Origin of the sequence: Pseudidiomarina sp. PP-1MA, from assembly GCF_041200125.1 — a bacterium.
Lineage (GTDB): Bacteria > Pseudomonadota > Gammaproteobacteria > Enterobacterales > Alteromonadaceae > Pseudidiomarina > Pseudidiomarina fusca.
In genome coordinates this window covers 690,181-805,523 of record NZ_CP165718.1, presented here as the reverse complement: position 1 = coordinate 805,523, position 115,343 = coordinate 690,181, and the positions used below count along the sequence as shown (strand labels likewise).

At 50.1% G+C, this 115,343-nt stretch carries 95 protein-coding genes and 7 tRNA genes (2 of these 102 only partly in view); 28 read left to right on the top strand and 74 right to left on the bottom strand.

Features of this window, described 5'->3' with window-relative positions; all coding sequences use genetic code 11:
- From AB8S08_RS03655 to AB8S08_RS03635, 5 genes are all read right to left on the bottom strand, one after another.
- Positions 1 to 1,107: the 5' portion of a diguanylate cyclase gene (locus AB8S08_RS03655; protein WP_369743678.1), read on the bottom strand. 18 nt of this gene lie to the left of the window's left edge; the window shows 1,107 of its 1,125 coding nt (coding positions 1-1,107); its start codon is at positions 1,105 to 1,107; the stop codon falls past the left edge of the window.
- 120 nt (positions 1,108 to 1,227) lie between these two features.
- Positions 1,228 to 1,304: transfer RNA gene (locus AB8S08_RS03650), tRNA-Pro, on the bottom strand.
- 34 nt (positions 1,305 to 1,338) lie between these two features.
- Positions 1,339 to 1,414, bottom strand: a tRNA-His gene (locus AB8S08_RS03645).
- A 33-nt stretch (positions 1,415 to 1,447) separates the two neighbouring features.
- A tRNA-Arg gene (locus tag AB8S08_RS03640) sits at positions 1,448 to 1,524 on the bottom strand.
- Positions 1,525 to 1,544: 20 nt separating this feature from the next.
- A tRNA-Pro gene (locus AB8S08_RS03635) sits at positions 1,545 to 1,621 on the bottom strand.
- A gap of 328 nt (positions 1,622 to 1,949) precedes the next feature.
- On the opposite strand from AB8S08_RS03635, the gene folD reads away from it, so the two are divergent.
- Positions 1,950 to 2,822, top strand: coding sequence for a bifunctional methylenetetrahydrofolate dehydrogenase/methenyltetrahydrofolate cyclohydrolase FolD (folD, locus tag AB8S08_RS03630; RefSeq protein ID WP_153825807.1), 873 nt, complete (start codon positions 1,950 to 1,952; stop codon positions 2,820 to 2,822).
- Positions 2,823 to 2,862: 40 nt separating this feature from the next.
- Here folD and AB8S08_RS03625 read toward each other — a convergent pair whose 3' ends face one another.
- From AB8S08_RS03625 to topA, 11 genes are all read right to left on the bottom strand, one after another.
- A complete protein-coding gene (locus AB8S08_RS03625; RefSeq protein WP_369743676.1) occupies positions 2,863 to 3,564 on the bottom strand; it encodes a TadE/TadG family type IV pilus assembly protein in 702 nt (233 codons plus the stop codon).
- A gap of 33 nt (positions 3,565 to 3,597) precedes the next feature.
- Positions 3,598 to 4,407: a hypothetical protein gene (locus AB8S08_RS03620; RefSeq protein ID WP_369743675.1), complete on the bottom strand. Its 810-nt coding sequence runs from the start codon at positions 4,405 to 4,407 to the stop codon at positions 3,598 to 3,600.
- Between the two features lie 19 nt (positions 4,408 to 4,426).
- On the bottom strand, positions 4,427 to 4,660 hold the full coding sequence (locus tag AB8S08_RS03615) for a prepilin-type N-terminal cleavage/methylation domain-containing protein (protein ID WP_369743674.1): 234 nt from the start codon (positions 4,658 to 4,660) through the stop codon (positions 4,427 to 4,429).
- A gap of 4 nt (positions 4,661 to 4,664) precedes the next feature.
- Positions 4,665 to 5,108: a type II secretion system protein gene (locus AB8S08_RS03610; RefSeq protein ID WP_369743672.1), complete on the bottom strand. Its 444-nt coding sequence runs from the start codon at positions 5,106 to 5,108 to the stop codon at positions 4,665 to 4,667.
- 134 nt (positions 5,109 to 5,242) lie between these two features.
- The gene (locus tag AB8S08_RS03605) at positions 5,243 to 6,265 is read right to left on the bottom strand and encodes a type II secretion system F family protein (RefSeq protein ID WP_369743670.1); all 1,023 of its coding nucleotides are present in this window, start codon (positions 6,263 to 6,265) and stop codon (positions 5,243 to 5,245) included.
- On the bottom strand, positions 6,253 to 7,656 hold the full coding sequence (locus AB8S08_RS03600) for a GspE/PulE family protein (RefSeq protein ID WP_369743669.1): 1,404 nt from the start codon (positions 7,654 to 7,656) through the stop codon (positions 6,253 to 6,255). The genes AB8S08_RS03605 and AB8S08_RS03600 overlap by 13 nt, the downstream gene beginning before the upstream one ends.
- Before the next feature lie 3 nt (positions 7,657 to 7,659).
- Positions 7,660 to 8,154 (bottom strand): hypothetical protein, encoded by a 495-nt coding sequence (locus tag AB8S08_RS03595; protein ID WP_369743668.1) that lies wholly within the window; start codon positions 8,152 to 8,154, stop codon positions 7,660 to 7,662.
- A complete protein-coding gene (locus AB8S08_RS03590; protein ID WP_369743667.1) occupies positions 8,135 to 9,373 on the bottom strand; it encodes a hypothetical protein in 1,239 nt (412 codons plus the stop codon). Before AB8S08_RS03590 ends, AB8S08_RS03595 begins: the two co-directional genes overlap by 20 nt.
- Complete coding sequence (locus AB8S08_RS03585; protein WP_369743665.1) at positions 9,373 to 11,016, bottom strand: hypothetical protein; 1,644 nt, start codon at positions 11,014 to 11,016, stop codon at positions 9,373 to 9,375. The genes AB8S08_RS03590 and AB8S08_RS03585 overlap by 1 nt, the downstream gene beginning before the upstream one ends.
- Complete coding sequence (locus AB8S08_RS03580) at positions 11,013 to 11,510, bottom strand: hypothetical protein (RefSeq protein ID WP_369743664.1); 498 nt, start codon at positions 11,508 to 11,510, stop codon at positions 11,013 to 11,015. The genes AB8S08_RS03585 and AB8S08_RS03580 overlap by 4 nt, the downstream gene beginning before the upstream one ends.
- Positions 11,511 to 11,614: 104 nt before the next feature.
- Positions 11,615 to 14,251, bottom strand: coding sequence for a type I DNA topoisomerase (gene topA / locus AB8S08_RS03575; protein WP_369743662.1), 2,637 nt, complete (start codon positions 14,249 to 14,251; stop codon positions 11,615 to 11,617).
- Between the two features lie 235 nt (positions 14,252 to 14,486).
- Here topA and astB point away from each other — a divergent pair, with 235 nt between their 5' ends.
- Positions 14,487 to 15,824 (top strand): N-succinylarginine dihydrolase, encoded by a 1,338-nt coding sequence (astB, locus tag AB8S08_RS03570; protein WP_369743660.1) that lies wholly within the window; start codon positions 14,487 to 14,489, stop codon positions 15,822 to 15,824.
- A gap of 109 nt (positions 15,825 to 15,933) precedes the next feature.
- On the opposite strand, the gene purF is transcribed toward astB, so the two are convergent.
- The 10 genes from purF to fabB all read right to left on the bottom strand — a co-directional run bounded on the left by purF (position 15,934) and on the right by fabB (position 27,442).
- Entirely contained in the window at positions 15,934 to 17,454 is a 1,521-nt protein-coding gene (gene purF, locus AB8S08_RS03565) for an amidophosphoribosyltransferase (RefSeq protein ID WP_110074844.1), read from the bottom strand.
- Positions 17,455 to 17,504: 50 nt separating this feature from the next.
- Positions 17,505 to 17,987, bottom strand: a complete 483-nt coding sequence (locus tag AB8S08_RS03560) for a CvpA family protein (RefSeq protein ID WP_110074845.1) — start codon at positions 17,985 to 17,987, stop codon at positions 17,505 to 17,507.
- Between the two features lie 88 nt (positions 17,988 to 18,075).
- Positions 18,076 to 18,627: an SPOR domain-containing protein gene (locus AB8S08_RS03555; RefSeq protein WP_110074846.1), complete on the bottom strand. Its 552-nt coding sequence runs from the start codon at positions 18,625 to 18,627 to the stop codon at positions 18,076 to 18,078.
- A gap of 3 nt (positions 18,628 to 18,630) precedes the next feature.
- Positions 18,631 to 19,926 (bottom strand): bifunctional tetrahydrofolate synthase/dihydrofolate synthase, encoded by a 1,296-nt coding sequence (gene folC, locus AB8S08_RS03550; protein ID WP_369743658.1) that lies wholly within the window; start codon positions 19,924 to 19,926, stop codon positions 18,631 to 18,633.
- Between the two features lie 4 nt (positions 19,927 to 19,930).
- Positions 19,931 to 20,794 carry an acetyl-CoA carboxylase, carboxyltransferase subunit beta gene (gene accD / locus AB8S08_RS03545; RefSeq protein WP_110074848.1) on the bottom strand — a complete coding sequence of 288 codons (864 nt, stop codon included), beginning with the start codon at positions 20,792 to 20,794 and terminating at the stop codon, positions 19,931 to 19,933.
- A 90-nt stretch (positions 20,795 to 20,884) separates the two neighbouring features.
- On the bottom strand, positions 20,885 to 21,715 hold the full coding sequence (truA, locus tag AB8S08_RS03540; RefSeq protein WP_369743656.1) for a tRNA pseudouridine(38-40) synthase TruA: 831 nt from the start codon (positions 21,713 to 21,715) through the stop codon (positions 20,885 to 20,887).
- The gene (locus AB8S08_RS03535; RefSeq protein WP_369743655.1) at positions 21,712 to 23,778 is read right to left on the bottom strand and encodes a hypothetical protein; all 2,067 of its coding nucleotides are present in this window, start codon (positions 23,776 to 23,778) and stop codon (positions 21,712 to 21,714) included. The genes truA and AB8S08_RS03535 overlap by 4 nt, the downstream gene beginning before the upstream one ends.
- Positions 23,779 to 23,837: 59 nt before the next feature.
- Entirely contained in the window at positions 23,838 to 24,854 is a 1,017-nt protein-coding gene (locus tag AB8S08_RS03530; RefSeq protein ID WP_369743653.1) for an aspartate-semialdehyde dehydrogenase, read from the bottom strand.
- Positions 24,855 to 24,881: 27 nt separating this feature from the next.
- Positions 24,882 to 26,108: a 4-phosphoerythronate dehydrogenase gene (locus AB8S08_RS03525; RefSeq protein ID WP_369743651.1), complete on the bottom strand. Its 1,227-nt coding sequence runs from the start codon at positions 26,106 to 26,108 to the stop codon at positions 24,882 to 24,884.
- A gap of 122 nt (positions 26,109 to 26,230) precedes the next feature.
- Complete coding sequence (gene fabB, locus AB8S08_RS03520) at positions 26,231 to 27,442, bottom strand: beta-ketoacyl-ACP synthase I (RefSeq protein ID WP_313932464.1); 1,212 nt, start codon at positions 27,440 to 27,442, stop codon at positions 26,231 to 26,233.
- Between the two features lie 134 nt (positions 27,443 to 27,576).
- On the opposite strand from fabB, the gene mnmC reads away from it, so the two are divergent.
- Positions 27,577 to 29,508, top strand: a complete 1,932-nt coding sequence (gene mnmC, locus AB8S08_RS03515; protein WP_369743649.1) for a bifunctional tRNA (5-methylaminomethyl-2-thiouridine)(34)-methyltransferase MnmD/FAD-dependent 5-carboxymethylaminomethyl-2-thiouridine(34) oxidoreductase MnmC — start codon at positions 27,577 to 27,579, stop codon at positions 29,506 to 29,508.
- On the opposite strand, the gene AB8S08_RS03510 is transcribed toward mnmC, so the two are convergent.
- A complete protein-coding gene (locus AB8S08_RS03510) occupies positions 29,453 to 29,752 on the bottom strand; it encodes a YfcL family protein (RefSeq protein ID WP_110074855.1) in 300 nt (99 codons plus the stop codon). The genes mnmC and AB8S08_RS03510 overlap by 56 nt on opposite strands.
- A gap of 139 nt (positions 29,753 to 29,891) precedes the next feature.
- Between AB8S08_RS03510 and fldB the strand changes: the two genes are divergently transcribed.
- Entirely contained in the window at positions 29,892 to 30,425 is a 534-nt protein-coding gene (gene fldB / locus AB8S08_RS03505) for a flavodoxin FldB (RefSeq protein WP_369743647.1), read from the top strand.
- Here the strand turns inward: fldB and AB8S08_RS03500 are convergent.
- Positions 30,400 to 30,885, bottom strand: coding sequence for an HIT domain-containing protein (locus AB8S08_RS03500; protein WP_369743645.1), 486 nt, complete (start codon positions 30,883 to 30,885; stop codon positions 30,400 to 30,402). The genes fldB and AB8S08_RS03500 overlap by 26 nt on opposite strands.
- A gap of 31 nt (positions 30,886 to 30,916) precedes the next feature.
- On the opposite strand from AB8S08_RS03500, the gene AB8S08_RS03495 reads away from it, so the two are divergent.
- Positions 30,917 to 33,361 carry a zinc-dependent metalloprotease gene (locus AB8S08_RS03495; protein WP_369743643.1) on the top strand — a complete coding sequence of 815 codons (2,445 nt, stop codon included), beginning with the start codon at positions 30,917 to 30,919 and terminating at the stop codon, positions 33,359 to 33,361.
- 93 nt (positions 33,362 to 33,454) lie between these two features.
- Here AB8S08_RS03495 and AB8S08_RS03490 read toward each other — a convergent pair whose 3' ends face one another.
- Both AB8S08_RS03490 and AB8S08_RS03485 read right to left on the bottom strand, forming a co-directional pair.
- Positions 33,455 to 36,400, bottom strand: a complete 2,946-nt coding sequence (locus AB8S08_RS03490) for a TonB-dependent receptor plug domain-containing protein (protein WP_369743641.1) — start codon at positions 36,398 to 36,400, stop codon at positions 33,455 to 33,457.
- A 278-nt stretch (positions 36,401 to 36,678) separates the two neighbouring features.
- Positions 36,679 to 38,328: a M28 family metallopeptidase gene (locus AB8S08_RS03485; protein ID WP_369743639.1), complete on the bottom strand. Its 1,650-nt coding sequence runs from the start codon at positions 38,326 to 38,328 to the stop codon at positions 36,679 to 36,681.
- Positions 38,329 to 38,516: 188 nt separating this feature from the next.
- Here AB8S08_RS03485 and AB8S08_RS03480 point away from each other — a divergent pair, with 188 nt between their 5' ends.
- The 3 genes from AB8S08_RS03480 to AB8S08_RS03470 all read left to right on the top strand — a co-directional run bounded on the left by AB8S08_RS03480 (position 38,517) and on the right by AB8S08_RS03470 (position 43,648).
- On the top strand, positions 38,517 to 40,772 hold the full coding sequence (locus AB8S08_RS03480; protein WP_369743637.1) for a TonB-dependent receptor: 2,256 nt from the start codon (positions 38,517 to 38,519) through the stop codon (positions 40,770 to 40,772).
- A 113-nt stretch (positions 40,773 to 40,885) separates the two neighbouring features.
- A complete protein-coding gene (locus AB8S08_RS03475; protein ID WP_369743636.1) occupies positions 40,886 to 43,177 on the top strand; it encodes an alpha/beta fold hydrolase in 2,292 nt (763 codons plus the stop codon).
- A gap of 69 nt (positions 43,178 to 43,246) precedes the next feature.
- Positions 43,247 to 43,648, top strand: a complete 402-nt coding sequence (locus AB8S08_RS03470; protein ID WP_313932471.1) for a hotdog domain-containing protein — start codon at positions 43,247 to 43,249, stop codon at positions 43,646 to 43,648.
- Positions 43,649 to 43,742: 94 nt separating this feature from the next.
- Here the strand turns inward: AB8S08_RS03470 and AB8S08_RS03465 are convergent, their stop codons facing one another.
- Genes AB8S08_RS03465 through cysS form a run of 3 tightly spaced genes read right to left on the bottom strand, consistent with a single transcriptional unit; the run spans position 43,743 to position 47,574 of the window.
- Positions 43,743 to 44,612 (bottom strand): MBL fold metallo-hydrolase, encoded by an 870-nt coding sequence (locus AB8S08_RS03465; protein WP_369743635.1) that lies wholly within the window; start codon positions 44,610 to 44,612, stop codon positions 43,743 to 43,745.
- Positions 44,613 to 44,635: 23 nt separating this feature from the next.
- Positions 44,636 to 46,168 carry a leucyl aminopeptidase family protein gene (locus AB8S08_RS03460; RefSeq protein WP_369743633.1) on the bottom strand — a complete coding sequence of 511 codons (1,533 nt, stop codon included), beginning with the start codon at positions 46,166 to 46,168 and terminating at the stop codon, positions 44,636 to 44,638.
- 26 nt (positions 46,169 to 46,194) lie between these two features.
- The gene (cysS, locus tag AB8S08_RS03455) at positions 46,195 to 47,574 is read right to left on the bottom strand and encodes a cysteine--tRNA ligase (protein ID WP_369743631.1); all 1,380 of its coding nucleotides are present in this window, start codon (positions 47,572 to 47,574) and stop codon (positions 46,195 to 46,197) included.
- A 167-nt stretch (positions 47,575 to 47,741) separates the two neighbouring features.
- Here cysS and AB8S08_RS03450 point away from each other — a divergent pair, with 167 nt between their 5' ends.
- Both AB8S08_RS03450 and lpxH read left to right on the top strand, forming a co-directional pair.
- A complete protein-coding gene (locus AB8S08_RS03450; RefSeq protein ID WP_110074867.1) occupies positions 47,742 to 48,251 on the top strand; it encodes a peptidylprolyl isomerase in 510 nt (169 codons plus the stop codon).
- A gap of 12 nt (positions 48,252 to 48,263) precedes the next feature.
- Positions 48,264 to 49,004 (top strand): UDP-2,3-diacylglucosamine diphosphatase, encoded by a 741-nt coding sequence (gene lpxH, locus AB8S08_RS03445; RefSeq protein WP_369743630.1) that lies wholly within the window; start codon positions 48,264 to 48,266, stop codon positions 49,002 to 49,004.
- Here the strand turns inward: lpxH and miaE are convergent.
- Positions 49,001 to 49,756: a tRNA isopentenyl-2-thiomethyl-A-37 hydroxylase MiaE gene (gene miaE / locus AB8S08_RS03440; RefSeq protein ID WP_369743629.1), complete on the bottom strand. Its 756-nt coding sequence runs from the start codon at positions 49,754 to 49,756 to the stop codon at positions 49,001 to 49,003. The genes lpxH and miaE overlap by 4 nt on opposite strands.
- Positions 49,757 to 49,914: 158 nt before the next feature.
- Between miaE and AB8S08_RS03435 the strand changes: the two genes are divergently transcribed.
- Positions 49,915 to 50,511, top strand: a complete 597-nt coding sequence (locus AB8S08_RS03435) for a Yip1 family protein (protein ID WP_153825838.1) — start codon at positions 49,915 to 49,917, stop codon at positions 50,509 to 50,511.
- Between the two features lie 65 nt (positions 50,512 to 50,576).
- Here AB8S08_RS03435 and AB8S08_RS03430 read toward each other — a convergent pair whose 3' ends face one another.
- Positions 50,577 to 52,295, bottom strand: a complete 1,719-nt coding sequence (locus tag AB8S08_RS03430) for a GNAT family N-acyltransferase (RefSeq protein ID WP_369743627.1) — start codon at positions 52,293 to 52,295, stop codon at positions 50,577 to 50,579.
- Positions 52,296 to 52,583: 288 nt separating this feature from the next.
- Between AB8S08_RS03430 and AB8S08_RS03425 the strand changes: the two genes are divergently transcribed.
- Entirely contained in the window at positions 52,584 to 53,873 is a 1,290-nt protein-coding gene (locus tag AB8S08_RS03425) for a dicarboxylate/amino acid:cation symporter (protein ID WP_369743625.1), read from the top strand.
- A gap of 106 nt (positions 53,874 to 53,979) precedes the next feature.
- Here the strand turns inward: AB8S08_RS03425 and AB8S08_RS03420 are convergent, their stop codons facing one another.
- The 4 genes from AB8S08_RS03420 to AB8S08_RS03405 all read right to left on the bottom strand — a co-directional run bounded on the left by AB8S08_RS03420 (position 53,980) and on the right by AB8S08_RS03405 (position 58,969).
- Positions 53,980 to 54,711 (bottom strand): hypothetical protein, encoded by a 732-nt coding sequence (locus AB8S08_RS03420; protein ID WP_369743623.1) that lies wholly within the window; start codon positions 54,709 to 54,711, stop codon positions 53,980 to 53,982.
- A 112-nt stretch (positions 54,712 to 54,823) separates the two neighbouring features.
- On the bottom strand, positions 54,824 to 55,405 hold the full coding sequence (gene smrA / locus AB8S08_RS03415) for a DNA endonuclease SmrA (protein ID WP_181394874.1): 582 nt from the start codon (positions 55,403 to 55,405) through the stop codon (positions 54,824 to 54,826).
- Positions 55,406 to 55,439: 34 nt separating this feature from the next.
- Entirely contained in the window at positions 55,440 to 56,438 is a 999-nt protein-coding gene (gene sohB, locus AB8S08_RS03410) for a protease SohB (protein WP_369743621.1), read from the bottom strand.
- A gap of 71 nt (positions 56,439 to 56,509) precedes the next feature.
- Positions 56,510 to 58,969, bottom strand: a complete 2,460-nt coding sequence (locus AB8S08_RS03405) for a VolA/Pla-1 family phospholipase (RefSeq protein ID WP_369743619.1) — start codon at positions 58,967 to 58,969, stop codon at positions 56,510 to 56,512.
- Between the two features lie 251 nt (positions 58,970 to 59,220).
- Here AB8S08_RS03405 and AB8S08_RS03400 point away from each other — a divergent pair, with 251 nt between their 5' ends.
- From AB8S08_RS03400 to AB8S08_RS03390, 3 genes are all read left to right on the top strand, one after another.
- Positions 59,221 to 59,958 carry a YciK family oxidoreductase gene (locus tag AB8S08_RS03400; RefSeq protein WP_153825995.1) on the top strand — a complete coding sequence of 246 codons (738 nt, stop codon included), beginning with the start codon at positions 59,221 to 59,223 and terminating at the stop codon, positions 59,956 to 59,958.
- Positions 59,959 to 60,006: 48 nt separating this feature from the next.
- On the top strand, positions 60,007 to 62,274 hold the full coding sequence (locus AB8S08_RS03395; protein WP_369743617.1) for a heavy metal translocating P-type ATPase: 2,268 nt from the start codon (positions 60,007 to 60,009) through the stop codon (positions 62,272 to 62,274).
- Positions 62,275 to 62,377: 103 nt separating this feature from the next.
- Positions 62,378 to 63,349 (top strand): WD40/YVTN/BNR-like repeat-containing protein, encoded by a 972-nt coding sequence (locus AB8S08_RS03390; protein ID WP_369743615.1) that lies wholly within the window; start codon positions 62,378 to 62,380, stop codon positions 63,347 to 63,349.
- 71 nt (positions 63,350 to 63,420) lie between these two features.
- Here the strand turns inward: AB8S08_RS03390 and AB8S08_RS03385 are convergent, their stop codons facing one another.
- The 13 genes from AB8S08_RS03385 to AB8S08_RS03325 form a co-directional block, all read right to left on the bottom strand.
- Positions 63,421 to 65,532, bottom strand: coding sequence for an aminotransferase class V-fold PLP-dependent enzyme (locus AB8S08_RS03385; RefSeq protein WP_369743613.1), 2,112 nt, complete (start codon positions 65,530 to 65,532; stop codon positions 63,421 to 63,423).
- Between the two features lie 38 nt (positions 65,533 to 65,570).
- Positions 65,571 to 65,819 (bottom strand): (Na+)-NQR maturation NqrM, encoded by a 249-nt coding sequence (gene nqrM, locus AB8S08_RS03380; RefSeq protein WP_369743609.1) that lies wholly within the window; start codon positions 65,817 to 65,819, stop codon positions 65,571 to 65,573.
- A 14-nt stretch (positions 65,820 to 65,833) separates the two neighbouring features.
- Positions 65,834 to 66,856 (bottom strand): FAD:protein FMN transferase, encoded by a 1,023-nt coding sequence (locus tag AB8S08_RS03375; RefSeq protein WP_369743608.1) that lies wholly within the window; start codon positions 66,854 to 66,856, stop codon positions 65,834 to 65,836.
- 50 nt (positions 66,857 to 66,906) lie between these two features.
- The gene (gene nqrF / locus AB8S08_RS03370) at positions 66,907 to 68,148 is read right to left on the bottom strand and encodes an NADH:ubiquinone reductase (Na(+)-transporting) subunit F (RefSeq protein WP_110074883.1); all 1,242 of its coding nucleotides are present in this window, start codon (positions 68,146 to 68,148) and stop codon (positions 66,907 to 66,909) included.
- Positions 68,149 to 68,195: 47 nt separating this feature from the next.
- Positions 68,196 to 68,804 (bottom strand): NADH:ubiquinone reductase (Na(+)-transporting) subunit E, encoded by a 609-nt coding sequence (nqrE, locus tag AB8S08_RS03365; protein WP_092837562.1) that lies wholly within the window; start codon positions 68,802 to 68,804, stop codon positions 68,196 to 68,198.
- A gap of 10 nt (positions 68,805 to 68,814) precedes the next feature.
- Positions 68,815 to 69,447: an NADH:ubiquinone reductase (Na(+)-transporting) subunit D gene (locus AB8S08_RS03360; RefSeq protein ID WP_110074884.1), complete on the bottom strand. Its 633-nt coding sequence runs from the start codon at positions 69,445 to 69,447 to the stop codon at positions 68,815 to 68,817.
- Positions 69,447 to 70,223: a Na(+)-translocating NADH-quinone reductase subunit C gene (locus tag AB8S08_RS03355; RefSeq protein ID WP_369743606.1), complete on the bottom strand. Its 777-nt coding sequence runs from the start codon at positions 70,221 to 70,223 to the stop codon at positions 69,447 to 69,449. Before AB8S08_RS03355 ends, AB8S08_RS03360 begins: the two co-directional genes overlap by 1 nt.
- Entirely contained in the window at positions 70,216 to 71,415 is a 1,200-nt protein-coding gene (locus AB8S08_RS03350) for an NADH:ubiquinone reductase (Na(+)-transporting) subunit B (protein ID WP_153825853.1), read from the bottom strand. Before AB8S08_RS03350 ends, AB8S08_RS03355 begins: the two co-directional genes overlap by 8 nt.
- Positions 71,416 to 71,417: 2 nt before the next feature.
- A complete protein-coding gene (locus AB8S08_RS03345; RefSeq protein WP_369743604.1) occupies positions 71,418 to 72,758 on the bottom strand; it encodes a Na(+)-translocating NADH-quinone reductase subunit A in 1,341 nt (446 codons plus the stop codon).
- A 245-nt stretch (positions 72,759 to 73,003) separates the two neighbouring features.
- Positions 73,004 to 74,185, bottom strand: coding sequence for an enoyl-ACP reductase FabV (fabV, locus tag AB8S08_RS03340; protein WP_369743602.1), 1,182 nt, complete (start codon positions 74,183 to 74,185; stop codon positions 73,004 to 73,006).
- Between the two features lie 106 nt (positions 74,186 to 74,291).
- The gene (locus AB8S08_RS03335; protein ID WP_369743601.1) at positions 74,292 to 74,606 is read right to left on the bottom strand and encodes a BolA family protein; all 315 of its coding nucleotides are present in this window, start codon (positions 74,604 to 74,606) and stop codon (positions 74,292 to 74,294) included.
- A gap of 9 nt (positions 74,607 to 74,615) precedes the next feature.
- Positions 74,616 to 75,122, bottom strand: a complete 507-nt coding sequence (locus tag AB8S08_RS03330; protein ID WP_369743599.1) for a hypothetical protein — start codon at positions 75,120 to 75,122, stop codon at positions 74,616 to 74,618.
- Between the two features lie 256 nt (positions 75,123 to 75,378).
- Entirely contained in the window at positions 75,379 to 77,193 is a 1,815-nt protein-coding gene (locus AB8S08_RS03325; RefSeq protein WP_369743597.1) for a cation:proton antiporter, read from the bottom strand.
- Between the two features lie 154 nt (positions 77,194 to 77,347).
- On the opposite strand from AB8S08_RS03325, the gene AB8S08_RS03320 reads away from it, so the two are divergent.
- Genes AB8S08_RS03320 through AB8S08_RS03310 form a run of 3 tightly spaced genes read left to right on the top strand, consistent with a single transcriptional unit; the run spans position 77,348 to position 81,208 of the window.
- On the top strand, positions 77,348 to 78,376 hold the full coding sequence (locus AB8S08_RS03320; protein ID WP_202912488.1) for a Fe(3+) ABC transporter substrate-binding protein: 1,029 nt from the start codon (positions 77,348 to 77,350) through the stop codon (positions 78,374 to 78,376).
- 2 nt (positions 78,377 to 78,378) lie between these two features.
- Entirely contained in the window at positions 78,379 to 80,067 is a 1,689-nt protein-coding gene (locus tag AB8S08_RS03315; protein ID WP_369743595.1) for an ABC transporter permease, read from the top strand.
- Positions 80,054 to 81,208, top strand: a complete 1,155-nt coding sequence (locus tag AB8S08_RS03310) for an ABC transporter ATP-binding protein (protein ID WP_369744179.1) — start codon at positions 80,054 to 80,056, stop codon at positions 81,206 to 81,208. Before AB8S08_RS03315 ends, AB8S08_RS03310 begins: the two co-directional genes overlap by 14 nt.
- Here the strand turns inward: AB8S08_RS03310 and AB8S08_RS03305 are convergent.
- A complete protein-coding gene (locus tag AB8S08_RS03305; RefSeq protein ID WP_369743594.1) occupies positions 81,185 to 82,162 on the bottom strand; it encodes a CorA family divalent cation transporter in 978 nt (325 codons plus the stop codon). The two genes, AB8S08_RS03310 and AB8S08_RS03305, sit on opposite strands and share 24 nt — an antisense overlap.
- 112 nt (positions 82,163 to 82,274) lie before the next feature.
- On the opposite strand from AB8S08_RS03305, the gene AB8S08_RS03300 reads away from it, so the two are divergent.
- The 6 genes from AB8S08_RS03300 (at position 82,275) to AB8S08_RS03275 (ending at position 86,004) form a co-directional block, all read left to right on the top strand.
- Positions 82,275 to 83,243 carry a calcium/sodium antiporter gene (locus AB8S08_RS03300; RefSeq protein WP_369743592.1) on the top strand — a complete coding sequence of 323 codons (969 nt, stop codon included), beginning with the start codon at positions 82,275 to 82,277 and terminating at the stop codon, positions 83,241 to 83,243.
- Positions 83,244 to 83,246: 3 nt separating this feature from the next.
- Positions 83,247 to 83,693: a DUF3429 domain-containing protein gene (locus AB8S08_RS03295; RefSeq protein WP_369743590.1), complete on the top strand. Its 447-nt coding sequence runs from the start codon at positions 83,247 to 83,249 to the stop codon at positions 83,691 to 83,693.
- Positions 83,694 to 83,754: 61 nt separating this feature from the next.
- Positions 83,755 to 83,976: a bacterioferritin-associated ferredoxin gene (locus AB8S08_RS03290; RefSeq protein WP_110074898.1), complete on the top strand. Its 222-nt coding sequence runs from the start codon at positions 83,755 to 83,757 to the stop codon at positions 83,974 to 83,976.
- Between the two features lie 35 nt (positions 83,977 to 84,011).
- Positions 84,012 to 84,482, top strand: a complete 471-nt coding sequence (bfr, locus tag AB8S08_RS03285; RefSeq protein ID WP_369743589.1) for a bacterioferritin — start codon at positions 84,012 to 84,014, stop codon at positions 84,480 to 84,482.
- A gap of 21 nt (positions 84,483 to 84,503) precedes the next feature.
- Complete coding sequence (gene bfr, locus AB8S08_RS03280) at positions 84,504 to 84,977, top strand: bacterioferritin (protein WP_369743587.1); 474 nt, start codon at positions 84,504 to 84,506, stop codon at positions 84,975 to 84,977.
- A gap of 4 nt (positions 84,978 to 84,981) precedes the next feature.
- Positions 84,982 to 86,004 carry a mechanosensitive ion channel family protein gene (locus tag AB8S08_RS03275; protein ID WP_369743585.1) on the top strand — a complete coding sequence of 341 codons (1,023 nt, stop codon included), beginning with the start codon at positions 84,982 to 84,984 and terminating at the stop codon, positions 86,002 to 86,004.
- Between the two features lie 20 nt (positions 86,005 to 86,024).
- On the opposite strand, the gene AB8S08_RS03270 is transcribed toward AB8S08_RS03275, so the two are convergent.
- Positions 86,025 to 87,899, bottom strand: coding sequence for a propionyl-CoA synthetase (locus AB8S08_RS03270; protein WP_110074902.1), 1,875 nt, complete (start codon positions 87,897 to 87,899; stop codon positions 86,025 to 86,027).
- A gap of 166 nt (positions 87,900 to 88,065) precedes the next feature.
- Between AB8S08_RS03270 and AB8S08_RS03265 the strand changes: the two genes are divergently transcribed.
- Positions 88,066 to 88,156, top strand: a tRNA-Ser gene (locus tag AB8S08_RS03265).
- A gap of 41 nt (positions 88,157 to 88,197) precedes the next feature.
- Here the strand turns inward: AB8S08_RS03265 and AB8S08_RS03260 are convergent.
- The 4 genes from AB8S08_RS03260 to AB8S08_RS03245 are packed head-to-tail and all read right to left on the bottom strand — an operon-like array spanning position 88,198 to position 91,334.
- Entirely contained in the window at positions 88,198 to 89,406 is a 1,209-nt protein-coding gene (locus tag AB8S08_RS03260) for an ATP-binding protein (protein WP_369743584.1), read from the bottom strand.
- A gap of 20 nt (positions 89,407 to 89,426) precedes the next feature.
- Positions 89,427 to 90,137 (bottom strand): response regulator transcription factor, encoded by a 711-nt coding sequence (locus tag AB8S08_RS03255; RefSeq protein ID WP_369743582.1) that lies wholly within the window; start codon positions 90,135 to 90,137, stop codon positions 89,427 to 89,429.
- Positions 90,122 to 90,550 carry a DUF3019 domain-containing protein gene (locus AB8S08_RS03250; RefSeq protein WP_369743580.1) on the bottom strand — a complete coding sequence of 143 codons (429 nt, stop codon included), beginning with the start codon at positions 90,548 to 90,550 and terminating at the stop codon, positions 90,122 to 90,124. Before AB8S08_RS03250 ends, AB8S08_RS03255 begins: the two co-directional genes overlap by 16 nt.
- A complete protein-coding gene (locus AB8S08_RS03245) occupies positions 90,540 to 91,334 on the bottom strand; it encodes a MipA/OmpV family protein (RefSeq protein WP_369743579.1) in 795 nt (264 codons plus the stop codon). The genes AB8S08_RS03250 and AB8S08_RS03245 overlap by 11 nt, the downstream gene beginning before the upstream one ends.
- A 267-nt stretch (positions 91,335 to 91,601) precedes the next feature.
- Here AB8S08_RS03245 and AB8S08_RS03240 point away from each other — a divergent pair, with 267 nt between their 5' ends.
- From AB8S08_RS03240 to AB8S08_RS03230, 3 genes are all read left to right on the top strand, one after another.
- Positions 91,602 to 96,794: a S8 family serine peptidase gene (locus tag AB8S08_RS03240; RefSeq protein ID WP_369743577.1), complete on the top strand. Its 5,193-nt coding sequence runs from the start codon at positions 91,602 to 91,604 to the stop codon at positions 96,792 to 96,794.
- A 152-nt stretch (positions 96,795 to 96,946) separates the two neighbouring features.
- Positions 96,947 to 97,726 (top strand): ZIP family metal transporter, encoded by a 780-nt coding sequence (locus AB8S08_RS03235; RefSeq protein WP_369743575.1) that lies wholly within the window; start codon positions 96,947 to 96,949, stop codon positions 97,724 to 97,726.
- Positions 97,726 to 98,556: an SDR family oxidoreductase gene (locus AB8S08_RS03230; protein ID WP_369743573.1), complete on the top strand. Its 831-nt coding sequence runs from the start codon at positions 97,726 to 97,728 to the stop codon at positions 98,554 to 98,556. The genes AB8S08_RS03235 and AB8S08_RS03230 overlap by 1 nt, the downstream gene beginning before the upstream one ends.
- Here AB8S08_RS03230 and AB8S08_RS03225 read toward each other — a convergent pair.
- The 16 genes from AB8S08_RS03225 to aspS all read right to left on the bottom strand — a co-directional run.
- Positions 98,553 to 99,977 (bottom strand): FAD-dependent oxidoreductase, encoded by a 1,425-nt coding sequence (locus AB8S08_RS03225; RefSeq protein ID WP_369743571.1) that lies wholly within the window; start codon positions 99,975 to 99,977, stop codon positions 98,553 to 98,555. The two genes, AB8S08_RS03230 and AB8S08_RS03225, sit on opposite strands and share 4 nt — an antisense overlap.
- Positions 99,977 to 104,440: a glutamate synthase large subunit gene (gene gltB, locus AB8S08_RS03220; protein ID WP_369743568.1), complete on the bottom strand. Its 4,464-nt coding sequence runs from the start codon at positions 104,438 to 104,440 to the stop codon at positions 99,977 to 99,979. The genes AB8S08_RS03225 and gltB overlap by 1 nt, the downstream gene beginning before the upstream one ends.
- A 195-nt stretch (positions 104,441 to 104,635) precedes the next feature.
- Positions 104,636 to 105,682, bottom strand: coding sequence for a quinolinate synthase NadA (gene nadA / locus AB8S08_RS03215; RefSeq protein ID WP_369743566.1), 1,047 nt, complete (start codon positions 105,680 to 105,682; stop codon positions 104,636 to 104,638).
- Positions 105,683 to 105,748: 66 nt separating this feature from the next.
- Positions 105,749 to 105,824, bottom strand: a tRNA-Lys gene (locus AB8S08_RS03210).
- Positions 105,825 to 105,854: 30 nt separating this feature from the next.
- Positions 105,855 to 105,930, bottom strand: a tRNA-Lys gene (locus AB8S08_RS03205).
- A gap of 139 nt (positions 105,931 to 106,069) precedes the next feature.
- On the bottom strand, positions 106,070 to 106,810 hold the full coding sequence (gene ybgF, locus AB8S08_RS03200; protein ID WP_369743565.1) for a tol-pal system protein YbgF: 741 nt from the start codon (positions 106,808 to 106,810) through the stop codon (positions 106,070 to 106,072).
- A gap of 29 nt (positions 106,811 to 106,839) precedes the next feature.
- The gene (pal, locus tag AB8S08_RS03195; RefSeq protein ID WP_110074909.1) at positions 106,840 to 107,379 is read right to left on the bottom strand and encodes a peptidoglycan-associated lipoprotein Pal; all 540 of its coding nucleotides are present in this window, start codon (positions 107,377 to 107,379) and stop codon (positions 106,840 to 106,842) included.
- Positions 107,380 to 107,431: 52 nt separating this feature from the next.
- Positions 107,432 to 108,742 (bottom strand): Tol-Pal system beta propeller repeat protein TolB, encoded by a 1,311-nt coding sequence (gene tolB, locus AB8S08_RS03190; RefSeq protein ID WP_369744178.1) that lies wholly within the window; start codon positions 108,740 to 108,742, stop codon positions 107,432 to 107,434.
- Between the two features lie 72 nt (positions 108,743 to 108,814).
- Positions 108,815 to 109,849 carry a cell envelope integrity protein TolA gene (gene tolA, locus AB8S08_RS03185; protein WP_369743564.1) on the bottom strand — a complete coding sequence of 345 codons (1,035 nt, stop codon included), beginning with the start codon at positions 109,847 to 109,849 and terminating at the stop codon, positions 108,815 to 108,817.
- 1 nt (position 109,850) lies between these two features.
- Positions 109,851 to 110,300 (bottom strand): protein TolR, encoded by a 450-nt coding sequence (tolR, locus tag AB8S08_RS03180; RefSeq protein WP_110074912.1) that lies wholly within the window; start codon positions 110,298 to 110,300, stop codon positions 109,851 to 109,853.
- Positions 110,297 to 110,998, bottom strand: a complete 702-nt coding sequence (gene tolQ, locus AB8S08_RS03175) for a protein TolQ (protein ID WP_369743562.1) — start codon at positions 110,996 to 110,998, stop codon at positions 110,297 to 110,299. Before tolQ ends, tolR begins: the two co-directional genes overlap by 4 nt.
- Positions 110,988 to 111,410 carry a tol-pal system-associated acyl-CoA thioesterase gene (gene ybgC / locus AB8S08_RS03170; RefSeq protein ID WP_369743560.1) on the bottom strand — a complete coding sequence of 141 codons (423 nt, stop codon included), beginning with the start codon at positions 111,408 to 111,410 and terminating at the stop codon, positions 110,988 to 110,990. The genes tolQ and ybgC overlap by 11 nt, the downstream gene beginning before the upstream one ends.
- Positions 111,411 to 111,743: 333 nt before the next feature.
- Positions 111,744 to 112,760 carry a Holliday junction branch migration DNA helicase RuvB gene (ruvB, locus tag AB8S08_RS03165; protein ID WP_110074915.1) on the bottom strand — a complete coding sequence of 339 codons (1,017 nt, stop codon included), beginning with the start codon at positions 112,758 to 112,760 and terminating at the stop codon, positions 111,744 to 111,746.
- Positions 112,761 to 112,856: 96 nt separating this feature from the next.
- Complete coding sequence (gene ruvA, locus AB8S08_RS03160) at positions 112,857 to 113,477, bottom strand: Holliday junction branch migration protein RuvA (protein WP_110074916.1); 621 nt, start codon at positions 113,475 to 113,477, stop codon at positions 112,857 to 112,859.
- Positions 113,474 to 113,992 carry a crossover junction endodeoxyribonuclease RuvC gene (ruvC, locus tag AB8S08_RS03155; protein WP_369743558.1) on the bottom strand — a complete coding sequence of 173 codons (519 nt, stop codon included), beginning with the start codon at positions 113,990 to 113,992 and terminating at the stop codon, positions 113,474 to 113,476. The genes ruvA and ruvC overlap by 4 nt, the downstream gene beginning before the upstream one ends.
- 46 nt (positions 113,993 to 114,038) lie before the next feature.
- Positions 114,039 to 115,343: the 3' portion of an aspartate--tRNA ligase gene (gene aspS, locus AB8S08_RS03150; RefSeq protein WP_369743556.1), read on the bottom strand. The gene runs 459 nt beyond the window's last position; only the last 1,305 of its 1,764 coding nucleotides appear in the window; the start codon falls outside the window, past its right edge; the stop codon is at positions 114,039 to 114,041.

Sequence of the window (115,343 nt, the reverse complement as noted above, 5' to 3'; positions counted from 1 at the left end):
CACTTGGTTACGCCCTGTTAGCTTCGCTTGATACACTGCGGCATCTACTTCTTGTAATAAATTATCAGCTCCCACAGGGGCTTGCGGAATACATTGATAGACCCCAATGCTCACGGTTATTTGCGCCCCTTCGGGGTAGCTTAAGGCGCGTACACGATACAGCACCGCAGCGGCGAGGGTTTGGGCAGTGGCGGCGTCGACTAACGGACTAATGACAACAAATTCATCGCCACCGTAACGGGCTACAAGCTCGCCACTACGCCTAAACTGGGTCGCTAAAATTTCTGCCACATCAGCCAGCACAGAATCGCCTAAACGATGCCCATAGGTATCATTAAGCTGCTTAAAATGATCAATATCAACCATAAATAAAGTGAGTTCACGGCCCATGCGGCTGGCACGTTGTAACTCGTCTTTCAGGCTTTTATCTAAAGCGCGCCGGTTGGCAACTTGGGTTAGACTATCTTGATGCGCTAACGCTAATAATTGCTCATTAGCCAGTCGCAGCTCGGCTTCAACTTGCCGTAACCTCGTCTCAGTGCGATGCCGTGCTATGGTGTTACTGATCATGTCTGCCACCAACTGCATCTGCTGGATATCTTCCGCGCTCCAGTGATGCTGACGCTGAACTAAGTCACAGCCGACAAAGCCCATCAGCCGATGCTCTAAATACATGCCCACCGCCATCATCGCTTGGATCCCCTCGCGGGTGAGTTCTTGCTGAAAGCCGATAGCCGCTGGCGGTAGTTGCTTGACATCATCGACCACCACTTGGCCCTGATTGCGCATCTGCTCAAAAAACCAAGGCATGGCGGCAATATCAATATTTTGGAGCTCAGCTTTAAAAGACGTAATACCTGGAGCAGTCCACTCATGGGTGTTGCTCATAGTGGTGAGCTGTTCATCAAACAAAAACACATAACAGCGATCTTTACGGCCGCCACTAGCAAGTGCAGCCAAAGCTTGTTCTATGTGTTGCTGGGTTTCTGCTGAGGTACTATTGATAAGTTGCGTACTGATTTGCGAGATCAGCAAACCGAACTGCTGTTGTGCAATATCACTCGTTGCTTGACTGAGATTTTGTGTGGCTATTCCAGAAGCTGCCATGCGCCTTCCTGTGCATCAATCCGTTGTTAGCATTAACTTTGTGCTAAACGCGAACGCGTTAAGTCAACTCAAAGTAAGAGTATTAGCAGAATTCAGCGAAGAAGTATAGACATAGTAGAATGGTCGGCGAGACTGGATTCGAACCAGCGACCCCTTGTACCCAAAACAAGTGCGCTACCAAGCTGCGCTACTCGCCGACACCAAACAGGGAATATTTTACTGAGGGAGAGATGGGGTGGCTGATGGGACTTGAACCCACGACAACCGGAATCACAATCCGGGGCTCTACCGACTGAGCTACAGCCACCATTTCTCAAAACTGTTGATGCCAGGGCAGTATTGGCGCACCCGGCAGGATTCGAACCTGCGACCGACGGCTTAGAAGGCCGTTGCTCTATCCAGCTGAGCTACGGGCGCATTTCTATCCTGACAAAGAATGGTCGGCGAGACTGGATTCGAACCAGCGACCCCTTGTACCCAAAACAAGTGCGCTACCAAGCTGCGCTACTCGCCGACATCTTTGAAAAACCCGTGCAGGACGCGGCCTGACAACGGGGGCGAATATTACCTGTTGCTCTTAGAGTCGTCAAACATTTTTTTGCGTTCTGCATTCAACTGCCGAAAATACCGACAATCTGTATTCAAAAGCAGCAATTCTGTTTGTTTCAGCCAGCCTAGCTACTGTTTCAAGTACTAACCGCTGGCTTCAGTAACTTGACCACATAAACTGGCCACATAAGTTACTACAACCTAACGTCAAAACGTGCGAAAATATCCGCCCAACACGATGACCAAAACATCTTACCATTCCACGCTTGAATAAAGAAGGGTTTGCAGCAGCTATGACAGCGCAAAATATTGACGGTAAAAAAGTTGCCCAACAGGTTCGTGACCAAGTAAAAGCTGGCGTGCAAGCACGTCTAGCCGCTGGCTATCGAGCTCCGGGGCTAGCGGTAGTGTTGGTAGGTAACGACCCAGCATCTGAAGTTTATGTGGGCAGCAAACGCCGCGCCTGTGAAGAAGTAGGCATCATTTCTAAAGCCTATGACCTACCAGCTAGCGCCACTCAAGCCGAGTTAGAAGCTCTCATCGATCAACTTAATGAAGATGCTTCGGTGGATGGCATTTTAGTACAGCTGCCGTTACCGGAAGGATTAGACGCACAAGCTTTGTTAGAACGCATTAATCCGTTTAAAGATGTCGATGGTTTTCATCCCTTCAACATGGGACGCTTGGCGCAACGAAACCCGGCCTTACGCCCCTGCACTCCGCGGGGCGTGATAACACTGCTCGAATCCATCCAACTGGATACCTATGGTAAGAATGCGGTCGTGGTTGGTGCGTCAAACATCGTGGGACGGCCGATGAGCCTAGAACTGCTCTTAGCCGGCTCCACCACCACCGTCTGTCATAGATTTACCACTGATTTGCAAAGCCATGTTGAACGCGCTGATATTCTCGTGGTTGCCGTCGGCCGTCCTAACTTTATTCCGGGTGCTTGGATCAAACCAGGGGCGGTGGTCATTGATGTCGGCATTAACCGCTTACCTTCCGGCCAATTAGTGGGCGATGTGGAGTTTGCTGCGGCCGCGGCTCGCGCTGCTTACATTACCCCAGTACCAGGTGGCGTGGGCCCAATGACAGTCGCAACCTTGATGCAAAATACCCTGCAAGCTTGTGATACTTGGCATGCGCCGGTAACCACCTCAGCATAACAGTCTAAAGCCCGCTGTTAGGGCGGGTCTATCAGCTTTGCTAACGGGTGCGAAAGCCCGTTAGCATAGGCCCTTCTGCCATTACCTTTAACGCCCACATCGGCTTATCAAGGGCCATTCCCCGTAATCGACAGAAAGCTTGGCTGTCACTACGAAACCACTGGGCCGTCGCCGCAATCATGCTACCGACTATGGGAACTTCCAGCGGCATGCACCACCAAATTTCTATCTGTAACTGCCGCGCCGCCAGCCAAGCTTCCGCATCGCGCGCTTCCGCCAGCCGCACTTGCGCATGATCAATAGCTATCTCTTGCACCCAGCGCGAATTGCGCGTGTCCCAACGGCGTTCACTCAATTGCCGTTGCATCGCCGCAGTAGGATTATGAATTTGAATGCGCGCCGCCAACTCCAGGTAGCCACGCATTTTTAGGGTTTCGGTAAGGGTTGCGTAACGTAAGTCATTATCGTCAAATTCAGGCGCTGCACCCTCGCTATCGCTAGCCGGCGCGTCAAAATACTGCATTTGAGTGGTCGCCATCACCGTCGCTAAAGTATCCTTCATCTTATCCAGGCTGCCATGTTGCAAAACTCCGCTACGCAACACGTAATGAGAGCCGGTTTGCAGTGTGTGCATGGTCCAAAATATCCAAATCAGTTGTACTAGCCCCAGTAACACCACGAGAATAATCGGCAATGCCAACAGCGCCTCCAGCATGGATTGCCCCGTTTGCTTGGTTCGCATTGTTACCTCCTTGCTGGTTGGTTACGGCGCTGGCTAACCCTGACAACCACCGCGGGCCACACACAAGTCCCATAGTTGCTGATACTCAGTAATGCGTTGCCAGACCTGATCCATGCTAATCCCACCAATCACCGCTTGCGCTGCTGTCACCATGGTGAAATGGCCATGTTCACTTTGCACTTGTACCAGTTGTGCCTCTGGTGCACTTAAGCTTTGCCCATACCAAGCGCTGGCGCGCAGTTGATCAATCCCCAACAGGTTATGCTGGCGTAGATCGAGATCCGTATGCATCTGGTTCAGTTGCGGAGCATCAGTAATAGCCACTCGATACAAATAAGGGCTATCTGGGTGATAACTCTGCGCTGGCTGCCATACAGTTACCAGCACCTGCTCGGCATTGGCGCTAGCACCCACGATTTGACCAGCTAACCAGCTTGCGGCCGCCGCACTGGGTGCGGTTAAGCGTAAATTCACATAACGTTGCTGTGGCTGTAGTAACCACGGCTGCTGCCACGGCGTAGTTAGCTGCTGCAGGTGCCCATGCTGTTGTAACTGCGCAAAGGTTGGTGGCGGTTGCCCCTTATCAATCCAGTAGCTGCGGACCGCTTGCTGCAAGCGTTCCGTATCAGCTAACCATTGATGGCGCTGCTGTTGTTGCTGTTGCACCTGCTGCCATTGAGCAAACACCAGCAAACTAGCCGCCAGCAACACCGTGGCAATGATCACCTCTAACAGTACAAAGCCACGGCTAGACTTACCTCGCAGTGGTAGTCTCGCTGTTGCCACTGCGCCGCCTAGGATTGGCGCTACTGAGGGGCCGCTGTTCAAGTCCGTTGATTTCATTCGTGGCACTCCTTGGGGGTTAGGTTGGATCAACCAACGCCGCCCGCACCAGTAGAAACTGGCGATGGGCGCGCAACTGTTGCTGTAACTGCAACAGCTGCGCATCCGACCACGGCGGGTCTTGCTTAAACGCTGTTTGACGCCAGTGCTGCAGCCCCAGCACTGCCGCACTAGCAAGCACCGCCAGTAAGGCGAGCGCCAGCACCAATTCAATCATGCTAAAGCCATGGTTGCGAAGGTGACTGGTTAGCATGGGGTTAGCCTTGGAATGTTAAAACTAAGGTACCGCTAGCAAAAGTCGACTGTAATGTGTACTGATCAAAGTCATAAGCCAACCGCGCCCCTTCAGCATCGGCATCAATTCCTGTCAGGGTAATCACGTAGCGCGAGGTATCAGTACCATCCACCGAAACTTGGACATCGCCACCCCAAGGGTTAATCGCAGTACCACTGCCCCACTGCTGCGGCACCGCCGCAATACCGGACATGGCGGCCAAACTAATGCCGGTCAAATCGCCGCTGCGAGGTCGCCACAGCTGGGCACCCGCCTGAATGGTTATAATCTGAGTTTTAGCTTCACTAATGCGTGAGTTCCCCACCGCCCAATCTCGCAAGGCGAGCGTGCCCACGGTTGCTAACGCGATAATGGATAAAACGGTTAACACTTCAATAAAAGTAAATCCTTGTTGTTGCTTACGCATCACTTGCTCCTTGTTTTTCAACGAAACCGCAAAGGTCCTTAAGGACGTTCTTGGCGCTTATCTGATAGTTTCATGGTTGTTGCTATCCGTTCCTGTTGCTTATCCTCCTCACGCTGTAACCCTGCTTGATATGTTTAGATATGCTGCTGGGATACTGTCATCAGCATGGCTCCCATTCCGCCTAGTACCACCACCAACACCATAAAAATCATGCCGTAGCAAAATCCTAGTAGCAGTACTCGTAACCGGCCCAACGCCCGCACCGCATCTTGGGTGGCATACTCAGCCACCCGCAGCAAAGTGCCTTGTTCGCTGGCCTGGCGACTGCCATTACTTAGCCGAAACAACATGCGCGCCGACAACAATCCGGTATCAAACAGCACTGCTAACTGTCGCTCACCTTGGGCTAGGCGCTGCCGAATCACGCCTAAATGCCAATCCATTGAGCTATTGCTATAGGCTTGCATCGCCAAGATAGCGCGATCCAGATTCATCCCTGCTTTCAACAGCACAGTGACGGTTTGCAACAGCAACACCGCATCAAAATAGCGGCGAATAACAAAGCAGCCACGCTGCGCTAACGCCCGCCAATACCATCGGCTTAAATCAATCACTAGCGCCGGGCCCCAACAGGCCAGTAACACCAACAGCACCGCTAGCAGGAGTAACGGCACCGCCGGACCATGACTAAGTTGCAACAGCAACCCACTCAGTTGGGGCCACTGCTCGGGGGGTAACGCGGCGGCTAGTTTCGGCATCACTTGCTGCCCAATAAAAACACAAGCCAGTAGCGCCAAGGCCAACATTGCCAATGGATAAAGGAGCGGCTTCCAGAACGCTTGTAAGGCGGCATAACGTTGTTGTTCAAACTGCTGTTGCCGTTGCAGTAACTGATCTAACACGCCGCTATGTTCGCCGACGGCCATCAGCATCACTAGATCTTGGGCAAAACTACCTTGTAATGCTGGACCTAGTGGCTGGCCGGCATTTAATTGCGCAATGATTTGCTGTACCAGTTGGTATTCCGCCCGGAGGCCTTGCTGCTTAGCGTTTTCCGCTAATCCAATACAGGTTTGCAGTGGGCTTAAACCATCGGCTAGCCCTAACGCAAAATCTTCGAGAAAAGCCAGCTGTCGCGGTCTGCTTAAGCGTTGCATAACGGCTCCTCTAGGGTCTCGCCCAGCTGTTGCTCTAAACTCAACCAGCCTAGCTGCAGCAAGTGTTTGCGACACTGTTCTAATTCACCTTGGCGCAGTGCCAAGCGTACCTTTTCGTCAATCACCAAAAACTCGGTTAACAGCTGGCGACCACTCACCCTAGCACCATGACACACTGCACAAGGTGCTTGCGGATGCGCAACGCATGCCTGACACACGGTACTTTGTAAGCGCTGCGCCAGAATCCCACGCAATACCCCTACTTGCGCCAGCGATTCAGCACTTAAGCCCAAATCCAGTAACCGTTGCAACACTCCAAAGGTATCGTGGGCGTGCACCGTTGCCGTGACTAAATGCCCCGTCAGGGCTGCGGTATAAGCCGCTTTAGCGGTTGCTGCATCGCGAATTTCACTAATCGATATCACGTCTGGATCTTCCCGCAAGGCCACCTTCACCATATTGGCAAAGTTAAGTTCGGCGTGGTCAGCGATAACCGGCTTTTGCTCAATGTGAGGCTGAATAATCTCAATCGGATCTTCGAGGGAAATCACCTTAGCCGTGCGCGGGATCACCCAGTTTATAGCTGCCAAAGTGGTGGTTTTACCCTGCCCGGTAGGCCCCGCAATCAGAATCATGCCAGCCGGTTGCAACAATAACTCCAGCAGTTGTCGATGCACTTTGGCGGTGAGCCCTAACTGCCCAAGCTCGACCACACGTTGCTGTTCGTTCTGCAACCGCATGGTCACGGCAAACCCATCGCGGGTGGGCGATTTTTGCACCCGCAACCGGATCCGTTGGGGCTGATTCTGATGCGCTACGGTAATAGATATACTGGCTGCCGATAGACGTTGCTCATCAAACAGTTCACGAAAGTCATCAGAGCGAGTGTTTAACGACGCAGCAATAGCGGCCGCCATGGTTTCTCTGTTGCGTTCGGCCTGGCCAATCAAGCGCCCATGCACGCGGAATGCCAGCAAGGCTTGACGCGGGGTAAATACCAGATGAATATCAGATGCCGAAATCACCAACGCCTGTTGCACTAAATCTTCGAGGGCCTGCTGCGCCCGTGTTTGATCCAAGGGCTGGTTCGCATGTGAACTGGTTTGCTGGGTTTGCGCCAAGGCATCATGCAAAGCCGCCCGAATGGCTCGCGCCGGTGCTAACATCCGCAGCCTTACTTGCAAGCCTTGATGATAGGTAAATTGAAGTAAGTTAATGATCTCCAACGCCGATTCTTGCCAAGCCACGAGACTGCATAGCAATAGCCCTTCGTTGGTAACTAACACCGCGTTATCCGGTTGCTGTGGACGCTCACTGATGCGTAGGCACTCGGTTAAGCTGGGCAAGAAAATCTGACATTGCAGCACTTGATCTTCCGGTAGCATTAACATGGCTCACCACCCCTGCGGTAGTGGGATATCGCGATAGTGGCCGTAACGTTTTAAGCGCACCTGCTGCTCATGCACCTCAACTTGTAGATCATGGGCACCTCGCTCACCTGGGGTTAACAGCAACCACTGACCACGCTCTTGCAATACCACCTTGACGCCATCCACAGCTTCAATAAAGCCCACCAAAATGATGCTGCTCAGTTGTTCAGTAACCCGATTACCCGGGTTGGCTGCGGGCTTTTGTAAGGCGGCAATGGCGTGTTTGGCTTTCTCGATTTGCAACTGGGTTTGCAATCGTTTGGCTTCAGTTTCGGCCACCCGTTGCTCTAACTCGCTGTAACGCAACTGTTCAATCAGGCCTGGAGCCGGATCAAAGGCTTCAGTGGGTTCAGCGGGTTCAGCAACTTCAGCGGCATCAACGGAGCTGGTGGCCGTTGTCGATGGTGGTGCTGTTAGCAATTGTTGCGCCAGCAATAAACTAATCGTAATCCCTACCATGTGCTTGCCCTCCATGAGCGTATGCGCGCAACTCCAATTGCAGTTGCCATAATAATCCGTCGGCCTTGGCCGAGGCTGCTACCAACCTCAGCTCACTGGGTAGTTGCCGCCACGCCTTAGCACCGGCACTGCTCCACAATAAGGGGTCAAACCCTAACACTTGCACCTGTACCTGCTGCCACTGATACCAGCCATCGGTTTGTACCGCTGCCACTTTAAATTGCGCCTGCGGAAACCATTGCTGTAGTTCACTTAAACTGCTTTCCAGATAAGCCAACGATGGCGCCAACTTGGCCAAGCTTGGTTCTTGCTGCCAGGCGCTGGGGACGTTGGCGGTCAGTAACAGCCCCGGTTGGGCACTGCCAGCAACAGCACCTAATTGATAAAACCAAATCGGCTGTAACTGTTGTCGCAAGTCTGCCATCGAGGCATACCCCTGCTGTACATGCAGTTGCTGCTGTTGCTCACTAAACTGCCATTGCTGTACTTTCCAGCCAGCCACATAACTCCAACGCAATAATTGCTGGGGCAAGGCTGCCATACTAGCCAGTTGCACCCCCGCCATCGGCGGCCGCTGTTGCGCTTGCGGATGGCTATCCAAGCCAGCTTCGGACGGCGTTGTCGGCCATAACAGCCAACCCAACAACAGCGCTAAGCACAAGCTTATGGTAGTGCTAAGCACCACTACTTTGCGCCGTAGCCAAGGTGGCGGTTTGCGGATGTTTAACAGCTGCTGGCCTTTACTTGGCGCTTGATTAAACAGCTCATCGCACACCTGCGGGCTTACCGGCCAGGGTGCTGTTAACCAGCGTTGTTGCGCCATCTCACCGGCTAACATCAATTGACACTGCATGCCGTCAGTAGCTAACCAGGTAGCGGTAAGTTCAAACAGAAAGCTATTCGGGTTGGCTTCTAAATCAATTGCCAAAGCGCACAGTAAGGTTTGTTCGCGCCAAGCTATCACCCAAACCTGCTCACCCACCACCTGCAGCACCACCCAACTGGGGTCTTGCGTGCTAGTTAACTGCTGATGCACATGAGCTACGGCATCGCCTACGTTAGCCTCGCCGGTACAACTTAACCAATAGCACTGCCCCACTTGATACAACCCATAATGACTAAAGCCCTGCTGCCTCGCCTCACCTAACCATTGCAAAATGCGCGCTTGCTCAGTTGATTGTCGACGCCATAGCTCAAGCCGCCAGCCACTCACCAACATTAGTAACCTCGCTGCACAATATTCGGTGTTAACAGCACAATGGTTTCGCTACGGCGATGCTGGCTACTATTGGCGCCACCTAACATTAGGCTCAACCAACTCTGTTGCTGCTGAATGCTATTACGCTCATTTCGTAAACCACTCATCAACAGGGTTTTGCCATCTTCAATCATGGCTTTCATAAAGAACTTTTTGCGATTGGTATGAGGTGTTTGGATAATTTGCTCGCCCGAGCGAACTTCATCAATCCGTTCTAAATCTGATAATTCGGTAGACAGCTGCAATATCACCTCGCCGGCACGAATGCTGGGCAACACGTATAACTCAAAGCCAGTAGTCACCAAACCTGGCTGCAACACTTGTGAGCTTCCAACGTTCGGTGTGCTGGTACTCCCAGACGCGGCCAAGTAACTGGCGTTATCTTCCAGCACAATTTTGGCGATTTGATTATTTAAGCTGATCAAGCGCGGATGATTACTGATGCGCACCACGCCCTGCTGCTCTAATGCTTCGATAAGTACCGACGACCCTGCCGCTTTGCCCTGTTGCTGCTGCCACATTAATTGAGTTCCGTTGCCACCGCCAAAGCTAGCGCTAGAAAGCCCTAAAATACCCTCGCCACCAGCGGTCTGAACCAAAGCTTGCCAATCTACAGAAAACTGCTCGGTATCATTAAAAGTCACTTCCAGAATTTGCACATCAATCGATACTTGCCGGGTTAGCCGCTCATTTTGCTGTGCCAAGTAGTGCCGCACTTGCGCAACATGATGAGGATAATCTCGCACCAACACCGAACTTGAACTTTGATTGATGGATAAGCTGCCCTGTTCAGAGAGCAATAAGCTAAGTGCTTGCTCGAGATCGTTCCAAACGGATAATTGGCGGCTGCTAAAGTTCAAGTATTGCTGACTACCGCCACTGGCATTAAAGGCATTGTTGCTGTTGGTTCCAGCAGTTTGGTTACTGGTGCCGGTTTGCTCAGCATCTTTGTTACCAAGAAAGTAATTGGTATCGCCCGCCAAAAAGGCAACATCAAACTCTTCAACTTGAAACTCACTCCATAAAATTTGCCGTGGTTGCTGCTGTAAATGCCAGCCCGTATGCGCTGCAATCTGCTCCAGTAAGCCACCTAACGTGCCCTGATAATTAAGCTTGACCACCTGCTGACCTAGCTCCGGCCCCAAAAAGTGTGCACTAATCTGATGGGGAGCTAACACCTGCTGCATCACTGCTGCGGCAGTTAAGCCATTGGATCGCAAGGTGACGGGGGCACTATGCCACGCCGGTACCAACTGTTGTGGCGCACCTATTAAAGAGCCAGCCGAGGACGCGGCATAAGGCCCGGCATAGGGTCCAGCATAAGGCCCAGCAAGTCCGGGCGGTGGCTGAGGCGGTTGATTGCCAGCCGGCATCGGATAGCCATTGCCCGGATAAGCCACAGGTGCTTGCTGGTAAGGTGTTGGCAACTCACGAATCGGGTAGTAGGGATTACCGTATTGAACTGCGGTGCGCCCACCGTACTGCTGTCCATCCATGGCCGCCAAAGCTTGCAACGCCTGCTGCTTATGCTGTTGGTAGTTATCTTCTGGTAGTTGACACCCACTTAGTAGCACTGCGGTTAAACCTAACATCAGCCATTTCATCGTAGCACTCCTGTGCGGCCATAATATTGACGGGGTTGTGGTGCGGCCGGTTGCGGCCAGCGCGGGGGCGCTGCATTAGCGGCAGCAGCCGGCGTTTGATAGCTGACCAAGGCTCCTTGATTGGCAAAAATGGTAACCGCCAGTGCTGCTGAGCTCAGCAGTTGTTCAAGCAGTTGCGGATGATCAGGAGCATGAAGTTGAAAAGGGGCCGCCCAGCGATAATCGGCGGCAATTTGCCAGTCAATCCAGCGCACCGCAAAGTAATCCATCAAGTATTGCTCGAGTTGCGGCCGTACTAGGCCCGCGGCAAACACCATGGATACCCCAGTAGGAGCTGGATAATAGGGATGATTAACTGCATTGGGTGGTGCCACCGTAAACGCGTAGCTAGGGCAGCTACTGGCGTTTACTGACGCCGGCCACAAACAGCTCAGAATGATGCTGAATGCAGCGGCGACCAGTTGGACTCTCGCCCGATATGGTACATAGACCATGGAACCTCCTTGTCGGCAACGTATCACCTCCGTTTGTGATACCCCCTCAATGTAGCTGAGGGGCTTGCTGCCAACAAGTGGTAAATATATGATTTACCTAGGGTTTATTTCTTACGCTTTTTCGCTTCTTGTACGCTCCACGTGCCGTCACGATAAAAGGCTTGCCAGCCAGTCGGCTTGCCATCCGCTTCGGTAATCACATACTGCTCTTTGTTCTTACGGCTGTAGCGGACAATCGCCTCGTTACCCTCATCGTCTTTTGCTGGGGCTTCAGTAAGATAATGAAACTTACTCGGAATACGATCTTTAAAACGTTGTAATTCCGCTACTTTCACCGCCCGCGTCTCACGTGAACGAGGGAAGGTATTGGCCGATAGAAATACTCCAGAAGCACCGTCACGCAACACATAGTAAGCGCTTGAGTCTTCACATGGCAACTCAGGGAATGGCACCGGATCTTCTTTCGGTGGTGCTGGTTGACCATTCTTCAGTAATTTACGAGTATTTTTACACTCACTGTTGGTGCAATCAAAATACTTACCAAATCGGCCGGTTTTGAGCTGCATTTCACTGCCACAGCGGTCACATTCTAACACCGGACCATCGTAGCCTTTGATTTTGAATTCACCCTGCTCAACTACCACCCCATTACAGGCCGGGTTGTTACCGCACACGTGCAGCTTGCGTGATTTATCAATCAAGTAGCTATCCATGGCAGTACCACACTTAGGACAACGCTTTTTCGCTCGTAAGGCGAGCGATTCGGCTTCGTCATCGTCGCCTTTGACACTGACTGCTTCTTCACCTGGTAACAAGTTTAAGGTTTGCGTACAGCGTTCCGCTGGAGGTAAGTCATAGCCTGAGCAGCCCAAGAACACTCCGGTACTCGCCGTACGAATACCCATCTTGCGGCCACAGCTTGGACAGTCGATATCCGTTAGCACCATCTGATTGGTGCGCATGCCGCCCTCGTCTGGATCTAATTCGGCTTGCTCTAACTTGGCTTTAAATTCTTTGTAGAAATTATCGAGCGTCTCGGTCCAGTTGCGCTTGCCTTCAGCGATATCATCTAACGCCTGCTCCATTTCAGCGGTGAAATTGTAGTTGAGTAGCCGCGAGAAGTTTTCCACCAACCGGTCATTCACGATTTCGCCCATTTTCTCAGCGTAAAACCGTCGGTTCTCAACCCGTACGTAGCCGCGATCTTGAATGGTCGAAATAATTGAAGCGTAGGTAGATGGACGACCTATACCGCGTTTTTCTAGTTCTTTCACCAAGGATGCTTCGCTAAAACGCGCCGGTGGTTTGGTGAAATGTTGTTGTGGATCTAGCTGTTGCAATGCTAACACTTCGCCCTTTTTAACATCAGGTAACGACGCATCATCATTCGCTTTACTCGCTGCCGGTGGCTGCACTTTGGTCCAGCCCGCAAATCTCATCACTCGGCCTCGAGCTTTCAATTCATAATCACCAGCTGCCACCGTAATGGTAGTCGCATCGTATTGCGCCGGAGTCATTTGACAGGCAACAAATTGCCGCCAAATAAGTTCATACAAGCGCTGAGCGTCGCGCTCCATATCACGTAACTGCTCTGATTTAACCGTGACGCTTGATGGACGAATAGCTTCATGCGCCTCTTGCGCATTCTGTTTGGAGCCGTACATATTAGGTTTAGCCGGCAAGTAGTCGCCACCAAACTGTTTCTCGATATAGCTACGACAGCTCGCTACCGCTTCGCTACTTAGATTGGTTGAGTCGGTACGCATGTAGGTGATGTGACCGGCTTCATACAAGCGTTGCGCCAACATCATGGTTTTCTTCACGCCAAAGCCCAACCGAGTGCTGGCGGCTTGCTGCAGCGTAGAGGTGATAAAAGGTGCCGAGGGACGACTGCTGGTCGGCTTATCTTCACGCTCCACCACTTTATATTGCGCACCTTGCAGCGCATCAACTGCCGCCATGGCTGCGGCTTTATCACCGACTTTGAAGGCCTTGCCTAGGTGTTTCTGCACCTGCATCCGCAGCTCAGCTTGGGCAGCTGTATTCAAATCAGCGTAAATATCCCAATATTCTTCAGGAATAAAAGCTTTGATTTCGCGCTCACGTTCCACAACCAAGCGCACTGCTACCGATTGCACCCGTCCGGCCGATAAGCCGCGAGCAATCTTTTTCCACAGTAAGGGTGACACCATAAAACCTACTACGCGGTCTAAAAAGCGACGGGTTTGTTGGGCGTGCACGCGATCTTCGTTGACCTCGGCGGGCTTCGAAAACGCTTCTTGAATGGCTTTTTTGGTGATTTCATTAAACACCACCCGCTGAAACCGCTGTTTATCGCCACCGATTAACTCACGTAGGTGCCAAGCAATGGCTTCTCCCTCGCGGTCCAAATCCGTTGCGAGATAGATTGCATCGGCTTTGCTGGCAAGCTTCTGTAACTCAGCAACTACTTTTTCTTTGCCGGGTAAGATTTCATAGTGTGCTTGCCAGCCGTGTTCAGGGTCAATCCCCATACGCGCCACCAACTTGGCGAACTCACGCTGCTGGCGATAAGCTTCTTTTGCTTCAGGCGACATTTTGCGAACTTCTGCAGCCGGCTTAGTTTTTACCGTGGCTACCGATCGAGTGGGTAAGTCACGCACGTGGCCCACACTCGATTTCACGATGAAATCATTCCCTAAATATTTATTAATTGTCTTGGCCTTCGCGGGGGACTCGACAATAACTAGCGCTTTTGCCATGCGACTCTCTATGTATTGGTGATTTACCGGGTTCTTTTTTTAGATATATCCGTTTCGCATTCACTTCACAACCACCGAATGCAAATTAAATAAACAATCATTTTTTAAGTATAAACATGCAAACAGCCCGAAACGCCAGATAATTCAAGGGCTACAGCACTTACACCTAAGCTATTTAGTGGGTATAATACTCCGCAAATGAACACTTGCAACCGCAATGGAGGTTTCGTTAAGCATGAAACACGTTGAAGTAAACTTCGATGGCCTCGTCGGCCCCACTCATAATTACGCTGGGTTATCTTTTGGTAACGTGGCGTCGTTGAGCAATGCTAAAGCAACCTCTAGCCCCAAATCAGCGGCTAAACAAGGCTTAGCCAAAATGAAAGCGCTGCACGATATGGGTATGGTGCAAGGTGTCTTGGCGCCGCAAGAACGCCCTGATATTGCTACCTTACGGCGTTTAGGTTTTAGTGGTTCAGATGGCGAAGTGTTAAGCCGTGCCGCCAGCCAAGCCCCGCAGATTTTCCAAGCGGTGTGCTCGGCTTCAAGCATGTGGACCGCCAACGCCGCTACCGTGTCGCCGGGTGCTGATACGGCCGATGGCAAGGTACACTTTACGCCGGCTAATTTAACCAATAAATTTCACCGCAGCTTAGAGCCTCAAACCAGCGGTCGTATTTTACAGGCGATGTTTAACAATGGTCGCTACTTTGAGCACCACACTCACTTGCCTGATAACGAGCATTTTGGTGACGAAGGCGCCGCTAACCATACGCGTTTGTGCAGTAACTACGGTCATGCTGGGGTGGAGATTTTCACCTTTGGCCGGTACGCCTTTGATAGCAGCAAGCCAGCGCCACAAAAGTATCCGGCGCGGCAAACCTTTGAGGCGTCGCAAGCTATCGCACGCTTGCATGGATTAAGCGACGATAATACGGTCTTTATTCAGCAAAACCCAGCCGTCATCGACCAGGGCGTGTTCCATAATGACGTGATTGCAGTGGGTAACCAAAACGTGCTCTTCTATCACCAGCAAGCGTTTTTGGATACAGAGCAGAAGTTCGCCGAAATTCAGCGCAAATTTGGCGACGAACCTGTCCATTTCATTGAAGTTAGCAGCAATGAAGTATCCGTTGAAGATGCCGTACAAACCTATTTATTCAACACCCAGCTGTTAACCATGCAAGACGGTCATATGGCTATTATTGCTCCAACTGAGTGTCAAGAGAACCCGCGGGTTGCTGCTTATTTGGCAGAATTAGTCACCCGCAATACCCCGATTCGCCAAGTGCATTATTTTGATGTTAAACAAAGCATGCGCAACGGCGGTGGCCCTGCTTGCCTGCGTTTACGAGTTGCTTTAAATGATACTGAACTGGCGGCGGTAAACCCTGCGGTACTGATGAACGATGAGTTATTTGCCCGTCTGAACCAATGGGTCGATAAACATTATCGCGATGAGCTGAGTGTGGCTGACTTAAGTGATCCACAGTTACTCACCGAGTCTCGGACAGCGTTAGATGAGCTCACCCAAATCTTAAAACTTGGCTCGGTGTACCCGTTCCAGTTGTAAGGGCTATTTGGTTAAGTAGCATCTGTTTAAACACAAGCTGTTTAAGCAGCAGCCATAAAAAAAGCCATGATAAAACATCATGGCTTTTTTTTCGAACTGTTATCAGCACCTACTCGTCATCAAGCTCATTATGTAGCTCTAAATTAGCATCTTCAGCACTATTATCGCCACCACGAGCAATATCGTTACGGGCTGCATCAAGACGATCTAAGTAGCTTTGGTTGATATCGCCAGTGATGTATTTGCCGTTAAAGACCGAGGTCTCAAATTGCTCAATGGCAGGATTCTCTTCTTGAACTGCCGCAATTAAATCGTCCAGTTCTTGATAAATCAAACCATCAGCTTTGATTAAATCGTTGATCTCCGCAGCTTCACGACCATGGCCAATCAGTTCATTGGCGCTTGGCATATCAATCCCATACACGTTCGGGAAGCGGATCTCTGGGGCGGCCGAGGCAAAATAAACTTTCTTCGCGCCAGCTTCACGGGCCATCTCAATGATCTGCTCAGATGTGGTACCACGGACAATTGAATCATCTACCAACAGCACGTTTTTCCCACGAAACTCAGCGCTAATCGCATTCAACTTGCGGCGCACTGATTTACGTCGTTGGGTTTGCCCTGGCATGATAAAAGTACGGCCAATGTAGCGGTTTTTAACAAAGCCTTGGCGATACGGCAGGTCCAAAATATTAGCCATCTCTAGCGCAATATCACAACTGGTTTCAGGGATCGGGATCACCACATCGATGTCTAAGTGAGCATAGTCTCGTTTCACTTTTTCACCTAGCTTGCGGCCCATGTTAACGCGTGAGGCATACACCGACACTTTATCAATAAAAGAATCAGGACGCGCAAAGTACACGTATTCAAAGATACAAGGGCAATGCTGTGGGTTATCCGCACATTGGCGTGAGGTCAACTGGCCATCTTCGCTGATATAAACAGCTTCACCCGGCTCGATATCACGCACATAAGTAAAGCCGGTACCGTCTACGGCAACACTCTCAGAAGCAACGATATATTCAGGGCCCTTAGCGGTATCACGCTTACCTAATACCAGCGGTCGAATGCCCCATGGGTCACGAAACGCGACCATGCCGTGGCCAATAATCATGGCTACCACAGCATAAGCGCCACGAATCTGTCGATGCACTCGGCTTACCGCGGCAAACACATCTTCTGCGGTCAGTTGTAGGCTTTCTTGTTGGTACAGTTCGTGGGCAAAAATATTGAGAAGAATTTCAGAATCAGAGGTGGTGTTAATATGGCGGCGAGCTTTCTCAAACAACTGCTGTTGTAATTCTTGCGCGTTGGTGAGGTTGCCATTATGCGCCATGGCAATACCAAACGGCGAGTTCACATAAAAAGGTTGAGCCTCGGCCGAGCTGGAGCTACCTGCGGTTGGATAACGCACATGACCAATCCCGATCCGCCCCGTTAACCGGTGCATATGGCGCGTGTGAAACACATCTCGCACTAAACCATTCGCCTTGCGCAAACGCAAGGTGTTGTTATCTACCGTCATGATGCCGGCAGCATCTTGACCGCGATGCTGTAGCATCGTTAAACCATCGTACAAGGCCTGATTAACTGGGTCTTTACCAACAATACCAACTATGCCACACATGCTATAACAACCTCATTGATTGCGCCTATTTACTGCGCTCATTTATTGAGTTAGGGGAGAAAACTTGAGGTTTTCTCTAGGTATTCAAAAAACCATTCAATCACAATGCCAAAGTGAGGAATCAACGAAGACTCAACCCACCATTGGGCTTGGGCGAAACCGGTAAAGGAATCTAAAAAGAACAATAACGCCGCTACCACTAACACCCCACGCAGCGCCCCAAAAACGGCGCCGAGCAAACGGTCAGTGCCACTTAAACCTGTGCCTACTACTAAGCGCCCCAGCAGATTGTTTAGAATCGCTCCAACAATCAGCGTAGCCACAAATAAAGCAGCCACAGCGGCACCATTGCGCAGCATCTCATCTTCAATACCAGTGAAATAAACTGCTAAATCTAAATAGAAAAATCTGGCGATGAAAAATGCGGCAATCCAGATTGCCAGCGACATCGCTTCTTTAATAAAACCACGACTAAGACTAATTAGCGTAGACAGCCCAATGATGGCTAAAATGGTGATATCAAACCAATTCATAACTGCATTCCTTAGCTATTTTTGGCGCGCGAATTATACCAGATTTGATTCGATTTTGCGCCATTATTGTTGTTATTAAACGGTAGCATTAGGGTTGGTAACGCACCACTTTACCGTTGAGTGAGGTGATTTGTTTGAGTTTTGGTAGATCTTGTTCGAGTTCACTTTTCACTAATTTAGGGCCTACCATAAGCTTATGGAGAGGCCCTTGGCTGCCGGCTACTTGCTCGCGATAAGCAGCGTAACCAGCGGCTTGCAGTTCAGCCACCAATTGGTCAACGGACTGCTGATTGCGAAACGCTCCTAGTTGGATAACCCAACCGGACTCTTTTAATGCGGCGGCGCTGGGTGGTTGAGCCGCTGCCGGAGTGCTGCTCGCCGGTGCTGATTGGTTGAGCGTCGGTGCCGTGTCGGCGGTTAACTCAACGGTCGCTACATCATCCAACGAGGGTGGTAATTGCTCCGTTGGGATCTCCGCTACCGGGGTGCTGGTGACTGCTACTTCGGGTTGCAACGGAATCGTCTCAAATTGCTCTTGTTGCTGTGGCGGCTTGCCATCCAGCAATTCAGGTAAAATAATTACCGCAAGCGCAATCAGAATAACGCTCCCTACTAACCGGTTTTGCAATTGCGACGCCATCAGTTACTCCGTATCTGCTATTTTGCCCACAGTGTAAAACGACCCGCAAACCAATACCAGCGGTTGTTGTTGGTTGTTCCCCTCGGACGCGGGTGCAGCGGCAGCTAGAGCGGCGGCATAGGCACTTGCCACATCGGCAAAACAGCCAGCCACGTTAGCTGTGCTCGGCAGCTGTTGTTGCAGTTGCTCAGCTCGCGCACCACGTGGTTCGCTCAAATCGGCAAAGAACCACTGGGCAACCAGCGGCTGTAAGGTCGCTAGGGTGCCGGCGATATCCTTGTCTTGCAGCATCCCAACCACCGCTAACACGGGGCGCTCAGGATAACGCTGCCGCAGCACTTCCACTAAATAGGCCGCCGCATGAGGATTATGAGCCACATCGAGTAAGGTATCCGCAGGCCGCTGTGCCGTGGCTGCTAAAAACTGTAACCGACCCGGCTCACGCGCCTGCTCCAAGCCTTGCTTAATGGCGGTTAAAGTAACAGGTAGCGGCAACGCTGCTAAAGCAGCTACTGCCGTGGCTGCATTTGGTAAAGGCAATTGTGGTAACGGCAAATCAAGCAGTTGTATGTCACTGTTGCGGAACTGCCAGTGCTGCGCATCTTGTGGTTTGTAGAAGAACTCATAGCCGACTCGCTGCAGCTGAACTTGCTGGGTTTGAGCCTGTTCTACTACGGCCGCTGGCAAATCAGGTTCACCGCAAATAGCCGGACGATGGGGTCTAAAAATACCAGCTTTTTCTCGTGCGATACCAGTCCGATCGGCCCCCAAAAAGCCAACGTGATCGATCCCCACACTGGTCAGCAAAGCAACATCCGCGTCGATAATATTCACCGCATCTAAGCGGCCTCCTAAGCCTATTTCTAACACCCAAACATCGAGGTTACGTTGCTGCATTAGCCACAATGCCGCTAAGGTGCCAAATTCAAAATAGGTTAACGAAATATCGCCCCGAGCAGCTTCTACTGCCGCAAAAGCTGCCACATGCTCAGCATCGCTGAGTTGTTCGCCATTAATACGCACGCGCTCGTTATAGCGATGCAAATGCGGAGAAATATAGACGCCAGTTTGATAGCCATCCGCGCGTAAGATAGTTTCGAGGTAACGCACCGTCGAACCTTTACCGTTAGTACCAGCAACGGTCATCACTTTGGCGCTTGGCTGCAATAAATTGAGTTGCTCAGCAACCTGCTTCACTCGGTCTAAGCCCATGTCGATGGCTTGATGATGCAAGTGCTCTAAATAAGTCAGCCAGGCATGAAGCCCGGCTGATGTGGATGGAACAGAAAGCTGTGTCATAGGCTTAATATTCGTCGGCTACAGCCGGTAAGTTTTGGAACTTGGCCAACAAGGACGCAATGGTATTTCGCATCTGGCGCCGATCAACAATCATATCAACAGCCCCATGGTCGAGTAAGAACTCGGCGCGTTGGAAGCCTTCTGGCAGCGTCTCGCGTACCGTCTGCTCAATCACTCGTGGCCCCGCAAAACCAATCAGTGCCTTGGGCTCTGCAATGTTCACATCACCTAACATGGCCAAGCTAGCTGATACGCCACCCATGGTTGGATCTGTCAGTACCGAAATGTAAGGCAAACCAGCTTCACTCATGCGCGCTAACGCCGCTGATGTTTTTGCCATCTGCATCAAACTCAGTAAGGCTTCTTGCATACGGGCGCCACCTGATGCTGAAAAACACACCAATGGAATCCGTTCTTGCAAACACACCTTGGCAGCTTCAGCAAATCGCGCACCAACCACGGATGCCATAGAGCCGCCCATGAATTCAAACTCAAACGCAACAGCCACCACCGGCATACCTTTTAAGGTACCTTTTTGCGCAACTAAGGCATCTTTCTCACCCGTAGCTTTTTGCGCAGCGGCAATACGATCTTTGTATTTTTTTGAGTCTCGAAACTTCAACACATCTTTCGGTTCAAGCTCAGCACCAATCTCGGTAACTTTACCTTCATCCAAAAAGTGCTTAAGCCGCATCCGCGCCGATACCCGCATGTGGTGATCACACTTAGGGCAGACATTCAGGCTACGCTCTAAATCAGCGCTGTACAAAATAGCATCACAACTGCTGCATTTGGCCCAAACTCCCTCAGGAATTTCACGCTTTTTGCTGCTCTTTGGTTTTGCAAGAATTCGCTCAATCCAGCTCATAGTAATTCGCTTGTCTCAATAATTTAATGGCGCTATTAAAGCACATTCGTGCTTACTAGTTTAGCAAAAAGTGGTCTTAACTGTTAGCCGTCAGCCCCATACCACCGCACTTGGTAACCATAAGGGCCCAGGCTCTACCTGCGGTAAGTTAAAGTGGGCGGGGTAATCTACCTGCACCAAATACAATCCTTCGGCCTTCGCGGTAGCTGCAGCTTGGGTTCTGTCTTTTAGCGCTAACACCTGGGCTGGCCACCCGACCGCTTGGCTACCTTTGCCTACTTCCAGCAAGGTGCCAACGATGTTACGTACCATATGATGCAAAAACGCATTGGCGGCAATATCGACCACGACAAAGTCGCCTAAGCGTTGCACTTGAATGTGGGTCACACACCGATTTGGTGAATGAGATTGGCATTGCGCGGCACGAAACGAACTAAAATCATGCTCACCTAGCAGCCCTTGCGCGGCGTCATGCATACGAGCTGCATCTAACGGCTGGTGATAATGACTTAAGCCCTGGCCTAAGATCCCCGGCCGATAACGGCCATTGGCAATAATATAGCGGTAACGCCGTCCGGTCGCACTGAAGCGTGCGTTAAAATCAGCCGCGACCGGTTGCGCCCAACGCACGGCCACGGTCGCTGGTAAATTACTATTCACGCCCATGGTCCAGGCCGGCATAGCGCGCTCGTACTGGCAATCAAAGTGCACCACTTGTCCGGTCGCATGCACCCCTGCATCGGTACGTCCGGCACAGGTGACCTCAACTGGATGATTAGCCACCTTACTCAACGCTTGTTCAAGTACTTGCTGTACTGAGATAACTTCGCGTTGTCGTTGCCAGCCATAAAAAGCGCTGCCATCGTATTCAATCCCTAAGGCTATGCGGCTGGTTCCGCTACTACTACCTTGCTCGGTCATGCACCGTCCTGTTCATCTATCTGTTGCTGCAGCATAGCTATTTCACGCTGCAAATCTTCATCGTTACTGGCATCAATCGCTAATAACTCAGCCCGCGCAGCAGCAAAATCACCCATGTCTAAATAAGTTTGGGCTAAATCCAGGTGATTCAGTGCGGTGTCTTCACCCGTAGGCAAGCTGCCGGCTTCGCTCTCATAGAGGGTGTGTGAAAAATCATTGGCACCCTCGGCTTCCGCTTCTTCCAAGAGCTGCTCGATCGCTAAGTAGTCATCGTCTGAATCTTGTTGCGATAAATCGTATTCAGTTTGGCCTGCTGGCTCATCTTGCCAACTAGCTTCGCTGCTATCCTCGGCTTGTTCCAGCAAGGCAGCAAGATCCTCATCATCGCTTTCAACGAGCGAGGCCGGTTGGTATTCTTGTTGATACTGGTTTTCGTTATAGGTTTCATCGCCATAAGCTTTTCCGGCATAGGCGCTATCACCAAATTCTTGATCCACGTAGCTACCGTCATCGGGCTCCTGCTCCGCAGCATTTGCTGCCGGCCGGTCTGAATCCTCCAACTCAAATTCAATCAGGTTTTCCGCAGCAGTATCGGTTGGCTCAGCGTCACCACGAGTCTCTGCCGCAGCCGTAAGCACCGCATCTTGCTCAGCAAACAAAGCCTCTAGCTCCGCATCCAAATCGTCAGGCTCGGCATCGAGCTCGGTGTCTAGCTCGGCATCGAGCTCGGTTTCCAACTCGGCATCAGGCTCGGCAGCTGTTGATGAATCTTGCGCTGTGGTTGCTTGCGGAGTGAATTCTAGTTCCGCATCCAAGTCTTGTAACGACTGTTCTAAGCTAGTTTCTGCGGCGTCAGCGTCAGCTTCGGTCTCTTCTTCGGCCAGCTCAGCTGCACTCTCATCAGCACTCTCGGCCGCGCTCTCGGCTGCATCATCAGCTTGAACTGCATCTGCTCTTAAGGCGGTGACTCCGGCTGCTAACGCTGCTTGCTCGGCTTCTTCAAAGGCGCTGGGGACAGTTTCCAAGGTTGGCGCCACTTGCGAACTTGCGGCATCTGCAACAGTGCCCCCCGCCACAGCACTGGCCGCAGCAGCACTGTCGGCGGCCGCTGCCGATTGCTGCTCTCTGGCAGCAGCATCTAATGCACCTTTATACTGACTCGATTGCTGTTGTTGACGTTGTCGATAAAAACGATAGCCAAATAACAACACCAGTAGTAATGGTACCCCTACCACCAGTAACAGATGCAGTGGCTGCATTAACCAAGCCAATAAACTTGGTTTAGCTGGGGCTGGTGGCTGTTGTTGGATGGTCACAGCTTGGCTGGCCTGTTCTGATTGCTCCGCAGCTACTGATGCCGCCGCTTGCAACGCTGCTGCAGTTGCATCTGCAGGAGTTTCAGTGGTAGCACTTTCTTGTCGTTGAGCTGTCACTTCCGCACTGATTTGCTGTTGTAACTCAGCTTCTGCTTGTTGCTCTGCATTAACTTTTAAGCGCAACTCACCGAGCTCTTCAGTGACCGCTAACAAACGCTCCTGCAACTCAAGATTTTGTCGCTGCAGTTGTTCAATTAACTCTATCGACTGGGCCAGCTGATTGCGTAATCCAGCCAGTTCACTAGGGGCTAAACCACCTGCAGCAGCGGCTTGGCTTGTTTGGCTTGCTGCCGACTCAGCTGAGTTATCCCCCGCAGTCGGCTTTGGCTTAGCGACTGTAACCTCGGTCGTGGCAACCATGCCATCCGTGGGAATGGTTAGATAAAACCCATCCAACATATGGTCAGCAAGGCCATTCGGGAACACCCGCGGGTTAGCTTCAATGATGAGGTCCATCATCTCGTACACATTGAGATCGCGCTTGTCGCTGTAATACATAGCAATGGTCCACAGCGTATCACTCGATACAATAGGGCCAAAGCGCTCAGCTTGCCAACGAGAGGCGGTCTGCGCCTGTCCAGCAAGCGCAATAGAGCTTGGCACGATGCTCGCCTGCGCCGCGACGCCAGCGATTGCCAACGCTGCTACAACACTACTCAACAAGCTACGCTTGATGTTCCGTTTCATTGACTAGATCCCTCATTTACTCTTGTTATTATTATCGATAGCCATGCTACGAGGTTTGACTACAAATAATCGCGAATCAAATGTTCCGCAATTTGAATACTGTTGGTCGCCGCACCTTTACGTACGTTATCAGCTACCACCCACAAATTCAGCCCTTGCGGATGGGAAATGTCATTACGCACGCGGCCGACAAAGACGCTGTCATGACCTGCCGCATCACCTACTTGGGTTGGGAAATCTTCATTATTTTCCAATAAGATAACCCCGGGCGCAGCGCGCAACAACTGTTTTGCTTGCTCAGCATCTATCGGCTGCATGGTTTCTATATGTACAGCCTCGGCATGGCCAAAGAAAACGGGTACCCGCACTGCCGTGGCATTCACGCGCACGCTTTCATCACCAAAAATCTTTTGCGTCTCCCACACCATTTTCATTTCTTCTTTGGTGTAGTCGTTGTCTAAAAATACATCGATTTGTGGAATGCAGTTAAAAGCAATTTGACGGCTAAAGGTTTCAACCTCTACCGGCCGTCCGTTTAATAAGGCAGCCGTTTGCTGGGCTAACTCGTCCATAGCCTCTTTACCAGCACCGGATACCGACTGATAGGTCGCCACGTTGATACGCTCAATGCCTACCGCATCGTAAATAGGTTTCAAGGCCACTAACATCTGAATGGTTGAGCAATTGGGGTTCGCAATAATATTGCGATTACGAAAATCGGCCAACGCATGGGCATTTACTTCTGGCACCACCAGCGGAATATCTGCTTCGTAGCGAAATTCAGAGGTGTTATCAATCACCACGCAGCCAGCATCGGCAGCGCGTGGTGCGTACATGCGAGAAATCGCTCCACCGGCAGAGAAGAAGCCAATGTCAACTTGGCTCCAATCAAAGGTGTCGGCATCCTGTACGGTAATCTCTTCACCACGGAACTGCACCTGGGTACCCGCCGAACGACTACTGGCTAATGGAAACAGTTCAGCCACAGGAAAGCCACGTGCTTCTAGAATTTCAATCATCTGTTGGCCAACCAGTCCGGTTGCTCCTAATACCGCAACATTAAATGCACGTGACATAACCACTCCTAGCTTTGGTGGGCCGCCTTAGCAACCCTTATTGAATTGAAAAGTTAATTGTTTTAGGCGCTTACGCCATTCTTCTGTGGCCAGCCAAGAACCACCTTGCACCTGTCCAACACTTAATTCAGGACGATGTGCATAACCACGCCGCAGTTGGTCAAAAGCGGTCGGGGTAGCAGGCTGCTGTCGTAACGCTAAATCATCTTGGCGTATATCATAAATCGCCAAGACCCAGGATGCTAGTGTTCGCCAATCAGGGGCCTCATTTGCCTGCCATAGGTGCGGCTGCACACTTGTCGGCCAAGCTTGCAATAAATCAGTTAAGTCTGGCAATTCATGTACGGGCATGGCGGTGCCACTGGCTTGGGCTAACTCGGAACTTGGCAACCAAGACAGCAGTTGCTGCAGTAATTGCAAGGTGCCGGCCACTTTGCCAGCCATGCTATGCCCAGCAATATGCATGGTAGCTAAGCTCAGCCAGGGCAATAAATCCGTAGCTATCTGTGGCTCATGCTCCCACACATCGAGTACCACTCGCAATGGTTGTTGTCGGTTGGCTGCGGCCCGCAAAGCAGACTCTGCAACTACAGGCCCGCGACTTGCGTTAATTAGCACACAATTTGCAGGTAACTGAGCGATACTGGCGTCATCCAGCAAATGGTAGGTAGCGAATGGTCCGCTGCGCGTGAGTGGCACATGACAGCTGATCGCTGCACTGGCTAACACCTGCTGCCAGTTGGCGTGAATCGGCATGCCATCTCGTTGGCTTATCCCCTGTGCTACTAACGGTGGATCGTAACAATGCACCTGATAGCCCAAACCTTGCAGTCGGGCTCCAGCAGCTTGGCCCGTATGCCCACCACCAATGATGGCCACCGGCCCGGTTAAGGGTGCGTCCTGCGCCAAGGTTAACGCAGCTACGGCACTAGCGACGTAGTCACCCACGGCTTGGGCATTTACGCCTGGGGTACTGACAAACGCAATGCCCCGCGCCTCGCAAGCAGCCGCATCAACATGCTCAGTACCTATAGTTGCGGTACCGATCCAACACACATGCGGAGCTTGATCTAACAGTTCCTTGGTAACTTGGGTAATCGAGCGGATCAGCAGTACTTGGGCTCGCGCTAGTTGGGAAGCGTCGGGCTGGCGCCCACTAAAAGTTTCTAGCTGCAACGCCATCCCGGCTTGCTGACAGGTGCGTACTAGTTGGGCCAGAGCCGGCATACTGGCATCGGCGAGAAGATTGATCATAGATGGGCCACTTTTAGCTCACTAAAACAGACGAGCTAGCTTACAACAAAAAGGTGCGCCTTGGCGCACCTTTTTTGTAAACCATCAACTACCGTTAAGATAGCGGCTTGCAGTAAGCTAGGTTACTGATACTTACGCAAAACCAGCGTGGCATTGGTGCCACCAAATCCGAAGCTATTAGACATCGCCGTCGTAATGTTAGCTGGGGTTGGGCTGGTGACAATATTCATCCCAGCAGCACCTGGATCTAAGTTTTCCACGTTGATGGATGGCGCCACAAAACCATGTTGCATCATTAGTAACGAGTAAATGGCTTCGTGGACACCCGCCGCACCTAGGGCATGACCAGTCATCGCTTTAGTGGCACTGATCATTGGTGTGGTGTCACCGAACACTTCACGAATAGCTTCCAGCTCTTTGGTGTCGCCAACCGGGGTTGAGGTACCGTGTGTGTTCAGGTAATCAATCGGGGTATCAACCGTGGCTAATGCCATTTGCATACAACGCACGGCACCCTCGCCTGATGGAGCAACCATATCGTAGCCGTCTGAAGTGGCACCATAGCCAACAATTTCAGCATAAATATGAGCACCACGCGCCAACGCTGTTTCTAGTTCTTCAATCACCAGAATGCCGCCGCCACCGGCCGGCACAAAGCCATCACGATCTGCATCGTAGGTACGCGAAGCTTTGGTAGGCTGGTCATTGTACTTGGTGCTAAGTGCACCCATGGCATCAAACTCCATGCCTAAGGTCCAGTGTAATTCTTCGCCACCACCAGCAAACACACGGTCTTGCTTACCAAATTGAATCAGTTCTAAGGCATGACCAATACAATGCGCCGAAGTAGCACAGGCTGAACTGATGGAGTAGTTCACCCCTTTGATCTGAAATGGCGTTGCTAAACATGCCGACGTGGTAGAGGCCATGCAGCGTGGCACCATGTAGGGTCCCACTCGCTTCACGCCTTTTTCACGCATGATATCAGCAGCGGCAACCTGGTGCTCGCCAGAAGCGCCACCGGAGCCAACCACCAGACCTGTGCGTGGGTTTGACACTTGCTCGTCGGTTAAGCCGGCATCGGCTATCGCTTGCGCCATGGCCATGTAGGCATAGGCGGCAGAATCTCCCATAAAGCGTAATGCTTTGCGGTCAATATGATCAGCTGGGTTAGCCCGTACTGGCCCCCAAACCTGACAACGTAACCCCATATCGGCAAATTCTTGAGAAAATTCAATGCCCGAGCGTCCTTGTTGTAACGACTCCAACACTTCTTGTTTGTTCACGCCGATACTCGACACAATGCCAAGTCCGGTAATCACTGCTCTTCTCATTCTCATGTCCTGTCTTGCTGAGCGCTGCTGTATGGTAGCCCACTTCTGAAAAAAAGTGGTCTGCTTTCCGTATTTTTACCTAAAAATTGTTACACTAATGCGCTAGATTAGCCACCTGATTGGATGACTTTTTTGTGAGTAAATTTTTCCCCCAGCCGGTGCAGCCTGCGCAAATCAGCTACAACGACCATGGTTTACCGGTCGCTACCGCTTTTGATGATATTTATTTTACCAACAGCGATGGGCTGGCCGAAAGTCGATACGTATTCTTGCAGCATAACGATCTACCCCAACGCTGGCAAACTCATCCGCATCCGCTGTTTGTAGTAGCCGAGTCTGGTTTTGGTACCGGCTTGAATTTTCTTGCCTGCTGGCATGCTTTTATGCAACAGGCGCCTAGCTCGCTGCGACTGCATTTTGTCTCATTTGAAAAGTACCCCTTAGCCCGCGCTGATTTACAGCGGGCGCTAGCCCACTTTCCAGAGCTAGCAGAGTTACCAGCGCAACTTCAGGCGCATTACCCAGCGGCCGAGGCTGGGTGTCATCGACTGCAATTTGCCCAAGGCCGGGTCACTCTCGATTTGTGGCTTGGTGACATTCTCGAACTACTCCCTGCGTGGCCTTCGCAACAAAGCGTCGATGCATGGTTTTTGGATGGCTTTGCCCCGGATAAAAACCCCGCCATGTGGCAACCTGAATTGTTTAACGCCATGGTCAATCATGCTCGTGCTGGTTGTACTTTTGCTACCTTTACCGCCGCCGGTGCCGTTCGCCGTGGTTTACAAGCAGCTGGCTTTAGTGTGCACAAGGTCAAAGGTTTTGGCCATAAACGTGAGATGCTACGCGGCGTTCTTTGCGAAAAAACAGGTTCTGAACCCACACAGTCCGAGCAAAATGGCGCTGCGAGAGCGACCTCTAAGGCACCGCAATTAGCCATTATTGGCGGAGGTATCGCAGCAGCTTGCTTGGCTTGGTCACTGACCCGCCGCGGTCACGCGGTGACCTTGTATACCACGGGTATCGCTAGTGGCGCCTCAGGCAATGCGCAAGGTGCAGTCTACCCTCTGTTACATGCGCAATTCAGTCCGCTAGCACAGTTTTTTGTCGGTGCCTTTCATCAGGCTCGCCAGTTTTATGCACAGTATGCACCCGCCTGTTGGCATCCAAGCGGAGTCTTGCAGCTCGGCTTTAATCAGGAGCGCCAGCAACGCCAACACAAACTTTTAGCCGCCCAACTGTACCATGCAGAAACCGTGCATGGCTTGAGCGCTGCCGCCACTCAACAACATTGGGCGGAATTACCAGCGCAGCCAAGCTTGTTTTATCCGCGCGCCGGTTGGGTCAGTCCGGCCAAACTCGTCGCTGATTTATTGCAGCAATGCGGCGAGTTGTTAACCATCATTGAATTAGGAAAAGAACTGGGTAAAGAGCCAAGTAGCGGGCACCAAGCCATTACCGCCATCAAGCCACATGCTTCTGGTTGGCACCTCTATAGTGGGGATAGCTTAGTTGGTCGCGCTGATCTGCTGTGGGTCGCCGCCGGCGCCGGCATGCAGCAGTTACTAGCGCCGTGGCAGTTGCAATTCAGTAATGTGCGTGGCCAAGTCACTCAGGTGGCAGCAACAGCAACCAGCAGTAGCTGCCCAACGGTGGTCTGCTACAAGGGCTATTTTACGCCTGCCGAAGACGGTCGTCATTGTGTTGGCGCCACCTACGCGCGCAACTACCCAGCCAGCTTAGCGCAGCAACCACAAACGGCCGATCAGCAGGAAAATTTAGCCACCCTGATTGATAATCTGGGGCCGGCTGCCAGTGCTTGGACCGAGCAGTTAGAAGCTGTAGCTGACCGTGCCGCCGAGCGCAACACCACCCGCGATCATTTGCCCGCCTGCGGCTGGCTCACTCCCACCTTAGCAGTCTTAGGTGGGCTCGGCTCACGTGGGTTTACCAGTGCGCCCTTGGCCGCAGAAATATTAGTCAGCCAATGGCTGCAAGAACCCCTGCCCTTGGCTACTGAGCTGCTGCAGCGGTTGGCTCCGCAACGGCTTCAAGCTGCGCCAGCATAGCCTGTATATGAACCATGTCGGCCGGTGCTAATTCGTGCTTGGCGTGCTCTACTGAAGCACGCACCGCCGGCAAAATGGCTGTGGTTTGGGCCAGCTCTTGCAATTCCAATTGCGCCACCACCAAATCAAAATGGCCGCGCAAGTAGCCGCTGGCAAACAGTTCGTCGTCTGTGCCTGTCACCACCGCACGCTCAAAAACTTCTTCTAATTGTTCCACGTATTGCTGAAACTCTGCTGATGCCATCACCTACTTTCCTTCACCCAAACGTTACTTAAGCCACCTGTTGGCGTGGCTGTTGCAGTGCGCAAGAATACCATAAGCCAAGGCATTTCTGATACACTAGTGCCACCTTGATTGAGATAACGCAATGCTGTGAGGAAGAATGACCACACCGATAGGATTATTCTACGGATCCACCACCTGTTTTACCGAAATTGCAGCGGAAAAAATTCAAGCTCAGTTTGCCCCAGGCGAAGTCGAGCTGTTTAATATCAAAGATGTACCTCTGGCTCATGCAGAGCAGTTCGAGGTACTTATTTTTGGCTTATCAACTTGGGATTTTGGTGAAATTCAAGAAGATTGGGAAAGCCATTGGCAAGATATCGGCCAGTTGCAGCTCACTGGTAAAAAAGTGGCGCTGTTTGGTATGGGTGACCAAGTGGGTTACACCGATTGGTTTCAAGATGCACTAGGCATGCTGCACGATGAGCTCGCCAGCCACGCCAATACCCGTGGCTGCATTCGATTAGGTTTCTGGCCGAACCAAGGCTATGACTTTGCCGCCTCAAAAGCCCTCATCAACAACGACGAATTTTTTGTCGGCCTAGCGCTAGATGAAGACAGCCAATACCAGTATAGCGATGAGCGTATTGCGCAGTGGTGTGTGCAACTTAAAGAAGAGCTTGCCAGCGTGTAAGCTCTTGTTGCTGCTGGGCTGCGGCAAATCGTAACGCGGCTGAGTGGCCCCATACTGGCCCTGGCCACGCAGGATCATTGGGCTGACGCAGCAGCACATGAATATGCAACTGGCTCACCACATTACCTAGCGCGCCGACATTGAGCTTAACCTTTTGCTGGCGTTGCCGCGCATCCTGTAACAGCATCTCACTTGCTTGTTTGATCTCACGCGCCAACTGCACTTGGTCGGCCTCGCTCAAGTCAACAAACTCGGTCATATCAGCCCGCCGCGGCACCAACATCAGCCACGCGTAGCGTTGATCGTCAAACCGTCGCAGCTCACACAACGGCCAGCTTGCTAACCAAAAGCTATCGGCCGCTAAACGTTCATCAAGCTTGAAATTGGCATCATCTTTTGGCCCGTTAGTCGTGCTTAGGTTAGTTTCTGCTGGCGCTTTGGTATACCCTGTGTCTGACATTTTGTATTCCGTTTTTCAGTGGATGATTATCATGCAATGTATAACTTTATCTCGGCGTTCAATAGGCGTACTTAGCTTAGCTGGCTTTATTGCTGTGAGCTTAATCAGCAGTACTGCCATCGCAACTCCCGCTCAACCCTCGGCTCCTTCTGCGGCAACAGCTCCGTCAGCTACCAATGAGCAAAGCTCGGCTATTGCTACTTTTACGGCAAAGATGCAGCAGCACCAAGGCTTTTTTAGCTTTTATCACGATCAGCACCAAGGCAATATCTACCTCAAGGTGCCACGTGCGCAAACCCAATTTATTTTTCAAACCAGTTTGCCGTGGGGCTTAGGCTCTAACGACATAGGTTTAGACCGCGGTCAATTAGGAGCTACTCGGCTAGCAAGTTTTTTAATTGAAGGCGATAAAGTGTTGTTGCAACAACATAATACCAAGTTTCGCGCTAATAGCGACAATGCGGCTGAGCGCGCCAGTATCGAGCAAGCCTTTGCTAGTTCAGTCATTGCGGGTTTTAAAGTAGTCGCTGCCGATGCCGATGCAGTACTGATTGATTATACGCCGTTCTTACTCAGCGATACCCATGGCGTGGTGCAACGCTTGGTTCAGAGCAAACAGGGCAACTATAAGGTCAATAGCGCTCAATCAGTGATTTATCCTGCGCGTAGTAAAGCTTTTGCCGACAATACCGAGCTCGAAGCTAAACTCACCTTCAGTGGCCAAGCCAGTGGCAGTTACGTCAACCAAGTGGCCGCCGATGCCAATCAGCTGACTCTGCACTTGCATCACTCTTTTATTCGATTACCTGATGCCAATTACCAACCGCGGCAATTTCATCCGCAAAGTGGGTTTTGGAGTGAGGCCCATCAAGACTATGCCGCCCCGTTAGGACAACCACTCACGGTGCAATACATTCCGCGCCATCGGTTAAGCGCGACCAACCCGATCATCTATTACCTAGACCCCGGCGTACCCGAACCGGTGCGTACGGCGCTACTTGACGGAGCAAAGTGGTGGGCGGAAGCTTTTGAAGAAATTGGCTACCCTGACGGCTTTCAAGTACGCGAGTTGCCAGCCGATGCCGATCCGATGGATGTGCGCTACAACGTCATTCAATGGGTGCACCGAGCCACTCGCGGCTGGTCTTACGGCGCGTCAATTATCGACCCCCGTACCGGCGAAATTATCAAAGGTCATGTAACGCTCGGCTCTCTTCGCGTCCGTCAAGATATGCTCATTGCCCAAGGCTTACTGGCACCTTATCAAGACCACACCGATACCGCCACACAGCAGCAATTACTTGCTGATATCGAGGCCATGGCGCTGGCACGGATTCGTCAGCTATCAGCCCACGAAATCGGTCATACATTAGGGATTGCCCATAATTTTGCCGCCAGCAGCCATGACCGTGCTTCGGTGATGGATTACCCCCATCCTTTAGTAAGTTTAAGCACCAATGAGCAAGGTTTAAGCTTGGCCGGAGCCTACACCGAAGGCCTCGGTATTTGGGATAAGCAAGTGGTAGCTTACGGCTATGGTGACGGCGATTTAGCCAAGGTGCTCGAGCAGAATCGTCGGTTGGGCTTAAGCTTTATCTCAGACCGTGATGCGCGTGCTCCTGGTGGCGCTCATCCTGACGCCCATTTATGGGATAACGGCAGCGATGCGGTCACCGAACTAGAGCGTATTCTCGCGGTACGCGCCACCGCTTTGCAGCAATTTGGCCTGGCCAACTTAGCCGCTGGCCAACCCTTAAGCCAGTTGCAAAATGTGTTAGTCCCGGTGTATTTACTGCATCGCTATCAAGTAGAAGCCGCCGTAAAAATGCTTGCTGGAGTGCATTACGATTACAGCGTGAAAGGTGAGCCCTTGCGACCTGTACGGGCGGTCAATGCTAGCCAACAACAGCGCGCACTGCAGGTGTTAATGAAGACGCTACAAGCCGATACCTTGCGTTTACCCACCGCAATACACGACTTACTCACTGCACCGGCCTACGGCGAGGGCTACGACCGTGAGCGCTTTACTGGGCTTACTGGATTATTGCCAGATACCGATAGCATGGCGGCCAGCAGTGCCCGTTTTACCCTTGATTTGCTGTTACAGCCACAACGCCTTGAGCGCCTCGCGCAACAGCATAGCAAAACGCCAAGTATCCCTAGCATTAGCACTCTGTTAGCGGCCCTAGCAGACACTACTCTAACTCCGGCACAAGCCGCCTCGGCGGATACCCTGACGCAACGGTTAGCCTTTGAAACACTGACTGCGGTGGCTCAGGTCTATCAGCAACAACAGCTCAGTGCGGTCGTCAAAGCTCCGCTGTGGCAGTTTTTACAACAGCAGCAACAGCAATGGCAACAGGCGCCAGCCTCAGCCCATCAAGCCTATGTGGTGTATGCACTCGAGCAGTTGTTAGAGCATCAACGTTGGCCGGTGCCGGCTGCTGCAGCCCTACCACCGGGTTCGCCAATCTAAAGAGTCTCACCTACCCAGCAGGCATAAAAAAAGAGGCCAAGTCGTTATCCGACTTGGCCTCTTTTACAAGAGCTTATAACAAGCTTAATACCATTAGAACGAGTAGTTCAAGTTGATGAACACTTGACGACCGAACTGATCGTACTGTGAGTACATCATCGCATTACCGGTAGTGTATGAGTAAGCTGGGCTACCTAATGGTGGCTTCTTATCAAACACGTTCGTAATACCTACGGTTAAATCAATATCGTTTTCAAACTGCTTAGATACTGACGCAGTATGGTAGAAAGTCGTTGGCGCTTCAGCTTTAAAGTACACTGGAGTAAGACGATAGGTAGTTGCTGAACCCTTGATGTATTCACCGTAGTTGTCAACTTTACCAGCATAACGAGTGGCCCAAGTATAGGTCCAAGTATCACGCTCTAATGAGGCAGTGATAGTACCTGAATGACGTGGGTTACCTAACAAGCCTACGTACTGCTCTGGTTGGCTATCAGCAAACTGCTGGTAAGTACGCTCGATTTGGATAGTGTGGTCTAAACGCAGACGTAAATAACCCATCGGGGTATCGTCTTGATAGCTTAACACGGTATCCACACCACGTACGTACTGGCTAGCAACGTTAACGTAACCACCGTAAACTTCATCGATACCCCAGTTACCAGTTTCAGTACCGTCGTTACGAGTAAAGCGATCACAGAACGGTTCGTTTTCGAAATCATCTGAGCGATAACATAAGTTTAGGATACTTACGCCGGTGATATCGTCCACTTGGTTGTCGATACGCACTTGGTAATAATCAACTGACGCTGCAACCGTACCTTCTGGGCTACTCCAAACAATACCTACACCTTCAGATACTGAGGTTTCAGCTTTCAGAGTACCAGCGCCACCACCTGTGTAGGCGGTACCAGAACCGAAGTCTTGTGCGTAATCGCCAGGGATACCGTCAGCTTGACAGTTGGCTAGCACACGCTCGTTGATGCTACCAGCTTCTTGACGCTCTGCCCAATTCCAGCATGGATCGCTACGCTGATCAAAGAACGCTGATTGGTCGCCTAAGTACAATTCAAACAACGCCGGTGAACGGAACGAAGTACCACGTGATGCACGTACGCGCAAATCTTCAGTAATTGCCCAGTTTGCACTGATCTTGAAGGTGGTGTCGCTACCGTAAGTGTTCACGTCAGTCCAACGGGCAGAACCGGTTAAATCTAATGAGTACACACCTGGTAAATCGCGTAGTACTGGAACCTGAATCTCACCATAAGCAGCTACGGTGGTTTGACGACCGGCAGTAATACCAGCGCTACTCATACCCCATGAGTTACCTTGTAAGGTTTGCTCTCCGGGAGTGTCCACAATCGAGTCAGTTTGATAAGCCACACCAACTGCAGTGGCTACGGTACCGGCTGGTAAATCAAATAAATCACCGGTGATGTAAGCATCAACAGTATCTTGTTTGTAGATGGTTTTACCATGGTCCATACCGAATAAGAAATCACGGGTACCTTGGTCAAAGTTACCGCGAACGTATTCTGGATCAAAGAAATCAATTGCATAACAAGCGCGTTGTGAAATAGGTGATACTTCACCTTCACATGGGTCACCCCAGATCGCATTAGCGGCCATTTCTAGCGCATCTTGCATGATAATCTTGGTGTCATAAGTACCGCTGCTTAAGCTACGCTGCCAAGAAATATCCCAGTTCCAGAAGCCTAGTGAACCTTCCAAACCTACCACACCACGGGTGTAGTCGATGGTGGTAACGCTACCAGAGTGATCTGTTACAGCCGTTGGATCTAAATAGACATCACCTTCCCAGCCAGGTACCAAACCAGCCCATGCAGGGATGTAGGGTTCCCAGAATTGGCGGTAGCTGTTGATTTTAGTTTCACGCACACTGTGCAAGATTTCTGAGTAGAAACGCACGTTGTCAGACAAATCATAATCGGCCTGCGCATACAATGACCATGCTTCAGTACGTGGTACCATGGTTTGCAAGTCTTGGAACGGGTGATCGGCATCTAACCAACCATCAGTAAGCTTGTCGTAGCCCACTGGGTACCAACCTTCTGGTACGCCAATGTCACCTGGGTTAACCGGGTTGTAGGTTGGCAAACCAGCTGCTGCTTTAGAACCATCGTAATCGTAGTTCTGAATGGTTGACAGGTAGTTACCTGCGCCGTTGTACCATAACCACATACCGTAAGGTAAATCGTTACAGTGATAGTTACCGGTACGTGGGTCGATCGGATCAGCACGCTCACCAGTGGCTTGATCGATCAAATAACGCTGTTCACAAGCAAAGTGGTCGCGATCTCCGCGGGCCAATTCTTGTTGTAAACGGTAATCAGCAACCACACGGAATGATCCTTTATCAAAGGCTTGACCGTAAGTACCATTCAAACGGTAGTTTTCACCACCTGATTCAGTTGGCTGATTGGCACTGAAGTTAATCGCTGATTCATCACCTTTTTTAGTGATGATGTTGATAACACCAGCTACCGCATCAGAACCGTATAAAGACGACGCACCGTCTTTTAAGATTTCAACTCGTTCAACGGCAGATACCGGAATCGAGTTCATATCAAACGCAGCTACTTGACCACGAGTACCGGCAGGCCCTGCACGGCGACCGTTCAACAATACGAGGGTACGGTTCGCACCTAAACCACGCATTGAGATAGACTCGTTACCAGCACCACCTTCGGTTACGCTACCTACCGACATAGCTGCAGTTAACTGGTTTGAACCAGAAGCCACAGTAGAGGTACGTAGCAATTCACCCAAGGTATTTAAACCTTGTTCAACGGCTAGTTCGGTGGAAATAACTTCAAGTGGGGTAGGATTATCCATACCGTCGGTACGAATACGCGAACCTACAACGGTAATACGTTCCGCTTTTTCTTCCGCATCGGCGTTCTCATCTTGATCAGTGACATCTTGTGCATATGCACCAGCTGATAACAGCGTAGAGGCTGCACCAAAAGCTAAAGCAAGACGTACTGATTTGGCGATGTGACTATCTTTCATCATCTCTCCAGATCATATTTTATTTTTGTAATCAACAAAAAGTCAGGAAACTTTTTGCCAGAAGCACTGTCGCAAAACAATGACTGACCTTCAATGTATCCAATTTCTTTATAAAATTACAAGTAAATAACGGAATATTCTTGCTACAGAGCGGGAAAATAGCGACTAACGACGGGCTTGATTTGTGCTTGCTACGCTATATGTATAACTTATGTAAAGGCGATATACAAAAAAGCGCAGGTCCAAAACCCGCGCTTTTTAAGCTAGTTAAACTTAAATCATTAATCGAGCTTGGCAAAAAATGACTCAGGCAACCAACGCGGACGCTGCTGCTGATTAGCAATTTCTTCGCCAATGGCATAGTTGATGTTGGTAAAGACCACGCCGGCATCGTAATTAATGGGTAAGTCGGTCGAGTCGCTAGGGCGATGATAGTGCTCAGCAAAGAACTTACCCCACACTTCACCACCGTTTTCATCTTCATTTTTAGCGGTAAAGCCAGTCATTAAAAATACCGCTGGTACGCCTTTCTTCACGAATGGGTAGTGATCTGAGCGAGTAAAAATCGCCTGTTCTGGCATCGGATCTTCGCTCAGCTCGATACCATACTTGCCGGCTGCACTGGCCACTGTCTCACCCAAGGTTGAATGGGTTGAGCCAAATGCAATCACGTCGGCAAAATCATACAACAACACCGGCATATCAAGGTTCACGTTAGCTACGATATTTGCCAAAGGCACTGTCGGTTGATGCGCAAAATAGTCCGCACCCAACAGACCACGCTCTTCGGCTGTCACCGATAAAAACAACACCGAACGCTTCGGAGCGACGCCTGATTCCACAAACATTCGTGCCGTTTCTAACATCACAGCAACGCCTGAGGCGTTATCCATGGCACCATTGTTAATGTGGTCGTCTTGGCTTAGATCTTTGGTGATACCAATATGATCTGAATGTGCGGTGTAGAGCACGTACTCATGTTTTAACTGTGGATCGCTACCCGGTAATACCGCCGCAACATTCGGGCTGCTAATTTCTTCGTGGCGAGAAGCGCGTGTAAGCTGTGCTTCAAAACCTAATTCAAAACTAGGCACCGGCTCGCCTGCTTCAGCTGCCGCAAAAATATCTGTTAAGCTCTGCGGAGCCTTAGCAAATAATGGCGCTGCTGCTTCGTGATGCAAATAGGCACCCGCGGCAATATTTTTGTAGGCCACATTGGGTTCACCATTTGGCTGCAACCAGCGCACTGTAGGCGCCCGTTGATACATAGCCCCTACTTCAAAAGGCCTTACTTTTTCGCGCTCTGGGCTATGCAGCGTGATAATGCCTACCGCTCCGCGCTCAGCTGCAAATTTTGTTTTGCTGCTATTCAGGTGGGCACCTTCTTCGCTTGGTAAATCGGCTGGACGGCCAGTAAGCATCACCACAATTTTACCGTTAACATCCACCCCAGCATAATCGTTTAAACCAAACGCTTCTGATACCAAACCATAACCAACAAACACCAGCGGCGCAGTCACATCATCCTGCTCGGTGTAGGCGCTGGGCCCGGTAATAAACTGCTTAGGATAATCAAACTCAATTTCAGTATCGCCGTTGCGCACGGTGAAAGTGGCTGAGTTTTCTTCTAAGTAGCTCCGTCTGAATTTAATGCGCTGAAAATAAGTGCCATCATCACCAGCCGGTTCTAGGCCCAACTGCTTAAACTCGGTGGCAATGTATTTAGCTGCAATTTCATGCCCCTGACTGCCGGTGTCACGGCCCTCAAGTTCATCACTAGCTAAAAATTCTAAGTGGGCTTGCAAAGTACTGGCATTGGCAGTCACTGCGGCAGCAGTGCTGTTATTGCTAGCCTCGGTGTCGGTCACATCATTGCAACCGACCAAGCTTGCCGCGATCAGCGTCAAGCCAAACATCGAAATTAAGCGCATAAAGGGTTCCATTCATGGTGTATTTGTTATTTTTCGCACCACAGTTTAGCGATAAAGACCACTGGCAACAATAGCCTAAGCAACCACACTGGGTAGGAATGACCCTATTGCCTCGTGCAAAAACCCGTGTTATTGTTACATTATAACATTACATAGCTTACCTCATTATGACTGTGGAGAAAGTATCAATGCCTGTTGTTCAAGCGACCCTTGCTAGGTCACAGAAACCTATCAAAACATCCATAAAAGCACTCAGCTTGATGGTATCAAGCTTGCTTGCAGGTGTTGTGGTTACTGGCTTTAGTAGCAACACTCTGGCCCAAGACCAAGGCGCAACCACAGCCACCGAAAGCACCACAGAAGCAGCACAGCATCAGCATCAAGACACTGAAGTGATTGTTATCACCAGTAGCCCGTTGGCTCGTACTGCCTTAGAATCGGCGCAACCCATCAGCGTTATGGCTGGCGATGAACTGCGTGAAAATCAAGCTCACACGCTGGGCGACACCCTCATGCATGAGCCTGGTATCAACGCCACTCATTTTGCTGGAGTTGCCAGTAGCCCGATCATTCGTGGCCTTGATGGTCCGCGGGTTAAAATCGCCCAAAACGGCTTAGATAGTGCCGATGTCTCACGCGGCTCACCGGACCATGCGGTCACTACCGAGACCTCGGTAGCTGAGCAAGTCGAAATTTTTCGTGGTCCCGCCACCTTGTTGTACGGTAGTGGTGCCATCGGAGGCGTGGTTAACGTTGTTGACCAGCGCATTGCGCAAGATTTTGTCGGCGGCAGTCGCGGCTTTTATGGCGTGAACCTTAATACCGCCAGTAACTTGCGCGATGCTACCGTCGGTTTTAATGCTGATCATAAAAATACCGTGTGGCACGCTGATGCCTTTATTCGTCGTAGCGATGACTACGATGTTCCAAGCTTTACCAATGACGAGGGTGAAAACCTCACGCGCATTAACAACACCTTTGTGGATGCTGAAGGGGTAAACCTTGGCGTCAGTTATCTGTTTGACCAAGGCTACTTTGGCGTTTCTTACGGACGTTTAGAGCAGCAATATGGTATTCCTGGGCATGACCATGCCCACCAAGATGACCATGCTGATGAGCACGCCGATGAGCATGAACACGAGCACGAGGCTGAGGTGCATGCCGAGGTCGGCCCCTTCGCTGATCTTTGGCAGAACCGTATCCAAGTACACGGTGGCTGGCTCACGCCTAGCTTACAAGGCATTGAAAAAGTAGAACTTCGCTACGGCTTTACTGATTATCAACATCAAGAAATTGAAGATCAACTGCCCTCAACCACCTTTACTAACGAACAGCATGAATTGCGTTTAACCGCAAATCATGAGCCGCTGGCAGGCTGGCAGGGTGCCTTTGGCTATCATTATTTTGACCAGCAACAGAGCGCTTTTGGTGCCGAAGCCTATACTCCAGCTTCAACCACCGAGCGACATGGCTTGTTTTGGTTGCTGGAGCGCGAAATTAACCAAGTCACCTGGCAAACTGGGGTGCGTTACGAGGATGTGAGTGTCAATGAGTACTCATTCCAACCGGTATCCGCATCATTAGGCTTAACTTACCAGCTGCAGCCAGGAGTTCAGCTCTCAGCAAACCTCAGTCATGCCCAACGGGCTCCGTCGGCCAATGAGCTATTTGCCAATGGTCAGCACTTGGCAACTCGTACCTACGAGCTTGGCTTAACCTATCAACTCGATGCGATAAGCGACCACCATCTGCATATTGAACCAGCAACAAAGGCACCGCGCAAAGAACAATCCAATAACATCGATCTTGGCTTGCACCTAAACTTAGCCAGTTTCCATTTAGACTGGACCATGTTCTATAACCGCATTGATGATTATGTATTTAATGCCTACAGCGGCTTTGTTAGCAGCGACATTGCTCACCACCATGAACACGACGAACATGCCGAACAACCAGGCGAAGCTCATGACCATGATCATGGCGGTGCTTTGCCCATCGTCGCCTATCAGCAACGTGATGTTGAACTTTACGGCTACGAACTAAGTAGCCGCTGGGAAGTCACCGAACAGGTTGAGTTCACTGCTTTTAGCGATTACATTCGTGGCCGCGCCCGCGATGGTGGCGACAACCTGCCGCGCATTCCAGCCCAACGTTTAGGTGCGGAGGGGCGTTATCAAGCCGACCAATGGGAAGCCAAGTTAGGCTACACCTGGTACAACAGCCAAACCCGAATCACTGCGTACGAAACTACCACGCCTAGCTATGGCTTACTCAATGCCCAGCTTAATTTATTTCCGGTGGCGTTACAGCAGCATGGCATCACCCTATACCTAAAGGCCGAGAACCTAACCGACGAACTCGGTTTTGTGCATAGCTCGTACCTCAAAGATGACGCTCCCATTCGTGGACGTAATTTTAGTATTGGTATACGTGGTGAATTCTAGCGCACACAAGGCGCACTTTACCGCACCTTAACTCAGTTGGCGGCCTGCTTTGATACACTGCTTAAATATTACTTAATGCTACAAGTAAAATTTAACACAGGAACCTAGCAGGCATGCCCACTGCGATTAGCATTGCGATTTTAACGTTAAGCCTCTTCTTCACCGCTTTAGCGCCGGCTGCGGCTCGGGCGGACACTGCTGATTTTGATATCGAGCGCATTTTTTCTGCTCCTAGCCTAACCACCACAGCCCCACAGCGCATTCAAATCTCCCCCTCTGGTGAGTGGGTCAGTTATTTGGCTGGCTCTGCTGATGCTCCGAACGTTTACGATTTGTGGTTGTACCAAGTACGCGAAAATAAACATCAACGCTTAGTTCAAGCAGCTGATCTCACTGCCAGTGATATTACTCTCTCTGCTGAAGAGCAGGCGCGCCGTGAACGCATGCGCATCAGCGCCAGCGGTATTGTTGATTATCAATGGTCGCCAGATAGCCAGTCACTGCTCTTTCCTTTGCAGGGACAATTGTATTTATACGACATCGCCAGCGGAAACACCCAGCAGCTCACCAATGCGGATTACTTCGCCACAGATGTACGCTTTTCTCCGCTTGGCAATTACATCAGCTTCGTTCATGATTATAACCTCTGGTTAATTGATCTCGCCCAACAGCGCACGTTACAGTTAACTGAAAGAAGCAGTGCCACTGAGCAATTTGCAACGGCTGAGTTTGTCGCCCAAGAAGAAATGAAACGCATGACGGGCTATTGGTGGAGCCCCGATGAGCGTCATATTGCCTTAACTCGAGTCGATTTGAGCCAAGTGCCGATTCAAACTCGAGTGGATATTCATGCCAACCAAAGCACCTTGGTACAACAACCCTACCCTGCGGCAGGACAAACCAATGCGTTGGTTGATTTAGGGGTATTAAGTTTACCCACCGAGCTGTCGCAAGAGTCTGCCGAGCAACTCTCGCAGCCACTCTCGCAGCAACTCAAGCCACAATGGTTTAACTTGCCGAAACGCCATGGCAGCGGCTACTTAGCCCGAGTTAACTGGGTGCCCGACAGCAAACGGCTGAGCTATCAGTGGCAGAACCGCCTGCAGCAACAACTGAATCTTTATGTGCAGGACATCAACACAACAGGTGCGCCCCAACTGGTGCTGCAAGAAACCAGCGCACAATGGGTGAATCTGCATGATGATTTGCACTTTATGGAAGATGCTCGTCACTTGGTTTGGGCCTCTGAACGTAGTGGCTTCAAGCATCTTTACTTGTACCGTTTGGATGGCAGTTTGATTCGCCAACTCACCAGTGGCGATTGGAATGTCGATGAAGTAAGTCATGTGGATGAAATCACTGGGGTGGTTTATTTTACTGGCCGCAAACAAACCCCTCTAGAGCGCCATCTCTACCGCGCCAGCTTGAACACCAATACTCCTAGTCAACCGAGTCAGCTCAGTCAGCGCCGCGGCATGCATCAAGTGGTGTTTGCCGGCAACGGACGCAGCTATATCAGCTATTTTTCCAGTGCCAAGCAACCACCTCAAGTAAGTTTACATGGCCCCACCGGTGAGCGCATCGTCTGGCTGCACGAGAATAAAATCAATGCCGAACATCCCTTGGCACCCTATATCGAGCAATGGAGCTACCCAGAATTTGGCGAACTCACTGCCGCCGATGGCCAGACCCTCTATTACCGCGTACACAAACCACCCATGATGGCCGATAACCGTCGTTATCCGGCCGTCGTTATGGTTTACGGTGGCCCGCGTGCTCAGCGGGTAACCAACAGCTGGGGTGATTATTTTACCCAATACTTAGCGCGCCAAGGCTTTGTGGTCTTTGCCTTAGACAATCGCGGTAGTGGCAACCGTGGCCGCCAGTTCGAAACCGGTATTTATCGACAGTTAGCACAACTTGAAGTTGCCGATCAACAGTTGGGAGCGCAATGGCTTGCACAACAAAGCTATGTGGACGGTGAGCGCATTGGCGTATTTGGCCACAGTTACGGTGGCTATATGGCGTTGCACCTTATTTTACGGGCCCAGCAACAATTTGCGGCCGCTGTAGCCGGTGCTCCGGTCACCGACTGGGCGCTTTATGACACTCATTATACCGAGCGCTACATGGGCACCCCGCAAGATAATCCAGATGGTTACCGGGCGGCAAATGTGATGACCTATGCGAAGCAGTTACAACGCCCCCTGCTGATTTATCACGGCATGGCGGACGACAACGTACTGTACAGCCATACGGCATTGCTCACCTGGCAGTTACAACAACAGATGCTGCCCTTTGAGATGATGGCATACCCCGGTAAGGCACACGGTTTAAGCGGCCGCGAGACTAGTATTCATCGCTACCAAATGATCGCAGACTTTTTTGCCAGACACTTACAATAAGTTATACTAAGTAACCGTACAGGTTGTACTCTAAGTATCACTGACAGTTCCACAAAGGAGTGGGTGTTCATGCGCTTTTTATCTCGTCGTTTGGTTATGCCTAATGATTTGAATTTTGCCGGTTCGTTATTCGGCGGTCGTATTCTCGAATGGATTGACGAAGAAGCTTATATCTATGCGGCCTGCCAGCTAGATGCCAAAAGCTTAGTAACGAAACACATTGGCGCCATCAGCTTTGAAACCTCTGCGTATCAGGGCGATGTGGTTGAATTTGGGTTAGGTGTCAAAAAGGTGGGTAAAACCTCTGTGACCGTCACCTGTGTGGTGCGTAATAAGCAAACCAAACAGAATATTTGCGTGGCCGATGACATTGTATTTGTTCACATCGACCCAACCAGCCGCACGCCACAGCCCCACGGCAAAACAAAAGCACAGTTGGATGCGATCGAGATCGAAACTCCAATCATGTAAGGTTGGCGCTTCCATTCACTAACGCCATAACTGACAAAAAAGCCGCTGACAGTACCACTGTAGCGGCTTTTTATTGTTGTAGCGCAATCCAAACTTATTGATATAGGGTACGAATCCAGCGCTCTTCGTTAATAAAGCTCCATGACCAAGCCTGCCATTGCTCGCTTAAGCCATGCTCGATCACTTGCTCAACACTCATGCCTTGCTGCTTCAACGTAAGTACTTCTTCGCGCGTCGCCTCAATCATGTGCACTAGGCGTAACCAATCTGCTCGTTTAGATAAAGGCCCATGGCCCGGGATGATCTGAGTTTGTGTATCTAGCTCGGCAATCACCGTCCGTACATTATCAATAAAGCCTTGCACGTTGCCGCCCGCGTTTAAATCGATAAACGGAAAGCGATCAACAAAGAACAAATCACCGGCGTGAATGACATTTGCTTGCGGAAACCATACCACCACATCGCCATCAGTATGACCGTTTGGATAATGCTGCAGCCGCACGCTCTGGCTACCAGCCTTCACTTCTAAGCCATCGCTAAAGGTCACTTTAGGCAGGCCATCACGGTCAAATTTATCGTTTGCCGCTAATCGTGTTTTGACATTCTCATGAGCCACGACCATCACCCCGTTGCGAGCGAACGGAGCATTACCATCAGTATGGTCACCATGAAAATGGGTATTTACTAGAGTTTTAATCGGTTGCTCGGTCACGGCCGCAATCGCCGCAGTGATCTTGTCTGCTAACCCTTGGTACTGGGCATCGATCATGACCACGCCATCATCACCTACATAAACGCCGATGTTGCCGCCCATACCCGTGAGCATATACACATTGCCTGCAACTTGCGTGGCTTTAACCTCAACCTCAGCAAGGTTAGCCTGTGCCGACGCTGGTGCTGCAACAAGCAAGACCAATGCGGCCCACGCCGTCTGTTTTAACTGAACCAGTTTAAATCCACGCATGTTACTGTCCTCAAAGTTAGCTATTAACGGTGCAAGTAACAACCAGCAAAGCTAGCCACAGGCGTCGCCGTAGGCTTACCATGTTGCCAATCACCGCCTTCTACCCCACTCCCAGCAATATCGACATGCACATAAGGGAGCGGTTTGTTGCTGTCACTACCGTGTTTATCTAAACCCGCGGCAATGGTTAAAAATGCCATCGGGAATTGGTGCCCACGTGCAGTGGTTGCTGAAGGGCCATTGTTACTTGATAAAATGTCATCGGCCTTAGTCCGCGGTGCGACAAATTTAAAATCTTCGCGCCGAGACCACGAAATTTCACTCGGGTCACCGTAAACTTCACCGGCTTCCCATAAGTTATCCGTGATAGCATTTACGCGCGCTGGACCATTCGGGATCAACGCCGTGTAAGGCCCCTTCGCTAAGGCTGCATGGCCGGTTAAGGTCGCCACACTAAAGAGTTGTGGATTGGTGTATTGATGCGCTTCTCTACGCAGATGAGATAATAAGTCGGCCAAGAGGAGACGGCCCTCAGCATCAGTATTACCAATGCGCACTCGTACGCCACTGTGACCGGTGATGATTTCATCAGCAACAAAAGCTTCCGCGCCAATGCTGTTGCGCACCACGCCTAACTCAGCTACCACACTCACGGTGTCTGGACGCATCAAGGCGACGGTTTTCATAAACCCAGCCACACCTGCAGCGCCACCTTTATCACGGCTCATGCCAGCCATATGGCCACCGGTTTTGACATCCGCACCACCGGTGTCATAAACAATACCCTTACCAGCCATCAGCAAGGTTTGCTCGGGCTGTGGAGCTTTGTATTCAAGCCGAACCACGCACGGCAAATGGCGCTCCACTCCAAGTGAGGCACGCGCAACTGCCATTAACAACGGGTATTCATGTTGCAATTGTTGCACGTCATCAATGACAGTTACCCGCACCGGACTGTGGGCAAAAGCCTGCTGACAGTACTCGGCAAACTTCGGCGGTGCCATCCGCTCAGGCTCGGTTCCACACAGGTCACGGGCAACTCGCTTGCCCGCCTCTACGGCTTCTAACCAACTGGCATCTAGAGCACCGACAATACCAATGCTGCTGACCGTTTCTAACTCAGCCTCACCGAGTGCTTCACGCGCCTCTAACGGCTCATACAAAGCCTGGCAAGCGCCCCAGTAGGCTACCGCTTCAGCTTGCCCATAACGCGCTTGCTGTGGCACCCCAAACACCACCAATAAAGGTTTGCTGCTACCCGCTTGCTGGGCAATGCGTGCCCCAGTACCAGCAGCTTCGGCAATCACGCGCACGTCATCGTAATCCCGCTCCAACGACCCAGTCGGTGCCAAAATTAAGCGTCCGCCCGGCACCTCAGCAGCGACTAACAAGGCTTGCTTGCCAACCCGTTTGTCCAATTGCGCCGCTTGTTCAATAAAGTCGGCAAAGTCTTCTGGTAAGTCTTGCGCAAAATCGCCCACCACAATCACCGCATCAAAGTCGCCGGTCATCGCCGCATGATAATTATCTAACACTTGCGCTGTAGGAAATCCCATAAGGTACCTCGTTGTCTGTGAGTGAGTTAACCGCGACGCCAGCGGGTGCCGGTGGCGGTATCTTCTAATTCAATCTGCATGGCTGCCAACTTGTCGCGGGCGGCATCGGCTCTGGCCCAATCTTTAGCGGCCCGGGCCGCGTTACGCTCGGCAATTAAAGCTTCAATTTCCACCACGTCGGCATCAGCACCTTGCAAGAAGGCAGCTGGGGTTTGTGTCAATAAGCCCAACAACTGGCCCAGTTGTCGTAGTTGTGCGGCATAAGCTCCCGCCGCTGCGCTATCGCCAGCGGTGAGCGCACGGTTTACTTCGCGCGCTAATTCAAATAATACGGCTAAGGCTTCTGGGGCATTAAAGTCATCGTCCATCGCTGCATAAAAGCGATCATGCATGTCTGCCGCAGCAGGCTCTGAAGCAGCTACTTCTGGCGCATCACGTAACGCTGTATACAGACGTTCTAAACTGGCCCGCGCCTGCTCCAAGTTGTCTTTAGAATAGTTCAATTGCGAGCGATAATGGCTCGATAACAAGAAATATCGTACCGTCTCGGCGTCAAACTGCGCCAACACATCGCGAATGGTAAAAAAGTTACCCAACGATTTCGACATTTTTACTTCATCTACTTGCACCATACCACTATGCATCCAGTAATTCACATAAGGACTATGGTTGGCACAGCAGCTTTGCGCTACTTCGTTTTCATGATGTGGGAAAATCAAATCAGAACCGCCGCCATGAATATCAAAGTGCTCGCCTAAATGGCGTTTATTCATGGCTGAACATTCAATATGCCAGCCCGGACGCCCAGCCCCCCAAGGCGACTGCCAGCTTGGTTCATTCGCTTTCGCTTGTTTCCACAACACAAAATCTAAAGGATCTTGTTTATTATCGGCGACATCTACCCGCGCGCCAGCTTGCAGCTGTTCTAAGTTTTGCCGACTCAGTTGGCCGTATTCTTTGAAGGTACTGACATCAAACAGCACATCACCATCGTTAGCTACGTAGGCATGACCGTCAGCGATTAAACGCTCAATCATCACAATGATATCTTGCATGTGGCCGGTCACCGTCGGCTCAATATCTGGGCGTAACAAATTCAGCGCATCAAAATCATCATGCATAGCTTGCGTGTAACGTTCGGTGACATCCGCAATAGCTTCGCTATTTTCTTGCGCGCGGCGGATGATTTTATCATCCACATCGGTGATATTGCGCACGTAGGTCACCTCAAAGCCGCGGGCTCGTAGGTATCTGACAATCACATCAAAGGCAACATAGGTGCGCGCATGACCAATGTGACAGTAGTCATAAATAGTTACACCGCACACGTACAGCTTTACCTTACCTGGAGTAATGGGCTTAAACTCCTCTTTTTGGCGGGTTAAGGTATTAAAAACTTTCAACATGTACGGCTGCTCCTGTATAAGGCCAAATAAATTTAAAAATGCTAGCTTGATATCATAACGCAAGGTGCAGCCTTGCCACAAACAATGCTAAACTGCGCGGGTTAATTTTTCCGAAAAGCAGCGATCCTTTTTGCTGTTTCGTTTATTTATTTAGTTTGGAGTAGCTCATGTCTGCCAATCCTCAGGTAACCCTGCACACCAACCACGGTGATATCACCCTCACCTTGTTTGCTGATAAAGCCCCTAAAACCGTTGCAAACTTCCTCACTTACGTGCGCGAAGACTTCTACAACAACACCTTGTTTCATCGTGTTATCAAAGGTTTTATGATTCAAGGCGGTGGTTTTAACTTAGAAATGGTGCAAAAGCCTACCCATGACGCCGTTGCCAACGAAGCTAACAATGGCGTTAAAAATAACAAAGGCACCATCGCCATGGCGCGTACTCAAGATCCACATTCAGCCACCGCTCAGTTTTTTATTAACGTTGCTGATAATGACTTCTTGAACTTCCGCAATGAAAGCATGGGTGGTTGGGGTTACTGTGTGTTTGGTGAAGTTGTCGCCGGCATGGATGTGGTTCATGCGATTGAACAAGTTCGTACCTCGCACGCTGGTTTTCACCAAGATGTGCCGGTTGACGACGTGGTGATTCAAAGCGTGTCTATCGCTGAGTAAGTTCGATTACTGATGGCAGCCACCACCTGGTTTATTGCTGATCTTCATTTGAGTCCAGCGCGGCCCGATATTACCGCGCTGTTTCTGCAGTTCTTGCGCCAGCAAGCGCCCAATGCAGATGCCCTCTATATTTTAGGTGACTTATTTGATGCTTGGATAGGCGATGACGATAACAGTGATTTCGCTCAGAGCATTCAAGCGGCATTGGCTGAACTAACTCAGCAGGGGGTTGCCGTTTATTTTATTGCCGGCAATCGCGATTTTCTCATCGGCCCAAGCTTTGCCACACGCACTGGCGTTACTTTGTTGCCAGAGGCAAGCGTGATTGATTTGTATGGCTGTCGAACCTTAATCATGCATGGCGATAGCCTCTGTACCGACGATGTTAGCTATCAACGGTTCCGGCGGATCATTCGTCACTCTTGGCTCACCAAGCTGTTACTGCGATTGCCGTTGGCTTGGCGCATGCGGATTGCCAACAAATTGCGCGCCAATAGCGCCACCCAGAAACCTCTCACCGATGCTCAACTTAAGATCATGGACGTCAACCAGTGCGCCGTGGAAGAGGCAATGCAGCAGCACCAAGTGCAATGGTTGATTCATGGGCATACCCATCGCCCCAATATCCATCAGGTAACACTAGCCAACCAAGCCCTCGCGCAACGCATTGTGCTTGGTGATTGGTATCAACAAGGCAGCTGGTTAGCAGTGACCGCACAAGGGTTGCAATTGCACACAGCGCCATTGCGCTAACTGGCGGCCGGTACCCCGCTATGAAATTTAAAATCTTCGTCAGGGGTTAAAATCAATTCCGCCTCGCGTTCGCCAAAGAATTGCACCCGTGCACTGATGTCCTGCCCAGCAATCGCCGTGGCCAAACTCAAATAATCTTGATAATGCCGAGCTTCTGAACGCAATAGCGAGATATAGAAATCACCAATATCAGCTGGCAAATAGGGCGCTATGCAAGCAAAGCGTTCACACGAGCGTGCCTCAATGTAGGCCCCACAAATCAGCTTGTCTATTAACGCCTCTGGCTCGTAAGTACGCACATGCCGGAGCAACCCGCGAGCATAACGGCTCGAGCCAATGGTATCGTAGGCTACCTGATGCCGCTCCATCACTTCTAACACCTGATAAAAATGATGCAGTTCTTCTTTTATCAGCAACACCATCTTATCAATTAATTCTTGTCCATAAGCTGAGCGGGCCGCCGGTATCATCGATTTTTTCAAGGGCCGATTAGCTAAACTGCGCCAATCGCCTTGCTTACGATAAGTAAAATCCTCATAGGGCTTCAACCATTGCAGCAACGCCTCACCGCTGGCTTCATCAACAGCATAACGGCGAATTAAAAACATCGCTGATTGCGCTGCCTTCAGCTCACACACCAGATGGTCGAGCAACAACACCGGCAACTGCTCAGGGCGCTTGGCCTGAGCTAGCCAAGCAGCCGGCGTGGCACAGTGTAAAAAACCGCGAATGGGTTGCAATAATTCGTCCAAACAAAGACCTCGTTTTATTTCACTACTTTTTTTAGGGTTAAATCATGCAATTTCCTTGACTATGCCGAAAAACCGACCAATATTTAAGTCAAGGCGCATAAAAAAGCGTCAATGGCAATTATAAAACCACAGAATAACAACAGAAGTTGAGGTATATCATGATTTTAAATCATATTTGGGGACTATACGCACATCCGGTTGATGAATGGAAAACCATCGACCAACGGCACGAAAGCATCACTTTCTCACTCACGCACATTCTTTTAATTGCACTTATCCCTTGTGCCGCTGCCTATTACGCATCTGCGCATCTTGGCTGGAGCATCGGCGCCCGAGAGCTGACCTATCTCACCCAAAGTAGCGCTGTCACCATGGCCGTAGCCATGTATGCAGGCATTATTGCTGCGGTGTTTGCGTTAGCTTATTTGGTGCACTGGATGGCAAAAACCTTTGGTGCTGAGCCCACATTCACGCAATCTCTTGAACTTGCTGCCTACACGGCAACTCCGGCTATTATGTCTGGGGTGGCTGCATTGTATCCAGAATTGTGGTTCGTCACCATGGCCTTTTTAGCGGGTATCGCCTATTCAGTGTATCTGCTGTATTCAGGGGTACCGATTTTAATGCACATCCCTGAAGAGCGTGGCTTTATCTATGCCAGCTCAGTAGTCACTGCCGGACTAATTCTCTTGGTTATTTTGATGGTAACTTCGGCCATCGTCTGGACCAATGGGTTTGGCCCGCAGTACATGTAATCCCCTGTAGTAAATGTTGAAAGTAAGCTTGATATTGAAGTAACTGGCGCGGATTTACTTACTGGTCATTGACTAGAACCAGATAAGTACCGCGCCTTTTTTCCCGGTTTTAATCGCGTGATATCCACCCACACCAAGCCATCCACAGCATCCGCAAAGTCAGCATCCACATTAAATCCAATAAACCTTACCCCACCCGGTTCACAAAGGTCCGCATATTGTTTGTACAAGGTTGGGATAGCGACGCCCTGGTGCGCCAAATGATGCTTTAAATGGGTGAAATCTTGCAAATAATCCCCGCTGGGCGGCGGTAGCGGACGTTCAAGGGCTTGATAAGGAGCGCGCGGCACCGCTAAGCCATCAGGGTCCGGAAATTGTTCGGTAAAAAACTGCACCATGGCATCTTGGGCTAGCTTGGGCAAACTGGCGCTCATGGTCACAGGCCCAAACAAATAGCGATATTCAGGATGACGTCGCAACAAAGCGCCAATCCCTTGCCATAAATAATCCAAACTACGTTTGCCCCAATAACGCGGCTGTACGAAGCTACGGCCTAGCTCTAAGCCTTGCTCCAACAACGGCAACAATTGCGGCTGATACTCAAATAAGGTCTGGCTATAGAGCCCTGCCACCCCATGCTGAGCTAGAATCGCCTTGGTATCACCTAACCGATAAGCTCCTGCAATTTCAAGATCCTGCGGGTCCCATAGAATCAAATGCAAATACCAAGTATCAAAATTATCCAAATCACGACGCTTACCTGTGCCCTCATCTACCGCTCTAAAGGCGACCTCGCGCAGGCGTCCTAGCTCGCGCATGATCGGCGAGTTGCCCTGATAGCGATACAAGTAAATGGATTTACCATCGGCGGTTTCACCAAGGCATTCGCAATCTTGTAGGGCTTGTTGTAAGCGTTCGCGCGCTTCGCTACGAGCGATCGGACGCTGACTTTTCAGCAAGCCGGGACGGTCTTGACCCAATCGATACACATGCTTCCGAAACAGCTTTGCCCGCATGGGTAAACTAAGTTGATCCCCAGCAAAGGAACTTAACGGGATCAACTCACCGATACGAAAATTAATATGTCCTGAACGTTGCCGCACCATCTCTTGCACCAGTAACAAGGTAGCAAGTGGCTTATACAACATGGAGGCGCCATAAAACCAAGGCGAATTATGCGCACCAATAAAAACCGGCAGTACTGGTGCCTGACAGCGCAGCGCTAGTTTCAAAAAGCCAGTTTGCCAATGGCCGTCACGCACTCCTTGCGGGCGTAAACGCGACACTTCACCGGCCGGAAATACAATCAAAGCACCTTCATCTTGTAGGTGCTGATAGACTTTTTTTAGCCGCTCACGCTCGCCAGCGCTGCCATTGCTGCCTGACCTAAACACCCGCACCGGAAACATCAGTTCTTGCAGTGGTCCGATCGCCCCGAGCATATCGTTGGCCAGAATTTTCACATCGCCACGCTGAGCGCTCACTAACTTTAATAACGCCAAACCATCCAGCGAGCCAATCGGATGATTAGCAACAATAACGACCCGGCCATGGCTAGGAATATGATCGAGCTCGTTATCTCTAGCGGTATAAGTAAAGTTAAAAAAGTCTAATACTTGCTCAACAAATTCAAGTCCTTGTACCGCCGGATAGCGGCGCTCAAACTCTTGTATGTGTTGTTCGCAGAGTAATCCGCGTAAACACCAAAGCAGCGGTCGTTGCAGCAACTGGTGCTGATACACCGCGGGCAATGTCGTTGCAGCTACTTGTTCTACCTGAATCATAAGCGTCTCACTTTTGGCAGGGCCGAAACCTAGGTGATAGGTGCAGCTTTAGAGCCTTAAGGTAGCTGGTTAACGTGACGGTACTATGTCAGCAACATGTCAGCGACATGTCAGCCTCATGACAACAATATGTCACCAAGATGTCCTTACCAGCTCAGCAGTAACAAGGTTAGCGGGAGCATTTGCGCCAAAACGGTACAGCTGTGCGATAAATTCTGCTAGGCTAACGGCACTTAATTGCGCACAATAGCGCAACTTTTATCTCGATTGACATGCAGGATTCCTCCTATGAGTGAGAACAACAAGAAGCTGAGTCTTACCAGCCGCATCGTGATTGGCATGTTTGCCGGTATTATTGTCGGCATTTTGCTAAAGGCACTATTCCCAGACAGCACCCTGGTCGAAGGTTATTTATCAAAAGGATTGTTCTTTGTGGTGGGGCAAATCTTTATCAGCTCGCTACAGATGCTGGTCGTGCCTTTGGTGTTTGTCTCGTTAGTGGTAGGCACTTGCTCACTCAGTGATCCTAGCAAATTGGGACGTTTAGGCGGCAAAGCTGTCGGTCTTTATTTAATCACCACAGCCATAGCCATCACCTTAGCCATTTCGTTGGCTGTGTTAGTGCAGCCGGGCACCGGCATTGAGCTAGACACCAATGCGACCTACGAGCCGAAAGCGGCTCCGTCGCTGGCTCAAGTCATTATTGACCTCTTCCCAACCAACCCCTTTAATGCGTTCGCTAACGGCAACATGTTGCAAATCATTGTCTTTGCCCTGCTGTTTGGTATTGCCATGGCGTTGGTAGGCAAGCCGGGTGAACGAGTTAAAACCTTATTCGAAGACTTTAACGAAATCATCATGAAGTTGGTCATTATTCTGATGAACATAGCTCCGTACGGGGTGTTTGCGCTGATGGCCAAACTGTTCGCAGAAACCTCGTTTGAGACCATCTTCAGCTTAGCTAAATATTTCTTATTGGTGCTAGCAGTACTCTTTATCCACATGCTGATCACCTATCCGATTATTCTGAAAGGATTAGCTGGCATGAGCCCGCTAACTTTCTTGAAGAAAATGCGTGAGGTACAGATTTTTGGTTTCAGTACGGCCAGCTCTAACGCGACCATGCCAGTAACTCTAGAAACCGTGACCAAACGCTTGGGCGTACACAACAGTGTCGGCTCGTTCACGGTACCTCTTGGTGCGACCATTAACATGGATGGCACCGCCATCATGCAAGGGGTAGCCACTGTCTTTATCGCGCAGGTTTATTTAGTTGACCTCACCATGGCTGATTACCTGATGGTAGTACTCACCGCAACCTTAGCCTCGGTAGGAACCGCCGGCGTGCCCGGCGTAGGGATGATCATGCTGGCCATGGTGTTGGGCCAAGTAGGCTTACCGGTAGAAGGGATTGGCTTGATTATTGGTGTCGACCGGCTCCTCGATATGACTCGTACCGCGGTCAACGTCACTGGTGATGCCATGGTATCGGTGATAGTGGCCAAAAGCGAAGGAGCCTTGGATGAAGATGTGTTTAACGATGCCAAGGCCGACATCGACGAGCGTAATCTGTCCTGATAGCAAACGCCGGTTGCAGCTGAGCTGGTTCAGCTGCATCACTCAAACTTGCCAGCGCACAAGCTTCTAGTCAGACTTGCTGCGCTGGTTCTTCAAACCGCTGCGTTCATCTAATTTCACGCCAAATAAAACCCGTCAGTTTAGCGACATCAACCACTGCATCAGATTCACCACGTAAACTCTGCTCCATCACCTGTTCCACAATCGGCCATAGTAATTTTGCCATGTAAGTATCCGCGGTATCATCGGCACTTAGCTCAGGCAAACGCAAACTTGCAATCCGCACGCTTAATAGGGGCTGGCCTTGATCAAATAGGTTCACCACCACATTTTCAAGCTGGGCCTGCTGCACGCTCCATACCAGTGCTGTTGATGCTTTTTGTAAGCGCTGTTGCTGCTTGGCGGCGGTCAAGAGCGCATGCAGATTAGACTGGCCTTTACCATAGTAGGCGATGGTTAGCTGGGCATCAGCAACAATCACTTCGTCTACCTGTAGATGATTGCGTTGTTGCGTTAGCCAATCGCCACGCACCAACAAACGACCGGCACGCAGAACTTGGTTAAGCCCCGCATCCAACTCGTTAACGCGGCTGGATAGACTGATCTCACGGGCGCTGATTTCACCCAACAGAGTGTTGAGATCTAACTCGGCATAGCTAAAATCTGCATCTAAGTGAGTATCAGCGCGCTGTTGCAACTCTTGTGCCAGTCGTTCTGACCAAGTTTGCTCAGCAGCTAAGGCGCCACCACTCGTTAGCCCAACACCTAATCCAGTGCTTACTAACGCCACTGTAAGCCAGCGTGCCACTGTTGTGCGTACTATTGTTACTCCTACCATCCCTACTCCTTTTGCATCTTAACGCCCTAGTGTGCTTGTAAGACGCCCTAATACACGCTTGTGCGGCACGTTAGTGGCTCTTTTGCAGCACTTCTGCAGCACTTCTGAGACACTAGCGGCGCTGATGTCGCTCTCGGTTAAGTTGCTTTTGCTCAGCATTCTTACGCAGCATAATATAAACTGCGCCGGTACCGCCATGATGACGTTGCGCACTATGAAACGCCATCACTGGCTCAAGTTCACGTAGCCATTTATTCACATAGCTTTTGATTAATGCCGGATGCGGCTTACTGTGCTTGCCTTGTCCATGAATAATCAGCCCAGAGCGCACGCCACTGCGATGACAGTCTTGCACAAACTCAAACAATGCTTGGCGCGCCTGCTTTAGAGTATGCTCGTGTAAATTTAAACTCGCCTCAATCGGGTACTGCCCTAAGCGCAATCTTTTATACACGCCGTGCTGCACACCGTTGCGCTGAAAGCTAATGAGATCAAGGGGCTCCACCAGCTCAACATATTCTGTTGAGAGAAAATTAATATCCTCTTCCAACTGCGCTTCGGCTGCTTTACGCCGCTCTAATTGCGCCAACGTAGGCGTAAACGCAGTTTTCACGTCCGCTACATCAGCACCCGCTAACGGGGTGACACCTGTCATTTCACGGCGAAACAACTCAAATTCATCGCGGTCTTTCATGGTCACCTCTTTTGCTTTTAACTCACCTTGTTACTTAGGCTTGCCGCCCCACCAAGTTTTTAAGTTGCAACAACAAGGCATTGACGTTGCGCCCCATGCGCTCGCCTAGGTTTTTCTTAGTAACATAGCGCACCAAGAACATATCGTGACTATCACGATGCGCTAGTAACCAACCATCGCTGGTAGTTAACTCGTCAACTAAGCCATAATTTATCGCTTCTTGGGCAGTCCAATACTCGCCGGTAGCTACTTTTTCAATATCAATTTGTGGCCGATACTGACTAATATGGGCTTTAAATTGACGATGAATATTCTCTAATTCATCTTTAAATTTGTCGCGCCCAGCATCGGTATTCTCACCAAAAATAGTCAGGGTACGTTTGTACTCGCCAGCAGTGACCTGTTCAAAATCCACGTCATGCTTTTTTAGCCAACGATGAAAGTTCGGCATTTGCGCCAACACCCCAATCGAGCCAATGATAGCAAAGGGGGCTGCTTGGATCTTATGCGCAACGGCCGCCATCATATAACCACCGCTGGCCGCTACTTTGTCGACACTGACAATCACCTCAAGTTCCGCCTCACGCAGGCGCTGTAACTGGGCCGCCCCTAACCCGTAACCGTGCACCACGCCACCGCCACTTTCTAGGCGAACCAATACTTGTTCGCCCGGTTGCGCAACCGACACGATAGCGTTTACTTCACGCTTTAAAGAATCCACTTCTCGTGCATCCATAGAGCCATTAAAGTCAATCACGAATAAGCGTTTACGCTGCTCACCAGCCTGTTGCTTGTGCTGCTTCTTTAAATCTTTCTTAACCTTTTTACGTTGCTTCTTATCCAACAGATCTAACTGCAATTGCTGCACGCCATCGCGTAAGTCCTCCGACAGCTTATCTACCAACAGTTGCCCTTTACGTGGCTTTTGCTTTTGTACGGCTTGGGCAATGGCGCCAATGATCAGCAATGCGACAAAGGCAATCACCGCCGCTTTGGCGACAAAACTAGCCACATCTAGTAAAAAATCCCACATGATTGTCATACTCCTTCAGATAACAAAAAGGCCGCTGAGTTGCAGCGGCCTTCGGCATAAACAGATGACGCTTATTGCTTAATCACAGACGGATCTGAAATTGGCAATACGCTAGTACCGTTAGCAAACCAGAAAGCTGCTTGGGTTTGCATCTCTAGGGTTGCCTCAGCCGAAGCTGCTGGGCTAACGATAGAGCCGTGGTCACCGGCGGTAAAGCGCACCGCACCAGATACTGATGAACCATCGGCACCTACCGTGGTTTCAGTAATGGTAGCTAACTGGAGCGCACTGATCAGTGCTTCAGTACCAGCTAATGGCTTACCAGCAACTGTGTTAGGCACAACTTGGTCTGGTAATACATCACTACCGTTACCTACCACTTCAATCAAGTGAATTGGGCTTTCAGTAGCACGTACTGCCGCTGCGTAGTTAATTGGGTCAGCAGAATCAACCACGGTTTGTGCGGCAAAGGCAAATTGCTCAAACACACCGTTAATTTCAGCTTGCTCAGCTGCACTCAACTGTCCCCAGAAACCGTTATACACTTGAATTAACAAGCCTTGGAACTGTGGATCTGTTGGCGCAATACCAGCACCTTCTGCCGCTGCATTCACTGCCGCCGCAAAATCAGGGCTTTGTGAATACAACAACTGGCTCTTAATCACTGGGCCAAAGCTCGGTGAACCTAACAAGAAGTTCGCGATACTCGCACCCGGTGCCATCAAGCTGCTGCCTTGTACTTCAAACCATGAAGAATAAGGGGCAAGGTCGCCGCTTAGCGGTGAATTAGCTAATGCCGTAAATGGTGTACCAGTGATAGCACCTAGCGAGTGGCCAACAAAGTAAGCGTTTGTACCATCAATGCCTAGGTTGTTAGCATTTAAGCTTAAGCGTAAACCTAACATATCAGAGATCGATTGACGTAAGTTATCACGCGTAGTTAGCAAGCTACCCAAGTTCATGTACGCAGTTGCTGGGCCTTTGCCGCTGGTTGCGTTGATCGGACCGAAGCCACGATCACCATGCAGCGGATGGTCGATAGCTACGGTAGCAAAACCTGCTACGGCTAAGGTACCAGCAATCCCTAAGGCACTGCCTTTATCTGCGGTAATACCGTGTTGGAAAATCACTACTGGCCAACCGCCTTCTGGCATGGTCAACTCACCTAAACCTAAGGCTGCACGAACTGGAGCTGCTGCTTCAGGGTTAGGCACAGTCACTATGGCACCGATAGTTTGGTTGCCTTGTACCGCGGGTACTGGGTTGTATTTGGTCACATGACGCTCGGTATCGACACCAGGGAAGTCCATGCTGGCAATAACTGCTGGGTCTGTTGCTAACAAACACTGTTGTACCCAAGCAGGGATGAAGGTACTAGCACCACCAGCTAACCATGCTGGATTGATACTAGGGGTGTTCATTGGGTCGATTGCACCGGCTTGAATAGCGCCTAAGACAGAGACACCGCTATCACATTTTGCCTGCCAGCGACCTTGCAGTGGCGCTTGTGGATTTTCAGCCGTGGGTAACGGTGAAAAATAAGGCAAGCTCACTTGGGCTTGATACATGTTGGCAGCAGTTGCGGCTAAGTAAGCTAGGCTCGTTGGATCGGGCTCCAACATACCATTGCTAACGAGGAAATCAGCAACGCTCACACCCAAAGGTGCGCCTAAAATGTTCGGGCTCGGCAAGCCTACTTGGGCAGACTGTGCAAACTGTGCCGCCATCATGGTTTTCACCATATGGAAGGCATCATCAGTAGACTGGGTGGTAAAACTTGACGCATAAATGATGCTGTCTTTATCCACACCAGCGGCCGCCAATGCGTTTTCATGGCTGTTAATCAAACCTTGCAAGCTCAGCGCAGAAGCATCCCCTGAGACAGGATCGGTTTCAACGTTGCGTTTCATCAAACCGTAAGTTTGTGACGGCTTCACTGAGCGGCCCAAGGAGTCGGTGATGTTATCGGTTAAAATAGCTAAATAACCGGTTTTTGGTTTCCATGGTTTTAGTGGAATCACGGCAACACCAGCCGGGCCGGTGGCACGTACGATATAATCCACGCCATAGGTTAATTCAGCAGCAACGGCACAGGTAGCAGCAGGGTTAGCTGCAGCACAAGTTTCGTTCACCGCAGTCCCGCCCATCACGGCTTCAAACATCCGCACCGCACCTGGCGCTTCTAGTGAGCTGCTATCCACGGTCACGTCATTGCCATTGGCATCTTTCGGTAACGAGAAGCTAAAGGTTAACGTGGAGTGAGTCCCCCAACCGTCCAAACCGTTGATAGCTACTTGCGGGTTACCACCATCGGTAGGATCTGCGACTGGGATATTTAACGTACCATCAACAGTACCACTTAATAAAATATTCGACGGCACCGGTACCTGCCCATTAGATGGGTCAAATACAGCGCGTGTTGCTGCTACTTGGTATTCTGTAACGACCGACTCTGGTGCGTCATCGCCACCACCGCAGCCAACTAAGCTGAGTGCGCTACCGATCGCTGTTACAAGCAAGAGTTTTTTCATGAGGCTTCCCCAATCCTTGTTCGTGTTGTTATGTATTGAGCACCTGCAGATGCTTTTTATTCGTCTTGCCTATCATCGCCTTTTTAAACTGGTACGACAAGACATATCAATTAACAAAATTTTATACACTGCTACGGCCAAACTTAAAAGTATTTTTAATAATATTCTATCCAGCTGCTGAGAATCATAGCAAAAAACAGTACACTTGCAGCTTTCTACATCAACATAAGTGTAAGCATAAAATGACTGCAATGCATAATTACTCGTTCAACAAAGATACTTTAGCAGGTAAAACCATTCTTGTGACCGGGGCTGGCGACGGCATTGGCCGTACTGCGGCAAAAACCTTTGCAAGCTGTGGTGCTACCGTTATTTTATTGGGCCGCACGGTCAAAAAACTTGAAGCTGTGTATGATGAGATTGTTGCCGCGGGTGGTCCAGAGCCCGCCATTGTGCCGTTGGATTTAAAAGGCGCCACAAAAACTCACTATCAGGGCTTAAATGCTACTATCGTTGAGCAATTTGGCAAATTAGATGGTTTGCTCCACAACGCTGGCGTCTTGGGTGTATTGTCGCCGTTTGAGCACATCGATCATGATTCTTGGAACGAGATCATGCAAATCAATGTCACCGCCCAATTCATGCTTACTCAAGCCTTGATGCCAGCGTTAAAACGCGCTGCACAGCCGAGCATTGTCTTTACTTCGTCTGGTGTTGGTCGCCAAGGCCGCGCGTTTTGGGGTCCTTATGCAGTGAGCAAATTTGCTACCGAAGGTTTAGCCCAAGTGATGGCCGATGAGTATGAAGGCACCCACGTTCGCGTTAATGTGATTAATCCGGGCGCAACGCGCACCACCATGCGCTCAAAAGCCTATCCGGCTGAAGATGCCAGCAAACTCAAAACTGCTGAGCAGTTAATGCCAACTTATGTTTACTTCATGGCCGACGATAGTATAGGTATCACCAACCAGTCGGTGAATGCTCAGTAACAACAGCACTAGCATGAGATAACTTTAAGCAATTTGCAGGAGATTCCTATGGCAACCCAGACTTTCCAGTTACAACTAAGTGGTATGAGTTGCGCCGGCTGCGCTCGTAGTATCGAACGTGCGCTGCAAGCGGTACCTGGGGTTACCTCGGTGAATGTTAACTTTGCTAATGAAGTTGCCGCAGTTACTAGCACCAACAACAACGCAGACGGGCTAGTAGCTGCGGTACAGCAAGCTGGGTATGATGCAGCCCTGATTGACCACCAAAGCGCAACTCCCGCAGCCGACCCACGACAGCGAGCACAGCGTCAGCAATGGTACAAGTTTGTTGCTGCCGCTCTGTTATCGGCGCCGCTGCTGTACACCATGGTGGGCCACTTTAGTTTTACTGCCGGCATCTATGTGCCGGCTTGGTTGATGAACCCGTGGGTACAGATGGCGCTGGCTACGCCCGTGCAGTTTATTATTGGCTGGCAGTTTTACAAGGGTAGCTACACCGCCCTGCGCGCCGGTGCTGCTAACATGGATGTGTTGGTCGCGTTAGGCACCTCAGCGGCCTATTTCTACAGCGTCTACCTAGCGCTCACCGAAGGCGCTATGGCTGCTCATCAAGGGCTCTATTTTGAAACCAGTGCAGTACTTATCACGCTTATTTTACTCGGTAAATGGTTTGAAGCCCGTGCCAAAGGCCAATCTTCGGCGGCCATTAAGCAGTTGCTGCAACTACAACCTAAGCATGCCCTACGCCAGCAAGCCGATGGTTCAGCCAAGCTGACGCCCATTGCCGAACTGGTGGTCGGGGATATTATTCACATTAAACCCGGCCAACAGATTCCGGCTGACAGCGAAGTGATTGAAGGCACCACCAGCGTTGACGAAGCCATGCTTACCGGTGAAAGTGTGCCCGCCGACAAGCAACCCGGCGATACCTTGGTGGCCGGCTCGATTAACAAACAAGGCTTTGTTAAAGCTAAGGTCAGCAAGCTAGGAAAAGACTCGGCGCTGGCACAAATCATCACTATTGTCGAGCAAGCGCAAAACTCCAAAGCGCCCATTCAACGGCTTGCGGATAAAGTGTCGGCGATCTTTGTACCTGTGGTCTTAGTTATTGCTTTAATGACGTTCTTGGTCTGGCTGTTATGGCTGGCACCAGGCGACTATCGCAGTGCCTTAGAGGCGACTGTCGCCGTCTTAGTGATTGCCTGCCCTTGCGCCCTAGGTTTAGCCACGCCAACATCGATTATGGCGGGCTCTGGCCGCGCCGCGCAAATGGGTATCTTGTTCAAGCAAAGTGACGTGTTAGAAATTACCCATAGTGTTACCACTGTGGTGCTGGACAAAACGGGCACTATCACCGCTGGCACCCCCACTCTTACGGATTTAGAAATCGATCTCAAAGGCATCCAAGAACTCACGCCAGAGCAGTTACGCGCCGCAGTGCAAGCGCTTGAAGTACAATCTGAGCACCCACTAGCGCAAGCGATTGCGACTGGTATTGAGGTTGATTCTAGCACCGCCAAGATGGTGCAATTAACAGATTTCACCGCCCATACCGGGCGCGGTGTATCAGCGCAAGTGCAACTTGTGCACACTGATACTGACGCTGAGCAACCATCAACCAGCCATCACTTACAGATTGGTAACTTGCGTTTAATGCGCGAGCACAATATTGAAAGTGACGCTTGGAGTGCGCGCCAACAAGAATTAGAAGAGCAAGGCAAAACTGCCATGTTAATTAGCTGGGATAAACAGCTAGTAGGTATTGTCGCCGTAGCAGATACCGTGCGTGAGCATGCAGCCGAGGCTATTGCAGCACTACAACAGCGCGGCTTAAAAGTGGTGATGTTAACTGGTGACAACCAGCGTACTGCCGCTGCCATTGCGGCCCAAGTTGGGATGACCGAGGTCCGCGCTAATGTTTTACCTGAACACAAAGCAGCTGCCGTTGCTGAGTTGCAGCAACAGGGCGACATCGTGGCAATGGTTGGTGATGGTATTAATGATGCGCCGGCCTTGGCGACGGCTAACGTTGGTATTGCCATGGGCACAGGTACCGACGTTGCTTTAGAAACCGCAGATATTGCCCTGATGCGCGCCGATTTACGTTCTTTGCTACACGCCCTAGAGATTAGCGAAAAAACCGTGAAAAATATTCGACAAAACTTATTCTGGGCCTTTGCGTATAACACGTTAGGTATACCGATTGCGGCCTCAGGCCTACTCGCACCTTGGTTAGCAGGTGGCGCTATGGCGTTAAGTTCAGTATCTGTCGTATTAAATGCGTTACGACTACAAAAGTTACGATTGAACTCCTAACCCAGTTCCGTGCTATGGTAACCACTAACGTCTGATACCCAAGCACGAATTGCTGCTAAGGTCAGCGACAATTGATGCTACAGAACAATAGGTTAAGTTATTCATGATGTTAAGCGCACTTACTTTGGCAGCAAGCCTGACCCTGATTCCCACGAAAGCTGACGTGAATTGGATTGGTGTTAGTGCTCCTAACCCTGATGTGATTTGGCTAAGCGGTTCGAACTCGCATATTGCTCGCAGTAGTGATGCTGGCGTAACCTGGGAGTATTTTCAGCCGGCCACCCAGAACCTCCAGTTTCGTGATATTGAGGCCCTCGATGCCAACCATGCGTATGCGTTAAGCATTGGCAATAATGGCGATTCGCGTATCTATTACACCAGCAACGGTGGCCGTAATTGGCAATTGCGCTATCGCGCGGGCGGTAATCAATTTCTCAATTGTATGGCGTTATCTGCCACCAACGAAGCTTGGGTTTATGGTGACACGGTAGAAAACCGTTGGAACATGGTGCGCAGTGTAGACGGTCGCAACTGGCTTACCGCCAGCAACATGGTTGATACCCAACCGCTTTCCGATGAAGGTGGCCTAGCTGCAAGTGGTGGCTGTTTACGTCACAACAATGGCATTTGGGCGATTGGTACTGCCAACGGCAACACTGCCCGCTTGCTGGTTAAACGTAATTTTGGCATTCGCTTTAAAGCTATCGATACGCCTTTACCGGCAGGTCCGAGTGCTGGCATTGCCAGTGTTTGGCCGTTTAGCGAAAAGCATATCCTGTTGGCCGGCGGCAGCTTGAACCATGCCGATGCGAAACCACGCTTGGTAGAGTATAAAGACGACCAGTTTACCGCCCTAATCGAGCCACCATTGAGCGGCGCCTTGTATAGCCTAACGGTGCGCAATGATGGCAGCATCCTAGTCACCAACCCCACCGGTGCGGCGTTACTCAATAGCAGCAGAGATGCTTGGCAGACCCTAGCCGAAGCCAATATTTGGAATAGCGCCTGCAGCACTAACAGCTGCTATCTGGTAGGAAAAGACGGCTACCTCGCAAAAGTTACTTTTGGCCAATAGCTTTTATCAAATAACTTTCACGCCAAAATTTTCACCCCAAAATGCCGGCTTTAGCACCGGCCAACTTAACTTTAGCTGGCCAGTAACAAGGCGGTGCCGCCATTTAGATGGCTGACTTGGCTAAACCCAAGCCGAGCTAGCACCCGAGCTGCCACAGCACTGCGATGCCCAGAGCGACAGACACAGACAATCGGCCGCTGCTGATAGCTTTCACGGTGCTCATAAATGAACTGCGCCAAGCGCGTTAACGGCACGTTGATTACCTCGGCCGCTAAACCCAAGTCACTCACTGCAAATTCTTGCTGCTCACGTACATCAATCACCAAGGTATCGGGCTTGCTGAGCCACTCTTGCTGAGCTTCTAGATCAACATCCACTAACTCACAGTTAACGCAATGACCAGCTAATTCGCACCAGCGCTGAGTGATACGAAAATCATCATCGGCCCGGCTTAACAACAAGGTGTTGTCATGAACCATCGAGCGAATCAGTTCTGGCTGCTGAATGTCACCGATAAAAGCAAAGTCTACTTCTGCAGGAGCGTCCGTAGTAAGCGGCGAGCTTAACAAATACACCGGTTGGCGCGTGCCCACGCGAAACAGGCGGCGCTGTCCTACAGCTAAGCAGCCCTCTACCGTGGCGGCGCAGCCCAATGGCACATCACAGCCACCGTTGTATGCCTGCGGCCAACCCACGGCATCAAGGTCCGCTTGCGCTACCTCACAACTCAGTAATTGGGCTAACATCGCCGCGGGGCTATTAGCCGGCTGTGGCTCAGTGGTGAGCACCGCCTTCACACAATAATGCTGGCAAGCCACCAACCGTTCGATCCGCTCGGCTAATTCAGGCAAGGGGTCGATAACCACCATTTCTTTGGCGGCTTTATCAATCAATAAATAGCAGCACTGATTGCCAAACCTTAGTTGCACCACACCATCCAGATTAGAATCAATATCTTCACTGGTATCTGCAATCAATAAGCATGACTGGCGTAAGGCATGAGCCGCCGTTTGAATCCGCTCACACGCGGCCTTGATGGTGGCAGCTTCGGTGGCTGGCCCAAAGGATAATCGAATCGCTGAACATGAGCGCCAATCTTCAAGCCCCATGGCATCTAACACAAAGCTACGAGTGACACCTGAGCTGCAGGCCGAACCTGAACTGACTCGAATGTTAGCCGCATCAAATACATCCATGATGTCGCGAGACGCCATGCCACGTACCGAAAAGTTAAGCGTGGTAGGTAAGCTCAAATCCAAATCGTGATTCAGCTCTAGGGTAGGAAAGGCCTGCTTTAACGCAGCCAATAATTGGTCCCGATACTCACAAAGGGTTGCGGTCGATTTAAAAACTTGCTGTTGATCGTTAAGCAATAACTCAAACAGCGCATGTAAAGCGGCAATGCCCGGTAGGTTCTCCGTTCCAGACCGCTGTCCTTGCTCTTGTCCACCACCAATAATCAGGGGCGTAAATGGCGCTGCTTGGCGCACGTATAAAAAGCCGATGCCTTTGGGGCCGTACAACTTGTGGCCACTAAAAGGAGCGTAATCAATGCTGGTTTGTGCTAATTCTAGCTTTAACTTACCCAAGGCCTGCACGCAATCCACCATCCAAGGAATGGTTGGGTTATTGCTACGGATCACTTGTTCTAACTGGGCTAAATCTTGTTGTACACCAGTTTCGTTGTTGGCAGCCATGGTACAAATCATGTGGGCTGCGCCTACATGCTCGGCAATAAAGTCTAGATCTAACAGACCTTGACGGTTAACCGGAATAGCTTTGAGCTCGGCATTCAAACGTAAAATATTATTCCAGTGCTCGAGCGCTTGCGGCACCGCTTTGTGCTCAGTAGCTCCGTATAACAGCCAACGACGCTGACCATGGTCGGTATTTCTAGCATGGGTGAGGGCCGATAACACCGCTGTTTGAATGCCTTCGGTAGCACCGCTGGTAAAAATAAAACGGCCAAGCCCTGCTCCCACTAGCTGGCGTCCTAAACGGCGGGTACTATCAAGAATATAGCGTGCTTGCAGCCCAGTGATATGGCTACTGCTGGGGTTTCCAAAGACATGCTCCATCACGTGCCGAACGGCCTGAGCAATTTGCGGTAACACCGGCGTCGTTGCGTTGCAATCGAGGTAAATTTCTGCCGTTTTCGGCTTAATCTGAACCGGTGTTACCATGGTACTACTCCCTTAATTAGATTTTAAAACTTGCACCTTTACGAATCTATACGGTTATCTTGCCAAAGTTTTTCTTTGGCTGCACGTTTTGCGGCGGCCTTTTCTTCGGCAGCTATCTTGGCCTTGCGCTCTTCACACGGGTCTTTGCAGTCACAAGCTTTATCCATACCTAAGGCAGAAATGCCACCACAACTTCCCGAAATGGTTTTACGCTGGGCAATAAACCCAACCGACATGGCCAATACCACTACTAGCATGATGCCGAATACTGCTAAAAACACTCCCATACTACCCCCTTCGGTTACTGCTGATACTGCTTAAATGCAGTACTGCTTTCTTCTTTAAAGCCTTCTGCCTCGCGGCTAATCAGTAACACCGCCAAGCCCTTTTGCTCGGCAAAGGCTAACGCTCGTTCTGGCCCCATCACCGTCAATGCAGTCGCATAGGCGTCGGCATCCATACTGGTGGGCGCTACCACGGTAACCGACACCAAATTATGTTGAATAGGATAGCCGGTACGAGGATCGATAATGTGAGAATAACGCACACCATCTTCTTCGTAGTAATTACGATAATCACCAGAAGTTGCGATACCCGCATCGCCCGGCTCAATCACCCGTTGCACGCTGCGCTCAGAAGTGACCGGCTTTTCTATTGCAATGCGCCAAGGTTGATTACCTGGCTTAGTGCCACGCGTGCGCATCTCACCACCAATCTCAACGAGATAATTGGTGATTTCCATCTGATCCAACAATACTGCGACGCGATCCACGCCATAGCCCTTGGCAATGGTCGATAAATCAATATAAATCTCGGGCTTAGCTTTACGTAACTGGTGGTTTTCAACATGAACATGCTGATATCCCACCTCATCTAACATCGCTTGCAGCTCGGCCTCTGTGGGCTTACGCTCGGGCTTAGCCAGTGGCCCAAAGCCCCATAGATTAACTAATGGCCCGACCGTAACATCAAGTACGCCATCGGTTTCGTTGGCAATTTCTAGCGCGCGTCGAATCACAGTTTCTAACGACCGCGATATAACCACCGGCTCTGTCGTTTGACGGCTATTAAACAACGATAGTTCCGATTGCGGGTCGTAAGTCGACATCTGGCTGTTTACTTGCTCCAGCACCGCATCCACTCGTTGCTTCACTTGTTCAGGGCTATGCTGCGGATTCGCCGTAACATAAGAGATGTGATAGGTCGTCCCCATCGTCTTACCAGACACCGCCAATTGTTGCGGCGCATGAGTACAAGAAACGAAAAAGGCTAGCCCCACTAGGGCTAGCCAAACTCGTAGCATTGATGAACTGTTTGTTTTCATCAGGCTCTTTTCCACCTTTAAATCAGGCTATTTAAGGGGCTAAGCCAAGCTTAGCCACCAAAGTCATCCAATAGGATGTTTTCATCTTCTACGCCCAAATCTTTGAGCATTTTAATAACTGCTGCGTTCATCATCGGTGGTCCACACATGTAGAACTCACAATCTTCAGGCGCATCATGATCCTTCAGATAGTTTTCGTACAACACGTTATGGATAAAGCCGGTGTAACCTTCCCAGTTATCTTCTGGTTGTGGGTCAGACAAGGCCACATGCCATTCAAAGTTGTCGTTTTCACGCGCCAACATGTCGAAATCTTCCACGTAGAACATTTCTTTCTTAGAACGTGCACCGTACCAGAAAGTCATTTTACGGTCGGTTTTCAGACGACGTAACTGGTCAAAGATGTGTGAACGCATCGGCGCCATACCAGCACCACCACCAACAAACACCATTTCTGCTTTAGTGTCCTTAGCAAAGAATTCACCAAATGGACCAGAAATCGTTACTTTGTCGCCAGCTTTCAAGCTGAAAATGTACGATGACATTTTGCCTGGCGGTAAGCTCATATCACGTGGCGGAGGCGTAGCGATACGCACGTTCAACATGATAATGCCTTTCTCATCTGGGTAGTTCGCCATCGAGTAAGCACGAATGGTCTCTTCGTTAACTTTAGATTCTAAGTTAAAGAAGCCAAAGTGTTCCCAGTCACCACGGAATTTGTCTTCAATCTCGAAGTCTTTAAATTTCACATGATGCGGTGGACATTCGATCTGAATATAACCACCAGCGCGGAACGGTACTTCTTCGCCTTCTGGCAACTGCACCACAAACTCTTTGATGAAGGTGGCTACGTTGTTGTTAGACTTAACCGTACAATCCCACTTACGAATACCAAACACCTCTTCTGGAAGCTCGATTTTCATATCTTGCTTAACGTTTACCTGACACGATAAACGGCAGCCTTCACGAGCTTCTTTGCGGTTAATGTGATCACGTTCGGTAGGCAGAATATCACCGCCACCCTCTTTGATAATCACACGGCACTGGCCACATGAACCACCACCACCACAAGCTGACGATACGAAGATACCAGCATTAGCTAAGGCACCTAATAATTTAGTACCTGGCTGCGTGGTAATTTTCTTGTCTTCATCATCATTAATTAAAATCTCGACATCACCCTGAGGCACTAATTTTGACTTGGCGACCATGATCACCGCCACTAAAATTAATACAATCAAGGTAAACATGCCTACGCCGAGCGCTATTAGTGTTAAATCTTGCCCTTGCATCGACTCGTACCTCTACTTAATACGTTATCGTTCGTAACCGGATGAAATTAGAGTGAAATGCCTGAGAAAGACATAAACCCTAAACCAATCAGACCCACCGTCATAAAGGTGATGCCCAACCCACGTAAACCATCTGGCACGTCCGCATATTTCAGCTTCTCGCGCACTGCAGCCAACGCCACAATGGCAAGCGCCCAACCAACGCCACCGCCAATACCGTAAACCACACTTTCAGTGAAGTTGTAGTCACGCTCTACCATGAATGACACGCCACCAAAAATAGCGCAGTTCACGGTAATCAACGGTAGGAAAATACCTAACGCGTTGTATAAAGCAGGTACGTATTTGTCTAATGCCATTTCCAAAATCTGTACCAACGCTGCAATAACGCCGATAAAGGTTAAGAAACGCAAGAAACTCAAGTCTGCATCCGGAAAACCAGCCCAATCTAACGCCCCTGGCGCCAAAATGTTGTGGTAAACCAAGTTGTTCGCTGGTACTGAAATGCCCAGTACCACGATAACTGCAACGCCCAAACCAAAAGCTGTGGTTACTTTCTTAGACACCGCCAAGAAAGTACACATACCAAGGAAGAACGACAACGCTAAGTTTTCAACGAAAATCGATTTAATAAATAAACTGATATAGGCTTCCATGGTCTGCTCCTTATTCCTTCGGCTCTACTTGTTCTGTGCGGAAGGTACGCAGTACCCAAATAAAACCACCGATAATGAAGAACGCACTTGGTGGTAATACCAACAAGCCGATTGGTTGATACCAACCCCCTTCAGAAGCCAGTGACATGATCTGATAACCAAACAGGCTACCTGAACCGAACAATTCGCGAACAAAACCGACAGTAAGCAATACCACCGAGTAACCCAAACCATTACCGATACCGTCTAAGAACGACAACATAGGTGGGCTCTTCATCGCATAGGCTTCAGCACGGCCCATAACGATACAGTTGGTAATAATCAAACCAACGAATACCGACAGTTCTTTGGCTATGCTGTAGGCGTATGCACGCAGGATTTGGTCAACCACGATAACCAAGCTGGCAATGATCGTCATTTGCACAATAATCCGTACACTCGAAGGAATGTGGTTACGGATAATTGAGATAAACAAGTTAGAAAATGCCGTTACTAAGGTTAGTGCAATACACATAACCAAAGTATTTTCCATTTTTGACGTTACTGCCAACGCCGAGCAAATACCTAAGATTTGTAAGGCAATTGGGTTATTGGCAAAAATCGGTCCAAATAGAACCTCTTTGACTTCTTTTGCACTCGCCATTAGTTCAGCTCCCCTTTGCGAATTTTGTCAAATAGCGGGCCGTAAGCCTTGTCGCTAAACCAGAACTGCATGGTGTTTTCAACACCGTTGCTGGTTAAGGTTGCACCAGACAGTGCATCTATGTCATGAGCTTGGTCAGTCACGTTTTTCGTCACGTTAAGAGCAACCTCACCGTCGGCGTAGATTTCTTTACCCTGCCAGCTGGCAGCCCAGTTTGGATTCTGGATTTCGCCACCTAACCCTGGAGTTTCAGTGTGCTCGTAGTAGTTGATACCTTTGATGGTATTCATGTCAGGTGCCACTGCCATAAAGCCGTACATGGTACCCCACAAGCCGTAGCCGCGAACAAACACAACGACTGTCTCTAATTCACCTTGAGCATCATTGATAAAATAGACTTTAGCTACATCTTCACGAGAACCGATACCAGCCTCGTCATCAGCTTTATCTAATTTAGTGCCCAAACCTGCTTTTTTAGCAGACGCGATAGGATCGTAGTCGGTGGCATTTTTGCCGTCTACAGATTCAACTTCTTCGAGCGTATTAAGGTTGAATAAACGCGTCTCTACGCGCTGCTCAAACAGCTCGATAACGTTAGTTTCTGGAGTTAATAAACCCGCAGCATCTAACACGTTACGTTGCATGTCTAACGCAGCGTTTTTCTGTTGTAAAGGCTTCAAGCCAACCGCAGAACCTGCCACGATTATCGCGCACACTAAACAGAGGGCGATAACCACAAACAGCGTTTTGCCTAGTGATTCATTTTTATTAGCCATTGCGTGCCAGTCTCCGTTTAATGTTTGATTGAACAACAAAGTGGTCAAACAGCGGGGCAAATACGTTAGAGAATAAAATCGCTAACATAATACCTTCTGGATACGCAGGGTTTACCACTCGGATAAGTACCGTCATGGCACCAATTAAGAAGCCATAATAAAACTTACCTTTGTTGGTGAATGAGGCTGACACCGGATCGGTTGCCATGAACATCATACCGAAGGCAAAACCACCTACCACTAGGTGCCAGTACCAAGGCATAGCAAACATCGGGTTACTGTCACTGCCAATCACGTTGAACAATAATGACAACGCGACCATACCTACAAACACACCTGATACGATGCGCCATGAGGCAATACGGAAGTAAATCAGTGCCAAACCGCCAATCAGAATCATCAGGGTAGATACTTCGCCCATTGAACCTTGGATATTACCCAAGAAGGCATCCATCCATAAATCCATGTTGGCAATATAATCAGTACCTTGAGTTGCTTGGCTTAGCAAAGTAGCACCCGAGTAGCCGTCAACAGCAGTCCATACTTGCTCACCAGAGATAGACGCTGGGAAGGCAAAGTACAAGAACGCACGACCGGTTAAGGCTGGGTTTAAGAAGTTACGGCCAGTACCGCCAAACACTTCTTTACCAATCACCACACCAAAGGTGATACCTAAGGCTACTTGCCATAACGGCATGGTTGCCGGCAAGGTCAAGGCAAACAGAACTGACGTGACGAAGAAGCCTTCATTGATTTCGTGCTTACGTACAGAAGCAAATAAAACTTCCCAGAAGCCACCCACAATAAAGGTGGTCGCGTACACAGGCACAAAGAAGCAGGCGCCATAGAACAGTTTACCGGCCCAGCCTGCGGTAGCTAAATCACCACCTAAGGCAGTAAAAATACCTACTTGCCAGATATCAGCTAACTGATAACCGTCAGTTAAGGCTAATGCCGCTTGGTTACCGATGTTGTACATGCCCCAGAACATCGCAGGGAAAGTCATCATCCACACCAAAATCATGATGCGTTTTAGGTCAACGCTATCTTTAACGTGGGTAATACCTTTGGTCACTTTGCCTGGCGTATAGAAAATAGTTGCTGCAGCTTCGTATAAGGCATAGAACTTCTCGTACTTGCCGCCTTTTTCGAAATTTGGCTCAATTTTCTCAAGAAAATGTTTCAAGCCCATGATTAGCCCTCTTTCTCAATTTCGGTCAACATGTTACGCAACACCGGACCGTACTCATATTTGCCGGGGCAAACATAAGAACAGAGCGCTAAGTCCTCTTCGTCGAGTTCTAAACAGCCTAACTTTTGCGCCTGTTCAGTATCGCCAGAGAGCAAGTCACGTAGCAAAATCGTTGGTAAAATATCAAGCGGCATCACGCGCTCATAGTTGCCGATTGGCACCATTGAACGATCTGAACCGTTGGTGGTAGTTGTCATCGCAAACAGCTTCTTAGGTGACAAATGACCTAAATAAGCGCGCGTAACTGAGTGTTGGTTTGAACCAGGCTTGATCCAACCAAAGAATTCTTTCTGATCACCTTCAGGCAACACACTCACTTGGGTATGGAAACGACCTAACCACTGATGAGCATCGTCAACTTTGTGACCGTTTAGCACTGAACCAGAAATAATACGGTTTTTACCCTGCGCCAACTCACCTTTGGTTAGCTCGCGCAAGTTTGCGCCCAATCGAGTACGCAACAAACGAGGCTTTTTGGTAGCAGGACCGGCTAACGCTACCACACGGTCGGTGTAAACCTGGCCGGTGGTGAAGAGTTTACCGTAGGCAATCACGTCTTGATAACCGATGTGCCAAACCTGCTTGGCCATAGATACCGGCTGTAAGAAATGAATATGAGTACCCACCAGGCCTGCAGGGTGCGGACCAGCAAAGCTCTCTAATTGAACCTTAGCATTACCCACATCCACTGTTGCATCAGCGGCTTTCACCACAAACACCTTACCTTTGGTTAGAGTGGTTAACAGGTTCAAGCCGTCGATGAAGGCTTGTTGCTCTTGGCTGATGATTACAGCTGGGTCGGCCGCTAACGGATTGGTGTCCATCGCATTCACGAAGATCGCAGTAGGCTCTGCGTCTAGCTTCGGCGAACGACTAAAAGGCCGCGTACGTAAGGCTACCCATTGACCCGCATTGTTCAATTGCTCAACCACTTGGTCGCGCGGCAAACTAGCTAAGTCTTTGCTGTCGTAGCTGGCAAACGTTTCTTGCTCGTCACCGTCAATTTCAATAACAACGGCTTGTAACACTCGTTTGGCGCCACGCATCACGTCTTTTACAACGCCAGCAGCTGGTGCAGTGAATTTAATTCCTGGGTTTTTCTTATCTTCGAAAAGTACCTGGCCTTTTTTGACGCGGTCCTCAACCTTAACCTGCATGGTTGGGCGCATCCCCACATACTCTTCACCCAGTACGGCAACGGTGGTGATGGCTTGGCCATCATCAATAGCTTGTTGGGGCATTCCCGAGATTGGGATATTTAGCCCTTTTTTGATCGTAATCATACGCGTTTGCACTACTCGTTAGGGAAGATTAATCTCATTCCAGCCACGTCGTACGAATTTCTCCGCACGCCGCGACTGACCAAATTCTGTCCATTTTCACCTAGGGCCGGCATTTTAGCACTTTTGGATTACAAAACAAATGTAAAAACCAATCGATAGTCGTTATTCGTTAGTCGTATTTCGGTCACCGAAAAAGCCAACCAATAGCTCCTATCTAAAAGCTAACCGAGCTTTGCTGTTGCCCTTCAATCAAACCCAACCATAGGATCGACATCGGCATCATAATCAACCCCATCAATCCCAAACCCAAACAACTTCAAGAAATCGCTGTGATAACCTGCGTAGTCAGCCAATTGATGGAAATTATCTTGATTCACTTGATGCCAAAGAGCTTCAACCTTAGCTTGCGTCGCATCATTGGTTTCCCAACCATTCATAAATAAACGGCCAGCTTCATCCAACAATCGGTCTTCGCTGTAAAGGGCTTCGTTGAACAATCGATAAATTTGTTCGATACAACCCTCGTGGGTACCCTCTTGCTTCATCACCCCATAAATCAACGAGATATATAGCGGCATGACAGGAATTGCTGAGCTAGCTTGAGTCACTAGGGCCTTTAATGAAGATACGTAGGCTTCTAGATTAAGATCGGTATAGCGCGTACGCATCGCAGCTGCCGCACGGTCCAAGTCCTCTTTAGCTTTACCAATGGTGGCTTGACCGTAAATTGGCCAGGTCAGCTTTTTACCAATATAGGTGTAGGCCGTGGTTTTTGCATTAGGTGCTAATACGCCAGCATCATGCAGGGCTGCCAACCAAAGTTCCCAATCTTCGCCACCCATCACTTTGATGGTTTGCGCAATTTCGTCATCAGTAGCAGGCTCTAAAGTAATTTCAGTTACTTGGTCTTTATCGGTGTGGTAGGTTTTGGTGGTATAGCTGTCACCAATAGGCTTCAACGTTGAGCTATAAACTTCACCTGTAACCGGATCTTTACGCTTCGGCGAAGCCAAGCTGTAGATCACCAAATCAACCTGACCGAAGTCTTGCTTAATTTGTTCAATAACTTGTGCTTTGATTTCGTTGGAGAAAGCATCACCGTTGATGGTATGGGCATAAAGGCCATCAGCCTTAGCTGCTTGATGAAATGCTGCCGTGTTATACCAACCTGCAGTCGCGGTGCGTTTTTCGCTCGGCTCTTTTTCAAAACACACGCCTAAGGTTTTGGCGCCAGCACCGTAGGCAGCAGCAATACGCGAGGCCAAACCATAACCGGTAGAACAGCCGATCACTAGCACCCGCTGTGGCACTTGCGTTAATTTAGGTTGTTGTTTGATAAAATCAATTTGTTGTTGTACATGAGCCGCACAGCCCACAGGATGGGCGTTAGTACAAATAAAACCACGAATTTTAGGTTGAATAATCATTACTATTATCCTTTAAACTAGGGTCTAGGCTTGAGTTAGCCATAATCAACAAGCTGGTGCTTTGATCCGGGTAGTTTAACCGAGCTGCACCCATCAAGTGATCTGATTAGTTGTCGAGCTTACTACCACCGCGACAGGCTGGTGAATCTGGAACCTGCTGCAGCGGCCATTCGTCTGGGCTGTAAAGATGCAGAGCTAACGCGTGAATTGGCCCTGCAAGTTCTTCTTGCAGCAGTTTGTTGACCGCCCGATGGCGTTGTAACAGACGTTGGCCCGCGAAGCTAGCGCTCACCAGCACCAACTTATAATGCGAATCATCACTAGCTGTGCCGTGCTGATCGCTTTCATTCAGCAAGTGCAGGTAAATAGGGGCAAAGGCGGCTGCGAGTTTGGCTTGTAAATGTTGATGAAGTGCGGTCATAAGGCGTTACTACTCACTTTGGCTGGCGTCTAACGAGCTGAAACAAATTTTTTCATCGCGGCCTAAGCTGGCCAGCGCATTAAACACATTAGGTTCGCTGTATCGGCTAGGATAAACAATGCGATAGAGCTGTGAACTTACCGTCCCCCACTGCTGCCATAACAGCACGCCATGGTCATGGTAGAGCTCTGCTAACTGCTCCAACCCTTCTTGACGTTGGCGCGGAAACGCTGAGCGCTCACCCACCAGGCGCCAGCGGTTTAGCTCTTCACCTTCGGCCAGTAAGGCATCGTTGACTCGATTGCGACAAAAACTAAGCTGAATGACCGCACTCGACAGCGCCCAATCTTGGTTAGGTAGCTGCTGTTGGTCGAGAGTCTGTACTAAGGCTAGCTCTTGGTTGGTTAAACGTTCGGCATCGCCAGCTGGCTGACAACCGCTGAGCAACAGCCAACTCGCAGCCACTACTAGGCTACCTAGATGCGTCAATGTGGAAGATTTGTTCAACTGCATCATATTCATCTCATGACAGTACGGCAGCGGCCGCAGCTTGGGCTGGTAAGGTTCACTTACAGATAATTTAAGTACAAGAGTATAAAGGGAATAGCACTGAATAAAAAGAAAGGAAGAACATCCGTGTTCGAACAGGGTCACGTCAATCCGTGAAGTAACCCCGCAATCCATGAGTTAGACTATAACTAACTTTATTTTCCAAATCAATTACAATTTCGCAACAAAATGGTAAGTTTCTGTTTTCTTGGTTAATTTAGTGTTAAGCGGAAGCTTGATCTAGCTTCTTTTCTTGCTCTGGACTTATCAACGCGACAATCTGCCAACCGGCTGCTGGAGTGAAGGTTTGGTCCGTACTAAACAAATGGCATACCCCACGTTCGTCTAGGGCAAATAACGGCAAAGCTCGGTTACCGTAGCGCTCTTGATAATCATCGTAATGAAACGACTCGGTCAATGCTGTGGTTTTTACCTGCGCTCCCTGAAACGACAAACTTGATAACTTAGAAAAGCTTACCCCTTTGCCGAACAATTTTAAGCGCTTACGAAACACTTCCGGTAATTGGTTACGAGCCGGCGCATCATGCTCGGAGTTTTGCAGAGCAAAGATCTTGTCTTCGTCAAACCAATCCATAAAGTGCATCGCGACAACCGGGTTTAACTGCCGATATGGCGACAGAATCAACACCTGGCCAATGCCATTCAGATCCATATTATTTTCAGCATGCTCTGAAGTAGGGTTACCAAAGTACACCGGCAAGTTTTCCATGCGTGCTAACTTCACATGTTCCCAGTTAGTATCGGCCAACAATACCGGAAAGTTGTGTTCCTTTAGGGCTTTGGCAATTTGCCGTGCCGGCGGATTAGCGCCAAATATGAGAAAGCCCCGTGGTGGCGGTTCCCGCAGCGTTAGAAAGTGCGCCAACGGCTTGGCGGTTAAGCTTTGCAACACCACAGTACTTAAAATCACCAAAAATACTAAAGGCACTAACAATTCTGCTTGTTCCCAACCAGCCTCTTGCATTTTTAAGGCAAACAACGCTGATACCGCCGCTGCAACAATCCCGCGTGGCGCAATCCAACTGAGCAAGATCTTCTCTTTAAAGGTGGTTTGGGTACCGATGGAAGACACCCACACACTCACTGGGCGTACCACAAATATGATAATCACCAACAGTAACACCGCCGGCATGCCTAGGCTGCTAAAGGCATCCGCATTTAAGCGCGCCGCTAACAGAATAAACAACCCAGAGATAAGCAGCACACTTAAGGTTTCTTTGAACTCAAGGATGTCATCTAAATCTAGCCCGCGCATATTCGCCATCACCATCCCCATAACGGTGACGGTCAGCAGCCCAGACTCGTGTTGTAAGGCATTGGATAAAGCGAACACCCCTAACACCACAGCTACGGTCGCGACGTTTTTCAAATAATGCGGAAAGATACTAAATTTAAGCGCTTGTCCGAGTAATTTGCCGCTGGCAAAACCCAGCGCGAAGCCTACCCCTAACGTAGTGGCAAAGGCCTGCATGGCGTGGCTGATACCGGCGCCTTGATTGGCGATAATAAATTCATACACCAACACTGCCAACAAGGCACCGATCGGGTCAATGATGATCCCTTCCCAACGTAAAATGTTGCCCAGCCGAGCTAACGGCCGTACCGATCGTAACATCGGCATGATCACTGTCGGGCCAGTCACCACCACCAACGCCCCAAACAGTGCCGCCATCTCCCAGCCAAAGCCAATCAGATAATAGGCCGCCGCCGCAATCATCAGCCAAGTAATGACCATACCGATACTAACCAAGTTAGTTACCATGCGGCCGTGTCCACGGATTTCATCAAAACGCAAGGTTAATGCGCCTTCAAATAAAATAATGGCAACCGAAAGTGACACTATCGGAAACAACAAATCACCAAACACCGCATCAGGATCTAACCAGCCCAAACCTGGGCCAATCGCTAACCCCACCAACAACAGAGGTAAAATCGCTGGTATTTTTAACCGCCACGCACCCCATTGGCACAAGATAGATAACACCCCAATGAGCGCTAGTGCTGACATATTTGACATAGGCTGAAGGTCTCTTTCCTAGATTTTACAAATTATTTGTTGATAATGATTCGCATTTGCACGAGAATAACTCTTAAGGGTTACTTAATGCGAATCAATATCGTTCCTTTTATTTTTTCTATATAATCCACGTAACACTACGAGGTAAATCACCATGAGTTCAATCATGTTCCGTAAATTACTTACCATGACTGCAATTGCAGCAAGCTTAACCGCAACAGTAGCACAAGCTACCACGGTTAACGTATATTCTGCGCGTAAAGAAGCGCTAATTAAACCTGCACTGGAGCAATTTACTGCCAAAACTGGCATTGAAGTACGCTTATTAACCGGTGGCGGCGATGCCCTCCTGGCCCGGTTACAGAACGAAGGCGAAAATACTCCGGCCGATTTATTCCTCACCGTTGATGCTGGTAACTTGCACCGTGCTGCGCAAGCAGGCGTGTTTCAGCCGCTGACCGACCCAGCTGTGTTAGCTGCAGTGCCTGAGCATTTGCATGGTAGCGATGATTTATGGGTAGGCTTAAGCTTACGGGCACGCCCTATTTTCTATGTTGAAGGTAAAGTTGACCCGAGCCAATTAACTGGCTACGAAGACTTAGCTAAACCAGAATGGCGCAAGAAAGTCTGTATCCGTTCTTCAGACAACATCTACAACCAATCGTTAACTGCGGCGCTAATCGAACACTGGGGCCCAGAGGCCACCGAGCAATGGGCTGAAGGCCTTGTTGCTAACCTAGCAAAACCTCCGGTGGGCGGTGACCGTGACCAATTAAAAGCAGCCGCTGCAGGCATGTGCGACCTAGCCGTTGCCAATACTTACTACTTTGGCCTGATGCAAACTGGCGATGATGCCGAGCAGCGCGAAGCCGCCAGCAAACTGAAGATTTTCTGGCCGAACCAAGATAGCTTTGGTACCCACGTCAACGTCAGTGGCATTGGTATCACCAAACATGCGAAAAATAAAGCCGCTGCAGAGCAACTCATTGCGTTCTTGCTGTCGCCTGAATCGCAAGCTTGGTACGCCGCCACCAACAATGAATACCCTGCGGTAACTGGGGTAGAGTGGAGCGAAACCTTACAAGCATGGGGCGAGTTTAAAGCTGACGACCTGTCCATGCGTTTCTTAGGTGAGAACAATGCCGATGCGGTTAAATTAATGAACCGTGCAGGCTGGCGTTAAGCTTGTTCACGGCGTGGCGTAAATTATCGCTGATTGCAACGGCAGCTCTGTTAGGGCTGCCGTTGTTAGTGATTTTATGGGTTGGCGTAGAACTGCTCATCGGCGGTGATTACGCTACCCTTAGCCACCTGTGGCAAACTGTGGTGCCCGAGTACATCCGGCATTCTTTATGGTTACTACTTGGGGTTGCCGTTGGCGTTATCACGCTCGGCGTAAGCACCGCCTGGCTGACTACAGCCTGTCGATTCCCTGGCCAACGGATCCTCACGTGGGCCTTGCTACTACCACTCGCCATGCCGGCCTACATCACCGCCTACACCTATACCGGCATGCTTGATTTTGCCGGTCCGGTGCAAACCACGCTGCGCGACACCTTTGGTTGGGGCTACGGTGATTACTGGTTCCCCCAAATTCGGAGCTTAGGCGGCGCTATCCTCGTCTTGAGCTTAGTACTGTTTCCGTACGTTTATCTGATTACCCGAGCCACTTTTATTCAGCAATCTGCCACGACCCTAGAAGCAGGACGTAGTCTTGGCCTAAACCCATGGCAGTGTTTTGTTCGCTTGGCGTTGCCGCTGGCACGCCCAGCCATAGTGACCGGCACCACCCTAGCGCTAATGGAAACCCTCGCCGATTATGGTACCGTCGCCTATTTTGGCGTCACCACCTTTACCACCGGTATTTTTCGTACTTGGTACGGTTTAGGTGATTTAAACGGTGCTCTACAGTTGGCTGGGATGCTGCTGATCGCAGTGATTGCCTTGATGTTTTTAGAACGTTGGTCGCGCCGCCAAGCACGATACGACCAACGAGCTAGTCGCCCCGCCCAACCCTTTCAATTACACGGCACCAAAGCCTGGCTGGCCAGCTTGGTGTGTTGGTTACCGCTGGTGTTTGGCTTTATTTTACCAGCACTACAATTGGCCAGTTGGTCATTAGAGCGCTGGCAAGTGTGGGTCGACCCTGACTTTTGGCAGCTCACCTTTAACAGCTTTATGCTAGCTCTTATCGCCGCGGTGATTGTAGTGACAATGGCTCTTTGGCTTGGTTACGGCCGCCGCCAGTTACCTACGCCAGCGGTACGCGTGAGTGTGACCTTTGCCGGTTTAGGCTATGCCATTCCCGGGTTGGTGATTGCCGTTGGCCTGTTGTTGGTATTGAGCAAACTAGACCACGCTATCATTGCTCTGAGCAAAAACTGGTTTGACTACAATCCGGGCTTATTACTCTCGGGCACTTTGTTTGCCTTGCTGTTTGCCTATGTGGTGCGCTTTTTAAGTGTCTCGCTACAAACCATCAATGCTGGCTTGGCCGAGATCCGTCCGAGCATGGACGAAGCTGCCCGCATTCAGGGCTACCGCCCGCTGCAGGTGTTGCGTAAAATACATTTACCCTTACTGCGCCCCAGTGTGCTTACCGCACTGATTTTAGTCGGCGTAGATGTACTCAAAGAATTGCCAGCCACGCTGGTACTGCGGCCGTTTGATTTTAATACCTTAGCCGTGCGCGCCTACGAAATGGCAGGCGATGAACGCCTTGCCGATGCTGGCCCGCCGGCCCTGATGATGGTACTAGTAGGTTTAATTCCGGTGATTTTGTTATCGCGAGCTATGCTAAAAAGTCGCAATTCGCAGCTAACAGCTCCCACCAACACGACCAAGGAGTCTGATTTTGCCCCTGTTACAGCTTGATAAGATCCACATCAGCTTTGGCACCCAGCACATTGTCCGCGGTGTCAGTTTACAGCTTGAAGCAGGCGAAATCGGCTGCTTACTGGGGCCCAGCGGGTGCGGTAAAACTACCTTGTTGCGTGCTATCGCGGGTTTTCAAGGGTTACAGTTAGGTACCATTACCATGGCCAACGAATGTGTTTCTTCGGCCAACCAGCTGACCCCACCAGAGCAGCGTGGCATTGGCATGGTGTTTCAAGACTTTGCCCTGTTTCCGCATTTAACCGTGGCCGAGAATATTAGTTTTGGTATGCGCAAAGCCAGTGCCGCCGAGCGCCGCGCTCGCGTGGATGAATTACTGACGCGGATTGGCTTGCCCGGCTATCAAAAACGTTATCCTCATGAGCTTTCCGGTGGCCAGCAACAACGTATTGCCTTGGCTCGGGCGCTCGCACCAAAACCACGCTTATTGCTTCTTGATGAACCCTTTTCAAGTCTTGATGCAGAATTAAGAGAGCGCTTAGCCGTTGAAGTTCGTGAGCTGCTCAAACAAGAACAAATCACCGCTTTGCTCGTCACCCACGATCAGCAAGAAGCCTTTGCCATGGCTGATAAAGCTGGGGTGATGTATCAGGGCGAACTCTTGCAATGGGAAACCCCGTATCAACTGTATCACCAGCCACGCCATCAGCTGGTGGCCGACTTTATCGGCCATGGCGTGCTGCTGCAAGGTACCGTCAATGCCTCGGGCTCGTTAGCCTCACCGCTAGGCATGCTAGAGCATCCGAGCTTATTGACCGTACCTGATGGCACCCCGGTGAGTTTTTTAGTGCGCCCGGACGATATCGTTCCTGATACTAATTCGCGTCTGCGCGGGCGCATTAAAGCACGCGGTTTTCGTGGTGCTCACAATCTTTACAGCGTACAGCTTAACAGCGGCATCGAAGTACTCACCTTAAGCCCGTCCCACGAACAAATGAACGTGGGCGATGAGGTAGGTTTACGGCCGGAATTTGACCACTTGGTGGTGTTTGCCGCAGATCATTGTGAATTGCCCGGCTTTCATGACCAAGCACCGCTGGTACGCCCGTTTACGCCACCAGTATCTACTGCACCACCAGCTCAGCCCGTGCCTACCTCACCAAAAGCGAAGTCGGCGTAATAGCAAGAATTCAACCACTGCGATAATCAGTAACGCCCCACTGAAAATCCAAAAAGCAGCGGCATCGTCAATCCCTGGCATGCCGCCAATGTTAATACCAAACAGTCCGGTTAAGAAACTGATCGGTAAGAACACCCCCGCAACCATCGAAAGCCAATAGGTATTGCGGTTCATTTTTTCTGCCACTTCTTGCTGCAAATGCTCTCGTAACATCCACACCTGCTCTAGCAGCATGTCCATATTCTCAAGTTCACGTTGGGTATTGTCGCGCTCATTCAGCAACCATTGCACCCACTCAGCCTCAAATAACTTAGGTCCATCCACCGCTAACTTATCTAACGCGGCAATTTGCGGGCGCACAAAACGAGTTAATCGCAATAAGCGTCGATGCAACACCGTAAGTTGCCGCTGCCGTTGCGCCGTAGTCCCTTTGCTGTCATCTTCCAGCTCTTCCATCTCTAACTCGATGGTATCTAGCAATTGCTCCAACTGATTGTTGGTCTCATCAACCAAATGCACCAAAAAATCAGCAATAGAGTCAGGGCCCTGGCCCAACTCGAGCTTTTTCTGCAGCGCTCGCACCGCATTCACGGGGCGTTTTCTGAAGCTATACAAGTTGTCGTTGTAAAATAGAATTCGCAAGCTCACCATATCTTCAGGTTGCTCACCCAACCCCAAATTCACCCCACGCAAAATCAACAAGAAGCCAGCACTAACCCGTTCAAATCGAGGCCGAGTATCTTCTTCTAACACCGCATCAATCAACGGTTCCGGAATACCCGCCGCCAACAACCAGTCACTCAAGCCGGGCAAATCACGCTGAAAATGAAACCAGCTCTGTTGTCGTTGATGATAGTTCTGATGCACCGGCTGCGCCGGCACTACCGAAAAATCCCAGCTATCGATGATAAAGTCAGGCCGCTGAGGCGGTATCTGTGAGTGATTATCTGTCATATTGTTATCCTTTCATGTTTTATTCAGTCTAGACCGACCACAAGCACATTCACAAGCCTTATCATTTCACGTTAAACTATGACAACTTATCGTTCACTTGTTTAGGAAACCTATGTTACTTGCCATCGCTGCTGTAATTATTGGACTTGCACTCTTGGTATGGAGTGCCGATCGCTTTGTCGATGGTGCTGCCGCTACCGCCAACCATTTAGGCATGCCCCCCCTGCTCATAGGTATGGTGATTGTCGGTTTTGGTACATCAGCACCAGAGATGGTGGTATCAGCCATTGCCTCACTGCAAGGTAATCCGGGTCTGGCTCTGGGTAACGCCTTTGGTTCTAACATCACCAATATTGCATTAATTCTTGGTTTAACAGCCGTGTTAGCTCCAATTGCAGTAGCTAGCCAAGTGCTCAAACGTGAAGCGCCCATTCTTATCGCCATTACCTTTCTAGTTGCGTGGCCTTTAGTCGATGGTGTGATTACTCAGCTTGAAGCTTGGGTCCTGCTGGCGGTATTTGCACTTTACATGGGCTGGAGCATCTATCAAGGCATGCGCGGTGGCGATGATGCCATGGCAGGTGAATTTGAAGCGGAAGTGAAGGCCCATGCCATGCCGCTCGGCAAAGCTATCACTTGGCTTGTGATTGGCTTGATCTTACTTATCATCAGCTCACGTATTTTAGTCTGGGGAGCCGTTGATATCGCTACCGCTTTTGGCGTAAGTGATTTAGTCATCGGCCTAACCGTGGTCGCAATTGGCACCTCATTGCCAGAGCTAGCTTCATCTATTGCTGCTGTGCGTAAAAACGAACATGACTTAGCCCTGGGCAACGTGATTGGCTCAAACATGTTCAATACGCTGGCAGTGGTTGGTATCGCCGGCGCTATTCATCCGATCGACCTAGACCCCTTAGTGTTTAGTCGCGATTGGCTGGTTATGGCGCTATTGACCGTGTTGTTGTTAGTTTTCGCGTTCCGTCCAAATGCGCGCCAAAACCGTATCAATCGAGTGCATGGTGTGATTTTCTTGATCGGTTACGTGGCCTACACCATTTATTTACTTAAAACAGGCTTATAAAGCATGCAGCTAACCACTCAGTACACCGCTCAACGATTAGGCTTTGCCGGGCTTATTCCCTTTATTGGGCTAACCTTGCTGGCCCTGCTGGATATCTATGGCGCCCACGCAATACAACTTTTTATTATCTACAGCGCCATTATTTTCAGCTTCTTGGGTGGTGTGCACTGGGGGCTTAGCCTGCAACAGCCACAGCAAGACCAATCACGCAACTTGCAATGGAGTATGTTTCCGTCAGTCACCGGTTTTTTACTGTTAGTGTGGCAAGCCTTGCCTTGGTGCAGCGATACTCAGCTAGCTAGTCTGGCTATTTTAGCCCTGCTGCACCTATTTTGGCTGAATTACGAGCGGCGCAAGCTCAGTGAGCACGGCTGGTATCTTGAACTCCGCGGTAGGCTCACCTTTACTGTCGTAGCCTTACATGTCATTTTATTGATCATTAGCATATAGCGCTATTGCAAATCATTCTCATTAAGTTTATCATCTCTCTAGTTGTTGCTAGGAGATGAGTATGTACGTGTGTTTATGCAAAGGGGTCAGTGATAAAACCATCCGTCGCGCGGTGGATGATGGCCTTTCTAGCATGCGCGAATTACGCCAACAGTATGGTGTAGGCAGCCAGTGTGGCTGCTGTACTCAGTGCGCAAAAACGGTGTTAAAAGAAGCCGTTGCCGAACGCAAACAACAAAAACAATTCGAAACTTTATTGCCAATTCAGGTGTGCTACGCTTAAGCTGTTACCCAAAGGAAACAGTTAGGAGTATCACCATGCATGGCAAACCACAGGTTTTATCTGAACTAAACCGCATACTTACGCGTAAACTTACCGCGATTAATCAATACTTTTTGCATGCCCGCATGTATCGCAACTGGGGCTTCGAAGCTCTCAACCAAGCCGCCTATAAAGCCTCTATTCATGAAATGAAACACGCCGATAAAATCATCGAGCGTATTTTGTTTTTAGATGGCCTACCTAACCTGCAAGACCTCGGCAAATTATACATAGGTGAAGATCCTGAAGAGTCCTTGCAGCTTGATCAGCGAGTGCAAGCCGCCGATGTGACTGAGCTACGTAGTGCTATTAAGCACTGTGAACAAGCCCAAGACTACGTTAGCCGAGATCTGCTCACCGAGATATTAGAACAACAAGAAGATTATCTAGATTGGTTAGATACCCAACTCGATCTGCTAGGCAAACTTGGCGTGCCTATGTATCTGCAAACCAAACTATCAGATTAACAGAACCTGGGAGTAGTGATCATGAGCTTTGATGCAAGCGCTGTAGCTGCGCAGTTAAATCGTCTGTTGGCCTTTGAGTTGACCTCCATTGACCAGTACACAGCCCATTCTCGTATCTATGAAGATATGGGCTTGAATGCATTGTACGAAAGAATCAACCACGAAGTGGATGATGAGCGTGGTCACGCAGATCTGCTGATTCGCCGAATTTTATTTTTGGGTGAACAACCTAACTTAGAGCAACGCGAACCACACACCATCGCCACCGACGTACCCACCATGCTGGCTAACGATCTAGAGCTTGAGCGTAACAACGCCAAAACACTGCGTGAAGTGATTCAATTTTGTGAACAGCAAGGTGACTTTGTTAGTCGTGACATGCTAGTCGGCATCCTCAAAGATACCGAAGAAGATCATGCCTATTGGTTGCGCCAACAGCTGCGTCTGATTGAGCGATTAGGTTTAGCGCTATTTTTGCAAGCCCGCATGAGCTAAGCCTATGGAGCAACTACTAAACCAAATAAGCAGTTTTTTTCATTGGTTTGAGCACGAGATCTTTACCGTAGGTGAAACCATAATCACCTACGGTTCTGTGGCGCGACTGCTGTTCATTTTAATCATCACCTACGTGGTGTCGCGAGTACTCCAAAATGCCTTGCGCCGCTTTGCCAGCTATCGTAAATCGATGGCGCAGTCCTCGGTATACGCCCTCACTCGCATCACCCACTATGTGGTGATGTTGATTGGCTTTTTAGTGGCTGTATCTTCCGTCGGGATCGATCTCACTAAGTTTGCCATTTTTGCCAGTGCATTGGGTATCGGCGTCGGTTTTGGTTTACAGAACCTGATCAGCAACTTTACCGCCGGTATCATGTTGCTGTTCGAAAAAACGCTAAAGGTTGGCGACTTTGTTGAACTTGAATCTGGCGTGACCGGTGAAGTGAAAGAAATCAATATTCGCAGTACCATCATCACCACCAACGACAACATTGATATTATCGTGCCAAACTCTGAGTTTGTCAGTGGCCGCATGACCAATTGGACCATGCGCGACACCTATCGGCGTATTCATGTGCCCTTTGGCGTCGCCTATGGAACCGATAAAGAACTGGTACGAAAGGCTGTCTTAGAAGCCGCAGAACGAGTGCCTCATACCCTACAGGATGGCACCCATAAACCACCCCAAGTGTGGTTCGTAGAGTTTGGTGATAGTTCACTTAATTTTGAGTTGGTGGCCTGGCTGAAACCCGAAGCCGTTAATCGCCCTGGCGCCGTTAAAGCCGCCTTCTTGTGGGAAATCCATACGTCACTTGAAGAGTACAAGATTGAAGTGCCTTTCCCGCAACGGGATCTGCATATTCGTAGTTGGTCTGAACATGCGGTGATGCCACATAGCCGCGCCAGCACCAGCGGCTTACAGAAACAGCAAGAATTAGAGCAGCAACAAGAGGCTGGTGCCACCGCTGAGCCCAGTGCCGACCCCGAGCAGCGCCCCGAAAATGACGCTGCTAAGGATCTTTAATGAATACCCCCGCAGAACAGCTAGCCCGCTAGCTGTTCGCGTAATTCATCAATACAACTAGGATCATCTATCGTTGATGGCACTTGTACCGGCTCGCCATCAGCTAATTGGCGCAATACCCTGCGTAAAATTTTGCCAGAACGAGTTTTCGGTAACCGCGGCACCACTAAAATCCGCTTCAGACAAGCTACCGCACCAATCTCATCCCGCACCAGCTGCACTAACCGAGCCGTGAGTTCTTCAGCGCTCACCTGTACCCCATCTTTAGTGATGACTAGCCCCACCGGCACTTGTCCTTTCAATTCATCATGCACACCAATCACAGCGCACTCAGCCACGGCATTGTCCTGCGCCAGAATCTCTTCCATCTCACCGGTAGACAAACGGTGCCCGGCAACGTTTATCACATCATCGGTACGCCCCATGATAAACACATAGCCATCATCGTCTTTATAGCCACCGTCACCGGTACTGTAGTAGCCCTCAAATTCACTCAGATAACCACTGACAAAACGCTCTTCGTTATTCCAAATAGTGGTTAAGCACCCTGGCGGCAACGGCAATTTAATCGCTACCGCACCTTGCTCGTTAGGCCCTACCGGTTGCCCTTTATAATCCAATATTTGCACATCATAACCAGGTAGTGGCAAGGTGGCTGAACCAGGTTTAATCGGATGCTCAGCCGCGCCCACCGGGTTAGCACAAATTGGCCAGCCTGATTCCGTTTGCCACCAATGGTCGTACACCGGCTTACCGGTAATGGCGGTCGTCCATTCATAGGTGGCCGGATCTAACCGCTCACCCGCCATGTAAATACGTTGCAACTTAGATAAATCGTAGCCTGCAAACAACAGTCCTTCTGGGTCTTCTTTTTTCACCGCCCGAAACGCTGTAGGAGCAGAGAACAAGACATTGACACCATACTCTGCACACACCCGCCAAAACGCGCCAGCGTCCGGCGTACGCACGGGTTTACCCTCGTACAGCACCGTCGTTACACCAGCCAGCAGGGGCCCATAGACAATATAAGAATGCCCCACAACCCAACCCACATCCGAGGCCGTAAACATCACCTGCCCGGGCTTTAAGCCGTACACTAAATTCATCGAATAATGCAACGCCACCGCATAGCCACCCGTGTCTCGCACTACCCCCTTTGGCTTACCCGTAGTGCCCGAGGTGTACAATACATACAACGGATCTGTCGCGGCAACCACGGTGCATTCCGCCGGCGATACCCCTTGCAGCCCTTGCTGCCAATCAATATCACGCTCTGGCAATAACTCAGCCTGACACTCCGGGCGCTGCCACACAATCACTTGCGCCGGCTTGTGGTTCGCTTCCTCAATGGCTTTATCTACCATCGGCTTATAAGGAATCACTCGATTCACCTCAATGCCGCACGACGCCGTCACGATCACTTTGGGTGTCGCATCATCAATCCGCACCGCCAATTCATGCGGTGCAAATCCACCGAACACTACCGAATGCACCGCTCCAAGCCGCGCACAGGCCAACATCGCAATTGCCGCCTGCGGAATCATCGGCATATAAATCACCACCCGGTCGCCTTTCTTCACATGCTGCTTTTTCAACAAACCAGCAAATAGCGCCACCTGATCACGCAACTCACGAAAGGTGTAGCTTGCTTTAGCACCACTCACCGGTGAATCATAAATCAACGCCAATTGATCACCACGACCATTATCCACGTGATAATCCAACGCCATGAAAGACACATTTAGCTCACCATCAGCAAACCAATCCGCACAGCCATTAGGTTTGAGCGATACAGCTTGCTGCGGCTCTTTAAACCAATGCAGCTTCTTCGCTTGCTGTAACCAAAAAGCGTCGCGGCGTTGCAACGATGACTCATATTCTCGGGGGTAACTCATGGTAGGCCTCTCAAAGTTTGTACTGCAATGCCCCTAGAGTAGCCCAGCCAGTAAATATTCCCATTCGACTTAGGTATGAAAAAGTGCAAAGACTGAGTTAATCGCTTCGGATCACCACAAGTCTGTTGATTTACCCCCAGCTTTTCCCTATCATACCGCCACTTCTGGAGAGGTGTCCGAGTGGCTGAAGGAGCACGCCTGGAAAGTGTGTATACGCTAACCGCGTATCGAGGGTTCGAATCCCTCTCTCTCCGCCAGATACAAAACAACCGCCCTTGTGGCGGTTTTTTTGTAGCGGTTAAGTGCTGGTTACGCGGCTGGTACGCCGTTGATTGGGCCAGCGCATGATAATGCGAGCGCCACCAAGCTTGGGTGAACTATCGCAGCTAAGCTTAGCACCATGCCAGAGTGCAATCTGTTGAACAATATAAAGCCCCAAGCCAAAACCCGCAGTATGCGCATCGGGCTTAACAAAAGCCGCAAACAGATCTTGGCCCGGCAAGAAACCAGTACCATCATCTTCAACTGTTAACTCACACCACGCTGAATTCACTACAAAACTCACCTGAATGGCGCCCTGCGCATGTTTCATCGCATTGCTAATTAAGTTCTGCAATACCACAAACAAGGCCTCGCTATCACCGTAACCAGATTGCCCCTCATGCCTAAACGACAACTGTAACGTATCTTCAAAGACCTCATAGTGCCCAGCAACCGAATCCATAAACTTAGCTAAATCAAAAGCGGCCAACGGATGCTCGTCAAAGTAATCCAACCGCGCAAATGCCAAGTAACTGTTGGCTAGGTTTTCAATCAGTTTGAGATCACGCTGAATTTGCCGCTGATACTTATCATTGTGTGGAGTTTGCTTCATCAGCTCTAACGCAAAACGCATCCGCGCCAGCGGCGTGCGCACCTCATGCGAGATGGTTTGCGACAACTGCGTGTGCATGGTGACCAGCTTCATCACCTGCCGCGACATGCGGCTAAAAGTTTGCGCTAAGGGCGCAATCGGCGAACGAGCAGAAATCACCTGCGGCAAAACTTGTGGCGTTTCGCCAAACATCAGTGCCTGTTGTTGTAGCCGCTGCAAATCACGAAATACCGGCCACACCAGCACTAACACAATAACTACTAAGCCAAGATAAAAGCCAATAATGATCAATCGTAACCAACTATCATCTACTGGGTGTGCAAACACTGGCCCAACTTGCAACAATTCCCCCGTCGCTATTTGCCGATAATAGTAGAGCTGTTCATCACTTAATCGCAGGGCCAGGGTTTGCCCCTGCGCTAACTGCTGCAAACTGGTTTCCGGCAGAGCTAGTTCGCTAGCATCTACCAGTCTAATGTCAGTCAACTCACCGGCACGTTCAAACTGTTGAATGGATACAAAATAATGACCTTGCTCAGGATCGTTACGGGCCGCTAATTCACTCAAGCTGAGATAAAGAAATCCAGATAACAGCAGCAACAAACTCATCAGCTTGACAAATTTCCAGCGCATGCCGCCCAAGCTCAATCCCTTCATGGCATACCGCGGCTATTGTATATCAGGCTGTAGCCTTGGCCGTAAACCGTCATTAATTCCAGCTGCGGAATAGCCGCCTGTTCGAGTTTTTTCCGCAACCGGCTAATTTTTAAATCGATGGTTCTATCTAATCCGTCGTACCTTCGTCCCACCGTCTGCTCAAACAAATATTCCCGTGACAGAACCTGATTGCAATGCAGCACCAACATCCACAGCAGTGCAAATTCCTTATGAGTGAATTCACAAACCTGCTGCTGGTAGTGCATGCTGCGGCGTTGCCGATTAAACTCGATGTCGCCGAGTAATAGCGTTGGATTACTGGTTGCTTTGGTTTTACGCAAGTTCGCTTTAATTTTGGCCAGTAACAGCGAAGGGTCCACCGGCTTGGTAATGTAGTCGCAAGCACCTAGTTCTAACCCCATAATTTGTTCACGTTGGCTTGATAACGCACTCAAAAACAACAACGGACAGGCAAAATGGCTGGTTAGTCGCGCAATACCTTGAAACCCATTAACCCCCGGCAGCATCACATCGCAGATTATTAAATCAATCGCTTGCCGATTCGCTAAACGCAGACTTTCTTCAATCGAGGTAAAGTGCAAGACCTGATAATGCTGCTCTTGCAGATAATCGACGATCAATTGCGCCAGTGCTTGATCATCCTCAATCAACAGCAATTTTATTGGTGTAGCTACAGAATGTTCCATCCCAAACCTCGTCGTTTCCGGCGTTTACTTTCAATCAATTGCGCAATGCGCAGCTCGGCGCTAGCAACCACGTTACCATTTACTAGTTGTAGTTCAATCAGGCCATCTTGCTGTAACCTAACCTGGCGCTGAGTACTGATAGGTGTGCCTTGCGCAAAGCACTGTAATTGTTGGCGCGCCGCCTCAACCGACGACAACCATAGACAACTCGGTTGGGCCAGAATGGTCGGATAACGGATCCTCACGGTCATGTTACAGGAGCTTGCGCCAGCCTCTTGTACACAGGTTTTCGGGGTCACTTGCAGCCCTTTCAGAGCGTTCGCCATGGCCGGACTAGGTAGGGTCCAGCTTAACAGCGTAACTAGCCCCAATAGCAAAGGCTTTAGCGTGACTAAGAGCCTTTTAAAAGGCATAGCTAAACCCCAAAAAGCCGCCCCAATAATGCTGTTTATCTAATAACGGACTCCGCGCAATACCGCTATCAATGCGATTGTACTCAAGAATCGCCACGAGGCTCCAAGAAGGATTTAACGGCAGGTTTAAAATCCCTCGCGCATAACTATTGATGCCGCTGTATTGCCGAAATCTATCACTTTCTTGATGCACTTCAGCCGGACCGATTTCATAATAGTAACGACTTAACTCAGAACTTTTATAAGCCCAGCCTAACTCAACTGCCGTGGCAAAATACTCATACTCAAAGCGACGATTAAGTTTAAATAGCACTTCATGGCCATGATGCACACCACTGATATCCTGATAAGCCCCTAACGAAGCAGTCACCCAGGGGGTAGGCAGTTCCATATAGATGCCAGCTAAGTAAGAAATATTACGCTCCACATCAGCGTAATTAGGCTCTTCAAATGGGTCATTAATAGGCGCATAGCCCAGTAAGTCACTCAGCAACACATTACCGAGCCCTTTTAATTCAAACAGCAAGCCATCTTCGTTGAGGTGAGTTTGCAAATCGATAATGATCTGATCGGATTCATACAAACTGTACCCCAAGGTAAGGTTTTCCAAGTAAAAGCGATCGCCGTAATAGCTCACGCTAGGCAGCACAAGACTTCGTATCGGCTCACTCTTAAAACGAGGGTTATCTAACTGGCCATATCCCAAAGCAAGGTTCACATGCCAGCGTTTGGTGTCGATTTCTTGCACATCGTTAGCAGCTACTTGCGTGCCCCATAAGCTCATAACAAGCAGCATGAGGATAAGGCCAACGAACTGAGTTCTGCGGCGGTGGATGGTCATCAATTCTACCTCAAAATAATCATGCGACTACTGTACGAGCTTTATGCTGCGCTGTCGCTAGTTACGACTGGGGTTGATACAAAGTCGTACATGAATTTACTGCCTGAGAATCATCCAGATGTGCTTTTATCTGCCTACCCTATCATGGTTTTGCGGTACGTGATCGGGCTAATGGAAAAAACTAATTCTAATAAAATCAGGAAGTTCATCGTGAAAATAAAACTACTTACAACAGCAGTACTAGCTGCCTTGTATAGCGCCGGTAGTTTACAGGCAGCCATGCCAGACGCTACTGTCACTATCCCTGCAGCCGACCGTTTACAAGCGGTTAACGTGGATGTTGAGCAGCTCCGCCAACAACAACAAACCGTCCGCCAAGGCTCCTACAGCGTGTTACAAAACGATGGTTTGAACGTGCAACTAGGTAGCCAAAAACACAAATTTGTGTACGAAGATGATATCCAAGGCGAACATGTTTATATTGTACGCTTGCGGCAACCCGCACTTGCTGAGCAAGAGTTCTCTAGCCAAACCCAACGCGATCTAAAACGCAATCGTGGCAAACTTTTTACTGCTGGCCAAGCCGTCAACAAAGAAGTTGAAACCCTACAAGCCCAATTGCTCCAAAATCAAAATCACGTGTTAGCTGAGTTGGCTGGGGTTACCGGACAATCTTCTGCACGACAACGTTTTACCGCGGCCCTCAACGGTTTTTCATTAAAACTTACTCAGCAACAGGCCGCTGCGGTAGCTGAACACCCCGCCGTGGTGAGCGTGCAGCGTTCCAAAATCTATCAAATGCATACGGATGCTGGCCCTGAGCTCATTCAAGCTGACCAAGTTTGGCAGGGAACCGCTCCTAACAGTATCGCCGCCAAAGGCGAAGGCCTTATTGTCGGTATTATTGACTCAGGTATCAACTCAGACCACCCTTCTTTTGCGGCTGTTGCCGAAGATGGTTATGTTCATACCAACCCCTTTGGCAGTGGTAACTACGTAGGCGATTGTGAGCTTGCCACCTATGCCGAGCGGTGTAACGACAAACTTATCGGCATGCGCAGCTATGGTGTTATCACCGATGCTTTTGCCACAGGTGAATTAGGCAATACCGCAGCTCCTATCGGCGAAGATTATCATGGTCACGGTTCTCACGTTGCCTCAACCGTGGCCGGCAACCCTATCTACGGCGCTCCGTTAGTGGTGCCAGAGCCACTAAGCGCCAGCGATGGTACTGTCGTTAAAGACGAATTTTTTACCCAAATCAGTGGGGTTGCACCACGTGCGAACATCATTAGCTATCAAGTCTGTCAACCTGCGGCAGATACCGTCCAAGGCTGTCCGGGTGAAGCATTAGTTGCTGGTATTGAAGATGCCATCAAAGATGGTGTCGATGTCATCAACTTCTCCATCGGTGGGCAAGATTCTCATCCATGGAGTGACGCCGTTGAAATGGCCTTTTTAGGAGCTCGCGAAGCCGGCATTTTAGTCGCGGCGGCTGCCGGTAACTCAGGCCAACTAGGTAATTATGAGGAATATTTTGGTGCCATCGACCACGCCTCACCTTGGTTATTAAACGTGGCGGCATCAACTCACGATCGCTCGGTGATTATCGAAACCGTGGCGAACCAATTTGGCTTCGTTGAAGGCCCCGATGCCGGAACTCGTTTACCTACCGTTGAGCGTATTGTCGGCGGTGCCTTAAATAGCGAAGGCGTAACTGGGGTGGTGCTTAAAGCTGAAGATTACCTCAACAGCGCTGGCAACAAAGACAAGTACTGCGGTGAAGCTTATGCCGAAGGTACCTTTGACTACTACCCGGATGGCAGTCCGATTGTAGACAGTGCCGGACAACCCTTACCTGCCATCGTGGCCTGTGCACGTAATCCTATCACCGACCCGAATGGCATTGCTCGCACAGCAAAAGCCGACAACATCAAAGCCGGTGGCGCCGATGGTTTTGTGCTATACAATAGCGGTTATGGTGACCCTATCGCTGTCACTTCTGCATATTCCTTGCCTGCTATTCACATCACCAGTGGTGCTTGGTCTGGAGATAACACCAACGGTTACTATGGCCTCTCTGCTTGGCTGCGCAACAACGGTAAAGGTCATCTGATGACAATTCAGCCAACCCTGTTAGAGCAACAGCGGATTGCTGAAGATGCGGATTGGCTTGCGCCTTTCTCATCACGTGGCCCAAGCCCATCAACGCCAGCATCACTGATTCCTACAGTAGCTGCTCCGGGGGTGAATATTTATGCCGCTTGGTCTGATGAACATCCCTTCACCCAAGCTCCTGCTACCAGTGATTTTACGTTCTTAAGCGGTACCTCAATGGCATCTCCACATGCTGCCGGTGCCTTAGCGTTACTTAAGCAAGTTCATCCTGATTGGAGTGCAGCAGAAATTCAATCGGCGTTAGTTTCTACCGCTGATGAAACGGTTCGTTTCCGTTACTTTAATCGCGCCGATGGCGACATCATGGCAGCTGAAACCTACCGCGCAGGTAACGGCCGAATTAACGTAGCCAATGCGGTTAATGCTGGTTTAATTATGGATGAAAGCGCAGCTAACTTTGCCGCTGCCGACCCCGAAAATGGTGGTGCAGTAGACCGCTTAAATCTACCGCAACTGGTTAACTTTAGCTGTAAGCCAACCTGTTCTTGGTTGCGTACGGTGACCGCGACTACCGACGGTACTTGGCAAGTGGATATTGACGAAGTACGCAACTGGGCGTTTGATCCTAAGCAACAAACCAGCCAGAACGGGGTGACTATTACTGCACATCCTACCGAGTTCAGTTTGCAAGCTGGCGAAAGCCAAACCATCGTGGTTACTGCTTCGATTATGGATACCCAAGATTGGTTTAGTAACGCTGAGGTTGAGCTGCACTCAACGCTACGTTTAACTGAAGTTGGTAAGCGTAGCAGCGACCAGCATTGGCCGATTGCGTTCAAATATGACAACAACGGTATGCCTAATAATCTAGAGGTTATCGCACACCGTGCAAACGGCAGCCAAACCTTCAATAACATTGCGTTACCTGAAGGACAGAACATGGGGCGGGTCTTTGCACCGGTGAAAGCCGAACAAAAACTCATTACCGTACCGAAAGACGATGACCGCTTCTTCCCCTACACGCTCAGCGGCAGTACTGCTGATCCAGCCGATCGATTAGACGAAGCTACTCATACCGAATGGGTAAACGTGCCGGCCGGTTCTAAACGTTTTGTTGCTGAGGTGATTGGTCTTGAGCAATCGCCATTAACGGGTACCTCTGACCTTGGTAACTTAATTCTTTATGTAGGTAAAGATTACAATGGTAATGGCCAAGTGGACATGGATGATGAAATTGTTTGTATGTCGCAGCACATCATCTACAACAACTTCTGTAACATCAACAATCCTGATGCCGGCGACTACTGGGTGGTATTCTATAACTCACAAAAAGGTTGGTCTAACCAAGATCCTTTGGATGGTTTAGAAGAATCCTTCCGTATTGCTACCGCTGTAGTAAGTGATCAAGTGGCTAGCAACATGACGGTCGCTGTGCCATACGCTGATGGTAAAGGTACTAGCGTGGAGCTCAACTGGACTTTACCAGACGCTGAAGTAGATGATATCTACTACTCTTTGGTGGATTTTGGTACCTCGCAAGTCAATGCCGGTAATATCGGTAAAGTCGCTCTTAAGCTCACTCGTGGTAACAACGATGTGTCTCTTAGGGCCGGCCAAACCGCGGCCCAAGCTGGTGATCTGGTGCCGTTTACCTTTGATGTGTTAGCTAACACCAGTGGTCGTGATCGTGCCTTTACCATTCAGACAGATATTCCAGAGGGTCTGAAAGTGGTCAGCGTGAATACCAACAAGCCAGAAACAGCGTTCTCCATTGAACAAGCCGACGGCCAAGTGGTTATCAGTGGTATTCAACCGAACACCCGTGATCTTGCACCTGACTATAACATCACCACCAATCTCACCGATGCCCAGTGTGTTACACCTAACGTGGGTAACAGTAATCCCGGTGGCTATATCGATTTAGCCGAGTTTAACATCACGCCAGTCATGGGTGGTTTCGCTCCGGTCGAATACGATGAAAATGGTTATGTGTTACCAGGTCGTGATGGCGATATCTTGCACACCGAAGGGTTAGTGATTCCGGTCATTGATTTATATAATGGCGCCTTCGACAGCGTTCACCTCTATAACAATACCGACTACCTTAATGTGGGCAAAAAGAATGGGGTAGAAATTCGTGCTACGGGAATGATCTCCTTCAGCGAATATTCGCCGCTGTTCGGACCGTTCCACTTTGCTTTCCCTAACGGCGGTCATCCATACGAACAAGTCGGGCCATTCTGGCGTGCTGTTAGTATGGAAACGATGGAAATGATGAGCGTTCCTTTCTATCCAAGTCCGTATGATCCAGAAGGTATTTCTATTGCTAGCACGCAGTCAGGTTGGGCTATCGTAGAGTGGGATAATGCCCGTTCGTACGCCTTCGCTGACATCGCTGAAAGTGGCGAAATCATCTGGGAAGAACGCGACGACCGGTTTGATTTCCAGTTGATATTCAACGCACAAACCAAGCATGGCAGCGGCGACTTTGAATTGATCATGGCCTACGATAATATCGATTTCGGCAGCCAAGATGGACGCGGTTCAATCGGTCTCCAAGGTTATCGTGGCCCGGTTCATACCTTTGGTCCGATCGAAGGTTTCTTAGGCAAGCAGTTTGCTTTAGAAAATCTTGATGAGGTCGTCAAAGATGGCTTGGTCGTGTGCTACGACTACGTGGGTCCAGAAGTTTCTGAGTTCAACGTAACGCTGTGGACTGAGGTCATGGCTAACGCCGTCGGTAGCGATCTTACCGTAAACGCAGTCAGCTCAGTTGAGGGCATGGACGACATCACTATGTCTCAAACCTTGTCAGCACCTGGTAACATCACTCTAGGTAGCATCAGTGATAAATCCATTGATGAGAATACCAGCCTAGAAGATTTAGTGATCTACTACGTGGACGCCCAAAACAGTGTTAATGAAATCACCATCACCGGTGACAACATCACTGCTGAAGTGAGCGGACACCAATCAGGAGCAACTGCGACCATCACTCCTGCCGAGCATTTCCATGGCGAGACGCTGGTTACAGTGACTGTTACTGACGTAGAAAACCCTACCGACAAAGCGTCAACCAGCTTCACTTTAACGGTTGTTTCTGATGGCGAAGAGCCACCAACCGACGGTGGTGACGATGGTGATGGCTCGGGTGATGGTTCAGGCGATGGCTCTGGTGACGGTGATGAGCAACCAGCACCACCAGCGAGCAAATCAAGCAGCCAGTTCGGTGCTTGGATGTTAGCTCTGGTTGGCTTAGTTTGGTGGCGCCGCCGCCGTGGCTAAGGTACCCCACTGAGTTAGCCAACTCACTTACAAGTATTCTCCCCTATGTAAAACGCCATTCTGACGAATGGCGTTTTTTTGTCTACTAGCGCAACCCCACAGATGGCGTATACTAGTCAACAAGTTATCGCATCGTAGGAGTCAGCGAGCTGATGGAACTGATTTTGATGGCTTTAGTAGCCAGTACCCTAACTGGCGGCCTTACCGCGATCGGGGCACTGCCCATTCTGATAGGTAAACAACCCTCCGCAGCCTTTAATGACACCTTGCTTGGCTTTGCCGCCGGGGTCATGTTAGCCGCTTCATTTTTCTCTTTGATCGTGCCCTCCATTGATATATCCACCGAAATCTATGGTCCTGGTCCTTGGCCCGCTACCATTGCTGTGGTTGGTATTTTAATGGGAGCACTAGCGATTGCTCTGCTTGACCGGCTGTTACCCCATGAACACTTTGTAAGTGGCCCCGAAGGCCGTGATAGCGACAAAGTAGCAGGTATCTGGCTATTCGTTTTTGCCATTGCTATTCACAATTTCCCCGAAGGCCTCGCCGTTGGCGTAGGCTACGGTAGTGGAGACCAAGAGCGCGCCTTTTCGCTCGCATTAGGGATTGGCCTGCAAAACCTACCCGAAGGCTTAGCGGTTGCAGTTGGCCTATTGGCGGTGGGCTACAGCCGCCTCAAAGCCTTCGTAGTAGCCTCTTTAACCGGCCTTATTGAGCCTCTCGGCGGCCTGGTTGGCGGCATCTTTGTAAACTTGTCACAGCTATTACTCCCTTGGGGCTTAGTCTTTGCCGCCGGGGCCATGTTATTTGTAATCAGTCACGAAATCATCCCAGAAACGCACCGCCATGGCCATCATCAGCGCGCCACCAGTGGCTTAATGATAGGCTTGGTACTGATGCTATTTTTAGACGTTTGGTTAGGAGCCGTATAGTGAAGCCGAGATTACTTTGGATAGGTTATGGCGATATCGCCCAACGCACCGCACCTTTATTAGTTAAGCAAGGCTGGCAGGTAGTTGGCGTCTGCCGACAACCCGAACGCAAAACCGCACCGGCGGGGGTAGAATTAGTAGCAGCCAGTGCCAACAACGAAACTGAACTTAAAGCCTTGTTTGATGAACCGGTGGCAGCCGTAGTGATCACCCTAACACCAAATGACTACTCGCGTGATGGCTACCATCAAGCCTACGTGGTGCCATGTCGGCATTTACAGCAGGTGTTCAATCAACTAGCTGCGCCACCTCGTGTCTTGTATGTCTCTAGCACCGGCGTTTATGGCCAAACCCATGGCGAGTGGGTCGATGAAGAAAGCGCTACCGAGCCAACCAGCGATAGCGGCGAGATGCTGCTGCAAGCCGAGCGAGTGATTCAAGGTAGCGCCGCTACGGTAAGTGTGTTGCGCTGTTCAGGCATTTATGGCCCCGGTCGGGAGCGCCTGCGCCAGCAAATTCAAGCGGGTACAGCGGTTATTTCTCCTACCTGGACCAACCGCATTCACAGTGACGACGTGGCTGGTTTTATTGCCCACTTATTGGCTCATCCTGAACATTGCGAAGACGTCTACTTGGTCACCGATAGTCAGCCGCTGTTACAGCAAGATGCCTATGCTCGCATCGCCGCACAACTCGGGGTTACTATTACCGAGCTGCCGCGTAGCGATAAAGTCGGCGCCCGCGGTAGCAAGCGCTTAAGCAATCAACGGCTATTGGCAACCGGCTATCAGCTGTTACACCCTGAATTAGCTAGCACATCCGAGCGCTAATCGGCCCGTTGTAGCCAATCACAAATGCCCAAGGCAGCCTTGCGCCCTTGGGCTATTGCGGTCACCACCAAATCGGCCCCCAGCACCATATCACCGCCAGCGAAAATCTGCGGATGACTGGTCTGCAAGGCGTAGGTTTGCTGTTCTTGAGTTGCAACCGTGCCCCAATCCGTCAATTCTACGCCTTGCTCAGTAAGCCAACTAGGCGGATTAGGCTGATAGCCAAACGCAATCACCACAGCATCTGCTGCCAAGACAAATTCTGAGTCTGCCACCACTTCGGGGCGACGTCGGCCTTGCGCATCAGGCGCACCGAGCTGCGTGCGCACCATCCGCACCCCGCTCACCTTGCCATTCGCATCAGTTTCAATCGCTAACGGTTGCAAGTTAAACTCAAACACCACCCCTTCTTCTCGAGCATTTTGCACCTCGCGCCGCGAACCTGGCATATTTTGCTCGTCGCGCCGATAAGCACAGATCACGCTAGCTGCCTGTTGGCGCACAGCAGTCCGCACACAATCCATCGCCGTATCACCACCGCCTAATACCACCACGCGCTGGCCTTGCAAATTTAACCAAGGATAGGCCGGCATCGGGGCGTGCTGCAACAGCCGTTGCGTATTCCCTATCAAGTACGGCAAGGCATGATGCACACCTTCTGCATCCAACCCTGAGAGCTTACCGTCGAGGGCTTGATAGGTGCCAAGCGCCACAAATACCGCATCAAATTGTTGTAACAGCTCGCTGAACTGCACATCGCTGCCAATTTCGGTATTTAAGCGAAACTCAATACCCATCTCGGTAAAAATTTCGCGCCGTAACTCCATCACCGACTTTTCTAACTTAAAAGGTGGGATCCCATACGTGAGCAAGCCGCCAATCTCAGGATAGCGGTCAAACACAACCGGACTGACGCCGTTGCGCACCAACACATCCGCACAAGCTAACCCAGCCGGTCCGGCCCCAATCACTGCCACCCGCTTATCAAGCTTCTGTACCTGCGATAGGTCCGGGCGCCAGCCTTGTGCAAAAGCAGTATCGGTGATGTACTTCTCAATGCTGCCTATGGTCACCGCACCAAACTCATCATTCAGCGTGCAAGCGCCTTCACAGAGCCGATCTTGTGGACACACACGCCCACAAACTTCCGGTAAACTATTGGTTTGATGACATAACTCAGCGGCTTCGAAAATACGCCCCTGCTGTGCTAGCTCTAACCATTGCGGAATATAATTATGCACCGGGCACTGCCATTCACAGTATGGATTACCACAATCTAAACAACGATCGGCTTGACCACTCACCTGATGCTCAGCCATAGGTTCATAGATTTCCACGAACTCAATTTGCCGTTCGCGGACAGATTTTTTCGGCGGATCGATGCGCTGAACATCCAAAAACTGATAAATATTCTTGTTCATTACATCACCTCCACGCGCAATTCAGCGGTTGATCGGGCTCGATGCCCGACCAAATCAGCTAAGTCTGCGGCTTTAGGCTTAACCATCACAAACTCACTAAAATGCTGCTCTAAGCGCCGCAGTAACTGGTGTGCGTGTTCGCTGCCGGTGCGTTCATAGTGTTCATGAATCAGCCCTCGCAGATGCTCCTGCAACATCGGCGAATCTACTGCGCAAGGCTCTACTAATTCACGATTAAGCCGCGCTTTAAACTGGCCATCTTGGTCCCACACATAAGCAAAGCCGCCGGTCATCCCAGCACCAAAGTTAATGCCAGTGCGGCCTAACACCACCACAATACCGCCAGTCATGTATTCGCAGCCATGGTCACCGATGCCTTCTACCACGGCCGTTGCGCCTGAGTTACGCACCGCAAAGCGCTCACCAGCACAGCCGGCGGCAAACAATTTGCCACCAGTAGCCCCATACAAGCAGGTGTTCCCCATGATAATGGCCTGATTACTTTGGTATGTCGCCACTCGTGGCGGTTTTATCACCAACCGCCCTCCAGCCATGCCTTTGCCGACATAGTCGTTGGCATCGCCAGTAAGTTCGAGTCGTAAGCCGCCAGCATTAAAGGCACCAAAACTCTGCCCGACCGAACCCTCAAGAGTAAGGGTAATAGGTGCGCCAGCCATCCCTTGATTACCGTATTTTCGGACAATTTGCCCCGCTACGGCAGCCCCTACGGCACGATCGTAGTTACGTACCGGCAGGTGCCAATGGCCGCCACTACCGGCGGCGATAGCAGCTTCGGTTAAGCTCAACAACTGCTGATTAAGCTGGCCTTGGTCAGCGGCCGGGTTGCGCTCGGTACAATGACGAGGCAATCCATTATCTGTACCTGCTGCGGCTAATAGCCCCGACACATCTAACCGTTGCTGCATGGCAGTAGTTCCAGCCACGCGTTCCAATAAATCCACCCGGCCAATAAGATCCGTTAACTGCGCTACGCCTAATTGGGCTAACCAATAACGTACTTCTTCAGCCACAAAGGTAAAGTACTGCGCCACCCGCTCCGGTAAGCCACTAAAATGCTCGCGACGCAAGGTTTCGTCTTGAGTTGCCACCCCAGTCGCACAGTTGTTCAAATGACAGATACGCAGATACTTACAGCCTAACGCCACCATAGGCGCGGTGCCAAAGCCAAAACTTTCGGCCCCTAAAATCGCCGCTTTGATGACGTCTAAACCTGTCTTTAAGCCGCCATCTACTTGTACTCGTACTTTGTGGCGTAAGTTATTACTTACTAGGGCTTGCTGCACTTCGGCTAAGCCTAACTCCCACGGCGAACCGGCGTGCTTCACTGAGGTTAAAGGGCTTGCGCCGGTGCCGCCATCGTAACCAGATACGGTGATCAAATCGGCGTAGGCTTTCGCCACCCCAGTAGCTATGGTGCCGATGCCCGGCGACGATACTAATTTCACACTAATTAAAGCCTGAGGATTCACCTGCTTTAAATCAAAAATCAGCTGGGCCAAATCCTCAATCGAATAAATATCATGATGCGGTGGTGGTGAGATCAGCGTTGTGCCTGGCACGGCATACCTAAGCCGTGCAATCTCCGCTGACACCTTTTCACCGGGTAGTTGTCCGCCCTCACCAGGTTTTGCTCCTTGCGCAATTTTGATTTGCAGCACATCAGCATTCACCAAGTAATGCGGCGTCACCCCAAATCTGCCTGAAGCAATTTGCTTAATCCGTGAGTTTTTAGGGGTACCAAAACGGCGCGGATCTTCCCCGCCTTCACCTGAATTTGAATGTCCACCGATGCTATTCATCCCCTCAGCCAAAGCCTCGTGGGCTTCGGGGCTAAGCGCGCCAATCGACATGGCGGCGCTATCAAAGCGATGAAACAAAGCAGTTGCTGGTTCTACTTCGGCTAAAGGTAATGGTTTGGCAACCGGCTGGGGTTGCAATAAATCACGAATAAAGGCAATCGGACGCTGGTTAACATGGTCAGCAAAACGCTGATAGGCTGCGCTATCACCTGTTTTTACCGCCTGTTGTAAGCTGGTCACTACATCCGGGTTATAGGCATGGTATTCCCCCCCATGCACGTACTTTAACAGGCCTCCTGCGGGTAACGGTTGATGCGCTAACCAGGCTCGCTGGCGAACCTGTTCAAGCTGCAGCTGCAAATCACTAAACTCAGCACCACCAATGCGGGCAGGCGCATGAGCAAAGCAACGTTGGCGCACCCCATCGGCCAGGCCCACCACCTCAAACAAACAAGCACCGCGGTAACTGGCAACGGTGGCAATGCCCATTTTCGACATGATCTTAAGCAAACCTTTGTTGATGCCCTCGCGATAATTCGTCAGGGCGGTACGCACCTCTTCCTTAACCACCCCTTGTTCTACTAATTGTTCAATACTTTCATAGGCTAAGAACGGATACACCGCAGTCGCACCCAACCCAATCAACACCGCCATCTGATGAGCATCGCGCACCGATGCGGTTTCCACCAAAATATTTGAATCACAGCGTAGGTTTTCGCGCACTAGCGCTTGCTGCACGGCACCTACGGCCAATGCCGCGGGGATGGTTAATAGGTTGCGGTCGATATCACGGTCGCTTAGCAGCAATAGTACCACCTGCTCCTCTCGTACCAGACGTACGGCTTCTTGACACAAACGCGTCAGTGCTTGCTCTAAATTGTCCTGCTGTGCAGAAAACTGCAAACTTAGCTTGGCTAACTTGTAGCCTTCTGCAGGTAACTGGCGTAATTGCTTCACATCGGTATACATCAACACCGGTGACTCAATCACCACACGCTCGGCATAACCTGACGTCTCACTAAAGACATTTTGCTCACGCCCTAAACAGGTAGCCAAACTCATCACATGACGTTCGCGAATAGGGTCGATAGGTGGGTTGGTGACCTGCGCAAACTGCTGCCGAAAATAATCGTACAATGAACGCTGATGGGCTGAAAGTACTGCAATTGGAGTGTCGTCACCCATCGAACCCGTAGCCTCATGGCCATCACTGGCTAACACTGCCAGTACTTGCTGCAGTTCCTCACGGTTGTACAAAAACAACTTGTGATACACCAACATCTGCGCATCATCAAATAAACGCTGCCCTAATAACTCAGCCGCGCACTCACGAAACGGTTGCAAGATTCGCACATGGCTGGTTAACCAATCTCGATAAGGATGACGAGCCTGCAAATCTTGGTCGATTTCAGCACTCCGCCAAATTCGACCATTGTAAGTGTCCACCGCCAACATTTGGCCCGGGCCTAAGCGTCCCTTTTCAATCACGGTAGCTTCATCGTAGTCCCAGATCCCTACTTCAGAAGCGATAGTAAGCACGCCGGTGTCGGTTAAAATAAAACGGGCCGGACGTAGCCCATTCCGATCTAAACTACAAGCCACATGCCGCCCGTTGCTCATGACAATTCCAGCCGGCCCATCCCACGGCTCCATGTGCATGGAGTTAAATTCGTAAAACGCTCGCAAAGCATCATCCATGGTCGGATCGCCCTGCCAAGCCGGCGGAATCAATAAACGCAGCGCCCGAAACAAATCCATGCCCCCTGCTAACAGCAACTCCAGCATGTTATCCAGCGCCGACGAGTCTGAACCGTCGCTATTCACAAACGGCGCCGCCTGCTGCAAATCAGGTAACAGTGGCGAGTGAAACTTGTACTGGCGTGCTGCCGCCCACTGGCGATTGCCACGAATGGCATTAATCTCACCATTATGCGCTAAAAATCTGAAAGGTTGCGCCAACCGCCATTGTGGCTGCGTATTGGTAGAAAAACGTTGGTGAAAAACACAGTTCGACGTGGTTAACGCCGGATTCGCTAAATCCAGATAAAAATGGGCAAGGTCTTTGGCTAGCATCAAGCCTTTGTAAACAATCACTAGACACGACAACGAACACACATAAAAATCGCTATTGCCAGCTAATCGATTCTCAGCCCGCCGCCGGGCCATAAACAACCGCCGCTCTAAATCCTTTTTACGCCAACCCGGTGGCGCACTGACAATAACTTGGGCAATCTGTGGTCGCGTTTGTTGCGCTAACTCGCCTAAAATATCAGCATCAACGGGCACCTCGCGCCAACCTTCAACGGTGAGTGTTTCTTGTGCCAACTCTCGTTCTAGCACACTTTTTTGTGTTGCTGCCTGCTGCTCATCGACACTTAAAAATACCATGCCCACCGCAAACTTTTTGCTCAGGTGCCAGCCTTGTTGCGCTGCATAGTCACGAAAAAATTGCTCCGGCAATTGCAGCAATAAACCACATCCATCGCCCGTTTTACCGTCGGCGTTAATCCCGCCGCGGTGCTGCATATTGGCCAACCCGGTAATCGCCCGAGTGACCAAATCGTGGCTGGGTTTACCATCAATTTGTGCAATCAACCCAAAACCACAGTTATCACGAAAATCGTCATGAGAATAAAAAGCCATACTACCTGCCTCATTGTGATAGCTAACAATTCAACATAGGCAGCTATTGGCTTGATGGCAAATATATCCGTTATATTGATGAATGAATATTGGGGGGGGAGAGCAAGAGCGCTGTTGGTTATTGGATATTAGATATTAGTGGGGGGTGTTCGTTACTCGGCTGTAATGGTACGAGTAACGAACAACGAATCATGATTAGCCTTTGAACTGGAGCATGCGGTTGAGGGGGCGAAGTGCGCGTTCCGCGAGTGCCGCATCCACGTGAATCTCATGGGCAGCACCGCCCTTTTCAAGGGCTTCCGTGATAGCTACCAAGCCATTCATTGCCATCCATGGACAATGCGCACAGCTCCGGCAGGTAGCACCATTGCCAGCCGTAGGAGCTTCAATAAAGTGCTTATGTGGTGACAACTGCTGCATTTTATAGAAAATACCGCGGTCGGTGGCAACAATAAAGGTTTCGTTCGGCAGTTCTTGGCTAGCTTTAATAAGCTGTGAGGTTGAGCCTACAGCATCAGCTAGATTAACGATGGCCGCGGGTGATTCTGGGTGCACCAAAATGGCAGCCTCTGGATACACGCGTTTGAGATCTTCCAAGCTCTTCGTCTTAAATTCATCATGGACAATACAAGCGCCCTGCCACATCAGCATGTCAGCACCCGTCTGCTTCTGAATGTAAGCACCTAAGTGTTTATCAGGGCCCCACAGAATTTTTTCACCGTTAGCATCTAAGTGGTCCACAACTTCTAGTGCAATACTTGAGGTAACAACCCAGTCAGCGCGCGCTTTAACTGCCGCCGAAGTGTTGGCATAGACCACCACGGTACGGTCTGGATGCTCATCACAGAACTTTGAAAACTCATCGATGGGACAGCCAAGGTCTAACGAACAGGTGGCCTCTAAGGTAGGCATCAACACACGTTTGTTAGGCGTTAGGATCTTCGCGGTTTCGCCCATAAACTTTACTCCAGCCACAATCAGCGTATCGGCTTCATGTTGCGCACCAAATCGCGCCATTTCTAGCGAGTCAGCTACACAGCCGCCGGTTGCTTCGGCTAAAGCTTGGATTTCTGGGTCGGTGTAATAATGTGCTACCAACACCGCATTCTGCTCACGTAATAATTCTTTAATACGGGCAGTGTACGCTGCTTTTTCAGCATCGTTTAACGGTTTGGGTTTGGCTGGAAACGGATAATCCAACTGATCAATGACACGTGCTTGAATTTCTGCAGTTATGCTCATGGTACCACTTCAATACATGAATAAAAGTTGCGGTAGTATAGACTAAAACAGACTGGGGGAAAATAGTGGTGGGTTGTGCAGGATTCGAACCTGCGACCAATTGATTAAAAGTCAACTGCTCTACCAACTGAGCTAACAACCCACTCTAGAACTTTGAAAGGGTGACGGTGATTGGTGGGTTGTGCAGGATTCGAACCTGCGACCAATTGATTAAAAGTCAACTGCTCTACCAACTGAGCTAACAACCCATCACTGTCGTGCTGCACACTTATCAGTGGCAACGGCGGCATAGTTTACTGAAAAAGCCGCTCGTTGCAACTGTAAATTGCATCAATCGGGTCTGTTTGCTCAAATTGCGAACGTTTTCCCGAATTTTCTACAGAATACTTACAAATTATCGAGGCGTTTCTTGGCCAAACCAGCTTCGGTGCTACTTGGATACTCTTGCATGACTTGGTTGTAATACTGGCGAGCAGTAGCTGTATCATCTTGCTGTTGCGCAATAATACCCAATTTCAAAATACAATCGCCGCGCTTGTTACTATCTTTGAAGTCATTCATGACGGTCGCAAAATGCACTTTAGCTTGGTCATAATTGCTTTCAGCAAAGAGTAACTGCCCTAACCAATAATGCGCATTGGGGACATAGCTTGACTGCGGAAAATTCTCGATAAAAGCATTGAACGCTGGCACCGCAGCATCGTAGCGCTTATCTCGCAACACCAACTGAATGGCTTGCTCATAGGCTTCGTTCTCGCTGAGGTTAGTTGAATAGCTAGCAGACGCCCCAGAATTTGCTGTGGCATTCGTATCACTAGCAACCGGAAGTGGCTGTGGATTAGTCGCCAAACGACGATCGATTTCTTGATAGATTTCACGTTGACGCTGCAAAATCTGCTCAATTTGGTAGGCATGCTCTTCAGTGGTACCGCGAAGATTTGCGACCTCGTCTTGCAACTGCCCCATCTGGTCCAGCAACGCCATTTGCGCCGCATTACGAGCATCCATCACTCGTTCAAGCTGCGCCAAACGCTCTTCTACTGAACCGCTGCCTAACTTAGATACCGGCGCCTGCGCATGCAGAACGCCGGGAATCAGTAAGGCCAATACCAGTATTGTTTTTTGCATTGGCTTAACCGTTGGTTAAAGTAACTAACTTAGTAAACTAATACGCCACGACGGTTTTTAGCATAAGCATCGTCGTTAGACGCTTTGATCAGAGGCTTTTCTTCACCGTAAGACACAGTGTTGATCTGGCTTGAGCTTACGCCTAAGTTTTGCAGATACTGAGCAACCGCTTTGGCACGACGCTCACCTAGAGCAATGTTGTACTCTGGAGTGCCACGCTCGTCACAGTGACCTTCTACAGTAACAGAGACCGCTGGGTTCTGAACCAAGAAGTCCGCATGAGCTGCTAACACTTGCGCGTACTCAGAGCTGATGCGTGAATCATCAAACGCAAAGAATACAGTGTTTGCTTGACGTAATTCAGCTACTTTTTCAGCACGAATCTCTTCAGGTGTTTTCGGGCGCTCAATGCCACCAACATCAACGCCAGAACCAGAGCCTTGACCCTGTTGCTGTTGATTGGTTTGTTGATCTACTGCTTCTTCAGCAGCTTGGTTAGAGCTACAAGCAGCCAATGCCAACATAGGTACTGCAATGAACAAACTCTTCAGGGCTTTATTTGCGTTCATATCCGCGTTCCTTTCGATCAAATGAAATCTGTCTGTGTATGTGTGTGTAAAACTATCTTAAAAATGGTGACCATGAGGGCGATTTAACTTCACCTTCACGAGCCGGTAACCGTGCCTTAAAGCGCCCATCCAACGACACCAACGCTAGTACTTGTTGGTTGTTATGAGTGGTGCTGTAAATCACCATACTTCCATTCGGTGCCAAGCTCGGCGATTCATCCAAGGCTGTCTGCGTTAACACTTGCATATTGCCGTTCGGATAATCCTGCCGCGCAATATGATAATTCCCCTGCGTGCGGTTTACCATAATCACTTGCGTTCCATCTGGCGTATAGGTTCCACCTAAATTTTGCTCACCCTCAAAGGTTAATCGGCGAACCTGTCCTGAACTTAAATTTACGCTATAAAGCTGCGGTCTTCCACCCCTTTCTGAGGTAAAAATCAGCGAGTTACCATCCGGCGACCAATTTGGCTCCGTATCGATAGCATGATGATTCGTAACTCGCTTCAATTTCTTCGTTGCCAGCTCCATGGTATACAATTCTGGATTGCCATCTTTCGACAACACCATCGCCAACTGTTTACCATCGGGCGAGAATACTGGCCGACTGTTAATGCCTCTATAATCAGTAATTTGTTCACGACTACGGGTATAGATATCCTGAATAAAAATCTGTGGCTTTTTATTCTCAAAACTCACATAAGCTAATTTATTACCATCAGGAGACCAAGACGGCGACATTAATGGCTCAGGACTACGCAACAGCACCTTTTCATTAAAACCATCATAGTCTGCTACTACTAACTCGTAAGGCTTATCCAGCTTATAGTTCACCGTAACATAAGCAATACGAGTCATAAATGCACCCTTTTGCCCCGTTAAAGTCTCGTAAAACACATCAGAGATGCGGTGCGAGTACTGCCGAAACTGATTCCGGTCAATCACACTGCTACGTGCATCGAGAATATGATCTTGCGAGTTAACCAGCTGGCCATTGCGCAGCACTTGCGTGCCGCTGGTGATTTGGCCGCGCAACACATCGACGATTTCAAACGAAACTGTGTAACGGTCTACGGCGTAAGGCTCAATCGTCCCTACCAACACGGCCTCGACACCAAGCGCAGCCCACGCGGCATAATCAATCTCAGCCGACGAACTAGGTCGTTGTGGCATCGCCGCTACCGGGATCGGATTAAACTTGCCGCTGCGCATTAAATCGGCAGCCACCACCTCGGTTAATCCTTCTGGCTTCGGACCATCGCCCTTCCAGGCAAACGGCACTACCGCAATCGGCCGGGCACTATCAATACCTTCGGTAATCACGATTTCGAGCGCCGCACGGGCCGAATTCGTCAAGACCATCAGGCTTAGCGCCGCTGTCAAAACACAGGCAAACAGTTTTTTCATCATAAGCTCTTCAACTACACGTTAGTGTTACAAATTAGGTCTAACCGTCAATTTAATGGTTTCCATCTGCTTATACACTTCAGGATCTTTCGATACCGGCAGTGTACCAGCTTTTAGCACCGCAGTCCGAGCTGATTGACACACCCGCTCATCGCCAACGCCTTGGTCCACCGATTTAACAAAGCCACTCGGCGCCAAGCTAATGGTCAGCTGACATTCTTTACCACGCATCGAATCATCCACGATCCAGTTGCGCTGAATAGCCCCTGTTATCAACGCCGTAAAGCGCTGAATCTCGCTTTGCATCTGCGCTTGGCGTGCCTTAGCTCGTTCTGCTGCTTCGGCCGCTAACCGTTCTTGCAACTGCCGTTCGCGTTCAGCACGCTCTTTTGCTTCGCGCTCACGCTCTAGCCGTTCCTGCTCCAACCGCTTCGCTTCAGCTTCCCGTTCTTTACGCTCTTGCTCAGCCTTTGCCGCTGCCGCTTCTTCGCGTTTACGACGGGCTTCTGCGTCTGCTGCCGCTTTCTCGGCCGCTGCCTTTTCTTGTTGTGCTTTGGTTCGCTCTTCAGCTAACTTACGTCGCTCCGCTTCTTGCTTGGCTTCTAATTCACGCAACTCACGTAGCTCACGTTCGCGCGCCTTTCTTGCAGCTTCCGCTCGGCGTTCTAATTCTGCTTGGCGCTGTTGCTCCGCCGCCGCTTGCGCTTGCTTACGCTCATTAATCGCCTGCACTTGCCGTTCTACCGCGGCTTGATCTACCGCTACGGCCTGTACCGCCTCAAAATCATCCGGCGCCGGTATTTCTTCATCTGGGCTCAGATTAGGATCCGACAATTGCACCTGCATGGGCGTGTTTGGCAACTGGGGTTGAAACACCATCCCCGCTGCTAACACACCTACAACGCCCACATGCACTAACACCGACCACAGCAAAGGCTTACCTAGCTCACTGCCTTTTGCTGGCAGCCGTCTTCCGGCTTGCGTGGCCGTGGCTTTAGCAGCTGACGTTGACTTAGCTGAAGTACCTTTGGCACCATCTTGCGATGGCTTGATGTCACTCATGCTATCGCCCTGCCCCCGCCGTTTCAGCTAACGAACTATCGGTCATCAAACCAACCTGACTCACACCAGCTTTCTGCAACAACACCATCAACTGAATCACCTGATTATAGCTGACAGCGCCATCTCCTTTAACCACCACCGGACGTTCCGGGCTGATGCGCAACTCGGCTGCAACCATCACCGCTAAATCCACCACCTCGAGCGGTGTATTCGGCTCCGGATGGGTACTCAGAAAATAACGCCCCTGCTGATCCACTGATGCCACAATCGGTGGTTCACTCTCAGGATCAAGCGGCTCCGCTGAGGCCTTGGGCAAATCAACTTTCACCCCTTGACTGATTAACGGTGCCGTAACCATAAAAATAATCAACAGCACCAACATCACATCGATGTAGGGCACCACGTTAATCTCAGCCACCGGCTTCCGCCGCTTACGCACCACGCTCATCATGCCGGCGCACCTGCTTTAGCTGCAGATTGAGCCGTTTGCCGCTGTAAAATGGCCAACAACTCATCCATAAAATTCAAATACTGGTTATCAATCTTTTCCACTTGGTAAGTGTAGCGGTTGTACGCAATCACCGCTGGAATCGCTGCAAACAAACCCATCGCTGTCGCAATCAAAGCTTCCGCGATACCTGGCGCAACCATCGCCAAGGTCGCCTGCTGCACCGCGCCCAAGCCGATAAATGCGTTCATGATCCCCCACACGGTGCCAAACAAGCCCACATAAGGGCTGATCGAACCTATGGTCGCCAACCAACTCAAATTCTGCTCCATGTTATCCACTTCACGCGAGTGCACCACCCGCATGGCGCGATACGAAGCCTCCAACATTTGCTGCTGTCCTACCGCCGGATTATTACGTAACCGAGCAAATTCCTTAAAACCCGCATGAAATAATTTTTCCATGCCACCGGCATTTTGTGCTTTCGCTGTCACTTCTTGGAATAACCGCGCTAAATCAACGCCAGACCAAAACCTGTCTTCAAACGCCAAAGCTTCAGCGCTAGCGGCCTTAATCACATTGCGGCGCTGAAATATCATCATCCAGCCAACCACCGAAAACGCCAGCAGTAAGAGCATAACCAACTGCACCACAATACTGGCTTCTAAAATTAACGCGGTGATAGACAATTCAGCTTGCACGTTTTAATACCTCAAATATCTCAGTAGGCATAGGCACCGCACGAACCTCGGTACCCGCCTCACCCAAATGAACACAGGCCGCTTTAATCACAGCCTCACATAATACCGTACCATCTTGCAGCATAACTTGCTGGTGACACACAATCGATGCCCGACCTAGGCGTTCGACCTTAACCGTCACTATCAGTTCATCATTAAATTTAGCCGGCCGCAACAAATCCATCTGCACCTGCCGCACCACAAAGCCAACCCGATGAGCCAACCAAGTGTCCTGCTCAATTCCTAGCGAGCGTAACCATTCTGTACGGGCCCGCTCAAGAAATTTGAGATAATTCGCATAATAAACGATACCGCCAGCATCTGTGTCTTCATAATAAACACGAATGGGCCATTGAAATGTTGATTTGCTCAATTTTACACCAAAAATTTTTTTATCATTAAAATATGACCAAAAATCACTAAGATTCTATTTATAAACGATATTTTTGGTCTTACCAATTTTACCAAGCCTAATTTTTAAGCATCATTAAATATTTGATATTAGTAAAAGTAATGCGAAGCACAATTTTTCTCGTTTGAAAACTGGTCCAGCCTCTTTATAATGCGCAGCATATACCAGATACGAAGAGACCGGTTGTCACTTCTTCCTGTTATTGTTCCCTGGATTTAACTTCCTTGTTGTTCTGTATTTTGCCCGCTCCCTGAGCGGGCTTTTTTTTGTTGGTAACAATAAATTCGCTATTAGCTAACGGCGCTCTTGCCCTTCTTTATCCAGTCCGAAATGGCGATAGGCATTTAAAGTTGCCACTCGTCCGCGCGGCGTGCGCTGCAAATACCCCTGCTGAATCAAATAAGGCTCCAGCACATCTTCAATCGTATCTTTCTCTTCACCAATAGCTGCGGCTAAATTCTCGAGCCCCACCGGGCCACCCATGAACTTCTCAATAATCGCCAGCAGTAATTTCTTGTCCATGTAGTCAAAACCGGCTTCGTCCACATCAACCATAGCTAAGGCAGCAGCAGCCGTGGCTTGATCAATATGGCCGTTATTTTTAACCTCAGCAAAATCGCGTACTCGCCGTAACAAGCGATTAGCTATCCGTGGCGTACCGCGCGAACGACGTGCAATTTCTAATGCGCCAAGCGGCTCTAACTGTAAATTCAGGTAACTCGCTGAGCGCTTAATAATACTAGTAAGCTCTTCAACATTGTAAAACTCCAAGCGCTGCACAATTCCAAACCTATCACGCAAGGGTGAGGTTAAAGCGCCAGCTCGCGTTGTGGCACCAATCAGGGTAAAGGGCGGCAAATCTAACTTGATAGACCGTGCAGCAGGCCCTTCGCCAATCATGATGTCCAACTGATAATCTTCCATCGCTGGGTACAAAATCTCTTCAACCACCGGGCTCAAGCGATGGATTTCATCAATAAACAACACATCGTGTTCTTCCAGGTTGGTTAACAATGCCGCAAGATCACCGGCCTTTTCTAGTACCGGACCGGAAGTTTGCCGGATATTTACGTTTAGTTCGTTCGCGACAATATTCGCAAGGGTTGTTTTGCCCAAGCCTGGCGGGCCAAAAATAAGCACATGATCAAGGGCTTCAGAGCGTTGCTTGGCCGCCTGAATAAAAATCTCCATTTGCTCAACAACATGCTTTTGTCCGGTGTAATCAGCCAACTGCTTGGGCCGTATCGCACGATCCACAACCTCGTCTTCGGCAATAGCATGGGGCTGGTTTATCCGGTCTGGCTCAATCATCCTACTCACTCATCCTCGTTGTTCGCGGCTCTTGCTCTTGCTCTTGCTCTCACCCAATATCCAATATCCAACAGCTAATATCGCTCTTGCTCTTCCCTACATATTCTTCAACGCAAACCGAATCAGTTGCTCGCTCGAAGCTTGGGGTTCCGCTTTCAGTGCCGCGGCTACCGCTTTCTCCGCTTGCGCAAGCTTGTACCCCAGCGCCAGCAAGGCGTTCAGTGCATCATCGCGCGGTGAATCCGCACTTATGGTTGGGGTCAAGTCACCAAAATCAATGGGCGCTGCATCCGTAGCCGGAGTGGTTGAACCCCAGTTTTTCAACCGGTCGCGCATTTCTACCACCAAGCGCTCCGCCGTTTTTCGGCCCACCCCTGGTAGCTTCACTAAGCTGGTAACGTCGTCGTGGGTTACGGCATGCACAAACTGATGCGCAGTCATGCCCGACATAATAGTTAGGGCCAGCTTCGGGCCTACGCCTTGAGCTTTAATCAGCTGACGAAATAACATGCGCTCGGCAAAAGTATTAAAACCATACAATAATTGGGCATCTTCACGCACCACAAAATGCGTGATCAGGGTTACTCGTTCGCCCAGTTCAGGTAGTTCGTAAAAGCAGGTCATCGGCAGTTGTACTTCATAGCCAACGCCGTTCACGTCTAGCAGAATTTCCGGTGGGTGCTTAGCTATTAAGGTACCCGTTAATTGTCCAATCACGCGCGTCCCCTTGCGGTTAAAATGGGTTGGGTGCGGGTATGAGCATGGCATAAAGCCACGGCTAGAGCGTCCGCAGCATCGGCTTGCGGCTTATGGGTTAGCTTCAGCATGGCCATCACCATATGCTGTACTTGCGCTTTATCAGCAGCGCCAGTACCCACTACCGCCTGCTTGACTAAACGCGCAGCATATTCAGCTACCGGTAAGCCGGCACAGGCGGCCGCAACAATTGCAGCGCCACGGGCTTGGCCAAGTTTTAAGGCTGAATCAGGGTTGCGTGCCATAAACACTTGTTCAATGGCGAACTCGGTCGGCTGAAACTGAGTAATCAGCTCACAAACGCCATCATGAATCACCTTTAATTTATCCGCCAAACAAGGTTCGCTGTTACTTTTGAGGCTGCGCATCACATTAATGCAGCCGCTACCTAAATAGCTTACCCGTTGCCCAGATTGGCGAATCAGGCCATATCCCGTTAACCGAGACCCCGGGTCAATGCCCAGAATAATCGCCATGATTCGCTCCTGTGACTTGTCTGACGTTAACTTAACTAACGTTAACTTAGCTGTCCTTTACCGTAACAGCAACATGCAACTCTGCCAAGGCTTCAGGGTTTGCCACACCTGGGGCATCGGTGAGCACACAAGCCGCGGTGGTAGTTTTCGGGAAGGCAATCACTTCACGAATGGAGCTAGCGCCTACCATCAACATCACCAAACGGTCCAAACCAAAGGCTAAGCCCGCATGTGGTGGCGTACCGTACTTAAGTGCCTCGAGTAAAAAGCCAAATTTTTCTTGTGCTTCAGCTTTACCAATGCCTAAGATTTCGAACGCCGCTTGCTGCATATCATTGTTATGAATACGCACCGAGCCACCACCTACTTCAACGCCATTCAACACCATATCGTAGGCATTTGACAGCGCCGCTTCTGGGTTTGCTTTGAGTTCTTCTGCGGTGACATTCACTGGCGCAGTAAAAGGATGGTGAATCGCGTAAAGGCGTCCATCGGCTTCTTCAAACATGGGGAAGTCAACCACCCATAACGGGCGCCACTCATCACTGACCAGATCAAAATCTTGGCCTACTTTTAAGCGCAATGCGCCCATGGCTTCAGCTACTACATTCGCTTTGTCTGCGCCAAAGAAAATAATATCGCCATTGGCTGCTGCGGTGCGCTCTAAAATCGCAGTTAAAGCAGCATCAGGAATAAACTTTAATACCGGTGACTGCAAACCTTCACGGCCGGCCGCTAGGTCGTTAATCTTCATCCAAGCTAAGCCTTTAGCTCCATAAATACCCACGAAGTTGGTGTATTCATCAATGGCTTTACGTGAGATAGCATCTGCTTTACCAGGCACTTTTAAAGCTGCTACGCGCCCTTTAGGATCATTAGCTGGTCCAGAGAATACTTTAAATTCAACTTCTTGCAGCACATCAGCAACATCGACCAACTCCAGCGGATTACGCAGATCAGGCTTGTCGCTACCAAAGCGACGCATCGCTTCATGCCAAGTCATCCGTGGAAACTCACCTAAATCGACATCCAACATCTGCTGGAATAAGCCACGTACCATCTGTTCGGTCACCGCCATCACTTGGTCAGCGCTCATAAACGAGGTTTCAATATCAATTTGGGTAAATTCAGGCTGACGGTCGGCGCGCAAATCTTCATCGCGGAAACATTTCACGATTTGGTAGTAGCGGTCAAAACCCGACATCATCAGCAATTGCTTAAACAGCTGCGGGGATTGTGGCAGCGCGAAGAATTTACCTTTGTGGGTACGGCTCGGCACCAAATAATCGCGCGCGCCCTCAGGCGTAGCACGAGTTAGCATAGGTGTTTCTATGTCCAAAAAGCCGTTATC

Excerpts from the sequence above, each read along its gene's own strand:
- folD (WP_153825807.1), top strand. The coding sequence starts at position 1,950 with ATGACAGCGCAAAATATTGACGGTAAAAAAGTTGCCCAACAGGTTCGT.
- AB8S08_RS03625 (WP_369743676.1), bottom strand. The coding sequence starts at position 3,564 with ATGCGAACCAAGCAAACGGGGCAATCCATGCTGGAGGCGCTGTTGGCA.
- AB8S08_RS03620 (WP_369743675.1), bottom strand. The coding sequence starts at position 4,407 with ATGAAATCAACGGACTTGAACAGCGGCCCCTCAGTAGCGCCAATCCTA.
- AB8S08_RS03615 (WP_369743674.1), bottom strand. The coding sequence starts at position 4,660 with ATGCTAACCAGTCACCTTCGCAACCATGGCTTTAGCATGATTGAATTG.
- AB8S08_RS03610 (WP_369743672.1), bottom strand. The coding sequence starts at position 5,108 with ATGCGTAAGCAACAACAAGGATTTACTTTTATTGAAGTGTTAACCGTT.
- AB8S08_RS03605 (WP_369743670.1), bottom strand. The coding sequence starts at position 6,265 with ATGCAACGCTTAAGCAGACCGCGACAGCTGGCTTTTCTCGAAGATTTT.
- AB8S08_RS03600 (WP_369743669.1), bottom strand. The coding sequence starts at position 7,656 with ATGTTAATGCTACCGGAAGATCAAGTGCTGCAATGTCAGATTTTCTTG.
- AB8S08_RS03595 (WP_369743668.1), bottom strand. The coding sequence starts at position 8,154 with ATGGTAGGGATTACGATTAGTTTATTGCTGGCGCAACAATTGCTAACA.
- AB8S08_RS03590 (WP_369743667.1), bottom strand. The coding sequence starts at position 9,373 with ATGTTGGTGAGTGGCTGGCGGCTTGAGCTATGGCGTCGACAATCAACT.
- AB8S08_RS03585 (WP_369743665.1), bottom strand. The coding sequence starts at position 11,016 with ATGAAATGGCTGATGTTAGGTTTAACCGCAGTGCTACTAAGTGGGTGT.
- AB8S08_RS03580 (WP_369743664.1), bottom strand. The coding sequence starts at position 11,510 with ATGGTCTATGTACCATATCGGGCGAGAGTCCAACTGGTCGCCGCTGCA.
- topA (WP_369743662.1), bottom strand. The coding sequence starts at position 14,251 with ATGGCAAAAGCGCTAGTTATTGTCGAGTCCCCCGCGAAGGCCAAGACA.
- astB (WP_369743660.1), top strand. The coding sequence starts at position 14,487 with ATGAAACACGTTGAAGTAAACTTCGATGGCCTCGTCGGCCCCACTCAT.
- purF (WP_110074844.1), bottom strand. The coding sequence starts at position 17,454 with ATGTGTGGCATAGTTGGTATTGTTGGTAAAGACCCAGTTAATCAGGCC.
- AB8S08_RS03560 (WP_110074845.1), bottom strand. The coding sequence starts at position 17,987 with ATGAATTGGTTTGATATCACCATTTTAGCCATCATTGGGCTGTCTACG.
- AB8S08_RS03555 (WP_110074846.1), bottom strand. The coding sequence starts at position 18,627 with ATGGCGTCGCAATTGCAAAACCGGTTAGTAGGGAGCGTTATTCTGATT.
- folC (WP_369743658.1), bottom strand. The coding sequence starts at position 19,926 with ATGACACAGCTTTCTGTTCCATCCACATCAGCCGGGCTTCATGCCTGG.
- accD (WP_110074848.1), bottom strand. The coding sequence starts at position 20,794 with ATGAGCTGGATTGAGCGAATTCTTGCAAAACCAAAGAGCAGCAAAAAG.
- truA (WP_369743656.1), bottom strand. The coding sequence starts at position 21,715 with ATGACCGAGCAAGGTAGTAGTAGCGGAACCAGCCGCATAGCCTTAGGG.
- AB8S08_RS03535 (WP_369743655.1), bottom strand. The coding sequence starts at position 23,778 with ATGAAACGGAACATCAAGCGTAGCTTGTTGAGTAGTGTTGTAGCAGCG.
- AB8S08_RS03530 (WP_369743653.1), bottom strand. The coding sequence starts at position 24,854 with ATGTCACGTGCATTTAATGTTGCGGTATTAGGAGCAACCGGACTGGTT.
- AB8S08_RS03525 (WP_369743651.1), bottom strand. The coding sequence starts at position 26,108 with ATGATCAATCTTCTCGCCGATGCCAGTATGCCGGCTCTGGCCCAACTA.
- fabB (WP_313932464.1), bottom strand. The coding sequence starts at position 27,442 with ATGAGAAGAGCAGTGATTACCGGACTTGGCATTGTGTCGAGTATCGGC.
- AB8S08_RS03510 (WP_110074855.1), bottom strand. The coding sequence starts at position 29,752 with ATGGCATCAGCAGAGTTTCAGCAATACGTGGAACAATTAGAAGAAGTT.
- fldB (WP_369743647.1), top strand. The coding sequence starts at position 29,892 with ATGACCACACCGATAGGATTATTCTACGGATCCACCACCTGTTTTACC.
- AB8S08_RS03500 (WP_369743645.1), bottom strand. The coding sequence starts at position 30,885 with ATGTCAGACACAGGGTATACCAAAGCGCCAGCAGAAACTAACCTAAGC.
- AB8S08_RS03495 (WP_369743643.1), top strand. The coding sequence starts at position 30,917 with ATGCAATGTATAACTTTATCTCGGCGTTCAATAGGCGTACTTAGCTTA.
- AB8S08_RS03490 (WP_369743641.1), bottom strand. The coding sequence starts at position 36,400 with ATGATGAAAGATAGTCACATCGCCAAATCAGTACGTCTTGCTTTAGCT.
- AB8S08_RS03485 (WP_369743639.1), bottom strand. The coding sequence starts at position 38,328 with ATGCGCTTAATTTCGATGTTTGGCTTGACGCTGATCGCGGCAAGCTTG.
- AB8S08_RS03480 (WP_369743637.1), top strand. The coding sequence starts at position 38,517 with ATGCCTGTTGTTCAAGCGACCCTTGCTAGGTCACAGAAACCTATCAAA.
- AB8S08_RS03475 (WP_369743636.1), top strand. The coding sequence starts at position 40,886 with ATGCCCACTGCGATTAGCATTGCGATTTTAACGTTAAGCCTCTTCTTC.
- AB8S08_RS03470 (WP_313932471.1), top strand. The coding sequence starts at position 43,247 with ATGCGCTTTTTATCTCGTCGTTTGGTTATGCCTAATGATTTGAATTTT.
- AB8S08_RS03465 (WP_369743635.1), bottom strand. The coding sequence starts at position 44,612 with ATGCGTGGATTTAAACTGGTTCAGTTAAAACAGACGGCGTGGGCCGCA.
- AB8S08_RS03460 (WP_369743633.1), bottom strand. The coding sequence starts at position 46,168 with ATGGGATTTCCTACAGCGCAAGTGTTAGATAATTATCATGCGGCGATG.
- cysS (WP_369743631.1), bottom strand. The coding sequence starts at position 47,574 with ATGTTGAAAGTTTTTAATACCTTAACCCGCCAAAAAGAGGAGTTTAAG.
- AB8S08_RS03450 (WP_110074867.1), top strand. The coding sequence starts at position 47,742 with ATGTCTGCCAATCCTCAGGTAACCCTGCACACCAACCACGGTGATATC.
- lpxH (WP_369743630.1), top strand. The coding sequence starts at position 48,264 with ATGGCAGCCACCACCTGGTTTATTGCTGATCTTCATTTGAGTCCAGCG.
- AB8S08_RS03435 (WP_153825838.1), top strand. The coding sequence starts at position 49,915 with ATGATTTTAAATCATATTTGGGGACTATACGCACATCCGGTTGATGAA.
- AB8S08_RS03430 (WP_369743627.1), bottom strand. The coding sequence starts at position 52,295 with ATGATTCAGGTAGAACAAGTAGCTGCAACGACATTGCCCGCGGTGTAT.
- AB8S08_RS03425 (WP_369743625.1), top strand. The coding sequence starts at position 52,584 with ATGAGTGAGAACAACAAGAAGCTGAGTCTTACCAGCCGCATCGTGATT.
- AB8S08_RS03420 (WP_369743623.1), bottom strand. The coding sequence starts at position 54,711 with ATGGTAGGAGTAACAATAGTACGCACAACAGTGGCACGCTGGCTTACA.
- smrA (WP_181394874.1), bottom strand. The coding sequence starts at position 55,405 with ATGAAAGACCGCGATGAATTTGAGTTGTTTCGCCGTGAAATGACAGGT.
- sohB (WP_369743621.1), bottom strand. The coding sequence starts at position 56,438 with ATGTGGGATTTTTTACTAGATGTGGCTAGTTTTGTCGCCAAAGCGGCG.
- AB8S08_RS03405 (WP_369743619.1), bottom strand. The coding sequence starts at position 58,969 with ATGAAAAAACTCTTGCTTGTAACAGCGATCGGTAGCGCACTCAGCTTA.
- AB8S08_RS03400 (WP_153825995.1), top strand. The coding sequence starts at position 59,221 with ATGCATAATTACTCGTTCAACAAAGATACTTTAGCAGGTAAAACCATT.
- AB8S08_RS03395 (WP_369743617.1), top strand. The coding sequence starts at position 60,007 with ATGGCAACCCAGACTTTCCAGTTACAACTAAGTGGTATGAGTTGCGCC.
- AB8S08_RS03390 (WP_369743615.1), top strand. The coding sequence starts at position 62,378 with ATGATGTTAAGCGCACTTACTTTGGCAGCAAGCCTGACCCTGATTCCC.
- AB8S08_RS03385 (WP_369743613.1), bottom strand. The coding sequence starts at position 65,532 with ATGGTAACACCGGTTCAGATTAAGCCGAAAACGGCAGAAATTTACCTC.
- nqrM (WP_369743609.1), bottom strand. The coding sequence starts at position 65,819 with ATGGGAGTGTTTTTAGCAGTATTCGGCATCATGCTAGTAGTGGTATTG.
- AB8S08_RS03375 (WP_369743608.1), bottom strand. The coding sequence starts at position 66,856 with ATGAAAACAAACAGTTCATCAATGCTACGAGTTTGGCTAGCCCTAGTG.
- nqrF (WP_110074883.1), bottom strand. The coding sequence starts at position 68,148 with ATGCAAGGGCAAGATTTAACACTAATAGCGCTCGGCGTAGGCATGTTT.
- nqrE (WP_092837562.1), bottom strand. The coding sequence starts at position 68,804 with ATGGAAGCCTATATCAGTTTATTTATTAAATCGATTTTCGTTGAAAAC.
- AB8S08_RS03360 (WP_110074884.1), bottom strand. The coding sequence starts at position 69,447 with ATGGCGAGTGCAAAAGAAGTCAAAGAGGTTCTATTTGGACCGATTTTT.
- AB8S08_RS03355 (WP_369743606.1), bottom strand. The coding sequence starts at position 70,223 with ATGGCTAATAAAAATGAATCACTAGGCAAAACGCTGTTTGTGGTTATC.
- AB8S08_RS03350 (WP_153825853.1), bottom strand. The coding sequence starts at position 71,415 with ATGGGCTTGAAACATTTTCTTGAGAAAATTGAGCCAAATTTCGAAAAA.
- AB8S08_RS03345 (WP_369743604.1), bottom strand. The coding sequence starts at position 72,758 with ATGATTACGATCAAAAAAGGGCTAAATATCCCAATCTCGGGAATGCCC.
- fabV (WP_369743602.1), bottom strand. The coding sequence starts at position 74,185 with ATGATTATTCAACCTAAAATTCGTGGTTTTATTTGTACTAACGCCCAT.
- AB8S08_RS03335 (WP_369743601.1), bottom strand. The coding sequence starts at position 74,606 with ATGACCGCACTTCATCAACATTTACAAGCCAAACTCGCAGCCGCCTTT.
- AB8S08_RS03330 (WP_369743599.1), bottom strand. The coding sequence starts at position 75,122 with ATGATGCAGTTGAACAAATCTTCCACATTGACGCATCTAGGTAGCCTA.
- AB8S08_RS03325 (WP_369743597.1), bottom strand. The coding sequence starts at position 77,193 with ATGTCAAATATGTCAGCACTAGCGCTCATTGGGGTGTTATCTATCTTG.
- AB8S08_RS03320 (WP_202912488.1), top strand. The coding sequence starts at position 77,348 with ATGAGTTCAATCATGTTCCGTAAATTACTTACCATGACTGCAATTGCA.
- AB8S08_RS03305 (WP_369743594.1), bottom strand. The coding sequence starts at position 82,162 with ATGACAGATAATCACTCACAGATACCGCCTCAGCGGCCTGACTTTATC.
- AB8S08_RS03300 (WP_369743592.1), top strand. The coding sequence starts at position 82,275 with ATGTTACTTGCCATCGCTGCTGTAATTATTGGACTTGCACTCTTGGTA.
- AB8S08_RS03295 (WP_369743590.1), top strand. The coding sequence starts at position 83,247 with ATGCAGCTAACCACTCAGTACACCGCTCAACGATTAGGCTTTGCCGGG.
- AB8S08_RS03290 (WP_110074898.1), top strand. The coding sequence starts at position 83,755 with ATGTACGTGTGTTTATGCAAAGGGGTCAGTGATAAAACCATCCGTCGC.
- bfr (WP_369743589.1), top strand. The coding sequence starts at position 84,012 with ATGCATGGCAAACCACAGGTTTTATCTGAACTAAACCGCATACTTACG.
- bfr (WP_369743587.1), top strand. The coding sequence starts at position 84,504 with ATGAGCTTTGATGCAAGCGCTGTAGCTGCGCAGTTAAATCGTCTGTTG.
- AB8S08_RS03275 (WP_369743585.1), top strand. The coding sequence starts at position 84,982 with ATGGAGCAACTACTAAACCAAATAAGCAGTTTTTTTCATTGGTTTGAG.
- AB8S08_RS03270 (WP_110074902.1), bottom strand. The coding sequence starts at position 87,899 with ATGAGTTACCCCCGAGAATATGAGTCATCGTTGCAACGCCGCGACGCT.
- AB8S08_RS03260 (WP_369743584.1), bottom strand. The coding sequence starts at position 89,406 with ATGCGCTGGAAATTTGTCAAGCTGATGAGTTTGTTGCTGCTGTTATCT.
- AB8S08_RS03255 (WP_369743582.1), bottom strand. The coding sequence starts at position 90,137 with ATGGAACATTCTGTAGCTACACCAATAAAATTGCTGTTGATTGAGGAT.
- AB8S08_RS03250 (WP_369743580.1), bottom strand. The coding sequence starts at position 90,550 with ATGCCTTTTAAAAGGCTCTTAGTCACGCTAAAGCCTTTGCTATTGGGG.
- AB8S08_RS03245 (WP_369743579.1), bottom strand. The coding sequence starts at position 91,334 with ATGAGCTTATGGGGCACGCAAGTAGCTGCTAACGATGTGCAAGAAATC.
- AB8S08_RS03235 (WP_369743575.1), top strand. The coding sequence starts at position 96,947 with ATGGAACTGATTTTGATGGCTTTAGTAGCCAGTACCCTAACTGGCGGC.
- AB8S08_RS03225 (WP_369743571.1), bottom strand. The coding sequence starts at position 99,977 with ATGAACAAGAATATTTATCAGTTTTTGGATGTTCAGCGCATCGATCCG.
- gltB (WP_369743568.1), bottom strand. The coding sequence starts at position 104,440 with ATGGCTTTTTATTCTCATGACGATTTTCGTGATAACTGTGGTTTTGGG.
- nadA (WP_369743566.1), bottom strand. The coding sequence starts at position 105,682 with ATGAGCATAACTGCAGAAATTCAAGCACGTGTCATTGATCAGTTGGAT.
- ybgF (WP_369743565.1), bottom strand. The coding sequence starts at position 106,810 with ATGCAAAAAACAATACTGGTATTGGCCTTACTGATTCCCGGCGTTCTG.
- pal (WP_110074909.1), bottom strand. The coding sequence starts at position 107,379 with ATGAACGCAAATAAAGCCCTGAAGAGTTTGTTCATTGCAGTACCTATG.
- tolB (WP_369744178.1), bottom strand. The coding sequence starts at position 108,742 with ATGGTCTTGACGAATTCGGCCCGTGCGGCGCTCGAAATCGTGATTACC.
- tolA (WP_369743564.1), bottom strand. The coding sequence starts at position 109,849 with ATGAGTGACATCAAGCCATCGCAAGATGGTGCCAAAGGTACTTCAGCT.
- tolR (WP_110074912.1), bottom strand. The coding sequence starts at position 110,300 with ATGATGAGCGTGGTGCGTAAGCGGCGGAAGCCGGTGGCTGAGATTAAC.
- ruvB (WP_110074915.1), bottom strand. The coding sequence starts at position 112,760 with ATGATTGAGCCAGACCGGATAAACCAGCCCCATGCTATTGCCGAAGAC.
- ruvC (WP_369743558.1), bottom strand. The coding sequence starts at position 113,992 with ATGGCGATTATTCTGGGCATTGACCCGGGGTCTCGGTTAACGGGATAT.